General features: G+C 70.2%; 101 protein-coding genes, 4 tRNA genes and 1 riboswitch (2 of these 106 only partly in view). Of the genes, 65 read left to right on the top strand and 40 right to left on the bottom strand.

The window, feature by feature from the left end; translation table 11 throughout:
* The 3 genes in view from hpnE to hpnC are tightly spaced (each overlapping or abutting the next) and all read right to left on the bottom strand, a layout consistent with a single transcriptional unit that may run on beyond the window.
* Positions 1–985, bottom strand: the 5' portion of a protein-coding gene (gene hpnE, locus AC07PU_RS12740; RefSeq protein ID WP_495317872.1) for a hydroxysqualene dehydroxylase HpnE. The gene continues 269 nt to the left of window position 1, outside the view; only the first 985 of its 1254 coding nucleotides appear in the window; the start codon lies at positions 983–985; the stop codon falls past the left edge of the window.
* A complete protein-coding gene (gene hpnD / locus AC07PU_RS12745) occupies positions 982–1821 on the bottom strand; it encodes a presqualene diphosphate synthase HpnD (RefSeq protein ID WP_093344234.1) in 840 nt (279 codons plus the stop codon). Before hpnD ends, hpnE begins: the two co-directional genes overlap by 4 nt.
* On the bottom strand, positions 1818–2762 hold the full coding sequence (gene hpnC, locus AC07PU_RS12750) for a squalene synthase HpnC (protein WP_495318300.1): 945 nt from the start codon (positions 2760–2762) through the stop codon (positions 1818–1820). Before hpnC ends, hpnD begins: the two co-directional genes overlap by 4 nt.
* 42 nt (positions 2763–2804) lie before the next feature.
* On the opposite strand from hpnC, the gene AC07PU_RS12755 reads away from it, so the two are divergent.
* From AC07PU_RS12755 to AC07PU_RS12770, 4 genes are all read left to right on the top strand, one after another.
* Positions 2805–4718 (top strand): potassium transporter Kup, encoded by a 1914-nt coding sequence (locus tag AC07PU_RS12755; protein WP_495317874.1) that lies wholly within the window; start codon positions 2805–2807, stop codon positions 4716–4718.
* Between the two features lie 122 nt (positions 4719–4840).
* A complete protein-coding gene (locus AC07PU_RS12760) occupies positions 4841–6037 on the top strand; it encodes an efflux RND transporter periplasmic adaptor subunit (RefSeq protein WP_495317875.1) in 1197 nt (398 codons plus the stop codon).
* The gene (locus AC07PU_RS12765) at positions 6034–9234 is read left to right on the top strand and encodes an efflux RND transporter permease subunit (protein ID WP_495317877.1); all 3201 of its coding nucleotides are present in this window, start codon (positions 6034–6036) and stop codon (positions 9232–9234) included. Before AC07PU_RS12760 ends, AC07PU_RS12765 begins: the two co-directional genes overlap by 4 nt.
* 102 nt (positions 9235–9336) lie before the next feature.
* Positions 9337–9423, top strand: a tRNA-Leu gene (locus AC07PU_RS12770).
* A gap of 77 nt (positions 9424–9500) precedes the next feature.
* On the opposite strand, the gene AC07PU_RS12775 is transcribed toward AC07PU_RS12770, so the two are convergent.
* The gene (locus AC07PU_RS12775; RefSeq protein WP_495317879.1) at positions 9501–10505 is read right to left on the bottom strand and encodes a tetratricopeptide repeat protein; all 1005 of its coding nucleotides are present in this window, start codon (positions 10503–10505) and stop codon (positions 9501–9503) included.
* Positions 10506–10773: 268 nt separating this feature from the next.
* On the opposite strand from AC07PU_RS12775, the gene tig reads away from it, so the two are divergent.
* From tig to AC07PU_RS12820, 9 genes are all read left to right on the top strand, one after another.
* Entirely contained in the window at positions 10774–12093 is a 1320-nt protein-coding gene (gene tig / locus AC07PU_RS12780; RefSeq protein WP_208508958.1) for a trigger factor, read from the top strand.
* Positions 12094–12209: 116 nt separating this feature from the next.
* Positions 12210–12818, top strand: coding sequence for an ATP-dependent Clp endopeptidase proteolytic subunit ClpP (gene clpP / locus AC07PU_RS12785; RefSeq protein ID WP_093344225.1), 609 nt, complete (start codon positions 12210–12212; stop codon positions 12816–12818).
* A gap of 126 nt (positions 12819–12944) precedes the next feature.
* On the top strand, positions 12945–14210 hold the full coding sequence (gene clpX / locus AC07PU_RS12790; protein WP_093344223.1) for an ATP-dependent Clp protease ATP-binding subunit ClpX: 1266 nt from the start codon (positions 12945–12947) through the stop codon (positions 14208–14210).
* Between the two features lie 119 nt (positions 14211–14329).
* The gene (lon, locus tag AC07PU_RS12795) at positions 14330–16768 is read left to right on the top strand and encodes an endopeptidase La (protein ID WP_093344222.1); all 2439 of its coding nucleotides are present in this window, start codon (positions 14330–14332) and stop codon (positions 16766–16768) included.
* A gap of 76 nt (positions 16769–16844) precedes the next feature.
* Positions 16845–16920 (top strand) — tRNA-Gly (locus AC07PU_RS12800).
* A gap of 64 nt (positions 16921–16984) precedes the next feature.
* A tRNA-Cys gene (locus AC07PU_RS12805) sits at positions 16985–17058 on the top strand.
* A gap of 97 nt (positions 17059–17155) precedes the next feature.
* Positions 17156–17247: transfer RNA gene (locus tag AC07PU_RS12810), tRNA-Leu, on the top strand.
* Positions 17248–17268: 21 nt separating this feature from the next.
* Positions 17269–17907 (top strand): DUF6806 family protein, encoded by a 639-nt coding sequence (locus tag AC07PU_RS12815; RefSeq protein ID WP_093344220.1) that lies wholly within the window; start codon positions 17269–17271, stop codon positions 17905–17907.
* 41 nt (positions 17908–17948) lie between these two features.
* Positions 17949–19268, top strand: a complete 1320-nt coding sequence (locus tag AC07PU_RS12820) for an MFS transporter (RefSeq protein WP_495317883.1) — start codon at positions 17949–17951, stop codon at positions 19266–19268.
* A 3-nt stretch (positions 19269–19271) separates the two neighbouring features.
* On the opposite strand, the gene AC07PU_RS12825 is transcribed toward AC07PU_RS12820, so the two are convergent.
* The 5 genes from AC07PU_RS12825 to AC07PU_RS12845 form a co-directional block, all read right to left on the bottom strand.
* Positions 19272–21464: an Ig-like domain-containing domain gene (locus AC07PU_RS12825; RefSeq protein ID WP_495317885.1), complete on the bottom strand. Its 2193-nt coding sequence runs from the start codon at positions 21462–21464 to the stop codon at positions 19272–19274.
* 96 nt (positions 21465–21560) lie between these two features.
* On the bottom strand, positions 21561–22340 hold the full coding sequence (locus AC07PU_RS12830) for a PA3715 family protein (protein ID WP_495317887.1): 780 nt from the start codon (positions 22338–22340) through the stop codon (positions 21561–21563).
* Positions 22341–22356: 16 nt separating this feature from the next.
* Positions 22357–23220, bottom strand: a complete 864-nt coding sequence (gene murI, locus AC07PU_RS12835; RefSeq protein ID WP_495317889.1) for a glutamate racemase — start codon at positions 23218–23220, stop codon at positions 22357–22359.
* On the bottom strand, positions 23217–24782 hold the full coding sequence (locus tag AC07PU_RS12840) for a fumarate hydratase (RefSeq protein WP_495317891.1): 1566 nt from the start codon (positions 24780–24782) through the stop codon (positions 23217–23219). The genes murI and AC07PU_RS12840 overlap by 4 nt, the downstream gene beginning before the upstream one ends.
* A 196-nt stretch (positions 24783–24978) precedes the next feature.
* Positions 24979–25674: a TetR/AcrR family transcriptional regulator gene (locus AC07PU_RS12845; RefSeq protein ID WP_495317893.1), complete on the bottom strand. Its 696-nt coding sequence runs from the start codon at positions 25672–25674 to the stop codon at positions 24979–24981.
* Between the two features lie 134 nt (positions 25675–25808).
* Here AC07PU_RS12845 and AC07PU_RS12850 point away from each other — a divergent pair, with 134 nt between their 5' ends.
* The 4 genes from AC07PU_RS12850 to kce are packed head-to-tail and all read left to right on the top strand — an operon-like array spanning position 25809 to position 28993.
* A complete protein-coding gene (locus AC07PU_RS12850; RefSeq protein WP_495317895.1) occupies positions 25809–26786 on the top strand; it encodes a Bug family tripartite tricarboxylate transporter substrate binding protein in 978 nt (325 codons plus the stop codon).
* Between the two features lie 13 nt (positions 26787–26799).
* Positions 26800–27567 carry a cyclase family protein gene (locus AC07PU_RS12855; protein WP_495317897.1) on the top strand — a complete coding sequence of 256 codons (768 nt, stop codon included), beginning with the start codon at positions 26800–26802 and terminating at the stop codon, positions 27565–27567.
* Positions 27564–28061 carry a lipocalin-like domain-containing protein gene (locus AC07PU_RS12860; protein ID WP_495317899.1) on the top strand — a complete coding sequence of 166 codons (498 nt, stop codon included), beginning with the start codon at positions 27564–27566 and terminating at the stop codon, positions 28059–28061. Before AC07PU_RS12855 ends, AC07PU_RS12860 begins: the two co-directional genes overlap by 4 nt.
* Entirely contained in the window at positions 28058–28993 is a 936-nt protein-coding gene (gene kce / locus AC07PU_RS12865; protein ID WP_495317901.1) for a 3,5-dioxohexanoate:acetyl-CoA acetone transferase, read from the top strand. Before AC07PU_RS12860 ends, kce begins: the two co-directional genes overlap by 4 nt.
* A gap of 21 nt (positions 28994–29014) precedes the next feature.
* On the opposite strand, the gene proX is transcribed toward kce, so the two are convergent.
* From proX to proV, 3 genes are read right to left on the bottom strand one after another with little or no spacing between them, the layout of a single operon-like run.
* Complete coding sequence (proX, locus tag AC07PU_RS12870; protein ID WP_495317903.1) at positions 29015–30040, bottom strand: glycine betaine/L-proline ABC transporter substrate-binding protein ProX; 1026 nt, start codon at positions 30038–30040, stop codon at positions 29015–29017.
* A gap of 21 nt (positions 30041–30061) precedes the next feature.
* On the bottom strand, positions 30062–31243 hold the full coding sequence (gene proW, locus AC07PU_RS12875; protein ID WP_495317905.1) for a glycine betaine/L-proline ABC transporter permease ProW: 1182 nt from the start codon (positions 31241–31243) through the stop codon (positions 30062–30064).
* 28 nt (positions 31244–31271) lie between these two features.
* Positions 31272–32534: a glycine betaine/L-proline ABC transporter ATP-binding protein ProV gene (gene proV / locus AC07PU_RS12880; RefSeq protein WP_208511360.1), complete on the bottom strand. Its 1263-nt coding sequence runs from the start codon at positions 32532–32534 to the stop codon at positions 31272–31274.
* A 527-nt stretch (positions 32535–33061) separates the two neighbouring features.
* On the opposite strand from proV, the gene fumC reads away from it, so the two are divergent.
* The gene (gene fumC, locus AC07PU_RS12885; RefSeq protein ID WP_093344199.1) at positions 33062–34459 is read left to right on the top strand and encodes a class II fumarate hydratase; all 1398 of its coding nucleotides are present in this window, start codon (positions 33062–33064) and stop codon (positions 34457–34459) included.
* A 64-nt stretch (positions 34460–34523) separates the two neighbouring features.
* Here fumC and AC07PU_RS12890 read toward each other — a convergent pair whose 3' ends face one another.
* Positions 34524–35141, bottom strand: a complete 618-nt coding sequence (locus AC07PU_RS12890) for an NAD(P)-dependent oxidoreductase (protein ID WP_495317908.1) — start codon at positions 35139–35141, stop codon at positions 34524–34526.
* A 113-nt stretch (positions 35142–35254) separates the two neighbouring features.
* Between AC07PU_RS12890 and AC07PU_RS12895 the strand changes: the two genes are divergently transcribed.
* Positions 35255–36172 (top strand): LysR family transcriptional regulator, encoded by a 918-nt coding sequence (locus tag AC07PU_RS12895; protein WP_208510523.1) that lies wholly within the window; start codon positions 35255–35257, stop codon positions 36170–36172.
* Positions 36173–36179: 7 nt separating this feature from the next.
* Here the strand turns inward: AC07PU_RS12895 and AC07PU_RS12900 are convergent, their stop codons facing one another.
* Positions 36180–36806 carry a YqhA family protein gene (locus AC07PU_RS12900; protein WP_093344195.1) on the bottom strand — a complete coding sequence of 209 codons (627 nt, stop codon included), beginning with the start codon at positions 36804–36806 and terminating at the stop codon, positions 36180–36182.
* A gap of 173 nt (positions 36807–36979) precedes the next feature.
* Between AC07PU_RS12900 and acs the strand changes: the two genes are divergently transcribed.
* A complete protein-coding gene (acs, locus tag AC07PU_RS12905; protein ID WP_495317911.1) occupies positions 36980–38977 on the top strand; it encodes an acetate--CoA ligase in 1998 nt (665 codons plus the stop codon).
* A 150-nt stretch (positions 38978–39127) separates the two neighbouring features.
* Positions 39128–39631: a LapA family protein gene (locus AC07PU_RS12910; protein WP_495317913.1), complete on the top strand. Its 504-nt coding sequence runs from the start codon at positions 39128–39130 to the stop codon at positions 39629–39631.
* A 9-nt stretch (positions 39632–39640) separates the two neighbouring features.
* On the opposite strand, the gene AC07PU_RS12915 is transcribed toward AC07PU_RS12910, so the two are convergent.
* Positions 39641–39946 (bottom strand): c-type cytochrome, encoded by a 306-nt coding sequence (locus tag AC07PU_RS12915; RefSeq protein ID WP_495317915.1) that lies wholly within the window; start codon positions 39944–39946, stop codon positions 39641–39643.
* A 124-nt stretch (positions 39947–40070) separates the two neighbouring features.
* Here AC07PU_RS12915 and AC07PU_RS12920 point away from each other — a divergent pair, with 124 nt between their 5' ends.
* Positions 40071–40325, top strand: coding sequence for a TIGR04438 family Trp-rich protein (locus tag AC07PU_RS12920; RefSeq protein ID WP_093342394.1), 255 nt, complete (start codon positions 40071–40073; stop codon positions 40323–40325).
* A 91-nt stretch (positions 40326–40416) separates the two neighbouring features.
* The gene (locus AC07PU_RS12925) at positions 40417–42108 is read left to right on the top strand and encodes an SMI1/KNR4 family protein (RefSeq protein ID WP_495317917.1); all 1692 of its coding nucleotides are present in this window, start codon (positions 40417–40419) and stop codon (positions 42106–42108) included.
* Between the two features lie 10 nt (positions 42109–42118).
* On the opposite strand, the gene ilvD is transcribed toward AC07PU_RS12925, so the two are convergent.
* A complete protein-coding gene (gene ilvD, locus AC07PU_RS12930) occupies positions 42119–43813 on the bottom strand; it encodes a dihydroxy-acid dehydratase (protein ID WP_495317919.1) in 1695 nt (564 codons plus the stop codon).
* Positions 43814–43923: 110 nt separating this feature from the next.
* Here ilvD and AC07PU_RS12935 point away from each other — a divergent pair, with 110 nt between their 5' ends.
* Positions 43924–44880 (top strand): LysR family transcriptional regulator, encoded by a 957-nt coding sequence (locus AC07PU_RS12935; RefSeq protein WP_296776756.1) that lies wholly within the window; start codon positions 43924–43926, stop codon positions 44878–44880.
* Here the strand turns inward: AC07PU_RS12935 and AC07PU_RS12940 are convergent.
* Positions 44828–45799: a LysR family transcriptional regulator gene (locus tag AC07PU_RS12940; RefSeq protein ID WP_495317921.1), complete on the bottom strand. Its 972-nt coding sequence runs from the start codon at positions 45797–45799 to the stop codon at positions 44828–44830. The genes AC07PU_RS12935 and AC07PU_RS12940 overlap by 53 nt on opposite strands.
* Before the next feature lie 149 nt (positions 45800–45948).
* On the opposite strand from AC07PU_RS12940, the gene AC07PU_RS12945 reads away from it, so the two are divergent.
* The 8 genes from AC07PU_RS12945 to AC07PU_RS12980 all read left to right on the top strand — a co-directional run bounded on the left by AC07PU_RS12945 (position 45949) and on the right by AC07PU_RS12980 (position 53797).
* A complete protein-coding gene (locus AC07PU_RS12945; protein ID WP_495317923.1) occupies positions 45949–46722 on the top strand; it encodes an SDR family oxidoreductase in 774 nt (257 codons plus the stop codon).
* A gap of 20 nt (positions 46723–46742) precedes the next feature.
* Positions 46743–47012, top strand: coding sequence for a hypothetical protein (locus tag AC07PU_RS12950; RefSeq protein WP_208513143.1), 270 nt, complete (start codon positions 46743–46745; stop codon positions 47010–47012).
* An 87-nt stretch (positions 47013–47099) separates the two neighbouring features.
* On the top strand, positions 47100–47954 hold the full coding sequence (lgt, locus tag AC07PU_RS12955) for a prolipoprotein diacylglyceryl transferase (RefSeq protein ID WP_208513142.1): 855 nt from the start codon (positions 47100–47102) through the stop codon (positions 47952–47954).
* Between the two features lie 204 nt (positions 47955–48158).
* The gene (locus AC07PU_RS12960) at positions 48159–48830 is read left to right on the top strand and encodes a GntR family transcriptional regulator (protein ID WP_093342380.1); all 672 of its coding nucleotides are present in this window, start codon (positions 48159–48161) and stop codon (positions 48828–48830) included.
* 55 nt (positions 48831–48885) lie between these two features.
* A complete protein-coding gene (locus AC07PU_RS12965) occupies positions 48886–50358 on the top strand; it encodes a malonyl-CoA decarboxylase (protein ID WP_495317926.1) in 1473 nt (490 codons plus the stop codon).
* A 75-nt stretch (positions 50359–50433) separates the two neighbouring features.
* Positions 50434–51423: a Bug family tripartite tricarboxylate transporter substrate binding protein gene (locus tag AC07PU_RS12970; RefSeq protein ID WP_495317927.1), complete on the top strand. Its 990-nt coding sequence runs from the start codon at positions 50434–50436 to the stop codon at positions 51421–51423.
* Positions 51420–52223 carry an enoyl-CoA hydratase/isomerase family protein gene (locus AC07PU_RS12975; RefSeq protein WP_495317928.1) on the top strand — a complete coding sequence of 268 codons (804 nt, stop codon included), beginning with the start codon at positions 51420–51422 and terminating at the stop codon, positions 52221–52223. Before AC07PU_RS12970 ends, AC07PU_RS12975 begins: the two co-directional genes overlap by 4 nt.
* A 38-nt stretch (positions 52224–52261) precedes the next feature.
* Complete coding sequence (locus AC07PU_RS12980; protein WP_495317930.1) at positions 52262–53797, top strand: malonate--CoA ligase; 1536 nt, start codon at positions 52262–52264, stop codon at positions 53795–53797.
* Positions 53798–53802: 5 nt separating this feature from the next.
* Here the strand turns inward: AC07PU_RS12980 and AC07PU_RS12985 are convergent, their stop codons facing one another.
* Genes AC07PU_RS12985 through AC07PU_RS12995 form a run of 3 tightly spaced genes read right to left on the bottom strand, consistent with a single transcriptional unit; the run spans position 53803 to position 57381 of the window.
* A complete protein-coding gene (locus tag AC07PU_RS12985) occupies positions 53803–55242 on the bottom strand; it encodes a serine hydrolase (protein ID WP_495317931.1) in 1440 nt (479 codons plus the stop codon).
* A 56-nt stretch (positions 55243–55298) separates the two neighbouring features.
* Complete coding sequence (locus tag AC07PU_RS12990) at positions 55299–56354, bottom strand: phenylacetaldoxime dehydratase family protein (RefSeq protein ID WP_495317933.1); 1056 nt, start codon at positions 56352–56354, stop codon at positions 55299–55301.
* A 22-nt stretch (positions 56355–56376) separates the two neighbouring features.
* Positions 56377–57381 (bottom strand): carbon-nitrogen hydrolase family protein, encoded by a 1005-nt coding sequence (locus AC07PU_RS12995; protein WP_495317935.1) that lies wholly within the window; start codon positions 57379–57381, stop codon positions 56377–56379.
* A 179-nt stretch (positions 57382–57560) separates the two neighbouring features.
* Between AC07PU_RS12995 and AC07PU_RS13000 the strand changes: the two genes are divergently transcribed.
* Positions 57561–58523: an AraC-like ligand-binding domain-containing protein gene (locus AC07PU_RS13000; protein WP_093342364.1), complete on the top strand. Its 963-nt coding sequence runs from the start codon at positions 57561–57563 to the stop codon at positions 58521–58523.
* Between the two features lie 3 nt (positions 58524–58526).
* On the opposite strand, the gene AC07PU_RS13005 is transcribed toward AC07PU_RS13000, so the two are convergent.
* Both AC07PU_RS13005 and AC07PU_RS13010 read right to left on the bottom strand, forming a co-directional pair.
* Positions 58527–58955: a universal stress protein gene (locus tag AC07PU_RS13005; protein ID WP_093342362.1), complete on the bottom strand. Its 429-nt coding sequence runs from the start codon at positions 58953–58955 to the stop codon at positions 58527–58529.
* Positions 58956–59022: 67 nt separating this feature from the next.
* On the bottom strand, positions 59023–59859 hold the full coding sequence (locus AC07PU_RS13010) for an alpha/beta fold hydrolase (RefSeq protein ID WP_495317938.1): 837 nt from the start codon (positions 59857–59859) through the stop codon (positions 59023–59025).
* A 110-nt stretch (positions 59860–59969) separates the two neighbouring features.
* On the opposite strand from AC07PU_RS13010, the gene AC07PU_RS13015 reads away from it, so the two are divergent.
* Positions 59970–60893 (top strand): LysR substrate-binding domain-containing protein, encoded by a 924-nt coding sequence (locus AC07PU_RS13015; protein WP_495317940.1) that lies wholly within the window; start codon positions 59970–59972, stop codon positions 60891–60893.
* A 9-nt stretch (positions 60894–60902) separates the two neighbouring features.
* Here AC07PU_RS13015 and AC07PU_RS13020 read toward each other — a convergent pair whose 3' ends face one another.
* From AC07PU_RS13020 to AC07PU_RS13050, 7 genes are all read right to left on the bottom strand, one after another.
* Entirely contained in the window at positions 60903–61892 is a 990-nt protein-coding gene (locus tag AC07PU_RS13020; RefSeq protein ID WP_495317941.1) for a Bug family tripartite tricarboxylate transporter substrate binding protein, read from the bottom strand.
* 37 nt (positions 61893–61929) lie between these two features.
* Positions 61930–62325 carry a carboxymuconolactone decarboxylase family protein gene (locus tag AC07PU_RS13025; protein WP_495317943.1) on the bottom strand — a complete coding sequence of 132 codons (396 nt, stop codon included), beginning with the start codon at positions 62323–62325 and terminating at the stop codon, positions 61930–61932.
* A 13-nt stretch (positions 62326–62338) separates the two neighbouring features.
* A complete protein-coding gene (locus AC07PU_RS13030) occupies positions 62339–63481 on the bottom strand; it encodes an FAD-dependent monooxygenase (protein WP_495317945.1) in 1143 nt (380 codons plus the stop codon).
* Between the two features lie 171 nt (positions 63482–63652).
* The gene (locus tag AC07PU_RS13035; protein WP_203206213.1) at positions 63653–64474 is read right to left on the bottom strand and encodes a sulfite exporter TauE/SafE family protein; all 822 of its coding nucleotides are present in this window, start codon (positions 64472–64474) and stop codon (positions 63653–63655) included.
* A 573-nt stretch (positions 64475–65047) separates the two neighbouring features.
* Complete coding sequence (locus AC07PU_RS13040) at positions 65048–65392, bottom strand: cell division protein ZapA (protein WP_093342354.1); 345 nt, start codon at positions 65390–65392, stop codon at positions 65048–65050.
* Positions 65389–65613: a hypothetical protein gene (locus AC07PU_RS13045; protein ID WP_057594567.1), complete on the bottom strand. Its 225-nt coding sequence runs from the start codon at positions 65611–65613 to the stop codon at positions 65389–65391. Before AC07PU_RS13045 ends, AC07PU_RS13040 begins: the two co-directional genes overlap by 4 nt.
* A 91-nt stretch (positions 65614–65704) precedes the next feature.
* On the bottom strand, positions 65705–67426 hold the full coding sequence (locus AC07PU_RS13050; protein ID WP_495317948.1) for a ClcB-like voltage-gated chloride channel protein: 1722 nt from the start codon (positions 67424–67426) through the stop codon (positions 65705–65707).
* A gap of 105 nt (positions 67427–67531) precedes the next feature.
* Positions 67532–67779: riboswitch (cobalamin riboswitch) on the top strand.
* A gap of 96 nt (positions 67780–67875) precedes the next feature.
* On the opposite strand from AC07PU_RS13050, the gene AC07PU_RS13055 reads away from it, so the two are divergent.
* Genes AC07PU_RS13055 through AC07PU_RS13125 form a run of 15 tightly spaced genes read left to right on the top strand, consistent with a single transcriptional unit; the run spans position 67876 to position 83732 of the window.
* Complete coding sequence (locus AC07PU_RS13055; protein WP_495317950.1) at positions 67876–69834, top strand: TonB-dependent receptor domain-containing protein; 1959 nt, start codon at positions 67876–67878, stop codon at positions 69832–69834.
* The gene (locus tag AC07PU_RS13060) at positions 69819–71216 is read left to right on the top strand and encodes a cobyrinic acid a,c-diamide synthase CobB (RefSeq protein ID WP_495317952.1); all 1398 of its coding nucleotides are present in this window, start codon (positions 69819–69821) and stop codon (positions 71214–71216) included. The genes AC07PU_RS13055 and AC07PU_RS13060 overlap by 16 nt, the downstream gene beginning before the upstream one ends.
* Complete coding sequence (locus AC07PU_RS13065; RefSeq protein ID WP_093342349.1) at positions 71158–71784, top strand: bifunctional adenosylcobinamide kinase/adenosylcobinamide-phosphate guanylyltransferase; 627 nt, start codon at positions 71158–71160, stop codon at positions 71782–71784. The genes AC07PU_RS13060 and AC07PU_RS13065 overlap by 59 nt, the downstream gene beginning before the upstream one ends.
* Complete coding sequence (locus AC07PU_RS13070; RefSeq protein WP_495317954.1) at positions 71781–72668, top strand: ABC transporter substrate-binding protein; 888 nt, start codon at positions 71781–71783, stop codon at positions 72666–72668. The genes AC07PU_RS13065 and AC07PU_RS13070 overlap by 4 nt, the downstream gene beginning before the upstream one ends.
* A complete protein-coding gene (locus tag AC07PU_RS13075) occupies positions 72668–73678 on the top strand; it encodes a FecCD family ABC transporter permease (protein WP_495317956.1) in 1011 nt (336 codons plus the stop codon). Before AC07PU_RS13070 ends, AC07PU_RS13075 begins: the two co-directional genes overlap by 1 nt.
* Positions 73675–74457 carry an ABC transporter ATP-binding protein gene (locus AC07PU_RS13080; protein ID WP_495317958.1) on the top strand — a complete coding sequence of 261 codons (783 nt, stop codon included), beginning with the start codon at positions 73675–73677 and terminating at the stop codon, positions 74455–74457. Before AC07PU_RS13075 ends, AC07PU_RS13080 begins: the two co-directional genes overlap by 4 nt.
* A 34-nt stretch (positions 74458–74491) precedes the next feature.
* Positions 74492–75061 (top strand): cob(I)yrinic acid a,c-diamide adenosyltransferase, encoded by a 570-nt coding sequence (gene cobO, locus AC07PU_RS13085; protein WP_296742543.1) that lies wholly within the window; start codon positions 74492–74494, stop codon positions 75059–75061.
* Between the two features lie 5 nt (positions 75062–75066).
* Positions 75067–75762, top strand: coding sequence for a 5,6-dimethylbenzimidazole synthase (gene bluB, locus AC07PU_RS13090; protein WP_495317961.1), 696 nt, complete (start codon positions 75067–75069; stop codon positions 75760–75762).
* Complete coding sequence (locus tag AC07PU_RS13095; protein ID WP_093342339.1) at positions 75762–76235, top strand: MotA/TolQ/ExbB proton channel family protein; 474 nt, start codon at positions 75762–75764, stop codon at positions 76233–76235. The genes bluB and AC07PU_RS13095 overlap by 1 nt, the downstream gene beginning before the upstream one ends.
* Positions 76232–76585 (top strand): DUF2149 domain-containing protein, encoded by a 354-nt coding sequence (locus AC07PU_RS13100; protein WP_093342337.1) that lies wholly within the window; start codon positions 76232–76234, stop codon positions 76583–76585. The genes AC07PU_RS13095 and AC07PU_RS13100 overlap by 4 nt, the downstream gene beginning before the upstream one ends.
* Positions 76582–80610, top strand: coding sequence for a cobaltochelatase subunit CobN (gene cobN / locus AC07PU_RS13105; protein WP_495317963.1), 4029 nt, complete (start codon positions 76582–76584; stop codon positions 80608–80610). The genes AC07PU_RS13100 and cobN overlap by 4 nt, the downstream gene beginning before the upstream one ends.
* Before the next feature lie 17 nt (positions 80611–80627).
* Complete coding sequence (gene cbiB, locus AC07PU_RS13110) at positions 80628–81602, top strand: adenosylcobinamide-phosphate synthase CbiB (protein ID WP_495317965.1); 975 nt, start codon at positions 80628–80630, stop codon at positions 81600–81602.
* Positions 81599–82624: an aminotransferase class I/II-fold pyridoxal phosphate-dependent enzyme gene (locus tag AC07PU_RS13115; protein WP_495317967.1), complete on the top strand. Its 1026-nt coding sequence runs from the start codon at positions 81599–81601 to the stop codon at positions 82622–82624. Before cbiB ends, AC07PU_RS13115 begins: the two co-directional genes overlap by 4 nt.
* Positions 82625–82653: 29 nt before the next feature.
* Positions 82654–83007: a CidA/LrgA family protein gene (locus tag AC07PU_RS13120; protein WP_057591611.1), complete on the top strand. Its 354-nt coding sequence runs from the start codon at positions 82654–82656 to the stop codon at positions 83005–83007.
* Complete coding sequence (locus tag AC07PU_RS13125; protein WP_495317970.1) at positions 83004–83732, top strand: LrgB family protein; 729 nt, start codon at positions 83004–83006, stop codon at positions 83730–83732. The genes AC07PU_RS13120 and AC07PU_RS13125 overlap by 4 nt, the downstream gene beginning before the upstream one ends.
* 10 nt (positions 83733–83742) lie before the next feature.
* On the opposite strand, the gene AC07PU_RS13130 is transcribed toward AC07PU_RS13125, so the two are convergent.
* From AC07PU_RS13130 to AC07PU_RS13140, 3 genes are read right to left on the bottom strand one after another with little or no spacing between them, the layout of a single operon-like run.
* Positions 83743–84225 (bottom strand): RidA family protein, encoded by a 483-nt coding sequence (locus tag AC07PU_RS13130; RefSeq protein ID WP_495317971.1) that lies wholly within the window; start codon positions 84223–84225, stop codon positions 83743–83745.
* Positions 84218–85087, bottom strand: a complete 870-nt coding sequence (locus tag AC07PU_RS13135; RefSeq protein ID WP_495317973.1) for a PhzF family phenazine biosynthesis protein — start codon at positions 85085–85087, stop codon at positions 84218–84220. Before AC07PU_RS13135 ends, AC07PU_RS13130 begins: the two co-directional genes overlap by 8 nt.
* A 3-nt stretch (positions 85088–85090) precedes the next feature.
* Entirely contained in the window at positions 85091–86077 is a 987-nt protein-coding gene (locus tag AC07PU_RS13140) for a Bug family tripartite tricarboxylate transporter substrate binding protein (protein ID WP_495317975.1), read from the bottom strand.
* 132 nt (positions 86078–86209) lie between these two features.
* Here AC07PU_RS13140 and AC07PU_RS13145 point away from each other — a divergent pair, with 132 nt between their 5' ends.
* On the top strand, positions 86210–87058 hold the full coding sequence (locus tag AC07PU_RS13145; protein WP_495317977.1) for a helix-turn-helix domain-containing protein: 849 nt from the start codon (positions 86210–86212) through the stop codon (positions 87056–87058).
* Here AC07PU_RS13145 and AC07PU_RS13150 read toward each other — a convergent pair.
* Positions 87055–88254 carry a lanthionine synthetase C family protein gene (locus AC07PU_RS13150; RefSeq protein WP_495317979.1) on the bottom strand — a complete coding sequence of 400 codons (1200 nt, stop codon included), beginning with the start codon at positions 88252–88254 and terminating at the stop codon, positions 87055–87057. The genes AC07PU_RS13145 and AC07PU_RS13150 overlap by 4 nt on opposite strands.
* 5 nt (positions 88255–88259) lie before the next feature.
* Entirely contained in the window at positions 88260–89174 is a 915-nt protein-coding gene (locus AC07PU_RS13155; RefSeq protein WP_208510854.1) for a LysR family transcriptional regulator, read from the bottom strand.
* 183 nt (positions 89175–89357) lie between these two features.
* Between AC07PU_RS13155 and AC07PU_RS13160 the strand changes: the two genes are divergently transcribed.
* The 4 genes from AC07PU_RS13160 to AC07PU_RS13175 all read left to right on the top strand — a co-directional run bounded on the left by AC07PU_RS13160 (position 89358) and on the right by AC07PU_RS13175 (position 96706).
* Positions 89358–90242 carry an alpha/beta hydrolase gene (locus tag AC07PU_RS13160; RefSeq protein WP_495317981.1) on the top strand — a complete coding sequence of 295 codons (885 nt, stop codon included), beginning with the start codon at positions 89358–89360 and terminating at the stop codon, positions 90240–90242.
* A gap of 219 nt (positions 90243–90461) precedes the next feature.
* Positions 90462–91718, top strand: coding sequence for an efflux RND transporter periplasmic adaptor subunit (locus AC07PU_RS13165; RefSeq protein ID WP_395352172.1), 1257 nt, complete (start codon positions 90462–90464; stop codon positions 91716–91718).
* Between the two features lie 193 nt (positions 91719–91911).
* Complete coding sequence (locus tag AC07PU_RS13170; RefSeq protein WP_495317983.1) at positions 91912–95190, top strand: efflux RND transporter permease subunit; 3279 nt, start codon at positions 91912–91914, stop codon at positions 95188–95190.
* 34 nt (positions 95191–95224) lie between these two features.
* The gene (locus AC07PU_RS13175; protein WP_495317985.1) at positions 95225–96706 is read left to right on the top strand and encodes an efflux transporter outer membrane subunit; all 1482 of its coding nucleotides are present in this window, start codon (positions 95225–95227) and stop codon (positions 96704–96706) included.
* An 18-nt stretch (positions 96707–96724) separates the two neighbouring features.
* On the opposite strand, the gene AC07PU_RS13180 is transcribed toward AC07PU_RS13175, so the two are convergent.
* Entirely contained in the window at positions 96725–97270 is a 546-nt protein-coding gene (locus AC07PU_RS13180; protein WP_093342498.1) for a MarR family winged helix-turn-helix transcriptional regulator, read from the bottom strand.
* A 140-nt stretch (positions 97271–97410) separates the two neighbouring features.
* Here AC07PU_RS13180 and AC07PU_RS13185 point away from each other — a divergent pair, with 140 nt between their 5' ends.
* Complete coding sequence (locus AC07PU_RS13185; protein WP_495317987.1) at positions 97411–98388, top strand: tripartite tricarboxylate transporter substrate-binding protein; 978 nt, start codon at positions 97411–97413, stop codon at positions 98386–98388.
* A gap of 12 nt (positions 98389–98400) precedes the next feature.
* Here AC07PU_RS13185 and AC07PU_RS13190 read toward each other — a convergent pair whose 3' ends face one another.
* Complete coding sequence (locus AC07PU_RS13190) at positions 98401–98625, bottom strand: hypothetical protein (protein ID WP_495317989.1); 225 nt, start codon at positions 98623–98625, stop codon at positions 98401–98403.
* Between the two features lie 158 nt (positions 98626–98783).
* On the opposite strand from AC07PU_RS13190, the gene AC07PU_RS13195 reads away from it, so the two are divergent.
* From AC07PU_RS13195 to AC07PU_RS13210, 4 genes are read left to right on the top strand one after another with little or no spacing between them, the layout of a single operon-like run.
* Entirely contained in the window at positions 98784–100271 is a 1488-nt protein-coding gene (locus tag AC07PU_RS13195; RefSeq protein ID WP_495317991.1) for a cobyric acid synthase, read from the top strand.
* Positions 100268–101314, top strand: coding sequence for a nicotinate-nucleotide--dimethylbenzimidazole phosphoribosyltransferase (gene cobT, locus AC07PU_RS13200; RefSeq protein WP_495317993.1), 1047 nt, complete (start codon positions 100268–100270; stop codon positions 101312–101314). The genes AC07PU_RS13195 and cobT overlap by 4 nt, the downstream gene beginning before the upstream one ends.
* Positions 101315–101319: 5 nt before the next feature.
* On the top strand, positions 101320–102114 hold the full coding sequence (locus tag AC07PU_RS13205) for an adenosylcobinamide-GDP ribazoletransferase (RefSeq protein WP_495317995.1): 795 nt from the start codon (positions 101320–101322) through the stop codon (positions 102112–102114).
* Positions 102111–102677, top strand: a complete 567-nt coding sequence (locus AC07PU_RS13210; protein WP_495317997.1) for a histidine phosphatase family protein — start codon at positions 102111–102113, stop codon at positions 102675–102677. The genes AC07PU_RS13205 and AC07PU_RS13210 overlap by 4 nt, the downstream gene beginning before the upstream one ends.
* 7 nt (positions 102678–102684) lie before the next feature.
* On the opposite strand, the gene nth is transcribed toward AC07PU_RS13210, so the two are convergent.
* Entirely contained in the window at positions 102685–103329 is a 645-nt protein-coding gene (gene nth / locus AC07PU_RS13215; protein WP_093342312.1) for an endonuclease III, read from the bottom strand.
* A 107-nt stretch (positions 103330–103436) separates the two neighbouring features.
* On the opposite strand from nth, the gene AC07PU_RS13220 reads away from it, so the two are divergent.
* Positions 103437–104624: an aminotransferase-like domain-containing protein gene (locus tag AC07PU_RS13220; RefSeq protein WP_209541394.1), complete on the top strand. Its 1188-nt coding sequence runs from the start codon at positions 103437–103439 to the stop codon at positions 104622–104624.
* A 9-nt stretch (positions 104625–104633) separates the two neighbouring features.
* Here AC07PU_RS13220 and AC07PU_RS13225 read toward each other — a convergent pair whose 3' ends face one another.
* Positions 104634–104861, bottom strand: a complete 228-nt coding sequence (locus AC07PU_RS13225; protein ID WP_093342309.1) for a hypothetical protein — start codon at positions 104859–104861, stop codon at positions 104634–104636.
* Positions 104862–104933: 72 nt separating this feature from the next.
* On the opposite strand from AC07PU_RS13225, the gene AC07PU_RS13230 reads away from it, so the two are divergent.
* Together AC07PU_RS13230 and AC07PU_RS13235 are read left to right on the top strand one after the other, a co-directional pair.
* Complete coding sequence (locus tag AC07PU_RS13230) at positions 104934–105242, top strand: DUF6172 family protein (protein ID WP_495318000.1); 309 nt, start codon at positions 104934–104936, stop codon at positions 105240–105242.
* A 74-nt stretch (positions 105243–105316) separates the two neighbouring features.
* On the top strand, positions 105317–106456 hold the full coding sequence (locus AC07PU_RS13235; protein WP_495318002.1) for a class I SAM-dependent methyltransferase: 1140 nt from the start codon (positions 105317–105319) through the stop codon (positions 106454–106456).
* A 1-nt stretch (position 106457) separates the two neighbouring features.
* Here the strand turns inward: AC07PU_RS13235 and AC07PU_RS13240 are convergent, their stop codons facing one another.
* Both AC07PU_RS13240 and AC07PU_RS13245 read right to left on the bottom strand, forming a co-directional pair.
* Positions 106458–107540 (bottom strand): Ldh family oxidoreductase, encoded by a 1083-nt coding sequence (locus AC07PU_RS13240; protein WP_495318004.1) that lies wholly within the window; start codon positions 107538–107540, stop codon positions 106458–106460.
* Between the two features lie 14 nt (positions 107541–107554).
* A complete protein-coding gene (locus tag AC07PU_RS13245; protein WP_495318006.1) occupies positions 107555–108529 on the bottom strand; it encodes a tripartite tricarboxylate transporter substrate binding protein in 975 nt (324 codons plus the stop codon).
* 142 nt (positions 108530–108671) lie between these two features.
* Between AC07PU_RS13245 and AC07PU_RS13250 the strand changes: the two genes are divergently transcribed.
* The 3 genes in view from AC07PU_RS13250 to AC07PU_RS13260 are tightly spaced (at most 18 nt apart) and all read left to right on the top strand, a layout consistent with a single transcriptional unit that may run on beyond the window.
* A complete protein-coding gene (locus AC07PU_RS13250) occupies positions 108672–109454 on the top strand; it encodes an enoyl-CoA hydratase/isomerase family protein (protein ID WP_495318008.1) in 783 nt (260 codons plus the stop codon).
* Between the two features lie 18 nt (positions 109455–109472).
* The gene (locus AC07PU_RS13255; RefSeq protein ID WP_495318010.1) at positions 109473–110567 is read left to right on the top strand and encodes an acyl-CoA dehydrogenase family protein; all 1095 of its coding nucleotides are present in this window, start codon (positions 109473–109475) and stop codon (positions 110565–110567) included.
* Between the two features lies 1 nt (position 110568).
* A protein-coding gene (locus AC07PU_RS13260) for an acyl-CoA dehydrogenase family protein (protein WP_495318012.1) crosses the window boundary here: on the top strand, positions 110569–111044 show its start. 718 nt of this gene lie beyond the right edge of the window; 476 of the gene's 1194 nt are visible here — the first part of the coding sequence; the start codon lies at positions 110569–110571; the stop codon falls past the right edge of the window.

Consider the following 111044-nt stretch of genomic DNA (forward strand, 5'->3'; position numbering starts at 1 on the left):
CCATCGCGAGCACGCCCGGCAGGCCGCAGAGCCGTTCCTTGTCGAACACGAACTGGGCCGGTGCCGTGGCCGGGTCGCTGCGCAGCGCGAGCATCGGTTCGGCCAGCGGCGTGGCGCCGCGCAGGTAGATCGTGGCGATGGCCTCGAAGCGCAGTGCTTCGGTGCTGGCGCACCAGGCCTCGGCCGGCAGGCCGCTGGCGCGCACGAGCCGCGCGGCATCCCAGGGCGCGCAGGCCAGCACCACGCGGTCGAAGGCTTCGCCGTCGACGCGCCAGGCCTTCGCCTCGGGTGCGATCGCGCGCACGCGCTGGCCGATGCGCAGGCTTGCGGCATGCGCGCGCAGCCAGGCGAGCGCCGCATCGGGCAGCAGCGCGCCGAGGTCGGCGCGCGGCAGCAGCAGGTCGGCGCCGCCGCTGCCGCTGAACAATGCGTCGTGGAGCACGCGCAGGAAGACCTGGCCGCTCGATTGCGCGACGGGCGTGTTGAGCGCCGAGACGCACAGCGGCTCGATCAGCTCCTGCATCACGCGCGGCGTGAGGCCCGCGCAGAGCTCGGCCACGGTGGTAGATGCGCCGCAGCGAAAGCCCTTGAAGCGCCAGCCGATCGCGGTGCGCAGCAGCGCGGACTTGTCGCGCCAGGTCCAGCCGCGCGCCTGGAAGATGCCCACCAGCAGGTCGAGCGGCGCGGGCAGCCGCGGCAACTGCAGGCCGCCGCCATCGGCGAAGCGCAGCGACAGCGGCAGGCGCAGCAGCGCCCGTTCGGGATCGACACCGACGTCGCGCATCAGCTGCAGCGTGGCGTTGTAGGCGCCGATCAGGATGTGCTGGCCGTTGTCGAGCGCCATGCCGTGCATGTCGTCGACGCGGCGCGCGCGGCCGCCGGCATGGGGCGCGGCCTCGAACAGGGTGACCGCGTGGCCCTGGCGCACGGCCTCGACCGCGCAGGCCAGGCCGGCCCAGCCGGCGCCGACGACCGCCAGCCTCACAGCCGGCCCAGCGCCTGCACCTTCCAGGCCAGCCACAGCTTGCGTACGGGCGTGAGGCTCACGCGCTGGTTCAGCACCTGGAAGTCGTCGCGCTCGATCTCGCGCAGCAGGGTGCGGTAGATGCTGGCCATCATCAGGCCGGGCTTCTGCGCGCGGCGGTCGGCCGCGGGCAGCAGCGCCAGCGCCTCGTCGTAGGCGGCATGGGCGCGCTGGGCCTGGAACTTCATCAGCGCGACGAAGCGCTCGGAATGCACGCGGTTGAGGATCTCGTGCGCCTTGACCTCGTGCTTCTGCAGGTCGTTGACCGGCAGGTAGATGCGTCCGCGCAGGGCGTCCTCGCCCACGTCGCGAATGATGTTGGTGAGCTGCAGCGCGAGGCCGAGCTTGTGCGCGTAGGCGGTGGTCTGCGCCTCGGTCTGGCCGAAGATGCGCGCCGCCACCTCGCCCACCACGCCCGCCACCAGGTGGCAGTAGCGCGCGAGGCCGGGGAAGTCGAGGTAGCGGGTCTGCTCGAGGTCCATCTGGCAGCCCTCGATGACCTGGTCGAGCTGGCGCGCCTCGATGCCGTAGGCGGCCACGTGCGGCATCAGCGCCTGCATCACCGGATGGCGCGGCGTGCCCGCGAAGGCCTGGGCCACCTCGGTGCGCCACCAGGCGAGCTTGGTGGCGGCCACGCCGGGGTCGCTGACCTCGTCGACCACGTCGTCGACCTCGCGGCAGAAGGCGTAGAAGGCGGTGATGGCCGCGCGCCGCGGCTTGGGAAGGAACAGGAAGGCGTAATAGAAACTGCTGCCCGAGGCGGCGGCCTTGTCTTGCACGTATTGCTCGGGATTCATCGGGAGGGCGCTGCGTTCATGGGCCGTGATTGTCTCCGCATCCGCAGCGCCTTCCAGAGCAGCACGGGGGCATCGGCCTTGCCGATCGTGGGCCGCTGCGTGAAGCTGTCGAAGCCCAGGTCCTCGATCTTGTCGAGGATGCGCAGGCCGCCCTGCACGACCAGGCGCAGCTCCCAGCCGGCGCGCCCCGGCAGGCGGTGCACCAGCGGCGCGCCCTGGTGCATCAGCTCGCGGGCCCAGAACGACACCACCGAGATCAGGTTGATCGCCTCCTGCGGCGGCGGGTAGGCGGGCGACAGCGGCGCGAACACCTTGAAGTGCTGGCGCGTGAAGCCGCGCCGGGCGCAGTCGGTCAGCGGGAAGTAGAAGCGTCCGCGCGGCAGGTCCACGCTCGGGTCCTGCCAGAAATTGATGAGCTGCAGCGCGCTGCAGATGGCGTCGCTCTGCGCGAGCGAGGGCGCGTCGTGCACGCCGTACAGGTGCAGCAGCAGCCGGCCCACGGGGTTGGCCGAGCGGCGGCAGTAGTCGAGCAACTCCTCGCGGTCGGCGTAGTCGCTGCCGTCGCGGGTCTTCACGATGTCCTGCATGAAGGCGTCGAGCAGGTCGGCCAGCAGCGTCTCGGGCAGGCCGAAGGTTTCGATGTTGTGGGCCAGCGGGCCGAACACCCCGGCCCAGCGCCCGGCCGGGTCGACCCGGCCCTGGGCCGCGTCGGCCAGCGCGGCGCGGTAGGCGTGCAGCTCGGCCAGCCGCTGTGCGGGCGTGGCCTGGCCCTCGTCGGCGATGTCGTCGGCCGTGCGCGCGAAGTGGTAGATGGCCGCGATCGGCGCGCGCAGCCGCGGCGGGCACAGCCACGAGGCCACGGGAAAATTCTCGTAGTGCGTCGGGGCGGCGGCGGCGAGGGGGGGAGGGGGCGTCTGGGACACGCTGCGATTGTCAACCAGCACGGCTATGCTCCCGGCGTCCCCACTCTCGATTCTTGCCCCATGAATGCACCGGCCAGGACCTCCACCGCGCAAGGCGACGCGGCGCACCCGGCCGGCAAGGGCCTGGTCGTGATCGCGGCGCTCGGCGTCGTGTTCGGCGACATCGGCACCTCGCCGCTGTACGCCTTCAAGGAAACGCTCAATCCCGAGCACGGCGTGCCGTTCTCGCCCGACGCGGTGCTCGGGCTGCTGTCGCTGATCTTCTGGGGCCTGCTGTTCGTGGTGACGCTCAAGTACGTGGTGTTCGTGCTGCGCGCCGACCACGACGGCGAGGGCGGCATCCTGGCGCTGCAGGCGCTGGCGCGCAATGCCGCCTCGCGCATCGGCGCCAAGCCCTGGCTCGGCCACCTGATCGGGCTGCTCGGCCTGGTGGGCGCGGCCATGTTCTATGGCGACAGCCTGATCACGCCGGCGATCTCGGTGCTGTCGGCGGTCGAGGGGCTGGAGGTGCGCGCGCCGATGCTCGAGCGCGCGGTGCTGCCGATCACGGTGGTGATCCTGATCGCGCTGTTCGCGGTGCAGAAGAAGGGCACCGGCGCGGTCGGCAAGGTGTTCGGGCCGGTGATGCTGCTGTGGTTCGTGGTGATCGGCGTGGCCGGGCTGCTGCAGGTGCTGGCCCAGCCGCAGGTGCTGGCGGCGCTCGATCCGCGGCGCGCCGTGCTGTTTTTGGTCGAGCACCGGCTGCAGTCGCTGGCGGTGCTGGGGGCGGTGTTCCTGGCCTTTACGGGGGGCGAGGCGCTCTATGCCGACATGGGCCACTTCGGCGCGCGGCCGATCCGGCTCGCCTGGCTGTTCATCGCGCTGCCGGGGCTGGTGCTCAACTACTTCGGCCAGGGCGCGCTGGTGCTGGCCAACCCGGCGGCGATCGACAACCCCTTCTTCCGGCTCTTTCCGGCCTGGGGCGTGCTGCCGATGGTGCTGCTGGCCGCGATGGCGACGGTGATCGCCTCGCAGGCCGTGATTTCGGGTGCCTTCTCTCTCACGGCGCACGCGATGCGCATGGGCTACCTGCCGCGCATGCGCGTGATCCAGACCTCGGGCACGGCCATCGGCCAGATCTACGTGCCGACCGTCAACTGGCTGCTGATGGTGGGCGTGCTGCTGCTGGTGCTGGGCTTCCGCAGCTCGAGCGCGCTGTCGGCGGCCTACGGCATCGCGGTGTCGATCACGATGGTCACGACCACCCTGCTGGCCGGCATCGTGGCCTGGGGGCTGTGGCGCTGGAACAAGCCGGCGGTGGCGCTGGGCGTGGCGGCCTTCGCGGCGGTCGACCTGACCTTCGTGGTCGCCAACAGCCTCAAGGTGGCCGAGGGCGGCTGGCTCACGCTGGCGGTGGCGGCGGGCGTGATGCTGCTGTTCACCACCTGGGCCAAGGGGCGGCGCCTGGGGCTGGAGGCGGCCGCGGCCGAGAGCCTGCCGCTGCGGCCTTTCTTCGAGTCGCTGGCCCACCACATGCCGCACCGGGTGCAGGGCACGGCGGTGTTCCTCAACGTCAACGTCACGTCGGTGCCGCATGCGCTGCTGCACAACCTCAAGCACAACCAGGTGCTGCACGAGCAGGTGATCGTGCTGCGCGTGCTGCCCTGCGACACGCCGCGCGTCGACGCGCGCCTGCGCATCGAGGCCGAGTCGCTGATGACCGGCATCTGGGTCGTGACCGCGCGCCACGGCTTCATGGAACGGCCCGACGTGCCCGAGTTCATCCGCATCCTGGCCTACCAGAAGACGCTGGCGATCGACTCGATGAAGACCTCGTACTTCGTCTCGCGCGCCTCGGTGGGCGAGGAGAACCTGCCGGGCCTCAACCCGATCCGGCGCGCGCTGTTCGGCTGGCTGCAGCGCAACGCGGGGCGCGCCTCGGACTACTTCGAGCTGCCCGACAACCGGCTGGTGGAGATGGGCCAGCGGACCTGAGCGCCGGAGCCGCCTCCCGCCGGCGTTAATGACCGGCGGGTAATTGACAGCGGTTCACGTTTACCCTAGATTACTAACCGGTGGGTCATTAAAGACCCGGTTCGTTCCTTCCAGGGTGTCTCATGACCGCCTCCCAATCCATCTTCTCGCTCGACCGCGCGGCCGCCTGGCTGCTGGTTCCCGCCCTCGTGGCCCTGGCCGCCTGCTCGCCGTCCAAACCCGCGGAGGAACCGGTCCGCGCGGTCAAGCTGGTGACCGTGGGCACCAGCGAATTCGATGCCCAGCCCGAGTTCTCGGCCGAGGTGCGGGCGCGCGTCGAGTCGCGCCTGGGCTTCCGCGTGGCGGGCAAGATCACGCGCCGCCAGGCCGAGCTCGGCCAGCGCGTGCAGGCCGGCCAGGTGCTGGCCCAGCTCGATCCGCAGGACTACCGGCTGGCCGCCGAGGCCGCCCGTGCCCAGCAGGCCGCAGCGCTGACCAACCGCGACCTGGCCGCGGCCGACCTCAAGCGCTACCGCGAGCTGCGCGAGCAGAACTTCATCAGCGGCGCCGAACTCGAGCGCCGCGAATCGACCTGGAAGGCGGCGCAGGCCCAGCTCGAGCAGGCGCAGGCCCAGCTCTCGTCGCAGGGTAACCAGGCCAACTACACGACGCTGGTGGCCGACGTGGCCGGCGTCATCACCGCCATCGAGGCCGAGCCGGGCCAGGTGGTGCAGGCCGGCACGCCGGTGGTGCGGATCGCGCAGGACGGCGCGCGCGACGTGGTGTTCGCGGTGCCCGAGGACCGCGCGGGCCTGATCAAGCCCGGCTCGGCGGTCGCGGTGCGCGGCTGGTCGGGCGGCGAGGAACTGCAGGGCCAGGTGCGCGAGGTGGCGGCCAGCGCCGACGCCGTGACCCGCACCTTCACCGTGAAGGTGGCGATCGATGCCGCGAGCGCGCCCGCGCTCGGCGCCACGGTCTATGCGCGGCCGCAGGCGCTCGCGCGCAGCGGCCCGGCCGTCGTCAAGCTGCCGACCAGCGCGCTGCGCCAGGAAGGCAAGGGCACGGCCGTGTGGGTGCTCGACAAGTCGACCATGACCGTGCGCTCGCAGCCGGTGCAGGTGGCGACCGCCGACGGCAACGAGGCCGTGATCGGCGCCGGCGTCACGCCCGGCATGCAGGTGGTGGTGGCCGGGGTGCACGTGCTGTCGCCGGGCCAGAAGGTCACGATCTACCAGCCGCGTGAAGCGGCGGCGGGCGGTGCGGACGCGGGCAGTGCCACGCAGGGCGTCGCGCCCGTGGCCGCCAACAAGAAGGAGATCGCAGCGGGTGCCGGCAAATGAGCGGCGCTGACAAGGCGAACCACGGCGCCGAGCCGGGCGCCCGCGCGGGCGGCTTCAATCTCTCGAAATGGGCGCTCGACCACGCGCCGCTCACGCGCTACCTGATGCTGGTGCTGATGCTGCTGGGCGCCTTCGCCTACTTCCAGCTCGGGCAGGACGAGGATCCGCCCTTCACCTTCCGCGCGATGGTGGTGCGCACCTACTGGCCCGGCGCCACGGCGCAGCAGGTGGCCGAGCAGGTCACCGACAAGCTCGAGCGCACGCTGCAGGAGGCGCCGTACGCCGACAAGATCCGCAGCTACTCCAAGCCCGGCGAGTCGCAGATCATCTTCCAGATCAAGGACTCCTCGAAGGCGAGCGAGGTCGCCAACGTCTGGTACACGGTGCGCAAGAAGATCGGCGACATGCGCGGCACCCTGCCCGCGGGGGTGCAGGGGCCGTTCTTCAACGACGACTTCGGCGACGTCTACGGCGTGATCTACGCGCTCGAGAGCGAAGGCTTCAGCTATGCCGAGCTCAAGACCCTGGCCGACGACGTGCGCCAGCAGCTGCTGCGCGTGAAGGACGTGGCCAAGGTCGACCAGTTCGGCGTGCAGGACGAGAAGGTCTTCATCGAGATATCCCAGAAGCGCCTGGCGCAGCTGGGCCTCGACTTCAACGCCGTGCTGCAGCAGCTCGGTTCGCAGAACGCGGTCGAGAGCGCCGGCACGATCCAGTCGCCGCTCGACGTGGTGCAGGTGCGCGTGGGCGGCCAGTTCACCAACGTCGACCAGCTGCGCGAGATGCCGATCCGCGGCAGCTCGGGCAACCAGCTCAAGCTCGGCGACATCGCCGAGATCCGCCGCGGCTACATCGATCCGCCCGCGGTCAAGGTGCACCACCAGGGCAAGGAAGTGATCGCGCTGGGCGTGTCGATGACCAAGGGCGGCGACATCATCGCGCTGGGCAAGGCGCTGCGCGCGGCCACCGCGAGCATCGACAAGCAGCTGCCGCTGGGCGTGAAGCTCGCGCAGGTGCAGGACCAGCCGGTCGCCGTGGCGAGCTCGGTCAACGAGTTCGTGCGCGTGCTGATCGAGGCCGTGGCCATCGTGCTGGCGGTCAGCATCATCTCGCTGGGCCTGCACAAGGGCGGGCGCTTCGGCTGGTACATCGACATGCGTCCGGGCCTGGTGGTGGCGATCACCATCCCGCTGGTGCTGGCCGTGACCTTCCTGGCGATGAACTACTTCGGCATCGGGCTGCACAAGATCTCGCTGGGCTCGCTGATCATCGCGCTGGGCCTGCTGGTGGACGACGCGATCATCGCGGTCGAGATGATGGTGCGGAAGATGGAGGAGGGCTACGACAAGGTCCGCGCCGCCACCTTCGCCTACGACGTGACGGCCAAGCCCATGCTCACCGGCACGCTGATCACCGCCGCGGGCTTCCTGCCGATCGGCATCGCCAAGTCGGTGACCGGCGAATACACCTTCGCGATCTTCGCCGTGACGGTGATCGCGCTGGTGCTGTCGTGGATCGTCTCGGTGTACTTCGTGCCGTACCTGGGCACCTTGCTGCTCAAGGTCAAGCCACACGATCCCGACGCGCCGCCGCACGAGCTGTTCGACACGCCGTTCTACAACGCCTTCCGCCGCGCGGTGAACTGGTGCGTGCAGCACCGCTGGCTGACCATCGGCGCCACCGTGCTGATCTTCGCGCTCGGCATCGTCGGCATGGGCAAGGTGCAGCAGCAGTTCTTCCCCGACTCGAGCCGGCCCGAGATCCTGGTCGACATCTGGTTCCCCGAGGGCACCTCGTTCCAGGCCAACGAGGAGGTGGCGAAGCGGGTCGAGCAGCGCATCCTGAAGGAAGCGGGCGTGAAGACCGTCAGTACCTGGATCGGCTCGGGCGTGCCGCGCTTCTACCTGCCGCTGGACCAGGTGTTCCCGCAGTCCAACGTCTCGCAGCTGATCGTGCTGGCGAGCGACCTCAAGGTGCGCGAGACGCTGCGGCTGTCGCTGCCCGGCCTGCTGGCGCAGGAATTCCCCGAGGTGCGCGGCCGCGTGAAGCTGCTGCCCAACGGGCCGCCGGTGCCGTATCCGGTGCAGTTCCGCGTGATCGGCACCGATCCGGCGCAGCTGCGCGCGCATGCCGACGAGGTCAAGGCCGTGCTGCGCGAGAACGCCAACATGCGCGGCGTGAACGACAACTGGAACGAGTCGGTGAAGGTGATCCGCCTCGAGGTCGACCAGGCCAAGGCGCGCGCGCTCGGCGTGACCAGCCAGGCCATCGCGCAGGCTTCGCGCACCATGTTCAGCGGCACCACCGTGGGCCAGTACCGCGAGAACGACCTGCTGATCGACATCGTGCTGCGCCAGTCGGCCGACGAGCGCGAAGCCATCTCGGACATCGGCAACGCCTACCTGCCGACGGCCTCGGGCCGCTCGATCCCGCTGACGCAGATCGCCAAGCCGGTGTTCACCTGGGAGCCCGGCGTGATGTGGCGCGAGAACCGCGACTACGCGATCACCGTGCAGGGCGACGTGACCGAGGGCCTGCAGGGCGCGACCGTGACCGACCAGCTGCTGCCGAAGCTGCGCGAACTCGAGGCCGGCTGGCACGCGGCCGGGCAGGGCGCCTACCGCATCGAGGTGGCGGGAGCCGTGGAGGAGAGCAGCAAGGGCTCGGCCTCCATCGTGGCCGGCGTGCCGATCATGCTGTTCCTGGTGTTCACGCTGCTGATGCTGCAGCTGCACAGCTTCAGCCGCTCGCTGCTGGTGTTCATCACCGGCCCCATGGGCATCGCCGGCGTGGCCGGTGCGTTGCTGGTGCTGAACCGGCCCTTCGGCTTCGTCGCGCTGCTCGGCGTGATCGCGCTGATGGGGATGATCCAGCGCAACGCCGTGATCCTGATCGACCAGATCGAGCACGACCGCGCGGCCGGCGTGCCGGCCTGGGACGCCATCGTCGAGTCGGCCGTGCGCCGCCTGCGCCCGATCGTGCTGACCGCCGCGGCCGCCGTGCTGGCGATGATCCCGCTCTCGCGCAGCGTGTTCTGGGGCCCGATGGCGGTCGCCATCATGGGCGGGCTGATCGTGGCGACGGTGCTGACCTTGCTGGCGCTGCCGGCGATGTATGCGGCGGCGTTCCGGGTCAAGCGCGAGGAGGCGCAGCCCGCGGCACCGAGCGGGCCGGAAGCGGCCCCCATTCATGTTTAAAATCCGAAGCTGACCGATTTCAAGCGGATGGTCTTTGGCACCAGGGATGACCGAGGTGCCGGAAGGCCGTCCGCTTTTGCATTCACCTGAAAGATTGGCATCGCGCGGGTGGCGAAATTGGTAGACGCACCAGGTTTAGGTCCTGACGTTCGCAAGAACGTGCCGGTTCGAGTCCGGCCCCGCGCACCAGCCTCTGCTATGTAGACCGTTCTATCGAGCAGCGAGAAAGCCTCCGTTCCGCAGGGATCGGAGGCTTTTTTCGTGGGCTACCAGTCGTTGCTGCCGCCGCCGCTATCGCTGCTGCTGCTGCTCGAGCTGTCGCTGCTGTCCCACGAGCTCGTGTCCTTGATGCCGAAGTCCTTGTCCACGAAGCTGCGGTCGTACGAGGGTTCCGGGTCGGGATCGGACGACGACCACGGGCTGCGGCTGCTGCGGTGATGGTGGTGGTTGAAGATGTTCACCGTGGTGCCGCGCTGCTCGTCCGCGTGATCCTGGATGACCCGGCGCAGCACTTCGCCCACGACCACGGTACCGACCACCGCACCGACCGCGAGCGCTTCCGTGAGGTTCGGGCCCTGGCTCGGTACCGGCGCGGGCGGGAACTCCCGATCGCCGTCCGTCGCGGGCGTGCCGTAGCCCATCGACGAATCGCTGAGGGGCCGCGAGAACCGGCGCGAGCGGGGCGCGGAGGGCTCCGTGGGCTCGAGAAGGTCGACGGCGCGCGCACGCCGCCGGAAGAAGACCTGCGCGACGAGGGCCAGCGCGAGGATGCCGGTCGCCGCCAGGGCAATCGGTCCCCAGGCGATCTTGCTGTCCGGCGGGAAGTAGTCGTTCGGCGAGGGCAGGCTCGAGGGCATCGCCGGCGCGGCGGGCAATGCGGCGGGCACGGGCTCGGGCTGGATTTCGACCGGCGCCTCCAGCTTTCGTTCGAGCTTGGCGACCGATTCGGCCTTCGCGAACTCGAGGCTTGGCGACAGCTTCCTGGCCCGCGCCAGCGCCTCCCGTGCGTCGTCGAGCCGGTCCTGCATCGCCAGCAGCTCCGAGTGGACGAAATGGGCCTTCGCACTGCGGGGATGGCTCTTCAGCACCTTCTCGATCATCGTGTTGGCGGCGTCCATCCGGCCCTTGCTCGCCGCTTCGTAGATCTGCTGGATGGTTGGCACCTTCGCCGCCTGTGCGTCGCCGGTCTTCGCCTGGGCCGCCAGCGGAAGGGCGAACACGAGGGCGGCGGCAAGGGCCAGGCTGAAGGCGGCGAGCAATCGCTGGAGCATCGGGTTTCCTGTGGGCAATGGCGAACCGGTCGCCACTGTAAGCGCGAAACCGGGGGCCATCCGGCCTGCCGTCCGCGGCCTCCGCGCATCGACTTCGGGGCATGCCCAAGGGAGCCTGTTCCGGCCGATTAGAATCTTGGGTTGCCCGGTTTTACGCGCTGCATGCGCGTGCCTCCGCATCAATCCCGCCAGCGCGTGTAAGTCCTTGATCTGTATTGATAAAAACGATGCAGGCCCCGCGTGGCAGCCCCCTCACAAGGAAGACATCATGACCGTGACCGTTGAAACCCTCGAGAAGCTCGAACGCAAGATCACGCTGACCCTGCCGGTCGGCATCATCCAGTCCGAAGTCGATTCGCGCCTCAAGAAGCTCGCGCGCACCGTCAAGATGGACGGCTTCCGTCCCGGCAAGGTGCCGATGAACGTCGTGGCCCAGCGCTATGGCTACTCGGTGCAGTTCGAGGTCATGAACGACAAGGTCGGCGAGGCCTTCTCGCAGGCCGCCAACGAAGCCAAGCTGCGCGTGGCCGGCCAGCCCCGCATCACCGAGAAGGAAGGCGCGCCCGAAGGCGAGCTGTCCTTCGACGCCGTGTTCGAGGTGTTCCCCGAGGTCAAGATCAACGACCTGTCGGGCGCCGAAGTCGAGAAGCTGTCGGCCGAAGTGGGCGACGACGCGATCGACAAGACGCTGGACATCCTGCGCAAGCAGCGCCGCACCTTCGCGCAGCGCGCGCAGGACGCCGTGGCCCAGGACGACGACCGCGTGACCGTCGACTTCGAAGGCAAGATCGACGGCGAGCCCTTCCAGGGCGGCAAGGCCGAGGACTTCCAGTTCGTGGTCGGCGAAGGCCAGATGCTCAAGGAATTCGAAGACGCCGTGCGCGGCATGAAGGCCGGCGACAGCCGCACCTTCCCGCTGTCGTTCCCGGCCGACTACCACGGCCAGGACGTGGCCGGCAAGCAGGCCGACTTCCTCGTCACGCTGAAGAAGATCGAAGCCTCGCACCTGCCCGAAGTCAACGAGCAGCTCGCCAAGTCGCTCGGCATCGCCGACGCCACGGTCGAAGGCCTGCGCGCCGACATCAAGAAGAACCTCGAGCGCGAGGTCAAGTTCCGCCTGCTGGCGCGCAACAAGAACGCCGTGATGGACGCGCTGGTGGCCAACGCCGAGCTCGACCTGCCCAACGCCAGCGTGCAGTCCGAAGTCAACCGCATGATCGAAGGCGCGCGCGCCGAGCTCAAGCAGCGCGGCATCAAGGACGCCGACAAGGCCCCGATCCCCGAGGAAGTGTTCCGTCCCCAGGCCGAGCGCCGCGTGCGCCTGGGCCTGGTGGTCGCCGAGCTGGTGCGCGCCAACAACCTGCAGGCCAAGCCCGAGCAGATCAAGGCCCACATCGACGAGCTCGCCTCGAGCTACGAGAAGCCGGCCGACGTGGTGCGCTGGTACTTCAGCGACAACAACCGCCTGGCCGAAGTCGAGGCCGTGGTGATCGAGAACAACGTGACCGATTTCGTGCTCGGCAAGGCCAAGGTCGCCGAGAAGTCGGTGTCGTTCGACGAACTGATGGCGCAGCAGCAACAGGCCTGATCGCCGCCTCGGCCCGGGACGCCATGGGGCTTGTGCTTTGCGGCACGAGCCCCATTTCACTCAGGCGTACAGTTCAGATTGACGACAGCGAACGAACCCTTCTCCGGAGCAAATTCATGAGCGCACAGGAAATCCAAGGCCTCGGCATGGTCCCGATGGTCATCGAGCAATCGGGCCGTGGCGAACGGTCCTACGACATCTACTCGCGGCTCCTCAAGGAACGCATCATCTTCCTGGTGGGCGAGGTCAACGACCAGACCGCCAACCTCGTGGTGGCCCAGCTGCTGTTCCTCGAGAGCGAGAACCCCGACAAGGACATCTCGTTCTACATCAACTCCCCGGGCGGCAGCGTCACGGCCGGCATGGCGATCTACGACACCATGCAGTTCATCAAGCCCGAGGTCTCGACCCTGTGCGTGGGCTTCGCGGCCAGCATGGGCGCGTTCCTGCTCGCGGCCGGAGCCAAGGGCAAGCGCTTCTCGCTGCCCAACTCGAAGATCATGATCCACCAGGTGCTCGGCGGCGCCCGCGGCCAGGCCACCGACATCGAGATCCATGCGCGCGACATCCTGCGCACCAAGGACCAGATGAACCGCATCCTGGCCGAGCGCACCGGCCAGCCGCTGGACAAGGTCAAGTCCGATACCGAGCGCGATTACTTCCTGACGGCCGACGAGGCCAAGGACTACGGCCTGGTCGACCAGGTCATCGCCAAGCGCCCCTGAGCGGGGTTCGGCGCGCCGGCGTCGCGATGCCGGAGGCGCCAAAAAGGCAACAACGGCGTTTTCCACACGGGAAACGCCGTTTTTGTTTCGTTATCATTGTCCAAACCCGTTACGAGGCACCTGTCCATGGCCGAGAAAAAAGGCACTTCCAGCGAAAAAACGCTCTACTGCTCGTTCTGCGGCAAAAGCCAGCACGAGGTGAAGAAGCTGATCGCGGGTCCTTCGGTCTTCATCTGCGACGAGTGCATCGACCTCTGCAACGAGATCATCCGCGACGAACTGCCGGCCGGCGAGGAAGCGCGCGAGGCGCGCAACGACCTGCCGACGCCGCTCGAGATCAAGACCAACCTCGACAACTACGTGATCGGCCAGGAGCCGGCCAAGCGCATGCTGTCGGTGGCCGTCTACAACCACTACAAGCGCCTGCGCCACAAGGAAAAGGCCAAGGGCGAGGACGTGGAGCTCAGCAAGAGCAACATCCTGCTGATCGGCCCCACGGGCTCGGGCAAGACGCTCCTGGCGCAGACGCTGGCGCGCCAGCTCGACGTGCCCTTCGTGATGGCCGACGCCACCACGCTGACCGAGGCCGGCTACGTCGGCGAGGACGTCGAGAACATCATCCAGAAGCTGCTGCAGAGTTGCAACTACGAGGTCGAGCGCGCGCAGCGCGGCATCGTCTACATCGACGAGATCGACAAGATCTCGCGCAAGTCCGACAACCCCTCGATCACGCGCGACGTGTCGGGCGAGGGCGTGCAGCAGGCGCTGCTCAAGCTGATCGAAGGCACCATGGCCAGCGTGCCGCCCCAGGGCGGGCGCAAGCACCCGAACCAGGACTTCCTGCAGATCGACACGACCAACATCCTGTTCATCTGCGGCGGTGCCTTCGCGGGCCTCGAGAAGGTGATCGAGAACCGCACCGAGGCCTCGGGCATCGGTTTCGGCGCCAGCGTCAAGAGCAAGGCCCAGCGCAGCCTCACCGAGGTGTTCCGCGAGGTCGAGCCCGAGGATCTGATCAAGTTCGGCCTGATCCCCGAACTCGTGGGCCGCATGCCCGTGGTGGCCTCGCTGGCCGAGCTCAGCGAGGACGCGCTGGTGCGCATCCTCACCGAGCCCAAGAACGCCGTGGTCAAGCAGTTCACCAAGCTGCTGCAGATGGAGGGCGTGGACCTCGAGATCCGCCCCGCCGCCCTCAAGGCGATCGCGCGCAAGGCCCTGGCCCGCAAGACCGGCGCGCGCGGTCTGCGCTCGATCCTCGAACAGTCGCTGATCGACACGATGTTCGAACTGCCCAATGCCACCAACGTCGACAAGGTCGTGGTCGAGGAATCGACCATCGACGAAAACAAGCCCCCGCTGCTCGTGTACCGCGAGGCAGCCAAGAAGGCCTGAGTGACTCCCCCGCCGGCTCTTCCCCCCGAGATGCCCGGCGTCTTCGACAAAGACTGCGGCCGCGGGCTTGAAATGCCCGTGTCGCCGACCATCTTTGCTTGATCAATCAAAGGATATCCATGTCCGGTCATACCCCTCTGCCCGCCGACGCCATCGATCTGCCGCTGCTGCCGCTGCGCGATGTCGTCGTGTTCCCCCATATGGTGATCCCGCTGTTCGTGGGGCGCCCCAAGAGCATCAAGGCGCTCGAGCTGGCCATGGAGGCCGAGCGCCGCATCATGCTGGTGGCCCAGAAGGCCGCCGCCAAGGACGAGCCCTCGGTCGAGGACATGTTCGAGGTCGGCTGCGTCTCGACCATCCTGCAGATGCTCAAGCTGCCGGACGGCACGGTGAAGGTGCTGGTCGAAGGCCAGCAGCGCGCCCGCGTGAACCGCATCGATGACGGTGAAACCCACTTCTCGGCCAACGTGACGCCGGTGGCGGCGCCCGAGGGCGGCGAGAAGGGCACTGAGGTCGAGGCGCTGCGCCGCGCTGTGATGCAGCAGTTCGACCAGTACGTGAAGCTCAACAAGAAGATTCCGCCCGAGATCCTGACCTCGATCTCGAGCATCGACGATCCGGGTCGCCTGGCCGACACGATCGCCGCGCACCTGCCGCTCAAGCTCGACAACAAGCAGGCGGTGCTCGACCTCGACGACACCAAGGCACGGCTGGAGAACCTGTTCGGCCAGCTCGAGCGCGAGGTCGACATCCTCAACGTCGACAAGAAGATCCGTGGCCGCGTGAAGCGCCAGATGGAGAAGAACCAGCGCGACTTCTACCTCAACGAGCAGGTCAAGGCGATCCAGAAGGAGCTCGGCGAAGGCGAGGAGGGCGCGGACATCGAGGAGATCGAGAAGAAGATCAAGCTCGCCAAGATGCCCAAGGACGCGCTCAAGAAGGCCGAAGGCGAGCTCAAGAAGCTCAAGCTGATGTCGCCCATGTCGGCCGAAGCCACCGTGGTGCGCAACTACATCGACGTGCTGGTGGGCCTGCCCTGGGCCAAGCGGACCAAGATCAAGCACGACCTCGCGAATGCCGAGGCGGTGCTCAACGCCGACCACTACGGCCTCGAGAAGGTCAAGGACCGCATCCTCGAGTACCTCGCGGTGCAGCAGCGTGTCGACAAGGTCAAGGCGCCGATCCTGTGCCTCGTGGGCCCGCCGGGCGTGGGCAAGACCTCGCTCGGGCAGTCGATCGCCAAGGCGACCGGCCGCAAGTACACCCGCATGGCGCTCGGCGGCATGCGCGACGAAGCCGAGATCCGTGGCCACCGCCGCACCTACATCGGCGCGCTGCCGGGCAAGGTGCTGCAGGGGCTCAGCAAGATCGGCACGCGCAATCCGCTGTTCCTGCTCGACGAGATCGACAAGCTCGGCACCGACTTCCGCGGCGACCCGTCGAGCGCGCTGCTCGAGGTGCTCGATCCCGAGCAGAACCACACCTTCGGCGACCACTACGTGGAAGTCGACTTCGACCTGAGCGACGTCATGTTCGTCGCCACCTCGAACTCGATGAACATCCCGCCGGCGCTGCTGGACCGCATGGAAGTCATCCGCCTCTCGGGCTACACCGAGGACGAGAAGACCAATATCGCGATCAAGTACCTGCTGCCCAAGCAGCTGAAGAACAACGGCGTGAAGGAAGAGGAACTGCTCGTCACCGAGGAGGCCGTGCGCGACATCGTGCGCTACTACACGCGTGAAGCCGGCGTGCGTTCGCTCGAGCGCGAGCTCTCGAAGATCTGCCGCAAGGTGGTCAAGGGCCTGCTGCTCAAGCAGATGACGCCCAAGGTCACCGTCACCGGCGAGAACCTCAACGACTTCCTCGGCGTGCGCAAGTTCACCTTCGGCCTGGCCGAGAAGCAGAACCAGGTCGGCCAGGTGGTCGGCCTCGCCTGGACCGAGGTCGGCGGCGACCTGCTGACGATCGAGGCCGTGACCATGCCCGGCAAGGGCGTGATCAGCCGCACCGGTTCGCTGGGCGACGTGATGAAGGAATCGGTCGAGGCCGCGCGCACGGTGGTGCGCAGCCGCTCGCGCCGCCTGGGCATCAAGGACGAGGTGTTCGAGAAGCGCGACATCCACATCCACGTGCCCGACGGCGCCACGCCCAAGGACGGCCCGAGCGCTGGCGCGGCGATGACCACGGCCTTCGTGTCGGCGCTCACGGGCATCCCGGTGCGCGCCGATGTGGCGATGACCGGCGAGATCACGCTGCGCGGCGAGGTCACGGCGATCGGCGGCCTGAAGGAAAAGCTGCTGGCGGCCCTGCGCGGCGGCATCAAGACGGTGCTGATCCCCGAGGAGAACGCCAAGGACCTGCAGGACATTCCCGAGAACGTGAAGAACGGCCTCGAGATCGTGCCGGTCAAGTGGATCGACAAGGTGCTCGAGATCGCGCTCGAGAAGCTGCCCACGCCGCTGTCCGACGAAGAGGTCGCGGCCTCGGCGGCGGCCGTGGCCGAGATCGCGAAGCAGCGCGAGTCGCAGGCTTCGGAAGGCTCGGTCAAGCACTGAACGACACGATCATGAAATTCGGGGGGCTCGCCTTGCGAAACCCCGAAAATCTGGTCTATAATTCAAGGCTCGAAACGCGGGAATAGCTCAGTTGGTAGAGCGCAACCTTGCCAAGGTTGAGGTCGAGAGTTCGAGACTCTTTTCCCGCTCCAGTTTTGAAAAAGGGAAGCAACAGCTTCCCTTTTTTTCGCTAGTTCGATTTCGTTTTTTCTGCGTGGCGCGATAGCAAAGCGGTTATGCAACGGATTGCAAATCCGTCTAGTCCGGTTCGACTCCGGATCGCGCCTCCACACTTCTCCCGTTGAACAGCTTCGATGATCCCAGGCCCCGCCAACCGACGTTGACGGGGCTGTTTTCATTTGGGGTATCGTCGTCATTCAACCCGGGGCCCGGATGGTGAAATTGGTAGACACATCGGACTTAAAATCCGCCGCTTCCTTAATCGGGGCATACGGGTTCGACCCCCGTTCCGGGCACCACATCTAACAAGGGAGCATTCAATGCCTCGCTACAACGCTCCATTCGAAATTCATGTGCATGGCGACGTGGCCCTGCGTTCGGACGTCGGTTTCGACCAGATCCAGGAAGCGCTGAAGCCACTGTGGAAATACGCGGGCGCCAAGTCGCTCGCCGACGGCGCCGCCAGCTCCTACGAGGAAGAACCCGGCATCCGCTTCGAGCCCAAGGACCACATGCTCCAGATGTGCTGGACCGTGGCCGGCGACGAGGACTTCCGCCAGGCGCTCGACGAGATGTGCATGGCCCTGAACGAACTCTCCGAGCGCGGCGCGGCCATCGAGGTCACCTTCTACGACACCGACTTCGACGAGGAAGAGGGCGACCCCGACGAGGAGTCGCGCGACGACTTCGTGATGCTGTTCGTGGGCCCGAATCCGGCCGCGATCATGCAGGTGCAGCGCGACCTGCTGGTCGAGGACGTGGTGAACCTGATGGAGCGCCACTTCGACGGTTCCGAACTCGGCGGCGTGGTGGCCGAGATCGACCGTCTGTTCAGCGACCGCTTCGATGCCCTGGTGAATTCGCTCGAGATCGGCAAGCGCCCGCGCGGCACCGGCGGTACCGGTGGCGGCGGCAGCAGCGGCCATGGCGGCGGACGCCGCCCGCGCCACCTGCACTGAGCGCCACACGCCTGCCACGCGGCGCCACCACCATCCGCCGCATGGCAGCGCTCTTTCCTTCTTCCGCCCTCAACGCCGGCGTGCGCAAGCGCGAGGTGTTCGGCTGGGCCATGTACGACTTCGCCAACTCGGGCTACACGACCGTGGTCATCACGGCCGTGTTCGCCGCCTATTTCGTGGGCGGCATCGCCAAGGGCGCGCCCTGGGGCCCGTTCGCCTGGACCGTGGCGCTCAGCATCTCCTACGCGATCGTGATGTTCACGATGCCGGCCATCGGCGCCTGGGCCGACCTGCGCGCGGCCAAGAAGCGGCTGCTGGCGATCACCACCGTGGGCTGCGTGATCGGCACCGCGGCGCTGGCGCTCTCGCCGCGCTTCTCGGGCGCCACGGGCGTGGCGGTCGCGATGCTGCTGATCGTGGTGTCGAACACCTTCTACTCCTACGGCGAGTCGCTGACCGGCGCCTTCCTGCCCGAGCTCGCGACGCCCGAGGGTATGGGCAAGGTCAGCGGCTGGGGCTGGGCTTTCGGCTATGTCGGCGGCATGCTGGCGCTGGGCCTGTGCCTGGCCTACGTGCTGTGGTCGCAGGCCCGCGGCCTGCCGGCCTCGCACTTCGTGCCGGTGACGATGCTGATCACCGCCGCGATCTACGGCACGGCCGCCTGCGCCACCTTCGCGCTGCTGCCCGAGCGCGCCAAGCCGAGCGCGCGGGCTCTCGGCGACGCCAAGGCGCCGGGCGCCTGGCAGCAGCTGCGCTCCACCTTCCGCCAGGCGCGCGCCTACCGCGACTTCATGACCCTGCTGGCCTGCACCGTCTGCTACCAGGGTGGCGTGGCGGTGGCCATCACGCTGGCCGCGATCTATGCCGAGCAGGTGATCGGCTTCGTCGCGAGCGAGACCATGGTGCTGATCTTCGTGCTCAACATCGCAGCGGCGCTCGGTGCCTTCGGCTTCGGCTACGTGCAGGACCGCATCGGCCACAAGACCTCGCTGGCCGTCACGCTGGTGGCCTGGATCGCGGTCTGCGTGATCGCCGCGCTGGTCACGACCAAGGGCGGCTTCTGGTGGGCCGCGGCCATCGCGGGCCTGGCGATGGGTTCGAGCCAGTCGGCCGGCCGCGCGATGACCGGCTACTTCGCGCCGCCGGCCCAGATGGCCGAGTTCTTCGGCCTCTGGTCCTTCGCCACGCGGCTCGCGAGCATCGTCGGCCCGCTGGCCTACGGCGCGGTCACCTGGCTCACGGCCGGCAACCAGCGCATCGCGATCCTGTCGACCGCGGTGCTGTTCGTCGCCGGCCTGTTGCTGCTGTGGCCGATCGACGTGCGGCGCGGCCGCGAGGCCGCGCTGCGAGGGCAGGGGTAGTTCTCAGGAGCCGTTGAACAGGCTGTTGTTGGTGATCGGCCAACCCACGGCCGGCGCGTAGCGGATGGTCCAGTTCGCCGGGTTCTTCACGCGCGCTGCGAAGGCGGGCAGGTCCGAGCGGTCGAGCGATCCGGTGTAGATCGCGTTGGTCTGGTTCGCCGGGCTGACCGTGAACGAGAAGGCGGTGCCTGCCGTCGTGAGCGCGTCGGGGATGGTGCCCGCCGCGCCGCCGAGCGTCAGGCTCGCAAGGTAGTTGCCGACCGCGGTGATCTTGCCCGCGGTGCCCACGCCCAATCCATCGATGGTGCCGCCCTGGAAGGCATAGACCGTCTCCGACTTGCCGATGCCGCCGGGCGAGCCGAGCGTGGTGCCCTTGTCGGCGATCGGGTTGCCCGTCACGTCGGTCTGGATGGTCACGATCGTGCCCGCGGGCAGGTTGCGGTCGGCGGTCCAGACGAAGGCCGTCTCGTTCGTGATGTCGGTGAATTCGAGCGCGCCGGCCTTGCGGTCGCGGTCGGTGAAGGTCACTTGGGTGCCGCCGTTCACGGCCTTGAGCAGCACGAAGGCGTAGGCATCGGGTGCTTCTGCATTGCCCGCCATGAACAGCAGGTCGCCGGCCACCAGCTGCGTCGGCGCGCCGGCCGTGACGAAGCTCAGTTCGGTCGCGCTGCTGATGCCCGCATAGGCATTGCCGACCGGATCGGTGATCGCGTTGGCATCCACCGTCAGGTAGTAGCCGCTGTCGCCGGCGAGCTTGGCGCTCGGCACCAGCGTCAGCACGTTGAACGCCAGTTGCACGCGCGCGGCGGCACTCTTGGCGTTGAAGGTCTCGACCACGCTGCCGTCGGCCTTGTGCAGCACGATGTTGCCGGCGTCGAGGCGGATGGCTTCGTTGAACGAGAGCGAGATCGAGGTGTCGAGGTTCACGCCGACACGGCCGGCGGCCGGTGCGGCGACCTTGAGCTGAGGTCCGGTGGTGTCGACCCAGGGTTCGCCGAGACGCACGACGAAGCCGTCGAACTTCTGGTCGGCCGGGTCGAGGTCCTTCGAGGCTTTGGTCTGGCCGGGCCACACGGTGTCGCCGTTGTCCAGCAGCAGCTGGACCTGCGTGCCCGCCTTCACCGGACCCGGTACTTCGACCGTCGATTCGAAGCTGCCGCCCGTGGCCTTGCGCAATGCCTCGAGGTCGTTCGAGAGCTCGACCGGTGCGCTCGACGGATTGCCGTTCCATGCGAACAGCGCGAAGTTGCGGTCCACGTCGGGGCTGGCGGCGCCCGCGGGGCCGGCAACGATCAGGTAGTTGCCGTCGGTGCCCTTGTCGATCGAGCGGATGCCGCGGCCGCCCAGTTCGAGTTCGATCGGTGCGCCGAAGGTGGCTTGCGTGGCCGTCCCTCCGACCAGCGCGGCGTAGTTCTGCACCGGCACGATCAGCGCCTTGGCGCGCGTCGAGCCGCCGGTCTGCGGCGCCCGGAAGCCCAGCCATAGCGCGCTGTCGTTCGGTGCGCTGGTCATGCCTTCAACCGAGAAGCCGTCGACCCGCTCGGGCACGACGCCGGCGCCCGCCGAAACGGCGAAGCCGAAGTGGTTGGCACCGAGGCCGTGGCCGTTGGAGACGTCCCAGGCGACGAGCTGGGCTTCGAGGGCCGAGAACTGGCCGACATAGGTGAAGGTGGTGGCGGCGCCCGTGCCCGAGACCTTCACGGCGAACAGGTGCGAGCGGTCCGGCGCATCGCCGCCGTCCTTCTTGTTGCTGTTCGAGCCCGTGAGGTACAGCGTATCGCCGATCCGCACGCCGGCCTCGAGGTCGAGCTCCTTGCCGAGCTTCGGCCCATCGGTCTCGTAGCTCCATTCCTTGACCGCAGCGCCGCCGGCACGCGGGTACACGCGCAGCACGTTGGCCTCGTCGTCGGCCACCAGCATGAAGCCGTCGGGCAGCGCGAAGGCGGTGGAGGCGTCCGAGGAACCTTCGGTGGTGCCGGCGTTGGGCGTGAAGGTGGCGCTCGACACGAGCTGCGGCGCCGGCGGGGGCGCAGGCGGCGGCGGCGCCGTGGCGGGCGGCGGAGGCGGCAGGAAGCCGACGAAACCGCCGTCGCTACCGCCGCCACCGCAGGCGGCCAGCATCAGCGAGAGGGCGCTGGCGAGCAGCATGGGTTTGAAGGGAATGCGGGTCGAGCGAAGCGGAGTGGGCGTTGTCATGGTGCGCGTTGGTTGTTCTGAACAAACCGCGCATGCTGGTACTTTGGGATGACATTTCAGTGAAACACCGAGGTGCTTCACGGTAAAGACGCGATGTCAGAACGAAGACTGCCGCAGCGACTTCGGTACCTTGTAGCGTTCGCCGTCGTAGCGCAGCGTCACCGAATTGAAACGCGCGGGCAGTGCCTTCTCGACGCAGCCCTGGTCCTCGGACGCCTGTGCGCGGCTCTGCACGACGGTGCGCGACAGCATCAGGTCGGCATAGCCGTTGCTCGCGGCCTTGCCCACCGACAGCATGGTGCGCAGTTTCTCGAAATGTCCGGCGCAGGCCGAGGCATCCCATTCGCCGCTCTCGCGATCGAGCTCGATCTCCTGCAGCACCTGGCGCAGCTTCGAGCCCTGCTGCACGTAGAGGCGCAGCGTCTCGCTCGCGGCGCTGGCGGTGCCGACGTCGCGGTAGCGCACGCGCAGGCCGAAGGCGCGGGTGTCGCTCGCGAGCACGTAGCGCGAGGTGTCGATGCGCACGTCCTGGATCAGGTTGTGGCGGTCCTCGTCGAGCGCCTCGGCCTGGAACAGCCGGCCGATGACGGTGTCGCGCTCGGTGTTGCCGTTGTCGGGGCGCTGGATCAGCAGCACCTCGAGGTCGTAGACCTTGGCGCCGTTGTCGCTGGTCTCGCGCGGCATCGGCAGCACGACGATGCTGCGGCCCGGATAGGCCGGCCAGGGCTTGCAGGCGGCCAGCCGCTCGTCGAGCGGACGGTGCGGATGCAGCTTGGCGTGCATGCGCTCGGCCAAGCCGCTCTCGCAGGCCGCATGGCCCGCGCCGGCCGCGAGCAGGCCGGCGAGCAGGAGGGCGAGGTGGCGCAGCGGGCGCATGGAACGGGGTGGCCGTTCAGGCCGTGGTCGCCTGCGGGCGGTCGGGGAGCAGGTCGGCAGGCCGCAGTCCCAGCCAGCGCGCGGCCGCGGCCTGGAGCACCGCGGCATCGCCGCTGCTGCGCAGCGCCACCCAGCCTTCGCCGTGGGCCGCGGCATCTTCGCGCAGCAGCCCCGCCGTGCCGAGCAGCCGCCGCGTCTGCAGCGCCACCGGCACGCCGGAATCGAGGAAACGGACAGCGGAGGGTGCCAGCCGCCGCAGGCGGTCCTGCAGCAGCGGATAGTGGGTGCAGCCGAGCACCACGGTGTCGGTCTCGCCGGCGTCGCCGCCGAAGGGGCCGGCCAGCGCCATGTAGTGGGCGCAGAGCTGGTCGATGGCGAGCTCGTCGAGCCGCTCGATCGCCGCCACCAGCCCGTCGCAGGGCACCGAGCGGATGCGCTCGGGATGGGGAAAGGTATGGCGCAGCGCCGCGTACTTGGCGCTCGCCAGCGTGCCGCGCGTGGCCAGCACCGAGACCTGGCCGGTGGCGCTGCCCGCCACCGCGGGCTTGATCGCGGGCTCGAGGCCGACGATCGGCAGCTCGGGGTTCTCGGCGCGCAGCACGTGGATCGCGGCCGTGGTGGCGGTGTTGCAGGCCACCACCAGCGCCTTGATGCCATGCTCGCGCACCAGCGTCTGGACCACGCGCCGCGAATGCTCGGTCACGTAGGCGTCGCCGCGCTCGCCGTAGGGCGCATGCGCGGTGTCGGCGAAGTAGACGAAGCGCTCGCGCGGCAGCTCGGCACGCAGCGCGCCCAGCACGCTCAGCCCGCCCACGCCGCTGTCGAACACGCCGACGGGCGAAGCGGAAGCGGACGGCTGCGGACGCGCGGCGAGGCTCAAGCGGGTTCCAGCGTGATGGTCTTGAACTCGCCGCTGGCGATGCGCTTCTGCCACTCGGCCGGGCCGGTGATGTGGGCGCTGGTGCCGCCGGAATCGACCGCCACCGTCACCGGCATGTCGACCACGTCGAACTCGTAGATGGCTTCCATGCCCAGGTCCTCGAAGCCCACCACCTTGGCGGTCTTGATCGCCTTGCTCACGAGGTAGGCGGCGCCGCCCACGGCCATCAGGTAGGCGCTCTTGTGCTTCTTGATCGCCTCGATCGCGACCGGGCCGCGCTCGGCCTTGCCGATCATCGCGATCAGGCCGGTCTGGGCCAGCATCATCTCGGTGAAGCCGTCCATGCGCGTGGCGGTGGTCGGGCCGGCCGGGCCCACGGCCTCGCCCTTCACCGGATCGACCGGGCCCACGTAGTAGATGACGCGGTTGGTGAAGTCCACCGGCAGCTTCTCGCCCTTGGCCAGCATGTCCTGGATGCGCTTGTGCGCGGCGTCGCGGCCGGTGAGCATCTTGCCGTTGAGCAGCAGCGTGTCGCCGGGCTTCCAGCTCGCGACTTCGGCCGGCGTGAGCTTGTCGAGATCGACGCGCTTGCTCTTCTTCTCGTCGGGTGCCCAGTCGATCTTGGGCCACAGGTCGAGCGAGGGCGCCTCGAGGTAGACCGGGCCGCTGCCGTCCATCACGAAGTGCGCATGGCGCGTGGCCGCGCAGTTCGGGATCATCGCCACCGGCTTGCTGGCCGCGTGGGTCGGGTACATCTTGATCTTGACGTCGAGCACGGTCGCGAGGCCGCCCAGGCCCTGCGCGCCGATGCCCAGGGCGTTGACCTTCTCGAACAGCTCGAGGCGCAGGGCCTCGACCTTGGTGAGCTCTTCCTTGCCCTCCTTGGCGAGTTGGGCCTTGGCCTGCAGCTCGTGCATGTCGAGGTCGTCCATCAGGCTTTCCTTGGCCAGCAGCGCGGCCTTCTCGGCCGTGCCGCCGATGCCGATGCCCAGCATGCCCGGCGGGCACCAGCCGGCGCCCATGGTCGGCACGGTCTTGAGCACCCAGTCGACCACGCTGTCGCCGGGGTTCAGCATCACCAGCTTGCTCTTGTTCTCGCTGCCGCCGCCCTTGGCGGCCACCGTCACCTCGACTTTGTCGCCGGGCACGATCTCGGTGAAGATCACCGCGGGCGTGTTGTCCTTGGTGTTCTTGCGATCGAACTGCGGATCGGCCACGACCGAGGCGCGCAGCGTGTTGTCGGGGTGGTTGTAGCCGCGGCGCACGCCTTCGTTGATGGCGTCGTCGAGGCTGCCGGTGAAGCCGCCCCAGCGCACGTCCATGCCCACCTTGAGGAACACGTTGACGATGCCGGTGTCCTGGCAGATCGGGCGCTGGCCGGTCGCGCTCATCTTGCTGTTGGTGAGGATCTGCGCCATCGCGTCCTTGGCGGCGGGACTCTGTTCGCGCTCGTAGGCCTTGGCCAGGTGGGCGATGTAGTCGGCGGGGTGGTAGTAGCTGATGTACTGCAGCGCGGCGCTGATCGATTCGATCAGGTCGGCCTGCTGGATCGTGGTCGTCATGGTGGGGGGCTTTTTTTAGGGTGTGGAAACGCCCCCCGATTATCTCAGCGCCGGGTTTCGCCGACTGGGGCGCTCACAAGGTGTGAAGAAACCGTAGCGAGCGCCCCGAGGTCGCGCCGAGGACCGGAGCCGTACTTTGTACGGTGAGGACCGCAGGTGCGAGATCGGGGCGCGCAGTAGGTTTATTCACACCTTGTCAGGCGGGCCCCGCCGCGCGCATGCCCGCCGCCAGGAACGGGATCATCTCGTGCAGCGCCTTGTCGAATTCGCGGCCGTTGCTCGCGCCGTCGGAGATCACTTCGAGCCGGCCGGTGTCGGCCAGCACGTACTGGTAGGTGCCCAGCACGAAGATGAAGCGCCAGGCCACCTGCTCCTGCGAGAGCCCGGGCAGGCTGCGCGCGAAGGCGCGCACGAAGCGACGCGAGGAGTCGTCGTAGAGCGAGCTGCGCAGCTTGCTGCCGAAGCGCGTGCCGTCGAGCTGCAGATGGGCCTGCATGCGCAGGAAGTTGCGTCCCCGCGCACCGCTGAGCGCGAGCGCCACGGCCGGTGTCAGGAAGATCTCGATCAGGCGCTCGAGCCCGATGGGGCCGCCGTCCTGCAGCGCCTCTTCGGCATCGAGCAGCCGCATGCGTTCGTCCACCAGCGGCTGGCCGCCGCGCATGTAGGTCTCGAGGAAGAGGGCGTCCTTCGACTTGAAGAAGTAATGAATCATCCCCTGGTTGACCTTGGCCAGGTCGGCCACCGCGCGCAGCGAGCAGCCTTCGAATCCGTGCTCCGCGAACAGCCGCTCGGCCGCGCGCAGGATGGCTTCGCGGCCATCGGTCTTGCGAGGTGTTCGAGGGGCCTTGGGCGCGGGCGCTTCGGCCGTGGAGGCTTTGGGAGTGGCGGGCATCGGGGATCGCGATCGCGCGGCTGCGGGGAAGGGGATCGATGGTAACTGGCCTTGCCGAGGGTCCGATTCCGCGGTTATTATTAGTCAATCGACTAACTAACAAGCCGGGCGGATGAACCGCCGGCGGAGACCCGATGACCCTGTTCACCCTCTTGCGCGGCGCTGCCGCCGCCGTGTCCCTGGCCGTGCTCGCCGCCGCGCCGGCCTGGTCCCAGTACCCCGAGCGCAGCGTTCGCCTGGTCGTGCCTTACCCCGCGGGCGGCGGCACCGACAACATCGCCCGCCTGCTCGCGGACAAGCTCTCGCAGCGCCTGGGCCAGCCCTTCGTGGTCGACAACCGGGGCGGCGCCAACGGCAACATCGGCGCCGACGCGGTGGCCAAGGCCCGGCCCGACGGCTACACGCTGCTGCTCGCGGGCCTGGGCCCGCTGGCCGTGAACCCGGGGCTGTACGCACGCATGCCCTACGACCCGGCACGTGCGTTCGCGCCCATCGTGCAGGTCTCGTCGGCGCCGCTGGTGCTGGTGGCGGGCCCGGGCGCCCCCGCGGGCGACCTGCGCCAGCTGATCGCCTTCGCGCGCCAGCATCCCGGGCAACTGACACTGGCCAACGCCGGCGAGGGCTCGCCGCACCACATCTGCGCCGGGCTGTTCGCCCGCGAGGCCGGTGCCAGCGTGACCCATGTGCCGTACAAGGGCGCCGCCCCCGCCATCACCGACCTGCTGGGCGGCAGCGTGCAGGAGCTGTGCGACAACGTGGGCACCATCCGGCCCTTCATCGAGTCGCGCAAGGTGCGGCCACTGGCCGTCTCCACCCGCGCCCGCACCAGCCTGCTGCCCGAGGTGCCGACCTTCGCCGAGGCCGGCCTGCCGGGCATCGACTTCTCCCTGTGGTTCATGCTGGTGGCGCCGGCCGGCACGCCCGCCGACGTGGTGGCGCGGCTCAACCGCGAGGCGAATGCGGTCCTCGCGCAGCCCGAGGTGGCCACGAAGTTCCGCGAGTTCGCCAACGAGCCCGTCGGCGGCACGGTGCAGGCGGCCGCCGCGCACCTGAAGACCGAAACGCAGCGCTGGCCCGGACTGGTGAAGTCCATCGGCCTGGCGCAGCAGTGAGGCGGGGGCATCCATGCAGTTGATCGACCTGTCCGTCGCCATCGAGAACGACCTGCCGGTGGACCGCCCGGGCAACGGCCCGCGCATCCGCTACCAGCACCATCGCGAGACCTTCGCGGCCCTGGCCGGGCCCTTCGCCGGCCTGCGGCCCGAGGACCTGCCCGATGGCGAGGCCTGGGCGGTGGAGCGCATCGACCTGTCCACCCACAACGGCACCCACATGGATGCGCCGTGGCACTACGCCTCGACCATGGACGGCGGCCGGCCCGCCGCCACCATCGACGAGGTGCCGCTGGACTGGTGCCATCGCCCCGGCGTGAAGCTGGACCTGCGCCACCTGCCGCACGGCCACGTCGCCACGGCCGACGACCTGGCCATGGAACTGCAGCGCATCGGCCACGTGCTGCAGCCGCTGGACATCGTGCTGGTGAACACGGCCGCCGCCGCGCGCTACGGCCAAGCCGACTACCTCGACAGCGGCTGCGGCCTGGGCCGCGAGGCCACGCTCTGGCTGACGGCGCAGGGCGTGCGCGTGGTGGGCACCGACGCCTGGTCCTGGGACGCCCCTTTCTCGCACACCGCCCGGCGCTACGCCGCCACCGGAGACGCCTCGCTGATCTGGGAGGGGCACAAGGCCGGCCGTACCACGGGCTACTACCAGATGGAAAAACTGACCAACCTCGACCTCCTGCCCGCCAGCGGCTTCCACGTCATCTGCTTCCCCGTGAAGATCCACAAGGCCTCGGCCGGCTGGGTGCGGGCCGTGGCGGTGCTGCCATGAGCGGTGCACCGGACGACACCTTGCTGGGTACCTGGTACCTGCGCGAGGCCTACGCCGTGGACCCAGGGGGCGAACGTCTGTTCGACGTCTATGGCGCCCGGCCCTCGGGCGTCATCCACTACGGCGCCGACGGCCGCATGACGGCGCTCATCACGCACGACGGCCGCGCGCGCCTTTCGGGCTCGGACCGGCAGGACGCCACCGACGCCGAGAGCGCAGCGGCGTACCGCTCGTCGATCGGCTATGCCGGGCGCTATGTCCGCGAGGGCGACTGGATCGTGCACCACGTCGACATCTCGAGCTACCCGAACTGGGTCGGGACCCGCCTGCGCCGCGAGGTGCGGCTGGCCGGCGACACGGTCGAGCTGCGCACCGCGCCGCAGCCGCAGGCGGGTGTCGAGACCGTCCTGAAGCTGGTCTGGCAGCGCGCCCCCATCGGGCTGGATGCCATGCCCGAACCCCTTCGCACACCCACCCCATCGGCCACGCCATGACCAAGCCTTCTAGAAAAGTCATCATCACCTGCGCCGTGACCGGCGCCATCCACACGCCGACCATGTCGGACGCGCTGCCCTATCGACCCGAGGACATCGCCCGGCAGGCCATCGAGGCGGCCGAGGCCGGCGCCGCGGTGCTGCACCTGCATGCACGGCACCCGGAAACGGGCGCGGTCTCCATCGAGCCGGAACGCTTCCAGGCCTTCCTGCCCGCCATCCGCGCCGCCACCGGCGCGGTGGTCAACCTGTCGACCGGCGGCAGCCTCAACCACACGGTGGCCGAACGCATCGCGCCGGCGCTGCGCTTCTCGCCGGAGATGTGCTCGCTCAACATGGGCAGCATGAACTTCTCCATGCATCCGCTCGCGCAGCGCTACAAGCAATGGAAGTTCGACTGGGAGGAGCCCTACCTGCGCGAGTCCGACGGCTACATCTTCCGCAACACCTTCCGCGACATCGGCATGGCGGCCCGTGCGCTGGCAACGCACGGCATCAAGTTCGAGCACGAGTGCTACGACGTGGGCCAGCTCTACAACCTGAAGTTCTGCATGGACAGCGGCCTGTTCGAGGCCCCGGTCTTCATCCAGTTCGTGCTCGGCATCCTCGGCGGCATCGGCGCGGACCTCGAGAACCTGGTCTTCATGAAGCGCACCGCCGACAAGCTCTTCGGCACCGGCTACCAATGGTCGGTGCTGGGCGCGGGCGCGAGCCAGATGCAGCTGGCCGTGGCCGCCGCGACGCTGGGCGGCCACGTGCGGGTGGGCCTGGAGGATTCGCTGCAGATCGCGCGCGGCGAGCTGGCGACGTCGAACGCGCAGCAGGTCGCGAAGGTGCGCCGCCTGCTGGAGGAACTGGGCCACGAGATCGCCACGCCCAACGAGGCACGCGCCATGCTGGCGCTCAAGGGCGCGGACCGGGTCGCTTTCTGATCCCGGCCGCACGGCCGACGGCTACTGCGCCGCGGCAAGCGCCTGCGCGATCCAGCCGTCGAACAGCGATTGGTGCGCGCGGATCCAGCCGTCGGCATGCCGCTCCACGTCCTGCTGGCTGTTCGCGCCTTCGCTCATGCGCAGGTTCTGCGCGTTGATGTCGCCGATCGGCACGTTCATGACCTCGAACAGCTTCGCCGCGGCCGGGTTCTTCTCGGCGAACTCGCGGTTGGCGACGATGCGTTCCTGGTTGGCGAGGAAGCCGTAGTTCTTGCCGTTCGGCTGGCGCGTGTCCACGTTCTCGCCGCTCTGCGAGGCCGAGAACGGCACCTGCAGCCACACCACGTCGGCGCCCGGGCGCAGCACGGCGCTGACCCAGTAGGGCGTCCAGGTGTAGTAGAGGATCGGCTTGTCCTGCTTGAAGCGCGCGATGGTGTCGGCCATCAGCGCGGCATAGCTGCCCTGGCGGTGCGTCACGGTGTCGCGCAGGCCGTAGGCGCCCAGGTGGTTCTCGATCGCGAGCTCGCAGCCCCAGCCGGGGTTGCAGCCGGTGAGGTCGGCCTTGCCGTCGCCGTCGGTGTCGAACAGCTTCGCGATCGCCGGCTCCTTGAGCTGCGCGATGTTGGTGATGTGGTACTGCTCGGCGGTCTTGCGGTCGATCAGGTAGCCCTGCACCGCGCCGTCGGCGTACACGCCCTGGCGCCACAGCTTCGCGTCGCCGCCGCTGTTCTTGTAGAAGTCGGCGTGCAGCAGGCTCCAGTGGTTGGCCATGAAGGTGGCGTCGCCGTTGGCGATCGCCAGGTGCTCGGTCGCGGGCTCCAGGTCCTTCATCGGCTCGACCGTGTAGCCGAGCTTCTCGAGCGCGCGCATCACGAGCAGGGTCTGGAAGGCCTCTTCGGCCAGCGAACTCTTGAGCGGCTTGACGACGATGCCTTGGCCGGGCAGGTCGGTGGCGGCATGCGCCGGCAGGGTGAAGGTCGTCGCGGCGGCGAAGGCCAGGGCCAGCAGGCCGAGGCCGCGGGCGAAGGGATTCATCGATGTCTTCATGCGTCGTGTTCCTCTCGTGCTTCAGCGGGTCTGGGTCGAGAGGGCCGGCACGGCTTCTTCCGTGCCACGCGATGCGGACGGCGCCACTGCGCGCTGCAGCGTGCGCAGCGCCAGGCCCGCGGGCCCGCCATGCCACCAGCGCTGGCCGCCGCGGCGCGGCCGGCCCATGGCCTGCGTCAGCCGGTCGAGCGAGATCGCGAGCAGCACGATGCCCAGGCCGCCGACGGTGGCCAGGCCCATGTCGAGCCGGCCGATGCCGCGCAGCACCATCTGGCCCAGGCCGCCCACGGCGATCATCGAGGCGATCACCACCATCGACAGCGACAGCATCAGCGCCTGGTTGATGCCGGCCATGATCGAGGGCATGGCCAGCGGCAGCTTCACCTTCACCAGCATCTGCCAGGGCGAGGCGCCGTAGGCGCGCGCGGCCTCGATCAGGTCGGGCCGCACCTGGCGCAGGCCCAGGTTGGTCAGGCGCACCAGCGGCGCCAGCGCGAACACGATGGTCACGATCACGCCCGGCACGTTGCCGATGCCGAACAGCATCACCACCGGCACCAGGTAGACGAAGGCCGGCGTGGTCTGCATCGCGTCGAGCACCGGGCGCATCACGCGCTGGGCCCGGTCGCTGCTGGCCAGCAGCACGCCCAGCGGCAGGCCGATCACCATGCAGAAGACCAGCGAGGTCAGCACCAGCGACAGCGTGACCATGGCCTCGGGCCAGATGCCCAGCATCGCGACCAGCAGCAGCGCGACGGTGCTGCCGATGGCCAGCGCGCGGCCCGCGAACTGCCAGGCCAGCAGGCCGATCAGCGCGATCATCGCGAGCGTCGGCAACCCGGTCAGCAGGCTCTGCACCGAGTTCAGGGTGCTGTCGATCGGCAGCCGCACGGTCTGGAAGAAGGGGCGGAAATGCTCGACCACCCAGCCCAGGCCCTGGTTGATCCAGGACTCGACCGGCAGCGAGCCGTCCCAGAGGCGGTGCAGCTGGAAGCCGGCGGCATCGGCCTGGCCGGCGAGCTGGTGCGCGGCGTCGGACGGCACGGGCGCGTCGAGCCAGGCGCTGGTGGCCGCGGGATCGGGCGCGGCCGACAGGGCTTCCCAGGGGTCGAGCGCGACGGGCGCCGGCGCGGGCTGTTGCGCCAGCGCGGCGGCGGCATCGTTGGCGGTGGCGAGGTCGGAGGGCAGGGTGGTGTCGTTCATCTTCTCGGCGGTTCCTTCGAAATCGGGTTCAGGCCAGGACATGGGCAGGGGCGGCGCTCGCGGCGGGGGCTGGCGGCAGCGCGGGATCGATCGGCGGCGTGTCGCGATCGAGGAACTTCAGCAGCGTGGTCTTGCTGATCGCGCCGCAGAAGCGGCCGTCGGCCGCCACCACCGGCACCGCGCAGGGCGCCTGGCCGACCTGGCCGATCAGTCCGGCCACGGGCGCGTCGGCCTCGATCGTGCCGAGGTCGGCGAGGAACGCATGGCGCAGGCCCAGCGGTCCGGAATGGCCGTCGAGCGCGGCGCGCAGCGTGTCGGCCGAGACCGTGCCGAGGTAGCGCCGGTCGGGGCTGGTCACGTAGGCGAAGTCGCGGTCCTGGTCCTCCAGCAGCTTGAGCGCCGCGCGGGCGCCGCGCTCGGGGTGCTCGCAGACCACGGTCAGCGGCTTGCGCGCGATGTCGGCGGCCTTGAACACGGCCGCCGCGTCCACGCCGCGCACGAAGCTGCGCACGTAGTCGTTGGCCGGGCAGCGCAGGATCTCGTCGGGCGTGCCGACCTGGATCACCTGGCCGTCCTTCATGATCGCGATCCGGTCGCCGATGCGCATCGCCTCGTCGAGGTCGTGCGAGATGAAGACGATGGTGCGGCGCTGCTGCTGTTGCAGCCGCAGCAGCTCGGACTGCATCTCGGTGCGGATGATCGGGTCGAGCGCCGAGAAGGCCTCGTCCATCAGCAGGATCGAGGGATCGGAGGCCAGCGCGCGCGCCAGGCCCACGCGCTGCTGCATGCCGCCCGAGAGCTCGTCGGGATAGCTGTCGCCCCAGCCGGCCAGCCCCACCTGCGCGAGCGCCAGGTCGGCCTGCGCCAGGCGCTCCTTCTTGCCGGTGCCCGACAGCTCGAGCCCGAAGGCCGTGTTCTCGCGCACCGTCATGTGCGGCATCAGCGCGAAGGACTGGAACACCATGCTGATGTCCTTGCGGCGCAGCGCGCGCAGCCGGGCGTCGGAGTGTTCGTTGATGTCGGCGCCGTCGATCACGATGCGGCCCGCGGTCGGCTCGATCAGCCGGTTCAGCAGCCGCACCAGCGTCGACTTGCCCGAGCCCGACAGGCCCATGATCACGAAGATCTCGCCGGCCTGGATCTCGAAGGTGGCATCGAACACGCCGATCGACTGGCCGGTCTTCGCGAGGATCTCCTTCTTCGACAGACCTTGGCGCACCAGCGCCAGCGCGTCCTCGGGCGCGTCGCCGAAGACCTTGAAGACGTGGTCGATGAGAATTCCTTTGGCCATATGCCGGGCTCCTTGTGCGAAGGTTGGACGGGTGCCGTTCCGCCTGGAAGCGGGACGGCAGCGGCCACGCCATCAGCCGATGGCTGCCGGAAGGCACTGAGGACGACGTGGCGACGAAACCAGTGCCCGACGGATGCTTCGCTCGCGGGCAACGGGCCTGGTCGAGGGGCGCCGCCTGGAGAAGCGTGACGTGGCAGTGGGGCCGGAACTATCCGGCCGGTGTGCCGGGCTGGGCCCGGCGGGAGAACCTGCACCGCGACGGGATTCGAAGATCCGCGAGTAGTGCCGGTGGGAGCTGCAGCGTCATCCCGCAACGGGATTTCGCAACGGGTTCGTAATGACTTGCAGGTCCGCGAAAGACGATGATTATAACTTTTTGACATGAAGCATGTCAATCCGCCGCCTGCGAACAGCTGTAGTCTGGAACGCAATGGCCGCGTCAGATGAGAGCCATTCTTATCGGGCGATACTCGGGGCCGCGTCCGGCGAGCGGGCGCACCCCTTTTCAAGACTGCGGAGCTTTTCTCATGACGACTTCCCCCAAGACCCGTGCCGAGCGCGACACCTTCGGACCGATCGACGTGCCGGCCGACAAGCTGTGGGGCGCGCAAACGCAGCGCTCGCTGCAGAACTTCGACATCTCGGGCGAGCAGCAGCCGCGCGAGATCATCAAGGCCCTGGCCCAGGTCAAGCGCGCATCGGCCGTGGTCAACCACGCGCTGGGCCTGCAGGACGAGAAGAAGACCCATGCCATCGTCGCCGCGGCCGACGAGGTCATCGCCGGCAAGCACCCGGGCGAGTTCCCGCTGGTGGTCTGGCAGACCGGCTCGGGCACGCAGACCAACATGAACGTCAACGAGGTGCTGGCCAACCGTGCGAGCGAACTGCTGGGCGGCGAGCGTGGCGAAGGGCGCCTGGTGCATCCCAACGACGACGTGAACCGCAGCCAGTCGAGCAACGACGTGTTCCCGACCGCGATGCACGTGGCGGCCGTCGAGGCCATCACCCACAAGCTGCTGCCGGCCATCGCCAAGCTGCGCGGCACGCTCGAGCAGAAGTCGAAGGACTTCGCCGACATCGTGAAGATCGGCCGCACCCACCTGCAGGACGCCACGCCGCTCACCCTGGGCCAGGAGTTCTCGGGCTACGTGGCGCAACTCGCGCATGGCGAGGCGCACGTGCGCGCCGCGCTGCCGCACCTGAGCGAACTGGCGCTGGGCGGCACGGCCGTGGGCACCGGCCTCAACGCGCCCAAGGGCTATGCCGAGCAGGTGGCGGCCGAGCTCGCGAAGCTCACCGGCCTGCCGTTCGTGACCGCGCCGAGCAAGTTCGAGGCGATGGCCAGCGTCGATGCGCTGGTGCATGCCCACGGCGCGCTCAAGACCCTGGCCGCCAGCATGAACAAGATCGCCAACGACGTGCGCTGGCTCGCGAGCGGCCCGCGCAGCGGCATCGGCGAGCTGAGCATTCCCGAGAACGAGCCGGGCTCGTCGATCATGCCGGGCAAGGTCAACCCGACCCAGAGCGAGGCCGTCACGATGCTGGCCGCGCAGGTGTTCGGCAACGACGTCGCCATCAACATCGGTGGCGCCTCGGGCAACTTCGAGCTCAACGTGTTCCGCCCGATGGTGGCCCACAACTTCCTGCAGAGCGTGCGCCTGCTGGCCGACGGCATGGTGAGCTTCAACGACCACTGCGCTGTGGGCATCGAGCCGAACCGCGAACGCATCACGGAGCTGGTGCAGCGCTCGCTGATGCTGGTGACCGCGCTCAACACGCACATCGGCTACGACAAGTCGGCCTACATCGCCAAGAAGGCGCACAAGGAAGGCACCAGCCTGCGCGAAGCCGCGATCGCCTCGGGCCACCTCACGGCCGAGCAGTTCGACCAGTGGGTGGTGCCCGAGAACATGACCGGTCGCTGAGCCCGATCGGCTCCAATGCAAAAAGGACCCGCGAGGGTCCTTTTTTCGTTGGCGAGGGGCGAGCTCAGTACCCGATCGTGTAGCGCTGGCGCGAGTGCGCCGGCTTCTCGAGCTCGTCGATGAAGGCGATCGCGTAGTCCTCGAAGCTGATCCAGCTGCGGCCCTCGGCGCTGACCAGCAGGTCGTTCTGGCCGAGGCGGAACTTGCCGGTGCGTTCGCCTTCGACGAATTCGGCCGAGGGCGAGAGGAAGGTCCAGTCGAGCTCCTTCTCGGCGCGCAGCGCCTCGAGGAACACGCCGCCGGCCGAGGCCTCGGCCTTGTAGGCCTCGGGGAAGTTCGGCGTCTCGATGACCTTGAGGCCCGGTGCCGCGAACAGGCTGCCGGCGCCGCCGACCACCAGCAGGCGCTTCACGCCCGCGCGCTTCGCGGGTTCGATGATGGCCGCGGGCGGCACGGTCGCGAAGTGGGCGGCGCTGAACACGGCGTCGTGGCCGGCCAGAGCCTTCTCGAGCGCGGCGCCGTCGAGCACGTCGAGGTCGACGGCCTTGACGTTGGCGCGGTCGGAAAGCTTGGCGCTGGCATGGCGCGCGATGGCCGTGACCGTGTGGCCGCGGCGCAGTGCTTCTTCGAGGAGGCGGCCGCCGGCGCGACCGGTGGCGCCGATGATGGCGATGTGGCTCATGGAGGACTCCTTGGAACGAGCTGTGGGAAGAGGGCGATGAGGCTCATCTTAGGTTTCTCATTTCGAAAGAAATACCTCGAAATTCGCGCTTCTTTATTCCTAAAATCGTTCGAATGGACCGTCTCAACGCAATGCGGGTCTTCGTGACCGTGGTCGACGCGGGCAGCCTCTCGGCCGCCGCCGACAAGCTCGACATGTCGCGCCCCGTGGTCACGCGCTACGTCGCCGAGCTCGAGCAATGGACCGGCGCGCGGCTGCTGCACCGCACCACCCGGCGCCTGAGCCTCACGGCCGCGGGCGAGGAACTGCTGCCGCGCTGCCGCCAGGTGCTGGAGCTCGCGGGCGACATGCAGGCCGCGGTGCGCCATCCGGCCGAGGCGCCGCGCGGGCAGTTGCGCATCACCACCGGCACCTCGTTCGCGCAGGCGCAACTGGCCGATGCGATCGCCGACTACGTGCGGCTCTATCCGGGCGTGATGGTCGACCTGGTGCTGCTCGACCGCACCGTGAACCTGGTCGACGAGCGCATCGACCTCGCGATCCGCACCGCGGCCGAGATCGATCCCAACCTGATCGCGCGCCGGCTCACGGACTGCCGCTCGGTGGTCTGCGCCTCGCCGGCCTACCTGGCCGAGCACGGCACGCCGCAGCGCGTGGACGAACTGGCGCAGCGCAACTGCCTCACGCATTCCTACTTCGGCCACAGCCTCTGGAGCTTCACGCGCAAGAGCGACGGCGCGCCGGTGTCGGTGGCCGTGGACGGCAACGTGTCGGCCAACGATGCGGCCAGCCTGATGTGCCTGGCGCGCGCGGGCGCGGGCATCGCGATGCTGCCGACCTACCTGACGGCGCAGCTCGTGCACGGCGGGGAGCTGGTGCCGCTGTTCCCCGATTTCGAGCCGCAGGTGGTGGGCATGTACGCGGTCTACACCTCGCGCAAGCACATGCCGGCCACCTTGCGCACCATGCTCGACTTCCTGGCGCAGCGCTTCACCGAAGTGCCGGCCTGGGACCTGCCGCTGGCGGCCTGAACGAAGCTCAGTGGTCGGCCGGAGGATGCGCCATCAGCCGGTCGGTGAAGGCGATGGCCATGGCCGAGAGCAGGAAGGCGACGTGGATCACCGTCTGCGCGATCAGCACCTTGTCGGTGTAGTTGTCGGCGTTGATGAAGGTCTTGAGCAGGTGGATCGAGCTGATGCCGATGATGGCGGTGGCCAGCTTGACCTTGAGCACCGAGGCGTTCACATGGCTCAGCCACTCGGGCTGGTCGCGGTGGCCTTCGAGGTCCATGCGGCTCACGAAGGTCTCGTAGCCGCCCACGATCACCATGATCAGCAGGTTCGAGATCATCACCACGTCGATCAGCGCCAGCACCACCAGCATGATCACCGTCTCGTTGAGCGCGGCCACCGGCGCAGTGGTCTTGTAGCCGATGCTGTTGATCAGCGCCTGCAGCGCGGTCTGGCTGCCGAATGCGGCCTCGACCAGGTGCAGCAGCTCGACCAGGAAATGCACCACGTAGACCGCCTGCGCCACGATCAGTCCCAGGTACAGCGGCAGCTGGAGCCAGCGGCTCGCGAAGATCAGCCGTGGCAGCGGGCGCAACGGAGAGGTGCGGGCGTGAACGGGCATGTTCCGGGGATCGAAGGGGTCGGGGGAGGACATCGAGGGGGCGTGTGTGACGGGGAGCGCGATTCTAGGGGTGTCCCGGTGACGCACTCGTGATAACCCCCCGCTCTAACATCGGGGGTCCGTCAGCAGCACGCCGGTTCGGCGTCAGTGGCCCGTAAGTGGTCGCGCCGACATTACGGCCGCAATTCATCCAGGAGACACGAGACATGAGCAGCGCATCGAAGAACATTGAATCCGTCCTGGTCGAGAACCGCGTGTTCCCGCCCGATGCCCGCGCCACGCAAGGCGCCCGCATTTCCGGCATGGCCGCTTACGACGCCCTGTGCAAGGAAGCGGAACAGGACTTCGAAGGCTTCTGGAGCCGCCAGGCCACGACCCACCTGCAGTGGACGAAGCCCTTCAGCAAGATCCTCGACGAGTCGAACGCGCCGTTCTACCAATGGTTCGGCGACGGCGAACTCAACGCCAGCGCCAACTGCCTCGACCGCCACATCGGCACGCCAGTGGAGAACAAGACCGCCATCGTCTTCGAAGCCGACGACGGCACCGTCACCCAGGTCACCTACAAGGAACTGCTCGCACGCGTGAGCCAGTTCGCCAATGCGCTCAAGGCCTCCGGCATCAAGAAGGGCGACCGCGTCATCGTCTACATGCCGATGACGGTCGAGGGCGTGATCGCAATGCAGGCCTGCGCGCGCATCGGCGCCACCCACAGCGTGGTGTTCGGCGGCTTCTCGGCCAAGGCGCTGCAGGAACGCATCATCGACGCCGGCGCGGTCGCGGTCATCACCGCCAACTTCCAGCTGCGCGGCGGCAAGGAACTGCCCCTCAAGGCCATCGTCGACGACGGCATCGCGCTCGGCGGCTGCGAGTCGATCAAGACCGTGTTCGTGTTCGAGCGCACGGCCTCGGCCTGGCACCGCGTCGAGGGCCGCGACAAGACCTTCGCCGAGGCGCTGGCCGGCCAGAGCACCGAGTGCGCGCCCGAGCCGGTGAATGCCGAGCATCCGCTGTTCATCCTCTACACCTCGGGCTCCACCGGCAAGCCCAAGGGCGTGCAGCACGCCACCGGCGGCTACCTGCTGTGGGCCAAGATGACGATGGACTGGACCTTCGACATTCGTCCCGAGGACGTGTTCTGGTGCACCGCCGACATCGGCTGGATCACCGGCCACACCTACGTCGCCTACGGCCCGCTCGCGGCCGGCGCCACCCAGGTGGTGTTCGAGGGCATCCCCACCTTCCCGCACGCGGGCCGCTTCTGGCAGATGATCGAAAAGCACAAGGTCAGCGTGTTCTATACCGCGCCCACCGCGATCCGCTCGCTGATCAAGGCGGCCGAGGGCGACGAGAAGGTGCATCCGAAGAACTGGGACCTCACGAGCCTGCGCATCCTCGGCTCGGTCGGCGAGCCGATCAATCCCGAGGCCTGGATGTGGTACCACCGCAATATCGGCGGCGAGCGCTGCCCGATCGTCGACACCTTCTGGCAGACCGAGACCGGCGGCCACGTGATCACGCCGCTGCCGGGCGCCACGCCGCTGGTGCCGGGCTCGTGCACCTTGCCGCTGCCGGGCATCATGGCTGCGATCGTGGACGAGACCGGCAAGGACCTGCCCAATGGCGCGGGCGGCATGCTGGTGATCAAGCGGCCCTGGCCCTCGATGATCCGCACCATCTGGAACGACCCCGAGCGCTTCAAGAAGAGCTACTTCCCAGAAGAGATGGGCGGCACGATCTATCTGGCCGGTGACGGCGCGGTGCGCAGCGCCGACCGCGGCTACTTCCGCATCACGGGCCGCATCGACGACGTGCTCAATGTCTCGGGCCACCGGCTGGGCACGATGGAGATCGAGTCGGCGCTGGTGTCCAAGACCGACCTCGTGGCCGAGGCCGCGGTGGTGGGGCGTCCCGACGACCTGACGGGCGAGGCGATCTGCGCCTTCGTGGTGCTCAAGCGCGCGCGCCCGACCGGCGAGGAGGCGAAACAGATCGCCACCGAGTTGCGCAACTGGGTGGCCAAGGAGATCGGGCCGATCGCCAAGCCCAAGGACATCCGCTTCGGCGACAACCTGCCCAAGACGCGCAGCGGCAAGATCATGCGGCGGCTGCTGCGCAGCATCGCCAAGGGCGAGGCGATCACGCAGGACACCTCGACGCTCGAGAACCCGGCGATCCTCGATCAGTTGTCGCAGACGAACTGAGCGACGCGGCATTCCTGCTGTAGGACAGGGGCGTCAGTGCCGGGCCGAGGGCCGGGCAGGCCCCTTCGCTGAGGTAAAACCGCTGGCACCACCGCGCGCCTCGAAGCGCGCGGGTTCCCAACGTGTTCGATCTTTCCGAAGGAGGCCCCCATGGGCGTGAGATCCGCTTTCCTGTTCGTCATCGTGCTGCTGATCGCGGCGCTGGCCGCGCTCAACTGGGGCACGCTGGCCACGCCCACCGACGTGTGGCTGGGCTTCATGACCGTCTCGGCGCCGCTGGGCCTGATCATGCTGGGGCTCACCGTGGTGCTGGCGGCCTTCTTCCTGGTCTACGTGCTGTACCTGCACAGCTCGGTGCTGCTCGACACCAAGCGCCACACCAAGGAGATGCAGGTGCAGCGCGACCTGGCCGACAAGGCCGAGGCCTCGCGCTTCACCGAGCTGCGCAACTTCCTGCAGGCGCAGGAGAACCAGCACATGGCGCAGAACGCCGACCGCCAGACGGCGCTGCTGGCGCGCATCGACCAGCTCGAGGCCGCGGTGCGGCTGCGTTCGGACCAGTCCGACAACACGCTGGCCGCGCACATCGGCCAGCTCGAGGATCGCATCGAGCGCCGGCCTTCGCTGCCCGTGGAACTCGATCCGCGGGTCTGAGGACCGGCCTTACTTCGTCGACAGGATCCAGGACGCGAGCTTCTTCGCGTCGGCTTCGCTGACCTGGTTGTTGGCCGGCATCGGCACCGGGCCCCACACGCCCGAACCGCCCTTGATGATCTTGCCGGCCAGCATGTCGGCCGCGCCCGCGTTGTCCTTGTATTTGGCCGCCACGTCCTTGAACGAGGGGCCGAGCACCTTGCGCTCGACCGCATGACAGCTCATGCAGTTCTTCGAGGTGGCCAGCGCCAGGTCGGCGAAGGCGGGGGCTGCCAGGCCGAGGGCCAGGGTCGCGAACAGCAGGGCTCTTTTCATGGGGATCGGATTCTCTGTTTATGTAAGGGCTGAGTTACATTCGACGGCTCAACGCGATGATTGTAGGGAGCACCGACCACCGGCGTGCGACCGCATCGCGCGACACGACCCGAAGGGATTCGCGATGTGGTTTCTGGTGCTGGGCATTCTGGGCGTGGCCCTCAAATACTTCGAAGTCGGCCCGGTCGCCACCTGGAGCTGGTGGATCGTGCTGATTCCCTTCGCGCTCGCCATGGCCTGGTGGGCCTGGGCCGATGCCTCGGGCTACACCAAGCGCAAGGTGGTCGAGCGCGAGGATGCGCGCCGCCAGGCGCGCATCGACCGGCAGAAGACCAACATGGGCCTGAAGACAGGCAGCGGATCGCGCCCACGCCGCTGACTCCTCTGCGCTGACGGGCCCGCCGTGGTCCGCATGTGAAACTCTTCCGACGCGCCGCATGCATCGCGGCGCTTCATCGGGGAGGATCGAAATGACCACACGCATGCCGTCGAGCGGGCTCGCACCCGTGCTGCGGATCGCCATGGGCTTGCTGATCGTGCTGGCCATGGGCGCGGCCGGCTGGCTGCATCGCTCGCCATGGATCGTGCTGCTGGCGACGCCGCTGTTCACCGTGCTCTATGCGCTCGGCAAGTGGAATGCCTGGACCTTGGCCTGGCGGCTCGGCGGCGCGAAGCGGATCGTGCTGTCGGCGCTCGTGACGCTGCCGATCCAGGCGGTGCTCGCGGGCGTGTTCTACCTGCTCGGGCTGGGCCTGAGCATGCTGCTGGCGCCGGCCGCGACTATCGCCGCGTTCTCGGGCGCCGATGTGCAGTGGGCCGCGGTGCTGTTCGTGCTGGCGGTCGCCGTGAGCGCGGCGATCATCCGGCTCGAGGCCGCGGCGCCCGAGCCCGTGGCTGCCACGCCATCGCCCGTATCACCCGCAGCGGAGACCGAGCCCGAACTCGACATCGACCCGACGCCGCTGAACCCCGACACCTTCTTCGAGTCCCCCGGCTACTGGCGCAAGAACGCCGCGCGCGAAGCGCTCGCGCAGCGCGGCACGCCGGTCGAGAAGCCGCCGTTCGCGGCCAGCGAAGCCATGCTCGCGGCCGCCGAGGCGCGGCTGGGTTTTCGCCTGCCCGACACGCTGCGCCGGCTCTATGGCCGGATGAACGGCGGCTACGTGGGCTGGCTCTACGTGCCGTTGAAGCGCGATGCCGGCCCGTTCTACGACGACTGGCGCGGCGCCTTCTCCATCGACTATTCGAGCCTCGCGGCCGTGGACAAGCTGCGCACCGTGGCCGAGCACTACGAGGACTTCACGCACGAGCCCGAGGACGTGCCGGCCGGCGCCGACAAGCTGGTGGTGCTGCAGGCCCGCTATGGCGACATGACCCTGCTCGACTTCACGCGCGGGTCGCAGGCGCGGGTGCTGATCGCGGACTTCGACCGCCAGCCGGGCGTGGAGCCGGTCGACATCGCCTTCGAGAACTTCGACGATTTCCTCGCGGCGCTGCGGCGCGTGCGCCCGGAGCGGGGCGTGGCGCGAACGGTCGCGCGCGATCTGGGCCCACCGCTGGGCGAGGCGCCGGAAGAATGGCGCGCGCCGATGTTCTGGGGCGAGGCGCAGCCTCATTTCTTCTACCTCAACGCGGCGCAGCGCAAGGACGGTTCCGAGCCGCAACTGACGGCCGACGATGCGCTGATCGCGCAGACCGAGGCGCGGCTGGGCGTGCGGCTGCCGGGCGCGCTCGTGGCGCTGTGGCGCGTGAAGAACGGCGGCGGCGTCTCGTGCCGCTGGGTCGACATCGCCGACGGCGAGGGCCAGCCGTACAGCGAGGCCTTGCGCTACCTGATGCCGATGGAGTACCTCGCGACCCTGGCCGAGCTGTCGGACCGCATCGTGTTCCCGCCGGGCGAAACGCCGTGGAAGCAAGGCTTCGACGCGCCGCAGCGCCTCGTGGTGCTCGAGGCCGACCACGGCCGGGTGGTCATGCTCGACTACCGCGACAGCGCCGCGCAGGCCCCGGCCGTGCTGGTCGTGGACGACCTGGACCGCGGCCCGCCGCGCGAGTTGCTGCGCTTCGGGAGCGTCGACGACCTGCTGCCGTGCCTGCGCCCGAAGTCCATCGGCTACGAGGACGTGGCCAAGCCGTGGCAGCCATCGGCCGCCACGGCCTGAACGCCGGGCTTCAGAACTTGTCGAGCACCGCGCCCGAGCTCGCGCTCGAGGCGTTGAACGCGAACTTGGCCTGCACGCCGCGCGTGTAGCGCGGGGCCGGGGCCTTCCAGCCTTCGCGGCGCTTGGCGATCTCGGCCTCGGGCACGTTGAGCTCGAGCTTGAGCGCATGCGCATCGATGGTGATCGAGTCGCCCTCGTGGACGAAGGCGATGGTGCCGCCGGCCGCCGCTTCGGGCGCCACGTGGCCCACCACCATGCCCCAGGTGCCGCCCGAGAAGCGGCCGTCGGTGATCAGGCCCACGCTCTCGCCGAGGCCCGCGCCGATCAGCGCGCCCGTGGGCGCCAGCATCTCGGGCATGCCCGGGCCGCCCTTGGGGCCGAGGTAGCGCAGCACCATCACGTCGCCGGCCACGATCTTGCCGTCGAGGATGGCCTTGAGCGCCGACTGCTCGTCGTCGAACACGCGCGCCGGGCCGGTGATGACCGGGTTCTTGAGGCCGGTGATCTTGGCGACCGCGCCTTCGGGCGACAGGTTGCCCTTGAGGATGGCCAGGTGGCCTTCTTCGTACATCGGCTTGTCGATCGGGCGGATCACGTCCTGGTCGGCGCGCGGCACGTCGGGCACGTCCTTAAGCACTTCGGCGATGGTCTGGCCGCTGATGGTGACGCAGTCGCCATGCAGCAGGCCGGCGTTGAGCAGCACCTTCATGACCTGCGGAATGCCGCCGGCCTGGTGCAGGTCGACCGCGAGGTACTTGCCCGAGGGCTTCAGGTCGCAGATCACCGGCACCTTCTTGCGCATGCGCTCGAAATCGTCGATGGTCCATTCCACCTCGGCCGCGTGCGCGATCGCGAGGAAGTGCAGCACCGCGTTGGTCGAGCCGCCCGTGGCCATGATCACGGCCACCGCGTTCTCGATCGCCTTCTTGGTCACGATGTCGCGCGGCTTCAGGTCCTTCTTGATCGCCTCGATCAGCACCTTGGCCGATTCCTTGGCCGAGTTGGCCTTCTCGTCGTGCGGGTTCGCCATGGTCGACGAGTAGGGCAGCGAGATGCCGAGGGCCTCGAAGGCGCTCGACATGGTGTTGGCCGTGTACATGCCGCCGCAGGAGCCGGTGCCGGGGATGGCGCGCTTCTCGATCTCGTGCAGGTCCTCGTCGCTCATGTTGCCGGCGGCGTTCTGGCCCACGGCCTCGAACACGCTGACGATGTTGAGGTCCTGGCCCTTGTAGCGGCCCGGCAGGATGGTGCCGCCGTAGACGTAGATGGCGGGCACGTTGGCGCGCAGCATGCCCATCAGGCCGCCGGGCATGTTCTTGTCGCAGCCGCCGACCACCAGCACGCCGTCCATCCACTGGCCGCCGACGCAGGTCTCGATGCAGTCGGAGATGACCTCGCGGCTCACCAGCGAGTACTTCATGCCTTCGGTGCCCATGGCCATGCCGTCGGAGATGGTGGGGGTGCCGAACACCTGCGCGTTGCCGCCGGCTTCCTCGATGCCCGCGATGGCCGCGTCGGCCAGCTTCTGCAGGCCCGAGTTGCAGGGCGTGATGGTGCTGTGGCCGTTGGCGACGCCGACCATCGGCTTCTTGAAGTCGCCTTCCTCGTAGCCCATCGCGTAGAACATCGAGCGGTTGGGCGCGCGGCTCTTGCCTTCGACGATGTTGGCGCTGCGGCGATTGATCTGGATTGGCTTGGTGTCCATGGTGGGTGTCTCTTCGATCGTGGGGAGGGAAAACCGGGGAGCGCCAAGTATCGGACTTCTGATTGATTGCTTCCAATCCATTTTGAGAGGCCGATTGATATGCTTGGCATATGAATGAAAGCCTGATCGACCTGCGGGCCTGGCGCCAGTTCGTGGCCGTGGCCGAGGAACTGCATTTCGGCCGCGCCGCACAGCGCCTGCACATGACCCAGCCGCCGGTCACGCAGGCCATCGCCCAGCTCGAGAAGACCCTGGGCGTGGTGCTGTTCGACCGCACGCGGCGCCGGGTGGCGCTCACGCCGGCCGGCGAGGCGCTGCTGCCCGACGTGCGCGAGCTGCTGGCGCGCGCCCAGGCGCTGCCGGCGCGCGCCCGCGCGGCCGCGGCCGGGCAGGTGGGCCGGGTGCGCATCGCCTTCGTCTCGACCGTGGGCTTCGAGCAGCTGCCCGACTGGGTGCGCGAGTTCCGCGTGCTCTGTCCCGAGGTGGCGCTCGAGCTGGTCGAGGCCACGGGCGACGTGCAGCTCGAGGCCTTCGCGCGCGGCGAGATCGATGCCGGCCTGATGCTGCATTCGCCGGGCGCCGCGCCGCCGGGGCTGGCGCGGCTGGCGGTGTCGCAGGAGCCGCTGGTGCTGGCGCTGCCGCAGCGGCATGCGCTCGCGAGCGCCGAGAAGCTGCCGCTGGCCGAGGTGCTGGCCGAGCCGCTGGTGATCTTTCCGCGCCGCATCGTGCCTTCGCTGCACGACGCGGTCTTCGCGCTCTACCACGCGGCCGGGCGCGCGCCGCAGCTGGCACAGGAGGCGATCCAGATGCAGACCATCGTCAACCTGGTTTCGGGCGGCATCGGCGTGGCCTGGGTGCCCGAGAGCGTCACGCAGTTCCGCCGCGCGGGCGTGGTCTACCGCGGCGCCGACGAGTTCGCGCCCGTCGGCCGGCGCCGCGCGGTGCCGGTGCTGCCGCGCTGCGAAACCAGCCTGGTGTGGCCGGCCGAGGCCGCCAACCCGGCGCTCGAGCGCTTCATCGCGTTCGTGCAGGAGCGCCAGCCGGCGGCCGCGCGCGGCGCGAAATAGCGGCGGGAGCGGGCGGCGGTCCATCGAGGGCCGAGGCCAGCAGCGTCTCGAGCCAGCCCGCGAAGGCCTGCATGCGCCGCGACAGGTTGCGCCGGTGCGGATACACCAGGTGCACCGGCAGCGGCTCGGCGCGCGCGTCGGGCATCAGCTCGATCAGCTCGCCGGCCGCGAGCTGCGTGCGCACGTCGTACAGCGGGATCTGGATCAGCCCCAGGCCCGCGAGCGCGCAGGCGATGTAGGTCTCGGCGTTGTTGGCCGTCACCTGGCTGCGCATGCGCAGCGAGGCGGTCTCGCCGTCGCGCTGCCATTCCCAGGGCGCCGCGCGGCCGCTGGTCGGCGAGGCGTAGTTCACCGCCAGGTGCTGCGGCAGCTCGGCCGGCGTGCGCGGCGTGCCGTGCCGCGCCAGGTAGGCCGGGCTCGCGCAGTTGACCAGCGTGAAGTGCCCGAGCGGCCGCGCCACCAGGCTGCTGCTGGCCAGCGGCCCCACGCGCAGCGCGCAGTCCACGCCCTCGTGCACCAGGTCGACCGCGCGGTCGCTCGAGCCGAGTTCGAGCTCGAGCGCTGGATAGCGCGCGAAGAAGTCCGGCAGCGCGGGCGCGATCAGCAGCCGCGCGATGCGGCTGGGCACGTCGACCTTGAGCCGCCCGCCCACGCTGCCGTGCGTGGGCAGGAACTGCTGCTCGAGGTCGTCCATGTCGGCCACCAGCGCGCGGGCGCGCTCGAGCAGCACCTCGCCGTCGGGCGTGAGGCCCACGCGCCGCGTGGTGCGGTGGAGCAGCCGCGAGCCCAGCCGTGCCTCGAGCTGCTGCACCGCGGTCGAGATGGTGGCGCGCGGCAGGCCGAGGCGGTCGGCCGCGCGCGTGAAGCTGCCGGATTCGGCCACGCGCAGGAAGACCTGGAGGAGGTCGATGCGGTCCATGAGAAGGGTCCGGGTCTGGCGCGAGGGCGGCCGATTGTTCGTGGATTTCCAAACAGTCTAGCCTCGAATTGCCTATTTATCGGCCGTCTGGCGATCAATACACTGCGCCTCGTGTCACACATCAATGGCTTTCAACCCAGGAGATTTCCATGTCCGCACGCACATTGAAGAACAAGGTCGCCGTCATCGCCGGCGGCGGCAAGAACCTCGGCGCGCTCGTCGCCAAACAGCTGGTCGACGGGGGCGTGCGCGGCGTCGCCATCCACTACAACAGCGACAGCTCGCGCGCCGATGCCGAGAAGACCGCCGCCGCCCTCAAGGCCAAGGGCGCCGACACCCTGCTGGTGCAGGGCGACCTCGCGGTGGTCGAGAACAACGTCAAGCTGTTCGACCAGGCCGTCAAGCAGTTCGGCCAGGTCGACATCGCGATCAACACCGCGGGCGTGGTCATCAAGAAGCCGATCCTCGACGTCACCGAAGCCGACTACGACAAGAGCTTCGACGCCAATGCCAAGGCCGCCTTCTTCTTCATCCAGCAGGCCGGCCGCACGCTGGCCGAGGGCGGCAGCATCGTCACGATCGTGAGCTCGCTGCTCGCGGCCTACACGCCGTTCTATGCGATCTACCCGGGCTCGAAGGCCGCGGTGGAGCACTACACGCGCGCCGCTTCCAAGGAGTTCGGCGACCGCGGCATCTCGGTCAACGCGATCGGCCCGGGCCCGATGGACACGCCGTTCTTCTACGGCCAGGAGAGCAAGGAGGCGGTGGACTACCACAGCAGCGCCGCCGCGCTCAGCAAGTTCTCGAAGAAGGGCCTGACCGACATCGAGGACATCGCGCCCATCGTGCGCTTCCTGGTCACCGAGGGCTGGTGGATCACCGGCCAGACCATCTTCGCCAACGGCGGCTACACCACGCGCTGACGCATCGCACCGGGCAAGCGATGCATACGCTCATCGTGATGGGCAGCGGCTTCGTGCTGCTGGCCCTTTTCCTGCTGGCCGGCCGCGTGCTGGGCGGCAGCGGCGACGCGGCCCTGAGCACGGCCGCGATGTGGTTCGTGCCGGCCTGGTTCATCGGCGCCGGCATCAACATGGCGGTGGGGGTGATCGAGGCCGGCTACAGCGTGGCCGAGGAGCTGCCGATCTTCCTGCTGGTGTTCGCCGTGCCGGCCGCGGTGGCCGGCCTGGTGTGGTGGAAATTCGGGCGCTGAGCGCCTGAGGGTGGTGGGGCGCCGGGCCGCGTGCCCGGATGCCCCCACGCCCCCGGCCGCGTCATGCGGCGCGGGCACAATCCGCGGATGCTCATGTATCCGCAGATCAATCCCATCGCCCTGCAGCTCGGGCCGATCGCCATCCACTGGTACGGCCTGACCTACCTGGCGGCCTTCGCGCTGTTCTATTTCCTCGGCACGCGCCGGCTCGGGCACGAGCCCTATCGCAGCCTGGTGGGCGCCGGGGCCTGGCAGCGCAAGGACATCGAGGACATCCTGTTCCTCGGCGTGGTCGGCGTCATCGTCGGCGGACGGCTCGGCTACTGCCTGTTCTACCGGCCCGAGTTCTATCTGTTCAACCCGCTCGAGATCTTCAAGGTCTGGGAAGGCGGCATGAGCTTCCACGGCGGCATGCTCGGCGTGATCGCGGCCATGGTCTGGTTCGCGCGTTCGCGCGCGCGGCCGTTCTGGCAGGTGATGGACTTCGTCGCGCCCTGCGTGCCCACCGGCCTCGCGGCGGGGCGCGTGGGCAACTTCATCAACGGCGAACTCTGGGGCCGCTTCAGCAGCCCCGACCTGCCCTGGGGCATGGTGTTCCCGCAGAGCGGCTCGATGCTGCCGCGCCATCCCTCGCAGGTCTACCAGTTCCTGCTCGAGGGGCTGCTGCTGTTCGTGCTGCTGTGGCTCTACGCGCGCAAGCCGCGCAAGCAGGCCCAGGTGTCGGCCGCCTTCCTGGTCGGCTACGGCATCTTCCGTTTCATCGCCGAGTTCTTCCGCGAGCCCGACAAGATCTTTGCCCACCCGGGCAACGAGCTGGGCCTGCGCGCGCTCGACCTGAGCCAGGGCCAGTGGCTCTGCGTGCCGATGATCCTGGGCGGCATCGCGCTGTGGGTCTGGGCCTCGCGCCGCGAGCAGGCCGTGCCGGTCGCGAGCAAGGCCTGACGCCGCACCGGGAGGTGGGGAGGGCGGGGCACCGCCCCGTCCCGCACTCGCTGCTCCCCCTGCGTGCCGCACCGCCGGCCACGCAACCTATCGTTTGACCAGGGTAAGTCCGGAGCCCCGCGTTTCACGCGCGGCCCTTGCGCTGCTTCGCGTCCAGGCTCAGAATTACGCGTAATTATAGGAAATTACGCGATCGAACCCGCCATGCGCCTGGTCCACAACTCCCTGCACGACGAAGTCGCCACCACGCTGCGCGAGCAAATCTTCGACGGCACCCTGGCGCCCGGCAGCTTCGTCGACGAGGTCGCGCTGTGCGAGCGGCTGTCGATCTCGCGCACGCCGCTGCGCGAGGCGCTCAAGGTGCTCACGGCCGAAGGCCTGCTGCGCCACGAGCCGCGCCGCGGCTGCTTCGTGCGCGAGGTGACCGAGCGCGACCTCGACGAGATCTTCCCGGTCATCGCGCTGCTCGAGGGCCGCTGTGCCTTCGAGGCGGCGCGCAACGCCAGCGATGCCGAGCTGCACGAGCTCGACGCCCTGCACGAGCGGCTGGTGCGCCACGCCAAGGCCAAGCGCATCAACGACTACTACGCCACCAACCACCTGATCCACGAAGCCATCATCCAGCTGGCCGACAACAAGTGGCTGGCCCAGGTGATCGGCGACCTGCGCAAGATCCTCAAGCTCGCGCGCCAGCAGCAGCTGCATGCGCCGGGGCGGCTCGAGCAGAGCCTGTCGGAGCATCTCGCGGTGTTCGCGGCGCTCAAGGCGCGCGACAGCGAAGGCGCCGATGCCGCGATGCGCACCCACATGACGCGCCAGCGCGAGGCGCTGCGCGAGGTGATGCGCAACCAGCAGAAATCGCGGGTCATGCCATGAAGCGCGCCGCCACCTCTTCCTCGTCTTTTTCTTTCTGCATGGGAGTGCATCCACGATGAGTGCGACCGAATGGTTCCAGGCGCGATTGCGCACGGGCGACAAGAACGAACGCAAGGTGCCGGTGGCCTCCGACGCCCCCGCCAAGGGCGCCGCCAAGTCGGCCCCCAAGCCCAGCGCCCGCACCACCGCCGAGCGGCTCGAGGCCACCCTGCGCAAGGCCGACGAGGCGCTGTCGCCGCGCGCGCTGCGCCGCGTGCTGGCCGCCATGCAGTCGGTGATCGACCCGCGCGTGAGCGAGGTCGAAGGCGGCCGCCGCGCCCATGCCATCGCGGTCGAATACGCAGCCGCCACGCCCGAGGAGCGGCGCGATTTCTGGGCCCTGATGAGCGAGCATTTCGCCGCCGACGCGCAAAAGCTCAAGACTGCGCGCGACCAGCACCAGGCCGCCGTCGGCACGCCCGACGAGGGCCAGGCCGAGCTCAAGCTGCGCCGCGCGCTGGTGTCGCCGCGCATGCGCCTCTTGCAGCGCTTCGCGGTCGAGCCCGCGGGCATGCGCTTTTTGGTCGACCTGCGCGCCGAGCTGCTGCCCGGCCTCAAGGGCGACCGCCGCCTGCTCGCGCTCGACGCCGAGCTCGAGCAGCTGTTCTCGACCTGGTTCGACGTCGCCTTCCTCGAGCTGCGCCGCATCGACTGGAACTCGCCGGCCTCGCTGATCGAGAAGCTGATCCGCTACGAGGCGGTGCACGACATCAAGAGCTGGAACGACGTGAAGAACCGGCTCGACGACAGCGACCGCCGCTGCTACGGCTTCTTCCATCCGCGGCTGCCCAACGAGCCGCTGATCTTCGTCGAGGTGGCGCTGGTCGACCGCGTGAGCGACGGCATCACGCCGCTGCTCGACGAGGCCGCCGTGCCGGTGCCGCCGGCACGCGCCACCACCGCGATCTTCTATTCGATCAGCAATACGCAGAACGGCCTGCGCGGCGTGAGCTTCGGCGACTCGCTGATCAAGCGCGTGGTCGAGACCCTGCAGGACGAGCTGCCGCGGCTCAAGACCTTCGCCACGCTGTCGCCGATCCCGGGCTTTCGCACCTGGCTCGCGAAGAACGCGCCCGACATGGTCGCGCGCCTCGACGAGAAGCGCGCCGCCGAGATCGGCCGGCTCGTGGGCTCGCTGCCGCCCACGGCCGACCGGCTGCTGGCCGCCGTCGATGCCGCCGCGAGCCTGGACGCCAAGTCGCCGCTGCGCCAGTGGCTGCTGCAGTGCGCGGCCGAGTACCTGGGCCGCTCGCTGGTCGACGGCACGCCGGCCGACCCGGTCGCGCGCTTCCACCTGGGCAACGGCGCGCGCGTCGAGCGCCTCAACTGGGCCGGCGATCCGTCGCCCAAGGGACAGAAGCAGTCCTATGGCCTCATGGTGAACTACCTTTACGATCTCAAGCGTCTCGACCGGCACCGCGACTGGCTCGCCGAGGGCAAGGTGGCCGTGTCGGGGGACGTCGACAGTCTGTTTTTCAAGAAGGCCTGACCGGGCCCAAAGCCCGGCGCACACAGCGCCGGCCGTCGCTCGCGCGGCGATCCACAACGACAGGAGATGAGACAGATGAACCAGAGTTTTCAGCGGCGCGACGTGTTGCGCCTGGCGGCTGCGGGCGCGGCGGTTCTGTGCGGCGGCGCCGCGATCGCGCAGAGCAACTGGCCGACCAAGCCGGTCAACATGATCGTGCCGTTCCCGGCCGGCGGCGGCACCGACGCCTTCGCGCGTCCGCTGTCGGGTCAGTTCGCCAAGCTCACGAGCCAGACCCTGGTGATCGACAACCGCGGCGGCGCGGGCGGCACGCTGGGCGCGAGCATCGCCTCCAAGGCGCCGGCCGACGGCTACACGCTGTTCATGGGCGCAGTGCACCACGCGATCGCGCCCTCGATCTATCCCAAGCTCGACTACGACATCGAGAAGGACTTCGTGCCGCTGATGCTGCTGGCCAACGTGCCGCAGGTGGTGGTGGTCAATCCCAAGCGCGTGCCCGCCGCGACCATCCAGGAATTCATCGCGCTGGTGAAGCGCAGCCCCGGCAAGTTCAACTACGGCTCGGCCGGCGCGGGCACCTCGCACCACCTGGCGGGCGAGCTGTTCAAGATCCAGACCGGCACCTTCATCACCCACATCCCGTACCGCGGCGCGGGCCCGGCGCTGGCCGACCTGATCTCGGGCAACGTCGACCTGATGTTCGACGGCCTCGGCTCCTCGGCGCAGCACATCAAGAGCGGCCGCATCAAGGCGCTGATGGTCGCGGGCGCCAAGCGCAACCCGGCCTTCCCCGACGTGCCCTGCGCGGCCGAGGTGGGCCTGCCCGACTACACCGTGACCACCTGGTACGGCCTCTGGACGCCCAAGGGCACGCCCGCCGACGTGCAGGCCAAGGTGGTCGAGGACATGAAGAAATCGCTCGCGAGCGACGAGCTCAAGGCCATCTGGGCGCAGAACGGCTCCGAGATCCCGAACCTGACCATGGCCGCGTACGGCGGCTTCGTCAATTCGGAGATCAAGCGCTGGGCCGCCGTGGTCAAGGCCTCGGGCGCCAAGCTCGAATGAGCGCGGGCAGCGTCGGCCTGCGCCGCGAGGGCGCGCTCGCGTTCCTCACGCTGTCGAACCCGGCACGCCTGAACGCGATGACGCGCGCGATGTGGCGCGAGCTGCGCGCGCTGGTGGCCGGCCTCGGCGCCGACCCGGCACTGCGCTGCGTGATCGTGCGCGGGGAGGGCGGCGCCTTCTGCGCGGGCGGCGACATCTCCGAGTACCCGTCGTTCCGCTTCGAGGCTGCGAGCCTGCGCGAATTCCACGAGAACGAGGTCTGGGCCGCGCTGCAGGCGCTGCTCGACTGCCCGCTGCCGCTGGTCGCGCAGATCGAGGGCGCCTGCATGGGCGCGGGCATCGAGATCGCGAGCTGCTGCGACATCCGCCTCGCGGGTACCTCGTCGAAATTCGGCGCGCCGATCGCGAAGCTCGGTTTTCCGATGGCGCCGCGCGAGGCCGCGCTGGTGCATGGCGCCATCGGCGACACGCTGGCGCGCGACATGCTGCTGGCCGCGGGCGTGCACGACGCCACGCGGCTCTACCACGCGGGTTTCCTGCTCTCGGTGCTGCCCGATGCCGAGGTGGCCGCCGCGGCCGAGGCGCATGCAGAGCGCATCGCGCGGCTCGCGCCGCAGACCGCGCGCATGCACAAGCGCACCTTCGCCGTGCTGCACCATGCCGTGACCGGCGCCAACATCGCGCCGCCCGAGGTGGAGCCGGTCGACGCGCTGGTCGCCACCGCCTACGACTACGCCGACTCGGCCGAGCACCGCGAAGGCATCGCCGCCTTCCTCGCCAAGCGCGCGCCCGATTTCTGACCCGCCTTTCGTTTCCCGCCTCCTGTGAAGTCCGACCGATGAAGAAGACCGCCAACGCCAACCTGTTCGCCGCCCTGCGCGCGGCCTTTCCCGCCGACCTCGATGCCATCGCGGTCGAGACCGACAACGGCCTCGCGTACTCGTGGCGCGACCTCGACCGCGCGAGCGCGATGATCGCCAACCTGCTCGACGCGCTGAAGCTCGAGAAGGGCGCGCGCATCGCGGTGCAGGTCGAGAAGTCGGTCGAGGCGATGCTGCTGTACCTCGCCACCCTGCGCGCGGGCTATGTGTTCCTGCCGCTCAACACCGCCTACCAGAGCGCCGAGATCGAGTACTTCATCGGCAACGCCGAGCCCGCCGTGGTGGTCTGCACCAGTCGCAACGCGGCCTGGGTGGCGCCGCTGGCCACGGCCGCCGGCACCCGCCACGTGTTCACGCTCGACGACGACCGCAGCGGCACCCTGCTCGAGGTCGCGGCCAGCTGCAGCGACGTGCACAAGCCGGCCACGAAGTCGGCCGACGACCTGGCCGCGATCCTCTACACCAGCGGCACCACCGGCCGCAGCAAGGGCGCGATGCTCACGCACGGCAACCTGCTGTCGAATGCCGAGGTACTCAAGGACTACTGGGGCTGGACCGAGGGCGACGTGCTGATCCATGCGCTGCCGATCTTCCACGTGCACGGCCTGTTCGTGGCGCTGCACGGCGCGCTGCTCAACGGCAGCAAGATCCTCTGGTTCTCCAAGTTCGATCCCAAGCGCATCGCCGCGAAGCTGCCCGAGGCCACCGTGTTCATGGGCGTGCCCACGCTCTACGTGCGCCTGCTGGCCGAGCCCGGCCTCACGCGCGAGGCGGTGCGCAACATGCGGCTGTTCGTCGCGGGTTCCGCGCCGCTCTTGATCGAGACCTTCGACGAGTGGCGCGAGCGCACCGGCCACACCATCCTCGAGCGCTACGGCATGAGCGAGACCATCATGCTGACCTCGAACCCCTACCGCCCCGAGCAGGGCGAGCGCCGCGGCGGTACCGTCGGCTTCGCGCTGCCGGGCGTGCAACTGCGCGTGCGCGACGACCAGGGCCGCGACTGCACCACCGACGAGATCGGCGGCATCGAGGTCAGCGGCCCCAACGTGTTCGCGGGCTACTGGCGCATGCCCGAGAAGACCAAGGAGGAGTTCACGGCCGACGGCTTCTTCAAGACCGGCGACGTGGGCAAGATCGACGGCCGCGGCTACATCACCATCGTCGGGCGCAGCAAGGACCTGATCATCAGCGGCGGCTACAACGTCTATCCGGCCGAGATCGAGGGCTACATCAACGAGATGGCCGGCGTGGCCGAGAGCGCGGTGGTCGGCGTGCCGCACCCCGATTTCGGCGAGGTCGGCGTGGCGATCGTCATCGCCAAGCCCGGCGCCACGCTCGATGGCGATGCGATCGTGGCCGAACTCAAGGCCAGGCTCGCGAACTTCAAGATCCCGAAGCGCTGCTTCATCGTGCCGGAGCTGCCGCGCAACACCATGGGCAAGGTGCAGAAGGCGCTGTTGCGCGGCGAGCACAAGGACTTGTTCGCCTAGTTTTTTCAGGCCTCGGGCGCGTCCTTCGCGCGCCTGAACACGATGTCCTCCACCATCGGCTCGAAGGGCACCGCGATGCGGTCGATGCGGCCCGCGCGGTCGTAGAGAAAGCTCAGCGCGAGGTTGTCGGGGTGGAACACCGTCGGCCGGTCCGGCGTGACGAACATGTCGTAGTGCCAGTGCGTGAGCGCGCCGGCGGCGCCGCGCCAGTGCCAGGCGAGGTGGTCGCCCTCGTGCGCGATCTCGATGCAGCCGTAGGCCGGATGCTCGTAGCGGCCCGCATATTCCTCGAGCGCATGGCTGGGCTGCGTGCCGGTGCGGCGCCGGTCCGTGCGCGCCTTCTCGTCGACCCGCTGCTGCACCAGGTCCGCGCGGCGCCTCGTGAGCAGCCGCTGGAACCAGTCGACCGGCTCGCGGCCCGCGATGCGATCGAGCGCCGCGAAGGTCAGGATCGAGGTCACGGCGCCCGGCGCGCGGTTGGTCAGCACCGCCACGCCCGCGCGGCGCGAGAGCACCACGGTCATCAGCGTGGCCCAGCCGAACCACGAGCCCGAATGCGCGAGCGTGCGGTCGCCGCGGTAGTTCTCGCAGAACAGGCCCAGGCCGTAATGCGAATCGCCGATCTCCGCATGTTCGGAGCGCGACATCCAGGCGCGCGGCATGCCCATCTCGCGCACCGTCTTGGCCGACAGCAGCGGTGTGTCGCCCACGCGGCCTTCGTCGAGCAGGCAGCGCATCCACTTCGCGAGATCGGCGGCGCTGGCATTGAGCCCGCCGCCTGCGGCCGTCGGCACCGGCCACAGCTGCGCCGGCACGGGATCGCCCTCGACCATGGTGTGCGGGCGGGCCGCATCGGCGGCCGCCACCAGCGCGTCGATGCCGAAGCCGTAGTGCGTGAAGCCCAGCGGTTTGAGCAGCCGCTCGGTCACGAAGTCCTGCCATCCCTGTCCGCTGAGGCGCTCGATCACGATGCCCGCGACCATGTAGCCGAGGTTCGAGTACTGGAAGGCCTCGCGCAGTTCGCGGCTCGGCACCAGGTGGCGCAGCAGCGGCAGCATCTGCGCGCTCGTCAGGTCGGCCGGCATGTGCAGCCAGTCGTGGCGCGGCAGGCCGCTGAGGTGGCTCAAAAGGTCGCGCACGGTGAGCTGCGCGGTCGCCACCGCATCGTGCAGCCGGAACTCCGGAATGACTTCGCGCACCGGCCGGCTCCAGGCGAGCCGGCCCTCGTCGACCAGCAGGCCGAGCCCGGCCGCGGTGAAGGACTTGGTGATCGAGCACAGCAGGAACTGCGTGTCGGCGGTCACGGGCTCGTTGCCGCGCAGGTCGCGCACGCCATAGCCCTTCAGCAGCGAGACCTCGCCATCTTCGATCACCGCGAGCGCGAGCCCCGGGATCTTCCATTCCTTCATCGAGCTTTCGACGAGGCTTTCGAATTCGCGCCACATGATCGGGGTCCTAGGGTTCGGGGCGCGAATCCTAAGGCATCCGTCATGCGGCGCTCTCAACCCATGCCGTTCATCAGTCCCGTGCGCGCATGGCAGTTGACGTATTCGTAGCGCTGCTCGTCGGCCTTGAGCACCGACACCTCGTGGTACACGCGCAGCTGCAGCTGGAAGTTCAGCGCCTGCACGTAACGCATGAAGCTGCCGAAGATCGCCACATGGGTCGGATGCGATTCGGCCCAGCGCTCCATGTCGGCCAGCGAGCGCCAGAAGCTCAGGCCGAAGGACTTCTGCAGCGGCGCGCCCTGCGCATCGAGATGCTGCATGTAGCGGTTGCTGTAGCAGCCGATCGCCAGGCCCTGGTCGCGCAGGAAGTCCATGCCCTCGCGCAGCACCGGCTCCATCTCCTCGAGGTAGAGCGTGCGCTCCTGGCCGGTGGTGTCGGTCCATTCCTGGCCCGAGCGGATCATCGCGACGTGTTCATGGCCCGCGATGCGCACGCGCCGGCCCGGCGCGGGCGCGTCGCCGATCGCCGCGCGCGTGCCCGAGGGCGACATCGGATCGGTCTGCGACAGCGGGATGCGGTCGCGCATCGATCCCCAGTAGCCATGCTCCTGCAGCTCGCCGCTCACGCCGCCCATGGCCACGCCGATGCCCTCGAGCCGGTCGGGCGTGTTGAACATGGTCTCGAAGTGCTGCACGCGCGGCGACACGATCTCGCGGAAATAGCCCAGGCCCTCGTGCAGCCGCTCGTCCGATTGCCACCAGCCGTCGATCTCGGGCGTCGCGCTCCAGCGCGCGAAGGCCGCCGGGTCGGTCCAGTAGGCGATCGCGATCATGTTGTCGTGGCCCTCGGCATCGACATAGTGCGTGAGGTCGTGGTGCAGCGGGCCGTCGGGCCGCGCGAAGTCGCGCGCGATGCGCATCAGCGCGGCGCAGGCGCGGCCCTGCTGCGCGGCGCCGAGTGACTGCACGCCGAAGTAGCCCATCACCACCTGCGTGACCGCGCGGTCGGCGCGGGCCGACCAGACGGGGTAGGGCGGTGTGTAGTCGTCCTCCACGCGGCGGGTGCGCGTGCGCGGGCACCTCAGGTGCTCGTCGATGGCGGATTCCATGGCGCGGCTCCTTCGTGCGCGCTCAGGCCTCGACCGGCTCGGCCGCGTTGCCTTCGGGCACGGGCGTGAGCTGCACCACCACGGGCTCACGGCGCGTCTTGTTGAGCAGCAGCTGCGTGACGTCCGGGCGCGAGTAGTGGCCGCTCGGATCGGCCGCGGCCTTCGCGAGCGAGATCATCCCGAGGTCGATGTCGGCGATCACCAGGCCTTCCTCGGTATCGGGCAGCGGCGTGCCCAGGGCCGAGCCGTCGGGCCCGTAGATGCGCGCATGGCCGCCACCGACGCCCAGCATCTGCTGCTTGCCGGCATCGGTGCACATCAGTTCGCTCATCGCCTTCGACACCGTGGCGCAGGGCGCGAGCACGAAGCAGCCGCCCTCGACCGCATACACCTGGCTCGCGGCGTTGTTGACCTCGGCGCCCAGCGCGTTGGCCGCGCCGCGGTAGAGCGAGAAGCTGGGCCACGCGGCGCAGTGGATCTGCTCGTTCTGCGAATACATCGCGTACTTGCTCAGCGGCTGCAGGTGTTCCCAGCAGCACAGCGAGCCGATGTTGCCGATGGCGGTGGGCACCACGTGCAGGTCGGCACCGTCGCCTTCGCCGAACACGGTGCGCTCCACGTGCGTGGGCTTGAGCTTGCGGCGCGTCTGCGCCACCTGGCCCTGATCGTCGATCAGCGCCTGCGCGATGTAGAGGCTGCCCGCGGCCTTCTCGCTGAAGCCGAACGAGAGCCAGATCGAATGCTGGCGCGCGGCCGCCTGCAGGCGCTCGAACTCCACTGAGCCGATCACCAGCGAGTTGTCGTGGTAGCGCTGCACGAACTGCATGCCCCAGGCCGGCGAGTCGAGCCAGATCCACCAGGGGTAGCCGGGGATCCAGGTCTCGGGAAAGGCGATCAGCTTCACGCCCTGCGCGGCGGCCTGCGCCATCAGGGCGATGGTCTTGTCGATGGTGCCGTCGAGGTCGAGGAACACGGGCGCGGCCTGCACGGCGGCGACGCGGAGCTTGGGATGAACGGTGGTGGGCATGGCGGGGCCTTTCGGTGGAGAACGTGGATTCGCCGCGAGGCCGTGGCGCGGGTTTGCGCGGTGGCATGCGGGTTGCTTGAAGCGTAAATTCGCCGCCTGCGAACGCCTTGACCGCAACTTGCACCGTTCTTGTTCCTGTGTCGCATGCCCCGCCGTCTCCCTCCCTCGAGGCCCCACCGATGAACACGCTGCTCAGCACCGATGCCGTTGCGCGCTCGCAGCGGCTGGCCTACTGGACCGACATGATCTGCAACGTCTATGTGCAGCTCGGTTGCGATCCGGTGCGGCCCGACGAGTCCGAGGACTTCGAGGGCAGCATCCGCCAGCACACGCTGCCCGGGCTCGACGTGTCGGTGGTGCGCTCGGGCCCGCAGAAGGTGCTGCGCACCTCGGGCCACATCGCGCGCTCGGGCGACGACTACTTCCTCGTGAGCATCCAGGCCCAGGGCCGCGGCGTGGTGCGCCAGGACGGGCGCGACGCGGTGCTCGAGGCCGGCGACTTCGCGCTCTACGACAGCACGCGGCCCTACCAGCTGCTGTTCGACGACCGCTTCGAGCAGATCGTGCTCAAGCTGCCCGGCGACCGGCTGCGCAGCGAGCTGCGCGAGACGCAGGCGCTCACGGCCACCACCGTGTCGGGCCGCCAGGGCGCGGGCCACCTGCTGCTGGGCATGATCCGCACCCTGCGCGAGGACATCGAGACGCTGCAGCCGGCCTCGGCGCTCGCGGTGGCCAATGGCGTGCAGAACATCCTGGTGGCGGGGCTGCAGACCCTGCCTGCCGCCAGCGCGCCCTCGCTCAGCAGCCTCACGGCCTACCACCTCGCGCGCGTGAAGCGGCGCATCGAGGAACAGCTCGGCGATCCCGCGCTGTCGGTGGGCAGCCTCGCGGCCGAGCTCGGCGTGTCGGCCAGCCAGATCCACCGTGTCTTCAAGAGCGAGCCGCTGACGCCCGCGCAGTACATCTGGGAGCGGCGGCTCGAGGCCTGCAGCCGCGACCTGCTCGAGCCGCGCCTCGCCGGCCGGCCGGTGGCCGAGATCGCCTATGGCCGCGGCTTCAACGACGCGGCGCATTTCAGCCGCGCGTTCAAGGAGCGCTTCGGCTGCTCGCCGCGCGAGTGGCGGCAGCAGCGCGTGCAGTAGACCCTACTGCTGGACCAGCAGCACCGAGATGTCGGTCTCGGCCACCACCTTGGTCGCCACCGAGCCCATCAGTGCGCGGCCGAACAGGCCATGGCCATGCGTGCCGAGCACGATCAGCTCGGCCTGCGCGGCAGCGGCCGCCTTGAGGATCTCCTCGGCCACGTGGCCGTGGCGCGCGTCGATGCGGAAGTTCGACACGCCGTTGTCGGCGAAGTATTGCTTCACCGGGTCGACCACCTTGGCGCTTTCCTCGGCGTAGTAGTCGGCGACCGCCTCCTTGCTGAGGTGGCGCGCCACGTTGGCCGAGATGCCGGTGCAGACATGGACCACCACGAGCTCGTGGCCATCCACGAACATGTTGCGATGGGCGATCAGGTAGGCGAGGGCCTTCTGGGTGAAGGCGCTGCCGTCGGCGGCGATGAGGATTTTCATGCGTCCGTTATAGGACCCGCACCGGGCCGCCGCAACGAAGTCAACACCGTTTGCGGGTGCTTGCGGCTCAGGCCGCCTGCCGTGCGCGCCGCAGGTGGGCGCGCAGCGCGGCATCGAAGCGCTCGGGCTGGTCGATGTTCGGCAGGTGGCCCGCGTCGGGAACGATCTCCAGCGAGGCGCCGGGGATCTCGGCCTGCAGCTCGCGCATCGCATCGGGCAGGCCGCCGTCGTTGGCGCCGGCGATCAAGGTCGTGGGCACGCGGATGCCCCGCGCGGCCGCGCGGTGGTCGAGTTGCTGGATCGCGCGCGCGCAGCCGACCATGCCCGCGCGCGACGTGCCGGCCGCGGCCGCATGCAGGGCCTGTGCCGTGGCGGGATGGGCCTCGATGAAGCCGCGGCCCAGCCAGCGCTCGATGGTCGGGCCCGCGAGCGCTTCGCAGCCCTGGGCCTCGACGAGCGCGATGCGTTCGTCCCAGGGCTGCGCGAAGGCCGCGGGCGCGTCGGCGCGGCAGTCGCACAGGCACAGGCTGGCCAGGCGTTCGGGATACCGTTCGGCCAGCGCGAAGCCGCACATGCCGCCCAGCGAGAGCCCGACGTAGTGCGCCGCGCGGATGTCGAGCGCATCGAGGACCTCGACCACGTCGCGCGCCAGGTCGCCCATGCGCCAGGGCAGTGATGGCGGTGAGGGCGGCGAGGGCGCCTCCGACCGGCCATGGCCGCGCGTGTCGGGCCGCAGCACGCGCCAGCCCTCGGCGGCCAGCCATTCGGCCTGGCGGCGCCACAGAACGGAGGATGAAAGGATCGCGTGCGCGAGCAGCACGACGGGGCCGTCCGCGGGGCCGTCGATGTGAACCGCGACACGGCAGGCCGCGCTCGGCAGGAAGAGATGCTGGGTGGTGGTCATGAGGACGCCAGTCTCGGCCCGTTCTCCGGGCCCCGCCACCGAATAAAACTGAAGCCCGTTGAGAAAAACGCAACCCGCTTGCACCCATCGCGGCCTACAGTCGCCCCGCCATGTCGAGAAAACTTCCACCCCTGAACGCGATCCGTGCCTTCGAGGCCGCGGGCCGGCACGTGAGCTTCACGCGCGCTGCGGAAGAACTGAGCGTGACCAACGGCGCCATCAGCCGCCAGGTCGCGCTGCTCGAGGAATGGCTGGGCGTGCCGCTGTTCCGGCGCACCTCCTCGCAGCTCGCGCTGACCGAGGCCGGGCGCCTCTACCTCGGCGAACTGACGGCCACGCTCGACCGCGTGGCGGTGGCCTCGATGCAGCTGCGCGAGCAGGCGGTGCCGACCGCGCTGCGCATCAACGCGCCGCCGACCTTCACCATGCGCTGGCTGCTCTCGCGCCTGCCGGCCTTCCAGCGCAAGCGGCCCGAGGTCGACCTGCGGCTCACGACCTTGCTGGCGCCGGTCAACTTCGACGAGGGCCGCTACGACATCGCGATCGCGGGCGCGCTCGAGCCGCCGCCGCATTGCGTGTCGCGGCCCTTCATGAGCGAACTGATCCTGCCGGTGTGCCATGTGGACCTGCTCGACGGCGGCCGGCTGCGCGAGCCGCGCGACCTGGCCGCGTACACGCTCGTGAGCTTCGCCACCGAGCCCTATGCCTGGGAGGACTGGCTCGCGGCGGCCGGCGTGGCCGGGCTCAAGCCCGGCGGCGCGATCCGCTTCGAGCAGATGTACTTCGCGCTGCAGGCCGCCATCGACGGGCTGGGCCTCGCGCTGGTGCCGCTGTTCCTCGCCTTCGACGACATCATCGCGGGCCGGTTATGTGCGCCCTTCGGTGTGCTGGCCGCCAAGCAGCGGCGCTACTTCGCGAGCACGGCCCATGCCGACCCGGTGACCGAGAGCTTCTGCGAATGGCTGGTGCGCGAGGGCAGCGACACCGAGGCCTCGATGCAGCAATGGCTGCGCTCGCAGGCCCCGGCGTCCTGAGCGCGCCGCTCAGTCCATCTGCACGCCGCTGCGGCGCACCAGTTCGCCCCAGCTCTTGAATTCGCTGGCGACGTAGGCCGCGGCTTCCTCGGGGCTGGCGCTGTAGCGCGGCAGCGCGCCGATGCTGCGCATGCGCCGCTCCACCTCGGGCTTGCGCATGGCCTTGGCGATCGCGTCGTGGGTCGAGGCCACCAGCGTCCTCGAGGTGCCGACCGGGTAGAGCAGCATCAGCCAGGTCGAGGCGCGGAAGTCGGCGAAGCCCTGCTCGATCAATGTGGGCACGGCCAGCGGCGCATCGAGCCGGCTCGCGGTGGCCGCGCCCAGCGCGCGCAGCTTGCCGCCCTGCACGAAGGCCTGCACGCCGGCCGCGGTCTCGAGCGCCAGCGAGACATTGCCCGCGACCACATCGGTCAGGCCCGGCGCGCTGCCCTTGTAGGGCACGTGCACGATGTCGATGCCCGCGCGCCGCTTGAGCTCCTCCATCGCGAGGTGCGACACCGTGCCGTTGCCCGAGGAGGCATTGGTGAGCTTGCCCGGGTTGGCCTTGGCATAGGCCACCAGCCCCTGCGCGTCGGTGAAGGGCAGCGAGGGATGGCACACCAGCACGAAGGGCAGGTCGCCGACCAGGCCCACCGCCTCGTAGTCCTTGAGCGAGTCGTAGGGCACGCTGCGGTAGAGGTGCGGGTTGGTGGCCACGGCCGACATGTGCGTGAGCATCATCACCGAGCCGTCGTTGGGCGACTTCGCGAGCTGGCCCATCGCGATGCTGCCGCCCTGGCCGGGCTTGTTGTCGACGATGTAGTTCTCGCCCGTCACGGCCTGCATCTTCTCGGCCATCAGCCGCGCCACGATGTCGGTGGCCTGTCCCGGCGGAAAGCCCACGAGGATCTTCGTGACCTTGCCGCGTGACGCGGCCGGCTGCGCGAGCGCCGGCGTGCTCATCGACGCGGCCGCGAGCGCGAGCAGCGCGCGGCGGCTCAGCATTGCCTGGTTGTCCATTGCGTTGTCTCCGATGTTTTTTTAGAAGGGCGAAGCTTCAGGCCAGCTTCATCTCCTTGAGCACCTCGCGCGCGTTGCGCAGGCTGTCGAGCGCCGCGGGCACGCCGCAGTAGATGGCGACCTGCAGGAACACCTCCTGCAGCTCGGCGGGCGTGATGCCGTTGTTGATCGCGCCGCGCACATGCAGCCGCAGCTCGTGCGGCCGGTTGAGCGCGCTGATCATGCCGAGGTTCAGCAGGCTGCGGCTGCGCCGGTCCAGGCCCGGGCGGTTCCAGATCTCGTCCCAGCAGTACTCGGTGGTGAGCTGCTGCATCGGCCAGCTGAAGTCGTCGGCCTCGGCGATCGACTTCTCGACGTACTCGGCGCCGAGCACCGCCTTGCGCGTGGCGAGCCCGCGCTGGAACTTCGCCGAGGTGTGGGTCCTGTCTGCCATGTCTTCGCTCCCTTCAGGCCACGGCCGCCTCGGCCAGCGGCGCGTTCCAGGCGTCGTAGGCATAGACCCAGTCGGCGTCCTGCGGGTCGCGCAGCCAGGTGTTGGTGCGCGAGGTCAGCTGGACCTTCGAGGTGCGCGGCTTGCGCGTGGCCTCGAAGCGCTGGAAGGCGTCGGCCACGCCGTCGCGGTCGGTGCCCTGGAGGCAGCGCGAGAGCACCGCCGCATCCTCGATCGCCATCGCCGCGCCCTGCGCCATGTAGGGCGTCATCGGGTGGCAGGCATCGCCGAGCAGCGTGATGTTGCCCTCGCTCCAGCGCGGCAGCGGGTCGCGGTCGACCAGCGCCCACTTGTGGACCTCGGGGCAGGACTGCAGCACATGGCGCACCTGCGGATGGAAGTCGGCGAAGGCCTCGCGCAGCGCATGGATGTCGCCCTTGGTGGACCACGACTCGAGCCGGAAGCCGGGCTCGGGCTGGCTGGTCACGAAGTAGACCTCGCTGCGGTCGGGCTTGACGTAGTAGATGACGATGTGGCGGTCCTTGCCCCACCACTTGGTGCACTGGTCGATCTCCTGGCCGCCGAGCAGCGCCGCGGAGAAGGTGGTGCGGTAGGCGATGCGGCCCGTGAAGTTGGGCTCGGACCTGCCGAACAGCTGGTCCTTGACCAGCGAGTGCACGCCGTCGGCCGCCACCACCGCATCGGCATGCACGGTGGCGCCGTTGGCGAAGCGCAGCTCGACACCGCCGTCGCCCTGCGAGAAGCCCGCGAGCTTGTGGCCGCGGCGGATGAATTCGTCGGGCACCGCGCTGTGCAGCGCGGCATGCAGGTCGCCGCGGTGCGCGAGCAGGTAGGGCGCGCCGAACTTCCGCTCGGCGGTCTCGCCGAAGATCATGTCGAAGCGCACCTCGCCGGTGTAGGCGTCCTTGTTGTTCCACGAGCGCGGGTAGAAGGCCTCGGCGCGCATGCGCGCCTCGAGGCCCAGGCCGCGCAGCACCTGCATCGCGTTGCAGCCGATCTGGATGCCCGCGCCCAGGCGGGTGAATTTCTCGGCCTGTTCGTAGACCATGACGTCGATGCCGACGCGCCGCAGCGCCGCGGCCGTGGCCAGGCCGCCCATGCCGGCGCCGATGATGGCGACCGAAAGTCTCTTGCTCATGTCCGTTCCTCGTGTGGTTGGCATGAACGGAATGGTCCGGCTTTCGGCCGGCGCGAACCATCGAGATTTGCTGGCGCTGGTTGAGAAAAACTGCGGCGCGCGAGCGCGCGACGCGCCGGCCGGGCGCGTCGTGGCGTCGAGAAAAAGAGGGTGAAAGGGGGCCGCGCGCGCTCAGCCGCGCAGGCCCTTCCAGAGCATGTAGGCCGCGAGCAGATACAGGATGCTCGCGAACACGCGCTTGAGCTTCTTCACCGGCAGGTTGTGCGCGGCCCTGGCGCCCAGCGGCGCGGTCAGCACGCTGCACACGGCGATCACCGCGAGCGCGGGCAGCCAGATGTAGCCGAAGGAGCCGGCCGGCAGGCCCTGCACCGTCTGGCCGCTGATCACGTAGCCGGCCACGTTGGCCACCGCGATCGGAAAGCCCAGCGCGGCGCTGGTGGCGACCGCGTTGTGGATCGAGATGTTGCACCAGGTCATGAAGGGCACGCTGATGAAACCGCCGCCCGCGCCGACCAGGCCCGAGACCAGGCCGATGGCGCCGCCCGCGCCGAGCTGGCCCGCGGTGCCCGGCATCTGGCGCGTGGGCTTGGGCTTGCGGTCGAGGAACATCTGCGTGGCCGAGAAGCCCACGAACAGCGCGAACACGATCGCCAGCGCCGTGCCCTTGAGCAGCGCGAAGATGCCGAGGCTGCCCACGAGGCTGCCGATCACGATGCCGGGCGCGAGGCGCTTGACGATGTCCCAGCGCACCGCGCCGCGCTTGTGGTGCGCGCGCACGCTCGACACCGAGGTGAAGATGATGGTGGCCATCGAGGTCGCGATCGCCATCTTCACCGCGAGGTCGGCCGGCACGCCGCGGTGGCCCATGATGATCGTGATGAACGGCACCATCACCATGCCGCCGCCGATGCCGAGCAGGCCCGCGAGAAAACCGGTGCCGAGGCCGAGGGCGACCAGTTCGGCGATCAGGAGGGGGTCGAGCAGGCTGGTCACGTTCACGCCACGGACTTTCGGGTAAGGCAAGGGCGCCGTGCAACGATGGCAACGGGCCTCGGTTCGAGGGAAAAAGGGAGGGGGGTGGGCCGCAATGCTATCTGAAACGTAGCTGCGGCCCGGCGCGCACGGTCGCGCAGCAGCCAGGATCGGATGTATCGATATGGATACAGCGTGGGTTCTTGGGGCGATCCCGCCATGCCGGGGATCGCCGATGTTCGATGCGCACTCAGCGCAACGAAGAGGAATAGGTGTCTGCGAATGGGCGCCAGACTCGCATCCTGAACCGGGGTTCAGGTGGGCGAGGGCAGCAAGACTTCGGGTTCATCTGACGCGAGATGATCACACCCGTCGAGCGATATACCAAGCCCGGCTCCGTAGAGCATTGGAACAAGGACATATAAAGCCCAACGCGCACCGCAGACAGGAACGATTTTACGCCTTCGCGCTGGGGCGGCTCCCGGTTTTTTTGGTGGAATCCCTGCGGCGCGGGCAGGTTTGCATCGAAGTTCTTGCAGTGCGCGCCGATCTCTGCGAATGAGAGAAAGAAAGCGCGCTGATGCTCGGATCAGCTCAGAGCAGATGACCGTCGCCGGCCAGTGCCTGGTCGAGCTTGTGGATCAGTTGCGTGGCCTTCGGATCGACCGCGCCGTCGTCGGCGGGTGCCGCGGCCGGGGCCGTGGTCGGTTCGGCGGGCGGCGCGGCCTTCGCCGTGGCCTCCTGCGCCGCGAGATCGAAGGCCAGGTTCAGCGAGGCCAGCACCGCGATGCGATCGCGCGCCTTGACCTTGCCCGCGTCGCGGATCTTGCACATGGCCGCATCCACGCGTTCGACCGCGTCGCGCAATTGCGCTTCGCCGCCATCGGGACAGCCGAGCAGATAGCTCTGGCCCATGATCTGAACTTCGATCTGCTTCATGCGGGGGAATCTTCGGAGGGAGGTACGGCCGGCAGCTGCTCGAGCAGCGCATCGAGCCGCGTGCGCGCCGCCGCGAGCCGCGACTTGAGCGCATCGCGCTCGCGCGTCAGCGCATCGACCTGTTCCTGCAGCAGCGCGTTCGTGCGCTGCACCTCTTCGTGACGCAAGAGCAGGCGTTCCACGCGCTCGGCGATCTGGTCGATGGGGCTGGAGGCGGGCATGGTGCGCGATTGTAGTTTCCCGTGAAAGCGGCGGTCCTCCGGGGCACCCGCCGCGCCTGGCACGGCATTCTGCGGCCTGCGCGCCGCGCCATCAAACTTCGCTGAGCCGCACGTAGGTGGCGAGCAACGCGCTCTTGGCCGCCACGCCCAGCAGCACCGGGTTCGCCGCGCTCTCGATCACCGGCAGCCGCTCGCCCAGGTGCTCGAGGAAGCGCTGCAGCGCCTCGCCGAGGCTGGTGTCGGCCGTGATCGGCGCGATGGCCTGCGACAGCAGGTCCGCCGCGCGCACCTCGGCCGCGGCCGTGCCGAGCGCCGAGAGCGGTACCACGCCGAGGTAGCGCTGGTTCGCATCGACCACGTAGAGGTACTTCACCGGGTGCTGCAGGAACAGCCGGCTCATCGCCTCGCGATCGGCCTCGGGGCCGACCACCGTCTGCGCCGGCTGCACCAGGTCGCGGATGTGCAGCGCGCGCAGCCGCAACTGCTCGTCCTGCTGCTCGCGGCGGCGCAGCGTGATCTCGTACATCGAGCCCGCATTGGCCGAACGCGCGACGAAATAGGCGATCACGCCGGCCAGCATCAGCGGCAGCATCACCTGGTAGTTGAGCGTCATCTCGAAGATCATGAGGATCGCCATCAGCGGCGCCTGCGTGGCCCCGGCGAGAAAGGCGCCCATGCCGACCACCGCGTAGGCCGAGGGTGCCGACACCGCGTGCGGCCACAGCGCCTGCGCGGCATGGCCGAACAGCGCGCCCACCATGCAGCCGAAGAACAGCGCGGGCGTGAACACGCCGCCCACCGCGCCCGAGCCGGCCGTGGCCAGCGTGGCGACCAGCTTGGCCGCGAGCACCATCGCGATCAGGGTCCAGGTCCAGGGCGTGTGCAGCACCGCGTTGACCACGCTGTAGCCATTGCCCCAGACCTCGGGCCAGGGCACCGACACCAGCCCCATCGCGAGCCCGCCGAGCGCGAGCCGCCACGGCAGCGCGAACGGCAGCCGCGCGAACAGCGCCCGGCTGCCCTGCAGCGCGCGCAGGAAGCCCGCGGCCGCGAAGCCCAGCAGCACGCCGAGCAGCGCGAACAGCGGGATCTCGGCGCCATGCAGCTCGGGGAACACCGGCATCTGGTAGGGCGGCTGGTAGCCGGGCAGGGCGCGCATCACGATGTTGGCGACCACGGCCGCGATCAGGATCGGGCCCACGCTCTCCATCACGATCGAGCCGAGCACGATCTCGGCGACGAAGAAGGCGCCCGCGATCGGCGCGTTGTACGCGGCCGTGAGGCCGGCCGCCGCGCCGCAGGCCACCAGCAGCCGCAGCCGCTCGACCGGGAAGCGGAACACCCGGCCCAGCAGCGAGGCGGCCAATGCGGCGAGCTGCACCATCGAGCCCTCGCGGCCGATCGAGCCGCCGGTGCCGATGCTCACCAGCGAGGAGGCGCTGCGCACCAGCGTCTGCGTGACCGGGATGCGGCCGTCGCCGAGCACGATCGCTTCCATGTAGTCGGAGGTGGCGCTGCGCACCGCGACGCGCTTCGCGAGCACGAGCAGCCCGCCGGCCACGAGGCCGCCCGCGGCGGGGAAGGCGATGCGCGCCCACCACGGCAGCGCGCGCGCCATCGCGACCAGGCTGTCGCCGGGGCCGAGCACCAGGTGCTCGAAGCCGCGCAGCGTGGCGCGGAACAGTTCGGTCGCGAGCGTGCCGAGCAGGCCGGCGACGATGGACCACAGCAGCATCGACTGCCAGCCCGAGACGCCGAACAGGCGTTGCAGGGCGGAGCGCAGGCGCAGCAGCAGCGAGGAGCGCAGGGTCATGCGAGGCGGTGGTGATGGCATCCCATAGCCTGTCGATGTTAGTGCGCGAGGCGCGGCGAACGTCGGGCCCACGCAACTTTCGACTTAAGGCGCGCGGCGCAGCGCCTAGAATCTCGCCCGTTGGTGCCTGCGGCGTGGTTCACGCGCCGCGGTTCAACGGGAAGCAGGAGTGAAGGGACCGGCCGCGCGCCGGCACCGAAGCCGCCTGCGCTGCCCCCGCAACGGTCAAGCAGACGGCGCCGCAAGGCGCCACCCTCTCCACACGAGCCACTGGGCGCCCTGAAACAGGCGCCTGGGAAGGCGGCGAGGGCCGGTCTGCCAGCCCGGATACCGGCCAACAAGGCGGTTCGCGCATGCCCTTCGCTTCGTCGATGCAGGCACGGACCAATGGCGCCCCGGGCGCCGGCGGGGAGGCCGGCAAGGGGCATAGACGTTCGTTCGCTCACTCCATGATTTCCTGCGTTTCCTTCTCGCGCCGTTCGCGCGCTCGCGTTTCTGCGTCCTCCTTGCGCGCGCGCCTGGCCGGCCTGCCGCTGGCCCTGGTGCCGGCCTTCGGCGGCCTGCTGCTGGCCCAGCTGCCATCGGTCGCTTCGGCACAGCAACAGCCCGGCGTGCTCGGCGAGACGGTGGTCACGGCCAACCGCACCGCGCAGCCGCTGTCGGACCTGGTGGCCGATGTCTCGGTGATCGACCGCGAGACCATCGAGCGCAGCGGATCCACCGGCGTGGCCGACGTGCTCGCGCGCCAGGCCGGCATCCAGATCGTGCGCAACGGCGGCGTGGGCAACTCGACCAGCGTCTACATCCGCGGCGCCGAGACGCGCTTCACCGCCGTCTACATCGACGGCGTGCGCGTGGACTCGCAGGCCACCGGCGGCGCGGCCTGGGAAAGCATCCCGCTGGCGCAGATCGACCGCATCGAGGTGCTGCGCGGCCCGGCTGCCGCGGTCTACGGCTCCGACGCCATCGGCGGCGTGATCCAGCTGTTCACCAAGCGCGGCGAGGAGGGCGTGTCGCCCTCGATCGGCGTGGGCTTCGGCAGCCATGGCCTGTTCCGCACCGAGGCCGCGATCAGCGGCAAGGCCAACGTCTTCGACTATTCGTTCGGCGTGGCGCACGAGGAGAGCCGCGGCTTCAACATCCAGCCGCTCGAGAAGCGCACCTTGCCCAAGGACGGCTTCACCAGCCCCGACCGCGACGGCTACAACACCACCTCGGGCAATGTGCGCCTGGGCTGGCAGATCGCGCCCGGCCAGCGCCTCGAGGCCACCGCGCTGTCGAGCGACACGCAGGCGCGCTACGACGCGGCCAAGTCCGGCAGCAAGCCGCCGGCCTACTACCTCGACGACCAGAGCCGCAACCGGCTGCGCACCGGCGGCCTGACCTGGTCGGCGCAGTGGAACGAGGTCTACAGCACGCGGCTGCAGGTGACCGATTCGCAGTCGGTCTACAGCACCATGCCCTCGTACTACCGCACCGAGACCCGGCTGCGCGGCTACCTGTTCCAGAACGAGCTGCGCTTCGGCCCGCACCTGGTGACGGCCGCGCTCGAGCGCCGCGAGGACCGGCTCGAGAACGCGCCCACCAGCGCCACCGACAAGGGCCTGGCGCGCAAGCGTTCGCAGGATGCGGTCTCGCTCGGCTACGGCTTCGTGCAGGGCCCGCATTCGCTGCAGCTCAATGTGCGCCACGACGACGACAGCGAGTTCGGCGGCAAGACCACCGGCAGCGCCGCCTACGGCTTCGCGATCACGCCGAAGCTGCGCGTGACCGCCTCGGCCGGCACCGCCTTCCGCGCGCCCACGCTCTACCAGCGCTTCAGCGAATACGGCAAGCCCGACCTGCAGCCCGAGTCGAGCCGCAACGTCGAGCTCGGCCTCAAGTACACCGACGGCCCGACCAACGCGGGCATCGTGGTCTACCGCAACCAAGTGCGCAACCTGATCGTGTTCGACTCGACCGCCAAGGGCTGCGCCTCGTCCTTCGGCTGCTATGGCAGCACCGCGCGGGCGCGCTACGAGGGCGTGACGCTCTCGGCCGGCCACCGCATCGGCGACGTCACGCTGCGCGCCTCGCTCGACTTCCAGGACCCGCGCGACCTCGCCACCGACAAGCTGCTCGCGCGCCGCGCCAAGCGCTATGCCACGCTGGGCGCCGACTGGCGCCTCGGCGGCTGGACGCTGGGCGCCGAGGTGCAGACCTCGAGCCAGCGCTACGACGACGCGGCCAACACGCGCACGCTCGGCGGCTACACGCTGCTGAACCTCGTGGCCAGCACGAAGATCGTGCGCGACGTCGACCTGGTCGCGCGCATCGACAATGCGGGCGACAAGGACTACATGCTCGCGCGCGGCTACGTCACCGGTGGCCGCAACGCGTACGTCGGATTGAAGTGGACGCCCCAGTAAGCCAACACCTGCCTGATCGCGCGGCGCGCTGCGCCGCCGTGCTCGTGGCCGCGCCCGCCTCCGGGCAGGGCAAGACCACCGTGGCCGCCGCGCTCGCGCGGCTGCATGCGCGCCAGGGCCGGCGCGTGCGCGCCTTCAAGTGCGGGCCCGACTTCCTCGACCCGCACTGGCTGCGGCTCGCCACCGGCGCGCCCGTGCATTCGCTCGACCTGTGGATGACCGGCGAGGCCGACTGCCGCGCGCGGCTGCATGCGGCCGCGGCCGAGTCGGACCTGCTGATCGTCGAGGGCGTGATGGGCCTGTTCGACGGCACGCCGAGCGCGGCCGACCTGGCGCAGCGCTTCGGCCTGCCGGTGCTGGCCGTGATCGACGCCCATGCGATGGCCGGCACCTTCGGTGCGCTGACGCATGGGCTGCAGAGCTTCAGGCCCGGCCTGCCCTGGGCCGGCGTGCTGGCCAACCGCGTGGCCAGCGAGCGCCATGCCGACATGCTGCGCGGCGCCTTGCGCGAACCCGCGGACTGGCTCGGCGCCTTGCCGCGCGACGCGGGCTTCTCGCTGCCCGAGCGCCACCTGGGCCTGGTGGCGGCGCACGAACTCGGCGACGCGGCCGAGCGGCTCGACCGCGTGGCCGATGCGCTGGCCGGCACGCCGCTGGGGGCGCTGCAGCTGCCGCAGGTGCGCTTCGAGCCACCTTCCACCGTTGAGGTCGCCCCGATCGCGCCGCTGCTCGCGGGCCGCACCATCGCCATCGCGCGCGATGCGGCCTTCTCGTTCATCTACCCGGCCAACCTCGACACGCTGAATGCGCTCGGCGCCAGGCTGGTCTTCTTCTCGCCGCTGGCCGGCGAGGCGCTGCCCGACTGCGATGCGCTGTGGCTGCCCGGCGGCTATCCCGAGCTGCATGCCGCCACGCTCGCGCGGCGTTCGGACCTGCGCGCCGCGCTCGCCGCCCATGCGGCGGCGGGCCGGCCGATCTGGGCCGAATGCGGCGGGATGATGGCGCTGTTCGACGAGATCGCGGTGCCCGGGGATGGCGACGACGCGGCGGTGCATGCGCTCTGGGGCCTGCTGCCCGGTCGCGTCACACTGCAGAAGCGGCTCGCCGGCCTCGGCCCGCAGGCCCTCGCGCTGGGCGCGCACACGCTGCGCGGCCATACCTTCCACTACTCGCGCTGCGAGACGCCGCTGGTGCCGGCCGCCCATTCGCGCCGCCCGCAAGGCACGGCCGGCGGCGAGGCGCTCTACGTGCACGGCTGCGTGCGCGCGAGCTACTTCCACGCCTGGTTCGCCTCCAGTCCTGAAGCCACCGCGCGGCTGTTCGATGCCGCGCCGCTCGAAACCGGGGCACCGGCTGCCCAGGAGCATCGCGTTGACGCCTGAACACGAATTCATCCTCGGCGGCCAGAAGAGCGGCAAGTCGCGTCGCGCCGAGCAGCGCGCGGCCGACTGGCTCGCGGCCGCGCCGAAGCAGCGCCGCGCGGTGCTGATCGCCACCGCGCAGGCCTACGACGACGAGATGCGCGAGCGCATCGTGCGCCACCAGGCCGACCGCGCCGAGCGCGTGCCCAGCTTGCGCACCATCGAGGAACCGGTCGAGCTGGCGCGCGCCATCGTGACCCAGAGCACGCCCGAATCGCTGGTGCTGGTCGACTGCCTCACGATGTGGCTCACGAACTTGCTGATGCCGTTGCGCGGCGAGGGCGCGCGGCCGGTCTCGCGCACGCCGACCGCGCACATCAACCTGCTGCTGGGCGCGCTGCGCGATGCGCGCGGTCCCGTGGTGCTGGTGGGCAACGAAATCGGCCTGGGCGTGATCCCGCTGGGCCGCGAGACGCGCGCCTTCGTCGATGCGCTGGGCCGTCTCAACCAGGACGTGGCCGGTGTCTGCCACCGCGTCACCTTGATGGCCGCGGGCCTGCCGCTGACCCTGAAGGAGCCGGGCCGATGAAAGGCTTTCTCGCCGCCGCGCTGGCGGCACTGGCACTCGCCACGGGCCTGTGGTCGCCGCCCGCGAGCGCGCTCGAGGTGGTCGACGAGCGCGGCGTGAGCGTCGAGCTGCCGCAGCCGCCGCAGCGCATCGTGACCTTGCTGCCCTCGCTGACCGAATCGGTCTGCGCGCTCGGCGCCTGCGCGCGGCTGGTCGGCGTCGACCGCTATTCGAATTCGCCGGCCCCGGTGCGCGGCCTGCCGCAACTCGGTGGCGGCATCGACCCCAACGTCGAGGCCGTGGTGGCGCTCAAGCCCGACGTGGTGCTGCTCGCCAAGTCCTCGCGCGTGACCGAGCGGCTCGAGGCGCTGGGCCTCAAGGTGCTGGTGCTCGAACCCAAGAACCATGCCGACGTGCGCCGCGTGCTCGGCAAGCTCGACCAGGTGCTCGGCACCCACGAGGCGCCGGCGGTCTGGCGCGCCATCGATGCCGCGGTGTCGGCCGCGGCGCAGTCGCTGCCGGCCGCGGCGCGCGGCGTGCGCGTGTACTTCGAGGTCAACAGCGGGCCGTACGCAGCCGGCGAGTCCTCCTTCATCGGCGAGACGCTGACGCGGCTGGGCGCCAGGAACATCGTGCCGGCGGCGCTCGGTCCCTTTCCCAAGCTCAACCCCGAATACGTGGTGCGCGCCAATCCCGACCTGATCATGGTCAGCGTGCGCAGCGCGCAGGGCCTCGAGCAGCGCCCGGGCTGGAGCACCATGCGCGCGGTGCGCGAAGGGCGCATCTGCCGCTTCACGGCCGAGCAGTCCGACGTGCTGGTGCGCCCCGGTCCGCGCATGGACGAGGCGGCGCGGCTGATGGCGCAATGCCTGGGCGACAAGGCAGACAAGGGAGGCGCGCGCTGATGTCCGCGGGCCACCTGCGCCGCGTGGTGCTGCTCGGCCTCGCGCTGCTGGTGCTCGGCGCCGCCTTGCTGCTGCTCGGCCTGGGCATCGGCAGCACCGGCTTCGAGAGCTTCCTGTCGGCGCGCCACGACCCGGTCGCGCTGCAGATCGTCTGGGACATCCGGCTGCCGCGCACCCTCGGCGCCTGGCTCGCGGGCGCGCTGCTCGGGCTGGCCGGCGCGGTGGCGCAGGGGCTGTTCCGCAATCCGCTGGCCGATCCCTTCCTGCTCGGCAGCGCCTCGGGCGCCTCGCTGGGCGTGGCGCTGGCGCTGCTGTTCTTCGGCGGCTCGGCCGCCAGCGCGCAGTGGGTGGTGCGGCTGGGCCTCACGGGCGCGGCTTTCCTCGGCTCGATGGCGGCCGTGATGCTCACGCTGCTGCTCGCGCGCGGCGTGCAACAGACCCTGCGGTTGCTGCTCGCGGGCGTGATCGTGGGCGTGGTGCTGGGCGCGATGAAGGACCTGATCACCATCGCCTCGGCCGACATCCTGCAGGCGATCCAGGGCTTCACGCTCGGCAACACCGGCCTGGTCGGCTGGAGCGCCTGCGCCGTGATGGCGCTGGCCTGCGCGCTGTGCCTGCTGCTGGCCTGGGCGCTGGCGCCGGTGCTCGACGGCCTGGCGCTGGGCGAGGCCACCGCGCGCAGCCTGGGCCTGCCGCTGGGCGCGATGCGCGCCGCGCTGGTGGTGGTGCTGGCGCTGGCCACCGGCGCCGCGGTGGCGCAGACCGGCCTGATCGCCTTCGTCGGCCTGGCCGCGCCGCACCTGGTGCGCTCGGTGGTCAAGACCACGCATGCGCGGCTGATCGTGCTGTCGGCCGCGATGGGCGGGCTGCTGCTGATGGCGGCCGACCTGCTGGCGCGCTGGCTGATCGCGCCGCAGGAGCTGCCCGTGGGCGTGCTCACTGCGGTGCTGGGCGGCAGCTACCTGCTGTGGCTGATGCACCGGCGCACCGCGAGGGGCACGGCCTCATGACGGCCGTCACCGCACAGGCGCTCGAGGTGCGCGGCGTGAGCGCGGCGCTCGGCGGCACCGAGGTGCTGCACGGCATCGACCTCGCGATCGGCGCCGCGCGCTGGACCAGCATCGTCGGCCCCAACGGTGCCGGCAAGTCGACCCTGCTCAAGGTGCTGGCGGGCCTGCTCGCGCACCGCGGCGAGCTGCGGCTGTTCGGCGAGCCCGCGGCGAAGCTGCCGGCGCGCCAGCGCGCGCGCCGCCTCTCGTGGCTGGGCCAGGGCGTGGCGGGCGAGGGCGCGGCCGACGACCTGCTGGTCTACGACGTCGCGATGCTCGGGCGCCTGCCGCACCAGCGCTGGCTGGCCGCGCCCGACGCCGCCGACCGCGCCGCCGTGGAGCGCGCGCTGCGCGCCACCCAGGCCTGGGACTGGCGCGAGCGGCCGCTGGGCCAGCTCTCGGGCGGCGAGCGCCAGCGCGTGCTGCTGGCGCGCGCGCTCGCGGTCGAGGCCGAGCTGCTGCTGATGGACGAGCCGCTCGCCAACCTCGACCCGCCGCACCAGGCCGACTGGATGCAGACCGTGCGCGCGCTGGTCGCCGCGGGCCGCACCGTGGTCAGCGTGCTGCACGAACTGCCCATGGCCCTGGCCGCCGACGAACTCGTGGTGATGGACCAGGGCCGCGTGGTGCACCACGGCGGCAGCAGCGATCCCGCAACGCATGCGGCGCTCGAGCAGGTGTTCGATCACCGGATTCGCGTGCATCGCGTGGCCGAGCAGTGGATTGCGTTGCCGCGCTGAATTCGCTTTCGACAGCCTTGAAAGAGACCCACCCATGCAGATAGAAACCCCACCCAGCGAGAAGCCCTACGAGAAGCCCGAAGGCGAACGCCGCGGCATCGTCATCGTCAACACCGGCGACGGCAAGGGCAAGAGCACCGCGGCCTTCGGGCTGGCGCTGCGCGCGCATGGCCGCGGCAAGGCCGTGAAGATCTACCAGTTCATGAAGGTGCCGAGCGCGCGCTTCGGCGAGCACCGCATGTTCGAGCAGATCGGCATCCCGATCGAGGGCCTGGGCGACGGCTTCAGCTGGAAGAGCCAGGACCTCGAGCGCTCGGGGCAGCTGGCGCGCGACGGCTGGGAGAAGGCCAAGGCCGCGATCCTCTCGGGCGAGTACTTCCTCGTGGTGCTCGACGAGATCACCTACCCGCTGATCTACGGCTGGCTGCCGCTCGAGGGCGTGCTCGAGACCCTGCGCGCGCGGCCCAAACATGTGCACGTGGCGCTCACGGGCCGCCGCTGCCCGCCCGAACTCATCGAGCTCGCCGACACCGTGACCGAGATGACGCTGGTCAAGCATGCGTTCAAGGCCGGCATCCCGGCGCAGCGCGGCATCGAGGATTGAGCCGGATGAGCCAGGCGTTCGCGGCCGAGGAGGCGAGGGCGGTCTACCGCGCCATCCACGAGCGGCGCGACATGCGGCATTTCGCGGGCGGCGAGGTCGCGCCCGCGCTGCTGCGCCGGCTGCTCGAGGCGGCCCACCATGCGCCCAGCGTCGGCTTCATGCAGCCCTGGCGCTTCATCCGCATCCGCGACGCGGCCCAGCGCACGCGCCTTCATGCGGCGGTCGAGCGCGAACGCGTGCTGACGGCGCGCGCGCTCGGCGAGCGCGAGGACGCCTTCATGCGGCTCAAGGTCGAGGGCCTGCTCGACGCGGCCGAGCTGCTCGCGGTGACGCTGGCCGACGGCCGCGAGCACCATGTGTTCGGCCGCCGCACCCTGCCGCAGATGGACCTGGCCTCGGCCGCCTGCGCGATCCAGAACCTCTGGCTGGCCGCGCGCGCCGAGGGGCTGGGCATGGGCTGGGTCTCGCTGTTCGATCCGGCCGAGGTGGCGGCGCTGCTGGGCCTGCCGGCCGGCGCCGAGACTATCGCGCTGCTGTGCCTCGGGCCGGTGCATGGCTTCTACGAGGAGCCGATGCTGCAGCGCGAGCGCTGGGCACGGCGCGCGCCGCTGTCGTCGCTGGTGTTCGACGAGGCCTGGGGCCGGCCCTCGGACCTGTTCGATCCCGATCCTTCCTCTTCGCCTGACCTGGAGTCCGCCTGATGCTGGCCTTCGATACCGTCCTGTTCGAGCTCGCGCGCCTGTTCCTCTGGCCGGTGACGCTGGGCGTGCTGCTGTCCTTCGTCTATGCCGTGTGGTGCCTCGGTGCCTTCGGCGTCGAATACCTGCAGCGGCGGCGCGACCCGTCGCGCGCGCTGGTGCTGGCGCGGCATGCGCAGGCCAGCCAGGAGCAGATGGAGCTGGCCGTGCTCAAGGAGCTCGAGGGCGTGCGGCTGTGCAGCCGCGTGGCGCCGATGCTGGGCCTGATCGCCACCATGATCCCGATGGGCCCCGCATTGGTGGCCGTGGCCTCGGGCGAATCGCAGGGCGTGGCGCAGAGCCTCGCGCCGGCCTTTGCGAGCGTGATCGTCGCGCTGGCCTCGGCGTCGATCGCCTTCGTGGTCTACACCGTGCGTCGGCGCTGGCTGATGCGCGAGCTGGTGATGCTGCTCGACGCGCGGGACCGGCTCTCATGAGCAAGCGGCAGTTCTCGATTCTCAGCAGCCTGGACGGCGACGACGACGATCCGGTGCTCTCGACCATCAACCTGATCGACGTCTTCATGGTCGTGATCGGCATGCTGATGATCGCGGTCATCAACAACCCGATGAACCCCTTCGCGCAGGACAAGGTCACGGTGATCCGCAACGAAGGCCAGCCGAACATGGAGATCGTGACGCGCGAGGGCCGCAAGATCACGCGTTTCAAGGCCAGCGGCGCGACCGGCGAGGGCGACGGCGAGCGCGCGGGCACGGCCTGGCGCCTCAAGGACGGGACCATGGTCTACGTGCCGGCCGACGCGGTGCCGGTGCAGGGCGGCAAGTGAGCCTGCCGGGGCGCTGGGTCGCGCTGTGGCTGCTGGCGTGGCTGGCGGCGCTGCCGGCCTGGGCGCAGCAGCCGTCCACCGGCCCGGTCGTTGTGCTCGCGACTTCGCTGGTGTCGCCCGCGCGCGTCGCTCGGCTGCAGGCTGCGGCGCAGCAGGCCGGGCTGCCGCTGCAGGTGCTGTCGGCCACGCGGGACTCGCCCGAGGCCCTGTCGGCCGCGCTCGAGGGCGCGCGGCTGCTGGTGATCGATGCGCCGCACCTGAGCGTGGCGCAGGCCGCCGCGGCGCGCTTCGGCGACGCGATCGCGCGCAGCGCGGCGCCCTATGTGCTGGTCGGCGAGTTCGCGCTGGTCGCCCGAGGCCAGCTCACGGCCGCGCCGCCGCTCGCGGCCGAGCGTGGCGTCGACGCGGCCTGGGCGCAGCGGCTGCGTGCCTACTGGCGCTTCGCGGGCGGCGCGAACCTCTCGGCCTCGATGCAGGCGCTCGCCAAGGTCGGCGTGTCCGATGGGCTGCCCGAACCCGTGGCGACACCGCTCGCGGGCTTCTATCACCCGGGGTGGCCGCGCATCGAAACAGGCGTTGAGGCGGTCGAACAGTTGCCCGGCGCGAACGGCACGGTGGCGATCGCGGTCAATGCCGCCACCGTGACCGGCGAGGACACGGCCTGGCTCGACACGCTGATCGCCGCGCTCGCGCAGCGCGGCCTGCGCGCCTATGCCTTCTACGGTCCGCGCCAGCAGAAGGACCTCTACACGCGCATGACCCAGGCCGAGGGCGGCCGCCGCGTGGCCGACCTGATCGTGAATGCCGCGCTGGTCTTCACGCCCAACGAACGCAAGGCCGAGCTCGAGCGCATCGGCGTGCCGGTGCTGCAGACCCTGCCGTCGCTTGCGATGGATGCGGCGCAATGGGCGCAAAGCAAGGACGGCCTGGCGCAGTCCGACATCGCCGCCTACTACAGCCCGAGCGAACTGGCCGGCATGACCGACCCGATGCTCGTGAGCGCGCGCGATGCTGCGAGCGGCAGCCTGCAGCCGCTGCCCGCGCAGATCGAGGCGGTCGCCGACAAGGCCGCGGCGCTGCTGCGGCTGCAGCGCACCAGCGCGGACCAGCGCCGGGTCGCGATGCTGGTCTACAACTATCCGCCAGGCGAGGCCAACTTCGGCGCCTCCTTCCTCAACGTGCCGCGCAGCGTGAGCCGCATGATCGCGGCCATGCAGGCGGCCGACTACCGCACCGAGGCGCCCGCGCCCGAGGCGCTGATCGCGCAGGTGCAGGCCACGCTCAAGGCGTCCTACCCGGCACCGGGAACCGACGAACTGCAGCCGCTGCTCGCGCAGGGCCTGGCCGACACGCTGCCGCTCGCGCGCTACCTCGCATGGTTCCGCGCGCTGCCCGTCGAAACCCAGCAGCGCATCGAGGCCTACTGGGGCGCGCCCGAAAGCTCGACCCAGCTGCGCACGGTGGACGGCGCGCCGGCCTTCGTGATCCCGCGCGTGCGCTTCGGCAACGTGGTGGTGCTGCGCCAGCCGCCGCGCTTCGAACCCGGCACGAGGGTGATGGACAAGGCGCAGCAGGTCTACCACCGCTCGGCGGTGCCGCTGGGCCATGCCTACCTCGCCACCTACCTCTGGCTGCGCACGCAGTTCGGCGCCTCGGCCGTGGTGCACGTGGGCACGCACGGCACGGTCGAATGGTCGGCCGGCAAGGAGCGCGGGCTGTCGGTGCAGGACGATCCGCTGCTGGTGCTCGGCGACCTGCCCAACGTCTATCCCTACGTGATGGACAACCTCGGCGAGGCCACCACCGCCAAGCGCCGCGGCCGCGCGACCATGGTCAGCCATTCGACGCCGATGTTCTCGCCGGCCGGCCTGCGCCCGGGCCTCGCGCAGATGCACGAGCGCATGCACGACTGGGAGACGCTCGCGCCCGGCCCGGTCAAGGCCGCGCTCGAACGGCAGCTGCTGGCCGACTTCGTGGCCCGGCACTACGACCGCGACCTGGCCTGGACACCCGCGCGCATCCGCGCCGACTTCGCGGGCTTCGTGGCGGTGCTGCATCCCTACCTCGACGAACTCGCGCAGACCGCGCAGCCGCTGGGCCTCGCGACCTTCGGCGAGGCGCCCGATGCCCGGCGCCGGCGCGCCACGTTGCTGCAGATCGTCGGCAAGCCGCTGGCGACCGCGCTCGGCGAGGACCTCGACGAGACCTTCCTGCGCGAGCCGGCCGACATGGCCGACTCACCGCTGGGGCGCTGGGTGGCGCGGGTGCTCGACGATGCGGCCTTCGACGGCGCGGTCGCCGTGCCCGCGCAGGCCGAGACCCTGCGCGCGCTGGCCACGCGCGTGCGCCAGCTCGACACGGTGCTCGCGCACAACGAGGAGATCGAGGGCCTGCTGACGGCCCTCGACGGCCGCTATCTGCGCGCGAGCTATGGCGGCGATCCGGTGCGCAATCCCGACAGCCTGCCGACCGGGCGCAACCTCTACGGCTTCGATCCCAGCCGCGTGCCCACGCGCGCGGCCTGGGACACCGGCGTAGCCGCCATGGACGCCTGGATCGCCGCCTATGCGCAATCCCACGGCGGCAAGGCGCCCGAGAAGATCGCGTTCACGCTCTGGGCCGGCGAGGCCTCGCGCCACCAGGGGGTGCTCGAGAGTCAGGCCTTCCACGCGATGGGCGTGCGGCCGCGCTGGGACGAGGCGGGGCGCATGAACGGCATCGAGGTGCTGCCGGCCGCGGCCTTGAAGCGGTCGCGCATCGACGTGCTGGTCAGCGTGACGGGCTCCTACCGCGACCAGTTCCCGCACGTGATGCGCTGGCTCGACGAGGCGGTGCGGCAGGTGGCGGCGCTGCGCGAGCCCGCGGGCGCCAACGCGGTCGCGCGCCACAGCGAGGCCCTGGCGCGGCGGCTGCGTTCCGAGGGCGCGTCGGAGGCAGAGGCCGCGCGCTGGTCGACCGCGCGCGTGTTCTCGAACGAGCAGGGCAGCTACGGCGCCGGGCTCGAGGAGGCCGCGCTCGCGAGTGAGCTCTGGCGCTCGCAACGCCGCGGCGGCGGCGACGCGCAGATGGCGGGCCTGTTCATCGACCGCATGGGCCATGCCTATGGCCAGGGCCTCGAGGGCGCCGCGCGGCCCGGCGCCTTCGCGGGCAATCTCGCGCAGGTCGACGCGGCCCTGATGGCACGCAGCTCCAACCTCTATGGCGTGCTGACCAACGACGATCCCTTCCAGTACCTCGGCGGCATCGCGCAGGCGGTGCGCCATCTCACGGGCAAGGATCCGGCGCTCTATGTGCAGAACCTGCGCGACACCGGCGCGGTGCGCACCGACACCGCCGCCGGCGCGATCGCGCGCGAGATGCAGACGCGCTACCTGCACCCGCAATGGATCGCGGCGCAGCAGGCCGAGGGCTACAGCGGCGCGCTGCAGGTGCTGAAGACCGCGCAGTTCCTCTGGGGCTGGCAGGTGACCGCGCCGGCCACGGTACGGCCCGACCAGTGGCAGTCGCTGCACGAAACCTATGTGCGCGACCGCGAGCGGCTCGGCACCCGCGCCTGGCTCGAGGGCGCGAACCGCGCGGCCTACGCGCAGACGCTCGAGCGCATGCTCGATGCGGTGCGCCTGAACTACTGGTCGCCCGATGCCGCGACGCGGCGCGAGCTCGCGCAGGCCTATGCGCAGGCGGCGCAGGCCAGCGGGCTGCGCGAGCGCAACGTGGCGGTGGAGCGCTTCGCGCGCGCGGCGATGAGCGCGCCGCCGAAGCCGGTCGTGGTGCCGGTGGAAGTGCAGGGCGCCCCGGCCATGCCGGCCGAGTCGCCGGCACCGAGTGAAAGCAAACAAGGCAACGAGGCCGCGACCCAACCCGTGCGCGGGCTGCGGCTCGAGCCGCAGCCCGAGACCGTGCCCGCGCCGCGCAGCGCCTCGGTGGTGCGCACGCTCTGGGCGCTGTTCGGCATGGCGGTGCTGCTGGCGCTCGGCGCGCTGACCCAGTGGCATCGGCATCGCCGGCCACGGCCGGCCCACTGATTCGGGACAATCGCGCCATGCCGGCCATCGATTTCACCGCTCCCGTGCTGGCCATGCTGGTCGCGCTGTGGATTGCGCTCGCGGTCGACCTCTGGCTCGGCGAGCCGCCCGCGCGCTGGCACCCGGTGGTGTGGATCGGGCGCTACCTGGGCTGGGCCGGCGCGCGCATCGCGCCGCCGTTCGGCGCGGCTTCCGGTAATGCAGGGCACGCCTTCGTGCTCGGCGCCATCGCCTGGTGCGCGGGCGCGCTGGCCGTGCTCGCGGTCGCCGTGGCGCTGCAGGCCGCGATGCAGAACGCGCTGCCGGCCTGGGCTTTCGCGCTGCTGCTGGGGCTGCTGCTCAAGCCGCTGTTCGCCTGGCGCATGCTGCGCGACGAGGTGCTCGCGGTCGAGGCCGCGCTCGGCGAATCGCTGGAAGCGGGGCGGGCGCGGCTCGCGCGTCTCGTGAGCCGCGATGTCTCGCAGCTCGGCGAGCGCGAGGTGCGCGAGAGCGCGATCGAATCGCTGGCCGAGAACCTCAACGATTCGCTGGTGGCGCCGGTGTTCTGGTTCCTGCTGTTGGGCCTGCCGGGCGCGGCGCTCTACCGCTTCGCCAACACGGCCGATGCGATGTGGGGCTACCGCGGCGAGCGCGGCGGCCGCGACTGGACCTGGGCCGGCAAATGGGCCGCGCGCGCCGACGACCTGCTGTCGTGGCTGCCCGCGCGGCTCACGGTGCTGCTGCTCGCGCTGGCGGCCGGGCGCTGGCCGCGCGGCCTCGCGCGCGAGGCGCGCCGCACGCCATCGCCCAACAGCGGCTGGCCGATGGCCGCGATGGCGCTGCTGCTCGGCGTGCGGCTGGCCAAGCCCGCGGTCTATGCGCTCAACGCCGAGGGCCGGGCCGCAATGCCCGCCGACACCGCGCGTGCCGCCCGCTTCGGGCAGCGCGCCGTGCTGCTGCTGGCGCTGGCCGCCTGGCTGCCGGTCGTCCTCCTGTTCATGGCGGCGCGATGAGCGAACTCGACTTCACCCCGACCCACGGCGGCCCCGATGCGCTCGGCGCGCCCGCGCACGATTTCTCGACCAATGCCAATGCCTGCGGCCCGTGTCCCGAGGCGCTGGCGCGGGTGCGCGCGGCCGACGCGACGCGCTATCCCGATCCGGCCTACACGGCCCTGCGCGCGCGGCTCGCGGCGCTGCATGGCGTGGAGCCCTGGCGCATCGTGATCGCGGCCGGCGCGAGCGAGTTCATCCGGCGCATCACCGCCTGGGTGGCGCATGAGGACCGCGGCGCGCACGGCGAGGTCGTGCTGCCGGCCACCTCCTATGGCGACTACGCGGCCGCCGCGCGCGCCTGGGGCCTGCAGGTGGTGCGTGCGCCGCACGCGGCGCGCCGGCCGCGGCTCGCGTGGTGCTGCGATCCGTCGGCGCCGCAGGGGCAGGCGCAGCCCGGCCTGGCCGCATCGATCGCCGCGCTGCCCGAGGACGTGCCCTGCGTGCTCGACCGCGCCTATGAACCGTTGCGGCTCGAAGGCGAACTCGGGCTGGCGCCCGCGCGGCTCGACCGGCTCTGGCAGATGTGGTCGCCCAACAAGGCGCTGGGCATGACGGGCGTGCGCGCGGCCTACGCGATCGCGCCGGCGGATGGTCAGGAGGCGGTGGGCGGGCTGCTGCGCCTGGGTTCATCGTGGCCCGTGGGCGCGCATGGCGTGGCGATGCTGTCGGCCTGGGCCGAACCCGCGGTGCAAGCCTGGGTGCGCGACAGCCTGGCCACGCTGCGCGAATGGAAGGCCGCGCAGCTCGCGCTGTGCGCGCGCATGGGCTGGCAGACCACGCCCAGCGTGGCGAACTACCACCTCGTGCAACCGATGGCGATCGACTTCGCGGGCCTGCTGGCCGGCTTGCGCGCCGAGGGCATCAAGCTGCGCGACTGCGCGTCCTTCGGCCTGCCGGGCCAGGTGCGCATGGGCGTGCTGCCGCCCGCGAGCCAGGCCGCGCTGCACTCCGCATGGCAGCGCCTGGCGGGTGCAAACTAGCCGACAAGAACGACCACGAGGACCTTGCCATGCTCTATGCCATCACCACGCTCTTTCTCTGCCAGCTCGCCGGCGAACTGCTGGTGCAGTGGCTGAGCCTGCCGGTGCCCGGTCCGCTGCTCGGCATGCTGTTCCTGTTCGCCGGCCTGCTGTGGCGCGGCGGCGTGCCCGAGAGCCTGGGCGAGACCTCGGGCCATCTGCTGCGCAACCTGATGCTGCTGTTCATCCCGGCCGTGACCGGCGTGATGCTGCATTTCGAACGCGTGGGCCGCGAGTGGCTGCCGTTCCTGGCCGCGGGCATCCTGGGCGCGGCCTTCACCATGACGGTCACCGCGCTCACCCTGCGCTGGATGATCCGCATCACCGGCAAGGACGCCCAATGAGCACGCCCGCGAAGCTGTCCGAGATCTGGGTCTTCCTGGCCCAGTCGCCGCTGCTGTGGCTCGCGCTCACGCTACTGGCCTACCTGGGCGCGCTGTGGCTGCACCGGCGCAGCGGCGCCAACCCGGTGGTCAATCCGGTGCTGGTGTCGGTGATCGTGATCGTCGCCGTGTTGCTGGCGACGCGCACGCCCTACGACACCTACTTCGAAGGCGCGAAGTTCGTGCACTTCCTGATCGGGCCGGCGACGGTGGCGCTCGCGGTGCCGCTCTACAGCCAGGTGGCGCGGCTGCGCCGGCTCTGGCTGCCGATCGGCGTGGCGCTGCTCGCGGGCTCGGTGGCGGCCATCGTGTCGGCCGTGGGCATCGCCTGGGCGCTCGGCGGTTCGCACGAGCTGCTGATGTCGCTGGCGCCGAAGTCGGCCACCATGCCGATCGCGATGGGCGTGTCGGAAAAGATCGGCGGCCTGCCGTCGCTGTCGGCGGTCGCGGCCGCCATCACCGGCATCGCGGGCGCGATCATGGCCACGGGCCTGTTGAACCTGCTGCGCATCAAGGAGCCCGCGGTGCGCGGCTTCGCGGTCGGCATCACGGCGCATGGCATCGGCACCGCGCGCGCGATCCAGGTCAACGAGACCGCGGGCGCGTTCTCGGCGCTCGCGATGGGGCTCAACGGCATCGCGACCGCCTTGCTGGTGCCGCTGGTGGTGCGCTGGCTGGGGGCCTGAGGCGCGGCCTTCAGTCCGCCGGCCGCTCCTGCAGCACCAGCGAGATCTCGACCGCGCCGCCGCCCGGCAGCGAGGCCACGCCGACCGTGGTGCGCGCGGGCAGCGGCTGGTCGGGGAACACCTGGCGCAGCAGCTCGCTCGCGGCATTCATCACCCGCACATGCTGCGTGAAGCCGGGCCCGGTCTGCAGGTAGCCGGTGAGGGCGACGATCTTCTGCACGCGGTCGAGGCCGCCGAGCTCGGTGCGCGCGGCGCGCAGCAGCGCGATGGCGGCGGCGACCGCGGCCCGTTCGCCGAGCGCGATGCCCGCGTCGCTGTCGTCGATAGTGCCGGCGATCACCACGCCGTTCTCGCGGCCGACCACACCGCTCGAATGCAGCAGATCGCCGGCGCGCGCGAAGCTCGCATAGCGGCCCGCGGGGCGCGCGGCGGGCGAGGCATCGTGGCCCGCCTGGGCGGCGAGTGTCTCCAGGCGCCGGTCGGCATCAGTCATGCGGCACCTTGTCCATCGCCTGCGCGTCGCCGCGCAGCCAGCAGCCTTCGGCGGCATCGGCCTGCGCGGGCAGCCGCACCTGGATCGCAGAGGGCGAGCCCATCGCCTCGCCCTGGCGCACCGTGACCAGCGTGCCGTCCGCACCGACCAGCGACATCTCGCGCAGGCCCCAGGCCAGCGCGGCGGCGGCGATGCCGGTGGCCGCGTCCTCGGGATAGCCGGAGGAGCGCGGGAACTGGCGCGCGCTGACCTCGGTGCCCCGCGCATCGGCGTTCGATGCGAAGGGATAGAGCCCGGTCGAGCCGAGCCGGTCGCACAGCGCCTCGACGCGCGCGAAGTCGGGCCGCAGGCCGTGCAGCAGTTCGGGGCTCTCGAGCCGCACCAGCGTCTTCACGCGGCTGGTGGCGGCGTTGAGCACCGGCGACACGATCTGCACGAGGTCGATGCCCAGGCACTGCGCGATCTCGCGCACCAGGGCCGCGTCGACCGCGGCGATGCTGGCGCTGGGCTGGCTGATCTCGACCGCGCCGTCGACGAAGCGGCCATGCACCGTGCCGCTGAGCGTCTGCACCGCGATCGGCTCGCCGCTCCAGCGGCCGCGCTCGTGCAGCAGCCACAGCGCGCCGAGCGTGGCATGGCCGCACATCTCCATCTCGTGGCGCGGCACGAAGTAGCGCATGCGCAGGCGGTGCCGGGCGGCATCGTCGGGCGCGAGCACGAACACCGACTCGTGCCCGCTCTCGCGGGTGCGGGCCTGCATGTCCTCGGTGGACATGGCATCGGCATCGAGCCAGACCGGGGCCGGGTTGCCGCCGGCGCGGGTGCCGGGGCGGGCGAAGACGCGTACGAGCTGCATCGCCATGATTCAGTCCGCCTTCGCGTTGACGGAGCGCGCGATGCCGCCCCACAGCGCGATGTCGGCGCGCACGCGCTGGCCGAACTGCTCGGGCGACCAGCTCGCGGGCGAGACGCCCTTGGCCATCATGTCGGCGCGCAGGTTGCGGTCCTGCAGCGCCTTGTCGAGCGCCGAGCGCAGCCGCTCCACCACCGGCCTGGGCGTGGCCGCGGGCGCCATCAGCCCGTACCAGAGCTCGGGCTTGAAGTCCTTGATGCCCGCGGCCTCGAAGCTGGGCAGCTCGGGGAACACCGCAGAGGGCTGGCTGATCGCGAGCGCGCGCATGCGGCCCGCGCGCACCTGGGGCGCGAGCGCGGTGGGGTTGTCGAACAGCGCCTGGATCTGGCCGGCCATCAGGTCGGTCTGCGCGGGCGCCGCGCCGCGGTAGGGAATGTGGGTCATCTCGATGCCGGTGCGCTGCTTGAACAGCTCGCCCGCGAGGTGGCTCGCGGTGCCGTTGCCGATGCTGCCGTAGTTGAGCGTGCCGGGCCTGGCCTTGGCATCGCGGATAAAGTCGGCGAGGTTCTTCGCGGGCAGGGTGGGCGCCACCACCAGCACGAAGGGCGTGGTGCCCAGCGTGCCCACGGGCGCGAGGTCGGCCAGCGGGTCGTAGGGCAGCTTGGGGTAGACGGCCTGTGCCGAGGCGATGGTCGTGGTGGTTGCGGCCACCAGCGTGTAGCCGTCGGGCGCGGCCTTGGACGCGTAGCCCGTGCCCACCGTGCCGCCGGCGCCCGCGCGGTTGTCGATGATCACCGGCACGCCGAGCTCGGCCTGCAGCCTGACCTGCACCGCGCGGAAGATCACGTCGGTGCCGCCGCCGGCCGGGAAGGGCACGACGATGGTGATCGGCTTGGCGGGATAGGTGTCGGCGGCGGCCGCGGCACCGCAGGCGGCGGCGAGCAGGGCGGCGGCGGCCATCAGGGCGAGGCGCCGTGGCGGGCGGAGGCTGGCGGTCATGGAGGTCCTTGGCGGAACGGGTGGAGGGGAGGCCCTAGTCTTCCTGCCGATCGATCCGCGCGTGCCTCCGCTCGCGACGCCCGCGCGCACGAATGCGACATCGGCCGCGCGATTGACCACACAATCGGCCCCATGCCGTCCCCAGCCGCCCCATCCGGACCGCGGATCTCCGCGTTCGCCCACCGCCTCGCCCACAAGGCGACGCCGGTGGCGAGCACGCTCGACGGCTACGCCACCACGCCGCATGCGCACGATTGCGACATGCTGTTCGTGCCGCTGGCGGGCCGTTTCGACGTGATCGATCCGCGCGGCGACGCGCTGCAGTCCTCGCCCGGCCATTTCCTCTGGTTCGCGGCCGGCGCCGCCCATGCCACCAGCGCGATGACCCTGCGCCAGACGCACCTCGCGGTCTATGTCGATTCGGAGTTCTGGGACACGGCGCTGCGCGCGCACGGCATCGCGAAGCCGGCGCAGGGCCTGCGCGCGGGCAGCGGCGCGCTGAACCTGCTGTCGCACCGGCTGCTCGAGATGGCCGGCGCGCCGGCATCGCCCGAGCCTTCGATGGCGCACGTGGCCCACTGCGGCGCGCTGGTGATGGAGGCGGCGCGGCTCATGGCCAACCCGCTGGTGCATCCCGACGGCCGCGGCACGCCCGGCGCGGTGATCGCCGCGCTGCTGGCCAGCGACATCGAGGCCGAGCTCGCGGCGCCGCTGCCGCTCGAGGCCTTCGCGGCGCGGCACCGGCTCTCGCGCCGGCAGGTCGAGCGGCTGTTCCGCGCGGCCTACGGGCTGTCGCCGCTCGAGTTCCAGCAGCAGCGGCGCCTCGAGCGCGCGCGCCACCTGCTGCAGAGCACCGACGAATCGGTGCTGTCGGTGGCGCAGCAGGTCGGCTGGGCCTCGGGGGCCTATCTCACGCGCATGCTCGGCAAGGCCTGGGCGACGACGGCCGGCGAGCTGCGCGCGCGGCGGCCGCCGGCCTAGAAGAAGCAGTCGAGGGTCGGAAAGCGGTCCGTGCCCTCGATGCAATCCCACAGGTAGATCGCGAAGCCGGGGTCGCCGGTCCACAGCGAATAGCGCAGGTGGCCGTGTTCCGCCAGTTCGGCCTCGGTCTGCGCGATGCCGTGCATGGCGAAGGCGCGCGCCCGGTCCAGCCAGGCGGCGTCGCCGAAGCGGCGGTGCAGCTTGAGGAAGGCATAGCCGTTGCCGCCGGTGCCGTGGCACAGGTTCGCGCCCTTGTTCAGCGGGCCGGCCTGCCAGGTGGTCTCGCCGGCGGCGAGCAGCAGCTCGTCGAGCGCGTCGCCCGGAAAATCCGCGAGGCAGATCACGAAGCCCGGCGCGCCATGGCACATCTGCACGAGTTTCGGCCGCGAGGCATCGGGCAGCGGGAACAGGCGTGGGCGCCAGTTCGCCTGCGCGCCCTCGCGGTCGGCGGTGCGCCGCACGGTGTTGGCGATGCAGTCGCGCCCGGCGTTCCATTCGGCATCGTCGAGCAGGTGGCGGCCATGGATCAGCGGCACCGCGGTGGCGACGAAGCCGTGCACCGCGTCGATGTAGGTCGAGCGCTGGCCGTAGAGCCGCTGGGTCCAGAAGTGGCAGCCGAAGTCCTCGGACCATTCGAGCTGCGACCACAACAGCCGCGCGGTATCGCGGTAGATCTCGGCCCAGCGCTGCTCGCCGGTGCGCTCGTGCATGAACAGCGCCGCGAGCATGGTGCCGGGCGTGCCCCACATCAGCTCGAGGGTTTCGTCGCCGAGGTGGCCGCCGCACAGCCGCGCGAGCTCATCGGCGATGGCAGCGGAGGGCTGGAGCCGGTGCTCGAGCAGCCGGATGCCGGTATCGCCCATCAGGTAGGCCGCGAAGCCGGCGTCGGCGGGACGACCCATGGCCGCGCGGTTGGCGGCGATCAGGCCCGGCACGACCGGCGCGTAGTCGCGCGTCAGCCGCGCGGCGCCGCGGTCCCGCAGATGCTGCAGTGCCCAGATCACGCCGCTGGCGCCCCAGTACAGCAGGTACAGCGGGGCGGGGTCCGGCGCGTCGTCCGGATGCATGGGCCACAGCCCCTCGGGCGTGAAGCGCGCCTCGGTGTCGCGCACGATGCGCTCGATGGCCTCGCGCGCGCGGCCCTCGTCCCAGGCGTCGGCCCGCAGGGGCTCGTGGCGCTCGGGCGAGAACAGCATGGCGCTCAGCGCCGCTGCAGCCGCGGCGTCTTCGCGAACAGCTCGGCGGCCCAGTCCACGAAGGCGCGGACCTTGGCGCTCAGGTGGCGGTTGGGCGGGTAGACCACGTGGATCGGCAGCGGGTCGCGGTGCCAGTCGGACAGCACCTCGATCAGTTCGCCGCTCTCGAGGTGCGGCTCGGCCATGAAGGTGATGCACTGCGAGATGCCGAAGCCGCCGAGCACGGCCGCCATGTGGGCGTTGCTCTCGTTGACCGACACGCGGTAGGGGCCGTTGAGCTCGATGTGCTCGTCGCCCTTCTTGAACTCGTGCGGGTAGACGCGCCGCGTGGTGCCCGAGAAGTAGCTCACCACGTGGTGCCGCTTCTCGATGTCGTTCGGATGCTGCGGCGCACCATAGCGCTTGATGTAGGCCGGCGAGGCCACGGTCACGAAGTGCAGGGTGCCGATGCGCCGCGCCACCAGCGACTGGTCGGCGAGGTCGCCGGCGCGGATCACGCAGTCGACGTTGTCGCTGATCAGGTCCACCGTGCGGTCGCTGACGCCGAGATCGACCTGGATCTCGGGATAGCGGTCGCAGAAGGTGGCCAGGGCCGGCAGGATCACCAGCCGCGCGACCGAGGTGCCGACGTCGATGCGCAGCCGGCCCGTGGGGCTGGACTGCGCATTCGTCATGCTGGCTTCCATGTCGTCGAAGTCGTTGAGCAGCCGCGCCGCCCGCTCGAAGTACGCGGCGCCGTCCGGCGTGACCGTCACCCGGCGGGTGGTACGGTTCAGCAACTTCACGCGCAGCCGCGATTCCAGGGCCTGGATCTGCTTGGTGACGGTGCCCTTGGGGAGGGCGAGCGAGTCCGCCGCGCGGGTGAAGGTGCCGGCTTCCACGACGCGGACGAAGATCCGCATGGCCTGGATCTGATCCATCGAATGCCTGTTCTTGAGGCCCGGCCCTCGCCGGGGGTGCGGATTCTCACACAAGGCCATAACCCTTTGGTGACCCGGTCCGATTGTTCGTAGTTTGGAAACAGAGTAGGGCTTGCATCCCTGTTTAACGCGACAGTCGGCGCCTTATATTTCAACCATCGCCCATTTCCCGAGGTCGTCCCCATGTCACCCCGTCCATCGTCCCGCTCCGCCGAAGCAGTCGCGCTCGCCGCGGTGCAAGGCGCGGAAGCCGATCTGTCGATCGAGCTGCCCGGCCGCGATCCGGTGGGCGCCCGTGTCTACGGCCAGCGCCCCAAGGGAGAAACCGTGCCGCTGGTGCTGCACTTCCATGGCGGCACCTTCATCTGCGGCGGGCTCGACAACGGCCGCAACGTGGCGCGCCTGCTGGCCGGCGCCGGCGCGGTGGTGGTCTCGCTCGACTACCCGCTGGCCCCCGAGTCGCCGTTTCCCGAGCCGATCGAGGTCGGCTACGCGGCGCTCGAATGGCTGTACAAGCAGCGCGTCAAGCTCGGCGGCCGCGGCGCTCAGGTCTACCTGGCCGGCGAGGAAGCCGGCGGCAACCTGGCGGCGGCGGTGGCGCTGATCTCGCGCGACCGCGCCCATCCGCCGCTGGCGGGCCAGATCCTGCTGTCGCCGATGCTCGACCCCTGCGCCGGCACGGCCTCGCTGCGCAAGGCGACCAACGACTCGCCCGAATGCCGCTGGGCCACGGGCTGGGAGAAGTACCTGAGCTGCCCGTCGAACGCCACGCACCCCTATGCGGTGCCCAGCGGTTCGCTGCGCCTCTCGGCCCTGGCCCCGGCGCTGGTGCTGGTGGGCGAGGACGACGCGATGCGCGACGAGGCGCTGACCTTCGCGGGCCGGCTGCGTTCGGCCGGCATCGAGGTCACGAGCGCGGTGCTGAGCAACGCGGCCGAATGGCCCAAGGCGCTCTACGACGCCGAGTGCATGGGCTGCAAGGTCTGCGAAGCGACCGTGCAGCAGCACTTCCGCGAATTCTTTGCGGCGACCACACCGCCCCAAGGGGCGACACCGAAGCCCAGTTAGCCAGCGACGTCAGCCAGATAGCCAGCCGCTAGCGCGGTGAGGTCGGTCGCCAACGAGGCGACGGCCCCGCCGATACGGCCGAGCCACCGGGGGCACCCGGTGCGGCCGGCCTTTTTCCGAAATCTCCGTTTTTCTTGGTGCGAGGGCGCCAGGACGGACTGTTGCATCCCGAAAAGTCATCCGAGTCATTTGAGTCATCTGAGAGAAGGACGAATCACCATGTCGAACAACAAGCCAACGTTTTCCTCCGCGGCCCGCAAGGGCCTGTGGCCCGCCGTGACCGGCGTCACCGCCTTGCTGGCGGTGGCCGCCGCGGTGCTGGGCATGCACAGCTTCAAGGCCGAGGCCAACGCCCCGGCCGCGGGCGCGCCGCAAGCCATCCCGGTCTCGGTCGCGGCGGTGGCGCCGAGCGAGATCAACGCCTGGGACGAGTTCTCGGGCCGCCTGGAAGCAGTCGAACGCGTCGACGTGCGCTCCCGCGTCGCGGGTGCCGTGCAGTCGCTGCACTTCCGCGAAGGCGCGCTGGTCAAGCAGGGCGACCTGCTGGTGACCATCGACCCCGCGCCGTATGCCGCCGAGGTCGAGCGCGCCGAGGCGCAGGTGGCGTCGGCGCAGGCCCGCCAGTCCTTCAGCCGCAGCGAGCAGGAGCGCGCCAAGCGCCTGTGGGACGAGCAGGCCATCGCCCAGCGCGAGTACGACGAGCGCGTGAACGCCGGCCGCGAAGCCGAAGCCAACCTGCGCGCGGCCCAGGCCTCGCTGCAGTCGGCGCGCCTGAACCTGGGCTACACCCAGGTGCGGGCACCGGTCTCGGGCCGCATCGGCAAGATCGAGGTCACGGTGGGCAACCTGGTGGCGGCCGGTCCCGGCGCCCCGGTGCTGACCACGCTGGTCTCGGTGAGCCCGATCTACGCGAGCTTCGATGCCGACGAGCAGGTGATCACGCGGGCCCTGAAGGACCTGCCTAGCGGCTCCAGCGCCCGCGGCCAGATCGAAACGATCCCGGTGCAGATGGGCACGGCCGGCCTGGAGGGCACGCCCTTCGTCGGCAAGCTGCAGCTGATCGACAACCAGGTCGACGCCCGCAGCGGCACGGTGCGCGTGCGCGCCTCCTTCGACAACAAGGACGGCGCCCTGATCCCCGGCCAGTTCGCCCGCATCCGCATGGGCCAGGCCCGCAACGACACCGCGCTGCTGGTCAGCGAACGCGCCATCGGCACCGACCAGAACAAGAAGTTCGTGATGGTCGTGGGCGAGGACAACAAGGCGGTCTACCGCGAAGTCGCGCTCGGCGCCTCGATCAACGGCCTGCGCGTCGTGAGCAAGGGCCTGAAGGCGGGCGACCGCGTGGTGGTCAACGGCCTGCAGCACATCCGCCCGGGTGCGCTGGTGGCGCCGCAGACCGTGACCATGGACGCCAAGGCCGACGGCAAGGCGCAACAACCGACGGAACAAGTGGCGCAGGCCGCGAAGTCCTGAACGACACCGGGCCCCGCGCGCCAGCCTGAGCACAGGCCGGCGCGCCGGAAAACCCGGGACACCGACAACGGCGACAGCGGCACCGGCCGGCTCGCCAGCGTTACTCGAAGTTCCTTGATGGGAGCCACCTGGATGCCGCTCGTCTTTTTCGAAGCGGCGTGGATCGCGCTGTCCGCGCGATGGAGCCAACGAAATGAATCTCTCTAAATTCTTCATCGACCGGCCGATCTTTGCCGGCGTGCTGTCGCTCTTGATGCTGATAGCCGGCCTGATCGCGTTGCGCGGTCTGCCGATCTCCGAGTACCCGGAAGTCGCGCCGCCTTCGGTGGTGGTGCGCGCCCAGTACCCGGGTGCCAATCCGAAGGTGATCGCCGAGACCGTGGCGACCCCGCTGGAGGAGCAGATCAACGGCGTCGAGGGCATGCTCTACATGGGCAGCCAGGCGACCACCGACGGCGTGCTGACACTCACCGTCACGTTCCGCCTCGGCACCGATCCCGACAAGGCACAGCAGCTCGTGCAGAACCGCGTCTCGCAAGCCGAGCCGCGCCTGCCCGAGGAAGTGCGCCGGCTCGGCATCACCACGGTGAAGAGCGCGCCCGACCTCACGATGGTGGTCCACCTCGTGTCGCCCAACGGCCGCTACGACATCAACTACCTGCGCAACTACGCGGTGCTGAACGTGAAGGACCCGCTGGCGCGCATCGAAGGCGTGGGCCAGGTCCAGATCTTCGGCGGCGGCGACTACTCGATGCGCGTCTGGCTCGACCCGCAGAAGGTGGCGCAGCGCGGCCTCTCGGCCTCCGACGTGGTGGCCGCGATCCGCGGCCAGAACGTGCAGGCCGCGGCCGGCGTGGTCGGCGCTTCGCCCGGCCTGTCGGGCGTGGACATGCAGCTCTCGATCAATGCGCAAGGGCGCCTGCAGAGCGAGGAAGAGTTCGGCGACATCATCGTCAAGAGCGGCACCGACGGCGCCGTGACCCGGCTGCGCGACATCGGCCGCCTCGAGATGGGCGCCGCCGACTACTCGCTGCGCTCGCTGCTGAACAACGATCCGGCCGTCGGCATGGGCGTGTTCCAGGCACCCGGCTCGAATGCGCTCGACATCTCGTCGAACGTGCGCAAGACGATGACCGAGCTCAACAAGAACATGCCGGAAGGCCTGGAATACCGCATCGCCTACGACCCGACGCAGTTCGTGCGCGCGTCCATCGAATCGGTGATCCACACGCTGCTCGAAGCCATCATGCTGGTGGTGCTGGTCGTGATCCTGTTCCTGCAGACCTGGCGCGCGTCGATCATTCCGCTGCTGGCCGTGCCGGTGTCGGTGATCGGTACCTTCGCGGTGCTGCACGTGCTGGGCTTCTCGATCAACGCGCTGAGCCTGTTCGGGCTGGTGCTGGCGATCGGCATCGTGGTGGACGATGCGATCGTGGTGGTGGAGAACGTCGAGCGCAACATCGAGGCGGGATTGACGCCGCGTGAAGCGACCTACCGCGCGATGCGCGAAGTGTCCGGGCCCATCATCGCGATCGCGCTGGTGCTGGTGGCCGTGTTCGTGCCGCTGGCCTTCATCAGCGGCCTCACGGGCCAGTTCTACCGCCAGTTCGCGGTGACCATCGCGATCTCGACCGTGATCTCGGCGATCAACTCGCTGACCCTGTCGCCCGCGCTCGCCGCCTTGCTGCTGCGCGGCCATGACCAGCCCAAGGACGCGCTGACGCGCGGCATGGACAAGGCCTTCGGCTGGCTGTTCCGCGGCTTCAACAAGTTCTTCCATCGCGGCTCCGAGGCCTACAGCGGCGGCGTCAAGCGCGTGATCTCGCGCAAGACGCTGATGCTGGTGATCTACCTCGCGCTGGTCGGCGTGACCTTCGGCCTGTTCAAGGCCGTGCCCAGCGGCTTCGTGCCGGCGCAGGACAAGCAGTACCTGATCGGCTTCGCGCAGCTGCCCGACGGCGCCACGCTCGACCGCACCGACGAAGTGATCCAGCGCATGGGCGAGATCATGAAGAAGAACCCGAACGTGGAAGACGCCATCGCCTTCCCGGGCCTGTCGATCAACGGCTTCACCAACAGCTCGAACTCGGGCATCGTGTTCGCCACGCTCAAGCCCTTCGACCAGCGCAAGCGCGCCGACCAGAGCGGTGGCGCGGTGGCGGGCCAGCTCAACGGTGCCTTCTCGAGCATCCAGGACGCGTTCATCGTGATGTTCCCGCCGCCGCCGGTGGCGGGCCTGGGCACCACGGGCGGCTTCAAGCTGCAGATCGAGGACCGCGCCTCGGTCGGCTACGACCAGATGGACGTGGCGGTCAAGGCCTTCATGGCCAAGGCCTATGCCGCGCCCGAACTCACGGGCATGTTCACGAGCTGGCAGGTCAACGTGCCGCAGCTGTACGCCGACATCGACCGCACCAAGGCGCGCCAGCTCGGCGTGCCGGTGACGGACATCTTCGACACGATGCAGATCTACCTCGGTAGCCTGTACGCCAACGACTTCAACAAGTTCGGCCGCACGTACTCCGTGCGCGTCCAGGCCGATGCGCCTTACCGCGCCCGTGCCGAGGACGTGGGCCTGCTGAAGGTGCGCTCGACCTCGGGCGAGATGGTGCCGCTGGCCGCGCTGATGAAGGTCAACTCGACCTTCGGTCCGGAGCGCGCCATGCGCTACAACGGCTACCTCGCGGCCGACATCAACGGCGGCCCGGCCCCCGGCTATTCGTCGGGCCAGGCGCAGGACGCGATCACCAAGATCGCGGCCGAGACGCTGCCCAAGGGCGTGAGCTTCGAGTGGACCGAGCTGACCTACCAGGAGATCCTGGCCGGCAACTCCGCCTTCCTGGTGTTCCCGCTGGCGATCCTGCTGGTGTTCCTGGTGCTGGCCGCGCAGTACGAGAGCCTGACCCTGCCGATCGCGATCATCCTGATCGTGCCGATGGGCATCATGGCCGCGATGGCGGGCGTGTGGATCTCGGGGGGTGACAACAACGTCTTCACGCAGATCGGGCTGATCGTGCTGGTGGGGCTCAGTGCGAAGAACGCGATCCTGATCGTGGAGTTCGCCCGCGAGCTCGAGTTCGCCGGACGCACGCCGATCCAGGCCGCGATCGAAGCCAGCCGGCTGCGCCTGCGCCCGATCCTGATGACCTCGCTGGCCTTCGTCATGGGCGTGCTGCCCCTGGTGCTGTCGACCGGCGCGGGCTCGGAGATGCGCAAGGCGATGGGCGTGGCGGTGTTCGCCGGGATGATCGGCGTGACGGCCTTCGGCCTGTTCCTGACGCCGGTGTTCTACGTGCTGATGCGCCGCATCGCGGGCAACCGGCCGCTGAAGCTGCACGGCGAGGTGCCGCATGGCGAGGACTTCGTGTCGGCCGACCATCCGGCCTCGGGCGGCTCGCACGGCGGATCGGGCGGTGGCCACGGTGGCGGCCTGCATCCGGTGCCGGCCTCGCCGCGGACCTCGCATGAATGACGAACGAACCACAGAACAAGAAGGAAGCTCGATCATGAACTTCAAGCTCTCATCCCTCTCGGCGCCACTGCGCGCGGCCGTGCTGCCCCTGGTGGCGGCCCTGGCCCTGGCCGGCTGCGCGAGCGTGCCCTCGGGCCTGCCCGAGACCCCCTCGGCGGCCCAGTTCAAGGAGCAGGGCGCCACGCCGCCCGCCGGCTGGACCCGCGCCGTGCCCTCCGAGGGCGCCGCGCGCGGCCCCTGGTGGCAGGCCTTCAATGACCCGGTGCTCGACGAGCTGATCGCCAAGGCCGACGTCAACAACAACAACATCCAGGGCGCGGCGGCGCGGCTGGCCGAGGCCCGCGCCATCGCGCGCAGCGTCAACGCCGACCGGCTGCCGCAGGTGGGCCTGAGCGCCGGCGCCAACCGCGGCGCCGGCCTCGACAAGGCCACGGCCAGCACCTCGCCGGCCACCATGACCAATGCCGGCGCCACCTTCTCGTACGAGCTCGACCTGTTCGGCCGTCTCTCGCGCGCCAGCGACGCGGCACGGCTCGACGCGGCCGGCCGCGAGGCGCTGCTGCAGAGCACGCGGCTGGCGGTGCAGGCCGAGGTGGCGCAGACCTACCTCACGCTGCGCGCCCTCGATGCCGAGCGCGTGCTGGTGCGCGAGCAGGTCGAGGCCTACCGCGACACGCTGCGCCTGTCGCAGCGCCGCCAGCAGGCCGGCGACATCGCCGAGCTCGACGTGGCGCGCGTGCAGACCGAGGTCTCGTCGACCGAGTCGGACGCGCTGGCGATCGATCGCCAGCGGGCCCAGGTCGAGCATGCGCTCGCGGTGCTGGTGGGCGATTCGGCCTCGAGCTTCGGCGTGCGGCCGGCCGACTGGACCACCGCGCTGCCCGCGATCCCGCCCGGCGTGCCAGCCACGGTGCTGACGCGCCGGCCCGACGTGTCGGCCGCGCAGAACGCGGTGTTCGCGGCCCAGTCGCGCGTGGGCGTGGCGCAGGCCGCGTGGTTCCCGGACATCTCGCTGACCGGCGCGGCCGGCTATGCCTCGCCCGAGGTCGGCGACCTGTTCAAGTGGTCGGCCCGCTCATGGGGCGTCGGCGCGCTGCTGTCGCTGCCGATCTTCGACGGCGGCCGCCGCGAGGCCGGGTTGCAGAGCGCCAACGCGCAGCTCGACGGCGCGCTGGCCAGCTACCGCAACCAGGTGCTGGTGGCCTTCCAGGAGGTCGAGGACCAGCTGTCGTCGATCCGCATCCTGCAGGAGCAGTCGGGCGTGCAGGCCACGGCCGTGGCCTCGGCCGCGCGCGCGACCAGCCTGTCGGACACGCGCTACCGCAACGGCTACATCAGCCAGCTCGACCTGCTCGACGCGCGCCGCAGCGAGCTGCGCAACCGGCGCCAGGCGCTGCAGGTGAAGTCGGCGCAGTACCAGGCGGCCGTGGGGCTGATCCGCGCGATCGGCGGCGGCTGGGACGTGCCGGGCGCGGTGGCCTCGGGCGACGGCGCCCCGCGAGGCCCGCAAAGCTGAGCGCGCTTCGCGTCGTCCTCACGCGCCCCGCTTCGGCCAGCGGTGGCGCGTGCCGCCCGAACGGCGGTCGGCCTTCTCGGGCACCATGCCCTGGGCGCTGAGCGCGCCACCGCGCTGCTCGAGCCGCTGCAGGCACTGCAGCAGGATCTCGATGTGCGCGGGTTCCATACCGTCGAGCAGGCCGGTGTTGAGGTCGGCGATGCGCGGGAACAGCTCGTCGTAGAGCTGCCGCCCCGCGGGGCTCAGCCGCACGTGCACCTCTCGGCGGTCCTCGGCGTCGCGGCGCCGTTCCACCAACTGCTTCTCGACCAGGCTGCGCAGCCCGCGCGAAGTGCGCACGCGGTCCAGGTTCAATTGCTCCGACAGCGCCGAGGGCGTGATCTCGCCGGTCTGCGCGAGCGTGCCGATCATTCCCCATTCGCGGCGCGTGATGCCGAAGCCGCCTTCGACCAGCCGCGTGGCCATGCCGGCACCGGCACGCGCCGCGCGCGAGAGCCGGTAGAGCAGCAGGTCGTCGAGGGAGCGGGGCGCGAGCAGCGCGGCCGCGTCGGGAAAGGCTTGCAGGGAAGAAGAACTCACGGAGGGCGCGGGATGTGGCGGCGCCGCCGCGGCGCCCGATGATGGATTAGATCAACTATTTGTTACCTGCATATAAACAGCGTAACAAAAGCCGGCCACCAGCCGCCGGCGTGAGGAGATCCCCCGTGCCCTTTTTCCCCTCCCGGCGACGACTCGCCGCCTGCTGCCTCGCGCTCGCGATCGGCGGTGTCCTGGCGCCCGCGCAGGCGCAGAACCTCGAGAGCCCGCTCACGCTGGTCGTCGGCTATGCGCCCGGCGGCAGCACCGACCGCATCGCGCGGCTGATCGCCGAGCGGCTCGGCCCCAAGCTCGGCGTGGCGGTCACGGTCGAGAACCGCGCGGGCGAGGGCGGCCGGCTCGCGGCCAAGCAGCTGCGGCGCGCGCCCGCGACCGAGAACGTGCTGATGCTCGGCAACCCGGCCGTGATGGTGGTGGCGCCGCTGGTGTTCAAGGACGCGGGCTACGACCCCGACAGGGACTTCGTGCCCGTCACGCAGGTCAGCAGCTACGACTTCGCGCTGGCCGTGGGGCAGAAGCTGCAGCTCGACCGCGCCATGTTCCTCGTGGGCCGGCTCTGGGCCCATCCCGAGGAGGCGATCTTCGGCGTGCCGGCCACCGGCAGCCTGCCGCACTTCTTCGGCCTGATGGTGGGCGATGCGCTGAGCGTGCAGCCGCAGATCAAGGGCTATGGCGGCTCGGCGCCGCTGGCCGCCGACCTGACCGGCGGCTCGCTGCCGATCGCCATCGACACGCTGGACTCGCTCTATGCGCAGCACGTGGCCGGCAAGATCCGCATCCTGGCCGTGTCGGGCAAGAAGCGCGCGAGCTTCGCGCCCTCGCTGCCGACCTTCCGCGAGGCCGGCATGAAGATCGATGCCGACGGCTGGAACACCTTCTTCGCGCCGAGCAGCATGCCGCCGGCCAAGGTGCAGCTGCTGGCCGCGAAGATCCGCGAGGTGATGCAGGACCCGGGGCTGCAGAAGGCGGCCGATGCGCTCTACATCACGCCGGTGGTCAGCAGCAATGCCGAGACGGTGCAGATGCTCAAGGCCTACCGACAGCAGTGGGAGCCGGTGGTGCGGCGCTCGGGCTTCGCGCCCTGAGCGCGCGCAGGTTCAGGTTTCGGGATCGGACGTCCGCGCCGCGCTGATCTTCTGCAGCTCCGCCACGCCCATCACCAGCGCATTCGAGTAGCTGGCCTCGGCGCGCGCCGCGCGGCGGTAGACGCGGTAGTCGAGCACGTCGGCCTCGCCGCTGTCCAGCGCCTCGAGCAGGACCCAGTGGAAGCGGTCCGGTTCGGGTTCTTCGACGGTGAGGGCCAGGTCGTTGAGGGCGGGCATGGGGCGGAGTCGCGGGGCGTTGTGACGGAGAAGCCTGGTATACGGAGGATTCGCCGAACCGGATGCAGCGCGTGGGTTCACCGGGCCGGTTGCGTGACGGAAGCCGCATTCCGGCGTTGCGTTTCGGGTACCCGCGCGCGCTCAACGACAATCCCGCCATGAATTTCCAGGCAGCGGCGGCGCCGGCGAGCGCGCGAGAGCACACCGGCGGGGCGCGTTGCGTGATGGTGCTGGGCACGACCAGCGGTGCCGGCAAGAGCTGGATCGCGACCGCGCTGTGCCGCTGGTATGCGCGCCAGGGCTTCAAGGTGGCGCCCTACAAGGCGCAGAACATGAGCAACAACGCGCGCGTGGTCGAGGGCGGCGAGATCGGCAGCGCCCAGTACTTCCAGGCGCTTGCGGCCCGCGCGCGGCCCGAGGTGCGCATGAACCCGCTGCTGCTCAAGCCCGAGCGCGACACCCACAGCCAGGTGGTGCTGATGGGCCAGGTCGACGAGGCCCTGTCGGCGCTGCCGTGGCGCGGCCGCAGCGAGCGCGTGTGGCCGCAGCTCGCGCGTGCGCTCGACGAGCTGCGTGCCGAGAACGACGTGGTCGTGATCGAGGGCGCCGGCTCGCCGGCCGAGATCAACCTGATGGCCAGCGACATCGTCAACCTGCGCATCGCGCGCCATGCCCGGGCGCGCTGCCTGCTGGTCACCGACATCGACCGCGGTGGCGCCTTCGCCCATCTCTACGGCACCTGGGCACTGCTGCCCGAGGCCGACCGCGCGCTGCTCGCGGGCTTCGTGCTCAACAAGTTCAGGGGCGATGCCTCGCTGCTCGCGCCCGCGCCCGAGCAGCTGCGCGCGATGACCGGCGTGCCCGTGGTCGCGACCCTGCCGATGTGGTGGCAGCACGGCCTGCCCGAGGAGGACGGCGTGTTCGACGACCGCAGCCGGTCCTCGGGCGCCGTGACGCGCACCGTGGCCGTGATCGCCTATCCGCGCATCAGCAACCTCGACGAATTCCAGCCGCTGAAGAACGTGCCTGGCGTGCGCCTGGTCTGGGCCCGCGCGCCGGCCGACGTGGCCGGCGCCGACTGGATCGTGCTGCCCGGCTCCAAGCACACCAGCGGCGACCTGGCCTGGCTGCGCGCGCAGGGGCTCGACCGCGCGGTGGCCGAGCATGCGGCGCGCGGCGGCGCGGTGCTCGGCGTCTGCGGCGGGCTGCAGATGCTCGGCGAGGCGCTGGTCGATCCGCACGGCATCGACGGCAATGCGCCCGGGCTGGGCCTGCTGCCGCTGGTGACGGTGTTCGAGCGCGACAAGACCGTGCGCCGCCGCGAGGCCGCCTTCGGCACGCTGGCGGGCGCCTGGGCCGCGCTGTCCGACGTGACCGTGGCCGGCTACGAGATCCACCATGGCCAGACCGCGGCCCATCCGCAGATGGCCGGCGACGGCGGCGCGGTGATGCCCGAGGGGCTGGCCTGGCAGAACGCGCGCGGCAACGTGCTCGGCCTCTATCTGCACGGGCTGTTCGAGGACCCCGCGGCGCTGCAGGCGCTGTTCGGCGTCGCGGCGCCCACGCTCGACGCCACCTTCGACGGCCTGGCCGACTTCATCGACAACCACTTCGACGCCGGCGTGCTCGCCGGCCTGATCGCATGACCCACGACGACCTTCTTCCCGCGGTGCCCGACATCGCCGACGCCGCGCTCGCGGCCCGGCTGCAGGCCGCGCTTGACAACAAGACCAAGCCGCTGGGCGCGCTCGGCCGGCTCGAGGCGCTGGCGCTGCGCCTGGGCACGATCCTCGGCACCGAGTCGCCGGTGCTCGAGGCGCCGCAGATGCTGGTCTGCGCGGCCGACCACGGGCTGGCGGCGCGCGGCGTCTCGGCCTATCCGAGCGACGTGACCTGGCAGATGGTCGAGAACTTCCTGGCCGGCGGCGCCGCCGTCAGCGTGCTCGCGCGCCAGCACGGCCTGGCGCTGACCGTGGCCGACTGCGGCGTGCGGCGCGACTTCCAGCCGCGGCCCGGCCTGGTGCAGCGGCGCATCGCGGCGGGCACCGCCGATGCCTCGGCCGGCCCGGCGATGAGCGCCGCGCAGTGCACGCAGGCCATCGCCAACGGCCGCGAGATCGTGCGCGCGCTGCCGGGCAATGCGCTGCTGCTCGGCGAGATGGGCATCGGCAACAGCTCGGCCGCCGCGCTGCTGCTGGCGCGCCTGGCCGACATCGACATCGACCGCTGCACCGGCGCCGGCACCGGGCTCGACGCCGACGGGCTGGCGCGCAAGCGCGCCGTGCTGCGCGAGGTGCTGGCGCTGCATGCGGATGCCACCGCGCCGCTCGATGCGCTGGCCGCGCTCGGCGGCTTCGAGATCGCGACCCTGGTCGGCGCGGTGCTGCAGGCGGCCGAGGAACGGCGCGTGGTCGTGCTCGACGGCTTCATCGCGAGCGCCGCCGTGCTGGTGGCGCAGGCATTGCGACCGCACGTGGCGCAGCGCTGCGTGGCGGCCCATGTCTCGGCCGAACCGGGCCATGCGCTGCTGCTCGAGCGGCTGCGGCTCGAGCCGCTGCTGAACCTGGGCCTGCGCCTGGGCGAGGGCTCGGGCGGCGCGCTGGCCTGGCCGCTGCTCGAATCGGCCTGCCGCATCGTGCGCGAGATGGCGAGCTTCGAATCGGCCGGCGTCTCGCGCAAGGACGCCTGAGATCGATGAGCGGCCTGCGGCACTTCCTGCTCGCGCTGCAGTTCTTCACCCGCGTGCCGGTCACGGGCCGGCTCGCGGCCTGGGTCGGCTACAGCCCGCAGATGCTGCGCGCGAGCGCGGCGCACCTGCCGGGCATCGGCTGGCTGGCCGGCGGCGTGGCGGCGCTGGTGTTCGTGGGCGTGGCGATGGGGCTGCCGGGCATGGCGGGCGCGTTCGCGGCGGCGGTGCTGAGCACGGTCGCGACCATGATGCTGACCGGCGCCTTCCACGAGGACGGCCTGGCCGACGTGGCCGACGGGCTGGGCGGCTCGGCCGATCGTGCGCGCGCGCTCGAGATCATGAAGGACTCGCGCATCGGTGCCTTCGGCGCGATCGCGCTGGTGCTGGCGCTGGGCCTCAAGTGCGCGCTGATCGCGGTGCTGGCCGGCGGCGGGCTGCACGCGGTGGCCGCGGCCATCGTCGGCGCGCATGTGCTGTCGCGGCTCGCGCCGCTCGCTTTGATCCGCTGGCTGCCCTATGTGGGCGACAGCGGCGCGAGCAAGGCCAAGCCACTGGCCGATGCGATCAGCGGCGGCGCGCTGGCGATCGGCGTGCTGTGGACGCTGCCCGCGCTGGCGTTGCTCGCGCTGTCGCACGGCGCGGCCCATGCGCTGGCGGCGCTGCTCGCGGCGGCGCTGGCGACGCTGTGGATGGCGCGGCTCTTTAGCCGCCGGCTGCAGGGCTTCACGGGCGACGGGCTGGGTGCCACGCAGCAGGTCTGCGAGATCGCGATCTACCTCGCGCTGGCGTGGCGGGCATGAGCATGCGCAGGCTCTGGCTGCTGCGGCATGCGCCGGTGATTGCCGAAGCGGGCCTGTGCTACGGCGCGAGCGACCTCGAGGCCGAGGCCGAGGCCACGCACGCGGCCGCCGAGCGCATCGCTCGAGAGTTGCCGCCGGGGCTCGCCGTGCTGTCGTCGCCGCTGCGGCGCTGCGCCGCGCTGGCCGGCGCGATCGCCGCGCTGCGGCCCGACCTCGCCGTGCAACACGATGCGCGCATCGCCGAGATGGATTTCGGCGCCTGGGAAGGGCAGTCCTGGTCGGCCATCGCGCGCGCCGAGCTCGATGCCTGGACCGCGGACTTCGCCGACACCCGCGCCGGCGCGCATGGCGAGAGCGTGCGTGCCTTCATGGCGCGCGTGGCCGGCGCCTACGACGAGTGGCAGGCCGGGCAGGGCGATGCGCTGTGGGTCGCGCATGCGGGCGTGCTGCGGGCCGTGTCGCTGCTGCACGCGGGCACGCGCTGTCCGCGCGATGCCACCGAGTGGCCGTCGACGCCGCTGCCCTTCGGCGGCTGGCAGGTGGTCGAGCTTCGGCCGGCCTGATGCTGCCTCAGCGCTTGGGCGCGGGCGTCTTCGGCTTGTAGTCGCAGTACTTCGACACCGCGCAGTCCCAGCAGCGCGGCGTGCGCGCCACGCAGACGTAGCGCCCGTGCAGGATCAGCCAGTGGTGCGCGTGCAGCCGGTATTCGAGCGGCACGCGTTTCTCGAGCTTGAGCTCGACCTCCAACGGGTTCTTGCCCGGCGCCAGCCCTGTGCGGTTGCCGACGCGGAAGATGTGGGTGTCGACCGCGATCGTGGCTTCGCCGAAAGCCACGTTGAGCACCACGTTGGCGGTCTTGCGGCCCACGCCGGGCAGGGCCTCGAGCTCGGCGCGGGTGCGCGGCACCTCGCCGCCGTGCTGTTCGACCAGCATGCGGCAGGCCTCGATCAGGTGCTTGGCCTTGCTGCGGTACAGGCCGATGGTCTTGATGTAGCCCTCCAGGCCCTCGACGCCGAGGTCGAGGATCGCCTGCGGCGTATTGGCCACGGGGAACAGCTTGCGCGTCGCCTTGTTCACGCCCACGTCGGTGGCCTGCGCCGACAGCAGCACGGCGGCCAGCAGCTCGAAGGGCGTGCCGTATTCGAGTTCGGTCTCGGGCGTGGGATTGGCGGCCTGCAGGACGGCGAAGAAGGGCGCGATGTTTTCTTTTTTCATGGGGCGGGACAAAGGCAGGCGCAATATATCGCTGAAACGGGAATGACCTACGCAACTTAATTTCCCGCGGCTTTCGCCACAATGGCGGCCAGAAAGTGAGACTGACCATGCAATTCGCCTCCCGCCTCGACAACGTCGAAACCTCCGCCATCCGCGAACTCTTCAAGCTGCTGGGCAAGCCCGGCATCATCAGCTTCGCGGGCGGCTTCCCCGACAGCGCGATGTTCGACGTCGAGGGCCTCAAGGAGGCGAGCCAGAAAGTGCTGGCCGAGGAGGCCGGCGGCGCGCTGCAGTACGGCGCCACCGAAGGCTACGAGCCGCTGCGCGCGCAGCTCAGCGCTTTCATGAAGACCAAGGGCGTCGAGGTCGATCCCAGCGGCCTGATCGTCACCACCGGCAGCCAGCAGGCGCTCGATCTGCTGGGCAAGACCATGATCTCGCCCGGCGACAAGGTGATCGTCGAGGGTCCGACCTTCCTGGCCACCATCCAGTGCTTCCGCCTCTACGGCGCGCAGCTCATCAGCGCGCCGATCGACGCCAACGGCGTGAAGACCGACGAGCTCGAGAAGCTGATCGCCGAGCACAAGCCCAAGTTCGTCTACCTGATCCCCACCTTCGGCAACCCCAGCGGCGCGATGCTGAGCCTGGAGCGCCGCAAGAAGGTGCTCGAGCTGGCCGTGAAGTACCAGACGCTGATCGTCGAGGACGATCCCTATGGCGACCTCTACTTCGGCGAGGCGCCGCCCCCGTCGATCATGGCGCTGAGCAAGGACGTGCCCGGCAGCCGCGAGCTGCTCGCGCACTGCGGCAGCCTTAGCAAGGTGCTGAGCCCGGGCCTGCGCATCGGCTGGATGATCGCGCCGGCCGAACTGCTGGCCAAGGCCACCATGTGCAAGCAGTTCAGCGACGCCCACACCAGCACCTTCTCGCAGGCCACCGCGGCCCAGTACCTCAAGAGCGGCCGCATGCCGGCCACGCTGGCGCACGTGCGCGAGGTCTACGGCCAGCGCGCCAAGGCCATGGGCCAGGCGCTGCAGCGCGAGCTCGGCGACGCGGTGAGCTTCACCCAGCCCAATGGCGGCCTGTTCTTCTGGGCCCGCCTCACGGGCGCCAACGGCAAGCTGGCCAATGCCAACGAACTCGCCAAGCGCGCGATCGAGAAGCTGGTTGCCTTCGTGCCCGGCGCGCCGTTCTATGCCGAGAACCCCGACGTGGCGACCCTGCGCCTGAGCTTCGCGACCGCCGACGTGGCGAAGATCGAAGAGGGCGTCAAGCGCCTCGGCCAGGCGCTGTAAAGCCGGCTGTCAGGGCGAGCGGTGCAGCCGGGGCGCCGCGAGCAGCGCCAGGTTGTCCGCGATGGCCGCATCCACGTTCGGATAGCGGCCCTTCATCTTCGAGAGCGTCATGATGGTCTGCAGCGCCTTCAGGTCCTTGACCGAGGGCGCGACCTTGATCTGCGCGATGGCCGCGGTGGGATTGCCACCGTTGATCAATGCCATCACCTTGCTTGCCCAGTCGTTCGCGCGCGCCATGTCTTTCACCTGCTTTCCGTTGAGCCGCCGACTGTACACAGTGGCACGGCGGGGCATTGGTTACCATCACCCATGAGAAAAACCTTCCAGCTTCAGGTCGAGGGCAAGCACCCCGACCGCCTCCTCGAAGCCATCAAGCACGAAATCCGCAAGTACATCAAGCGCGAGCGCGGCCATGCACTGCCGGCCGGCGCCGATTTCTGGGACTTCGATTGCCGCTTCGGCAGCACCGCCGACAACGCCGAGACGATCCACCTGTCGGCCATCACCGCCAGCATCGACCACGTGGTCGCCGAGGGCAGCAAGCAGTTCTACCTCGAGATCCTCGCGAAGCCGGCCACGCGCAAGGCGCGGCCGGCGGAACCGTCCGACGCTGAATAGTCCTACGGTCATCGAGCGCGCATGGAGGCAAGGCCCTCCTGGCGCCCGGTGGTAGAAAACCGGTTCGACGGGCGATGACCGGCATCGCCTTCCCCTCCACGGTCGATACGGGGCATTGCATGATCAAGACGGCGGCGAAGTCATTCCTGGGAGCACTCGGCTACACCATGCAGCGAACGTCGACCGCACAGGCGGCGCGCGCCGATATCGACGCCGGCCTGGCCGAGATCGGCGCGAAGACACGGCGGATCGATCAGCTCGAAGCCACCCTTGCCGACGGCGCGATGCGGTTGGCGTCGCTCGAGCGGGACCTCGCCCACGCCCACGGCGGCTTGGAATCCCTGGGCCTGCGGGCGCCGTTCACCTGTCCCGCGTGCGGCGGCCATGAGGCGCTCAAGATGCTCAAGCACTCCCACGGCGACCTGGTCAAGTGCTCGGGCTGCAAGGCGCAACTGATGTGGCCGCTGCCGTCCAACGAGGAACTGGCCGCCATCTATGGCGCCCGGAACGCCTTCACCGACATCGGCGACGACGATGTGGCGCGCTACCGGGCCGATCCGTCGGACAAGGCCAACCATGCCCGGCACATTGCCCGCATCCTCGAGCGATTCGGCCAGCCAGGCGATGCCACCGTGATCGAGGTCGGCTGCATGCACGGCCTGGTCATGCTGGAGCTCGGAAAGCTCGGGTACGACTGCATCGGCGTCGACCCCTCGCCCGAAGGGATCGCGTTTCTCAACGCCAATGGAGGGCGCGGCTACTGCGGCACCCTGTCCGATGCGGCCCTGTCCCTGCCGCGCGCGAACGCGGTGGTGAGCTTTCATGCACTCGAGCACATGCCCGATCCCTATGCGGCGCTGCGGCGCATCCATGATCTGTTGCTGCCGGGCGGCGTGCTCGACATCGCGGTGCCCTGCTGGGGCGGACTGGTCGCGCAGCGACAGCTCGACCGATGGAAGTGGTTCGCGCCGCCGTTCCATCTCCACTATTTCACCGAGGAGGCCTTGCTGCCCTTCCTCGCGTCGATCGGCTTCGAGGTGCGCGAACTCACCGGCGTGACCGGGGAACACGAGGTCGACGAGCTGTCCGATGCCTTCGGCCTGAAGGAGGCATTGCCGCCCGCCGAACGGCTGGCGGCGATGGACCTGATGCGCAAGCTGCGGCTGGGCGAAGCCCTGGAAGTGACGGCCGTGCGCGTCACTCCCGCCGCCTAGGTCATCGGGTCAGCGCCTGCGCCAGCCGCAGGCCGTGCCGCTGCTCCACCTCTTGCAGCGAACGCGCGATCGACGGGTGCAGCCGCACCCCGTCCCTCGATTGCGCCTCCCGACGCTTCAACCCGCCTTCGCCCGGCAGCCGCACCGGCTTCGCCGGGTCGATGGGCGCATTGCCGCGGCAGCGCTCGGCGACCTCGTCCATCTGCCGCAGGAAGGCCGCCTTGCCGCCGAAGGCATGCAGGTCGTGCAGCGTGACGTGCACGGTCGCGCCCCAGCCCTCGGGCGGGTCGGCGCGGCCATGGCCCGCGAGGCCGCCGGTCAGCGCCTCGACCAGCAGCGCCATGCCGTAGCCCTTGTGGCCATGGCTCAGGCCGCCCACCGGCAGCAAGGTGCCGGGCGGGCTGTCGAACAGCACCTGCGGATCGTTCGAGGGCCGGCCCTGCGCATCGATCAGCCACTGCTCGGCGAAGGTCTCGCCGGCCGCGCGCTTGCGGTTGCTCATGCCGTTGGTGGTGATCGAGGCCGAGATGTCGACCATCACGCCGCCCTGCGAGAGCCCGAAGCCCAGCGCCAGCGGGTTGGGCGTGAACACGGCCTGCGTGCCGCCGAAGGGCGCGACGCTCGCGGTGTTGGGGTCGGAGCAGGCCAGCAGCATCAGCATGTCCTCCTGCAGCGCGCGCAGCATGTAGACCGCGAGGCAGGCGATGTGGTGGCTGCGGCGGATCACCAGCGAGGCGGTGCCGAGTTCGCGGGCGCGCGGAATCAGCAGGTCGAGGCCTTGCTCCATGAGCCACGGGCCGGGCAGGCGCCGGCCGTCCCACAGCACGGCGGCGGGGCGGTCCGACAGCACCTCGGGCACGCCCTCGCGCGCCATGCCGCCCGCCTCGAGCTCCTTCGCATAGCCCGCGAGCAGCGCGAGGCCGTGGGTGTCGTGGCCCAGCAGATCGCCCTCGACCAGCGTGCGCGCCACGCTCGCGGCCATCGGCGCGGCGAGGCCGCACTTCTGCAGCAGGGCATCGGCATAGGCGACCAGCGCCGGCGCGTTGTAGAGGGGGGCTTCGGACGAGGAGGCGGCTTGGTTCATGCCGCCATTCTGGGTCACTCGGGCTTGATGTTGGCGATGGCCGCGATCTTGCGGAAGCGCGCGATCTCCTCGAGGTGGAAGCGCTGCATCTTCTCGGGCGGGTAGGGCATGAGCTCGGCGCCCGACTTGCGCACGAAGGCGCGCGCGTCCTCGGTGGCCAGCGTCTTCTGCAGCGCCTCGGCGAGTTTGGCGGTGACGTCGTCGGGCGTCTGCGAGCGCACGTAGAACGACACCCAGCTGTACTGCACGTATTCGTTGAAGCCCTTCTCGCGGATCGTCGGCACGCTCGGCAGGTCGGGGTTGCGCGCCTCGCCCGAGACCGCGAGCGGGCGCAGCTTGCCGCCCTTGATCAGCGGCATCGCGCCGCCGAGATCGACCAGCGCGAAGTCGAGTTGGTTGCCGATCACGTCGGTCATGATCGGCGCCTGCCCCTTGTAGGGCACGTTGGTGAAGTCGCCGCCGGCCACGTTGGCGAGCCAGGCGGCCGCGAGCTGGTAGCCCGCGGAGTAGGTGCCGACGGTGAGCGACTTGCTCTTGCTGGCGGCCAGCAGCGCCTCGATGCTCGCGAACGGCGAATCGTTCGAGACCACCACCACGTTCATGCCGCGCGTCAGGCCCGACACCGGCTTGTAGTCCTTCACCGAGTCGTAGCCCAGGTCCTTGATGGTCAGCGGGTTCACTGCCATCGGCGAGTTGCTCGCCAGCAGCAGCATGTAGCCGTCGGCCGGCGCGTTCTTCACCTGCTGCAGCGCGATGATGCCGTTGGCGCCGGGCTTGTTCTCGACCACCACCGCCTGGCCAAGCTGCGCGGCGAGCTGGTCGCCGAAGTAGCGCGCCGAATTGTCCGAGCCGCTGCCGGGCGTGAACGGCACCACGATCTTGATCGGCCGCGTAGGGAAGGCCGTGCCCTGCGCGAAGGCCGGTCCCGCCACCGCCGCGCCCGCCGTTCCCGCCAATGCCAGCAACAGCCGGCGCCTGCTTGTCTCCATCTTTTTGCTCCTGAGTTCGTGACTGAACCGGTCGTTCGCCGACCTGCCCGGGCTTCGGGCTGGCCAAATAATAATACATATGTGCTTTTAAAAAACATGTATCTGTTATATCGTTGAAAAAGAACAGCCAGACAGGAGTCCCATGAGCACCGCAGCGAATCCGCCCGACCTCTCGATCCACCGCGCGGGCCACACGGCCACGGTGGAGATGTGCCGGCCGCCCCACAACTTCTTCGACCTCGCGCTGATCTCGGCGCTGGCCGAGGCCTTCGAATCGCTGCAGGCCGACCCGGCATGCCGCGCCATCGTGCTGGCGGCGCAAGGGCGCTCCTTCTGCGCGGGGGCCGATTTCTCGTCGCCCACGCCCGCGGCCGGCGCGCGGCGCGACCCGGGCGAGCTCTACCGGCAGGCGATCCGGCTGTTCGCGGTGACCAAGCCGGTGATCGCGGCGGTGCAGGGCCCGGCCGTGGGCGGCGGACTGGGGCTCGCGCTGGTGGCCGATTTCCGCGTCGCCTGCGCCGAGGCGCGCTTCAGCGCCAACTTCGCGCGCCTGGGCTTCCACCCGGGCTTCGCGCTGAGCCACACGCTGCCGCGCCTGGTCGGCGCGCAGCAGGCCGCGCTGCTGCTCTACACCGGCCGTCGCATCGACGGCGCCGAGGCGCTGCGCATCGGCCTGGTCGACGAGCTGGCGCCGCAGGACCAGGTGCGCGAGCGCGCCCAGGCGTTGGCCGAGGAGATCGCGATCTCGGCGCCGATCGCGGTCGAGTCGACGCGCGCGAGCCTGCGCGCCGGGCTGGTCGAGGCGGTGCGCGCCGCGGTCGAGTGCGAGGCCGGCGAGCAGCGCCAGCACTTCCAGACCCAGGACTTCCGCGAGGGCGTGGCCGCGATGGCGCAGCGCCGCGATCCCGTCTTCGGACGCCATTGAGCCGCGCCGGAGCACGCCATGATCGATTTCGCACTCGATGAAGAACTCGCGCTGGTGGCCGAGACGGCCCAGCGTTTTTCCGACCAACAGCTGCTGCCCTCGCAGCGCGCCTTCGAGGCGCAGCGCGCACTGCCCGAGGCCCTGCGGCGCGAGGCGGCCCAGATCGGCTTCGACCGCATCGACTGGCCCGAGTCCGCGGGCGGTGCCGGCCTCGGCGCGCTCGCGCGCGTGCTGGTGACCGAGCGGCTCGCGGCCGGCTGCCCGGGCGCGGCGCTGGCGCTGCAGCCGATCGGCGCGGTCGCGCAGGCGCTGCGGGCCTTCGGCGGCGAGGCGGCGCTGCAGCGCCATCTGCAGCCGCTGCTGGCGCGGCCCGATGCGCGCGCGGCGCTGGTGTTCGATGCGCGCGGCCAATGGACGAGCGATGGCGATGCGCTGAGCGGCCATGCGGCCTGGCTGCCGACCGACCGCGTCGACCTGCTCGCGGTGCTGAGCCGCGACGGGCTGCGCCTGGTCACGCAGGGCATCGCGCTCACCGAACTGCCCGGTGCCGGCCTGCGCGCCGCGGGCGCGAGCGAGCTGCGCCTGGACCGCGCGCCGGTCGAGGCCGCGTGGACCGACCCCGCGGCCGCCGCGCTCGCGCTGGCCCATGCGCGCGTGCAGCTCGCGGCGCTGCTGGTCGGCCAGATGCATGCGGCGGCCGACTATTCGCGCCGCTACGCGCTCGAACGCGTCGCCTTCGGCAAGCCGATCGCGCACCACCAGGCGCTGGCTTTCCTGATCGTCGACATGCACAGCGCGGTGGATGCCGCGCGCCAGTTGCTGCACGAGGCCGCCTGGCGGCTCGATGCCGGCCGGCCCGCGCGCGAGGCCGCGGCCACGGCGCTGATCGAGGCGATCGAGAACGCGGTCTTCATCGGCGCCAACGCGGTGCAGATCCTCGGCGGCGCGGGCTTCATGCGCGACTACCCGGTGGAGAAGCAGCTGCGCGAGCTGCGCGCGCTGGGCCTGCTGCTCGGCGGCGCCGATGCCGCGCGCGACGACGCCCTGCCGGCCGCGATCGCCGCGCCGATCGACTTTCTTGCCACCACCGACGCAACGACCCAGGGAGCCTGAGATGGATTTTTCGATCAGCGCGGACGACCAGTCCCGCCTGCAGACCCTGCGCCGCCTCGGGCGCGACGAGATGCGGCCCGCGGGCTGGCGCGCCGACCGCGCGGGCGCACCGCTGCCGGTGGACGACCCCTTCTTCGTGCGCATGCTGGCCGAGGGCTTCGGCCGCACGCGCTGGCGCGCGGCCGACGCGGCGCCCGACGGCACCGATGCGCCCGCGCCCAACAAGGCCGGCTCGGCCGTGGCCCAGGTGCTGCTGGCCGAGGAGGGCGCCTACTGGGACCGCGGCATCGGCGTCGCGCTGCCGGGCCCGGGCCTGGGCGAACCGCCGATCCTCTCGATGGGCACGCCCGAGCAGAGGCAGCGCTTTCTCTCGCCCTTCGTGAATCCGCAGCGCCCGATCTGGGGCGCCTTCGCGATGACCGAGCCCTCGGGCGGTTCCGACGTGGCCAACATCAAGACCCGCGCGCGGCGCGACGG

The sequence above is a fragment of the Variovorax sp. GW821-FHT10D07 genome, assembly GCF_059415325.1.

Bases quoted from the DNA above. Each gene is read 5' to 3' on its own strand.
- hpnD (WP_093344234.1), bottom strand. From the start codon at position 1,821: ATGAATCCCGAGCAATACGTGCAAGACAAGGCCGCCGCCTCGGGCAGC.
- AC07PU_RS12755 (WP_495317874.1), top strand. From the start codon at position 2,805: ATGAATGCACCGGCCAGGACCTCCACCGCGCAAGGCGACGCGGCGCAC.
- AC07PU_RS12760 (WP_495317875.1), top strand. From the start codon at position 4,841: ATGACCGCCTCCCAATCCATCTTCTCGCTCGACCGCGCGGCCGCCTGG.
- AC07PU_RS12765 (WP_495317877.1), top strand. From the start codon at position 6,034: ATGAGCGGCGCTGACAAGGCGAACCACGGCGCCGAGCCGGGCGCCCGC.
- AC07PU_RS12775 (WP_495317879.1), bottom strand. From the start codon at position 10,505: ATGCTCCAGCGATTGCTCGCCGCCTTCAGCCTGGCCCTTGCCGCCGCC.
- tig (WP_208508958.1), top strand. From the start codon at position 10,774: ATGACCGTGACCGTTGAAACCCTCGAGAAGCTCGAACGCAAGATCACG.
- clpP (WP_093344225.1), top strand. From the start codon at position 12,210: ATGAGCGCACAGGAAATCCAAGGCCTCGGCATGGTCCCGATGGTCATC.
- clpX (WP_093344223.1), top strand. From the start codon at position 12,945: ATGGCCGAGAAAAAAGGCACTTCCAGCGAAAAAACGCTCTACTGCTCG.
- lon (WP_093344222.1), top strand. From the start codon at position 14,330: ATGTCCGGTCATACCCCTCTGCCCGCCGACGCCATCGATCTGCCGCTG.
- AC07PU_RS12815 (WP_093344220.1), top strand. From the start codon at position 17,269: ATGCCTCGCTACAACGCTCCATTCGAAATTCATGTGCATGGCGACGTG.
- AC07PU_RS12820 (WP_495317883.1), top strand. From the start codon at position 17,949: ATGGCAGCGCTCTTTCCTTCTTCCGCCCTCAACGCCGGCGTGCGCAAG.
- AC07PU_RS12825 (WP_495317885.1), bottom strand. From the start codon at position 21,464: ATGACAACGCCCACTCCGCTTCGCTCGACCCGCATTCCCTTCAAACCC.
- AC07PU_RS12830 (WP_495317887.1), bottom strand. From the start codon at position 22,340: ATGCGCCCGCTGCGCCACCTCGCCCTCCTGCTCGCCGGCCTGCTCGCG.
- AC07PU_RS12840 (WP_495317891.1), bottom strand. From the start codon at position 24,782: ATGACGACCACGATCCAGCAGGCCGACCTGATCGAATCGATCAGCGCC.
- AC07PU_RS12845 (WP_495317893.1), bottom strand. From the start codon at position 25,674: ATGCCCGCCACTCCCAAAGCCTCCACGGCCGAAGCGCCCGCGCCCAAG.
- AC07PU_RS12850 (WP_495317895.1), top strand. From the start codon at position 25,809: ATGACCCTGTTCACCCTCTTGCGCGGCGCTGCCGCCGCCGTGTCCCTG.
- AC07PU_RS12855 (WP_495317897.1), top strand. From the start codon at position 26,800: ATGCAGTTGATCGACCTGTCCGTCGCCATCGAGAACGACCTGCCGGTG.
- AC07PU_RS12860 (WP_495317899.1), top strand. From the start codon at position 27,564: ATGAGCGGTGCACCGGACGACACCTTGCTGGGTACCTGGTACCTGCGC.
- kce (WP_495317901.1), top strand. From the start codon at position 28,058: ATGACCAAGCCTTCTAGAAAAGTCATCATCACCTGCGCCGTGACCGGC.
- proX (WP_495317903.1), bottom strand. From the start codon at position 30,040: ATGAAGACATCGATGAATCCCTTCGCCCGCGGCCTCGGCCTGCTGGCC.
- proW (WP_495317905.1), bottom strand. From the start codon at position 31,243: ATGAACGACACCACCCTGCCCTCCGACCTCGCCACCGCCAACGATGCC.
- proV (WP_208511360.1), bottom strand. From the start codon at position 32,534: ATGGCCAAAGGAATTCTCATCGACCACGTCTTCAAGGTCTTCGGCGAC.
- fumC (WP_093344199.1), top strand. From the start codon at position 33,062: ATGACGACTTCCCCCAAGACCCGTGCCGAGCGCGACACCTTCGGACCG.
- AC07PU_RS12890 (WP_495317908.1), bottom strand. From the start codon at position 35,141: ATGAGCCACATCGCCATCATCGGCGCCACCGGTCGCGCCGGCGGCCGC.
- AC07PU_RS12895 (WP_208510523.1), top strand. From the start codon at position 35,255: ATGGACCGTCTCAACGCAATGCGGGTCTTCGTGACCGTGGTCGACGCG.
- AC07PU_RS12900 (WP_093344195.1), bottom strand. From the start codon at position 36,806: ATGTCCTCCCCCGACCCCTTCGATCCCCGGAACATGCCCGTTCACGCC.
- acs (WP_495317911.1), top strand. From the start codon at position 36,980: ATGAGCAGCGCATCGAAGAACATTGAATCCGTCCTGGTCGAGAACCGC.
- AC07PU_RS12910 (WP_495317913.1), top strand. From the start codon at position 39,128: ATGGGCGTGAGATCCGCTTTCCTGTTCGTCATCGTGCTGCTGATCGCG.
- AC07PU_RS12915 (WP_495317915.1), bottom strand. From the start codon at position 39,946: ATGAAAAGAGCCCTGCTGTTCGCGACCCTGGCCCTCGGCCTGGCAGCC.
- AC07PU_RS12920 (WP_093342394.1), top strand. From the start codon at position 40,071: ATGTGGTTTCTGGTGCTGGGCATTCTGGGCGTGGCCCTCAAATACTTC.
- AC07PU_RS12925 (WP_495317917.1), top strand. From the start codon at position 40,417: ATGACCACACGCATGCCGTCGAGCGGGCTCGCACCCGTGCTGCGGATC.
- ilvD (WP_495317919.1), bottom strand. From the start codon at position 43,813: ATGGACACCAAGCCAATCCAGATCAATCGCCGCAGCGCCAACATCGTC.
- AC07PU_RS12935 (WP_296776756.1), top strand. From the start codon at position 43,924: ATGAATGAAAGCCTGATCGACCTGCGGGCCTGGCGCCAGTTCGTGGCC.
- AC07PU_RS12940 (WP_495317921.1), bottom strand. From the start codon at position 45,799: ATGGACCGCATCGACCTCCTCCAGGTCTTCCTGCGCGTGGCCGAATCC.
- AC07PU_RS12945 (WP_495317923.1), top strand. From the start codon at position 45,949: ATGTCCGCACGCACATTGAAGAACAAGGTCGCCGTCATCGCCGGCGGC.
- AC07PU_RS12950 (WP_208513143.1), top strand. From the start codon at position 46,743: ATGCATACGCTCATCGTGATGGGCAGCGGCTTCGTGCTGCTGGCCCTT.
- lgt (WP_208513142.1), top strand. From the start codon at position 47,100: ATGCTCATGTATCCGCAGATCAATCCCATCGCCCTGCAGCTCGGGCCG.
- AC07PU_RS12960 (WP_093342380.1), top strand. From the start codon at position 48,159: ATGCGCCTGGTCCACAACTCCCTGCACGACGAAGTCGCCACCACGCTG.
- AC07PU_RS12965 (WP_495317926.1), top strand. From the start codon at position 48,886: ATGAGTGCGACCGAATGGTTCCAGGCGCGATTGCGCACGGGCGACAAG.
- AC07PU_RS12970 (WP_495317927.1), top strand. From the start codon at position 50,434: ATGAACCAGAGTTTTCAGCGGCGCGACGTGTTGCGCCTGGCGGCTGCG.
- AC07PU_RS12975 (WP_495317928.1), top strand. From the start codon at position 51,420: ATGAGCGCGGGCAGCGTCGGCCTGCGCCGCGAGGGCGCGCTCGCGTTC.
- AC07PU_RS12980 (WP_495317930.1), top strand. From the start codon at position 52,262: ATGAAGAAGACCGCCAACGCCAACCTGTTCGCCGCCCTGCGCGCGGCC.
- AC07PU_RS12985 (WP_495317931.1), bottom strand. From the start codon at position 55,242: ATGTGGCGCGAATTCGAAAGCCTCGTCGAAAGCTCGATGAAGGAATGG.
- AC07PU_RS12990 (WP_495317933.1), bottom strand. From the start codon at position 56,354: ATGGAATCCGCCATCGACGAGCACCTGAGGTGCCCGCGCACGCGCACC.
- AC07PU_RS12995 (WP_495317935.1), bottom strand. From the start codon at position 57,381: ATGCCCACCACCGTTCATCCCAAGCTCCGCGTCGCCGCCGTGCAGGCC.
- AC07PU_RS13000 (WP_093342364.1), top strand. From the start codon at position 57,561: ATGAACACGCTGCTCAGCACCGATGCCGTTGCGCGCTCGCAGCGGCTG.
- AC07PU_RS13005 (WP_093342362.1), bottom strand. From the start codon at position 58,955: ATGAAAATCCTCATCGCCGCCGACGGCAGCGCCTTCACCCAGAAGGCC.
- AC07PU_RS13010 (WP_495317938.1), bottom strand. From the start codon at position 59,859: ATGACCACCACCCAGCATCTCTTCCTGCCGAGCGCGGCCTGCCGTGTC.
- AC07PU_RS13015 (WP_495317940.1), top strand. From the start codon at position 59,970: ATGTCGAGAAAACTTCCACCCCTGAACGCGATCCGTGCCTTCGAGGCC.
- AC07PU_RS13020 (WP_495317941.1), bottom strand. From the start codon at position 61,892: ATGGACAACCAGGCAATGCTGAGCCGCCGCGCGCTGCTCGCGCTCGCG.
- AC07PU_RS13025 (WP_495317943.1), bottom strand. From the start codon at position 62,325: ATGGCAGACAGGACCCACACCTCGGCGAAGTTCCAGCGCGGGCTCGCC.
- AC07PU_RS13030 (WP_495317945.1), bottom strand. From the start codon at position 63,481: ATGAGCAAGAGACTTTCGGTCGCCATCATCGGCGCCGGCATGGGCGGC.
- AC07PU_RS13040 (WP_093342354.1), bottom strand. From the start codon at position 65,392: ATGAAGCAGATCGAAGTTCAGATCATGGGCCAGAGCTATCTGCTCGGC.
- AC07PU_RS13045 (WP_057594567.1), bottom strand. From the start codon at position 65,613: ATGCCCGCCTCCAGCCCCATCGACCAGATCGCCGAGCGCGTGGAACGC.
- AC07PU_RS13050 (WP_495317948.1), bottom strand. From the start codon at position 67,426: ATGACCCTGCGCTCCTCGCTGCTGCTGCGCCTGCGCTCCGCCCTGCAA.
- AC07PU_RS13055 (WP_495317950.1), top strand. From the start codon at position 67,876: ATGATTTCCTGCGTTTCCTTCTCGCGCCGTTCGCGCGCTCGCGTTTCT.
- AC07PU_RS13065 (WP_093342349.1), top strand. From the start codon at position 71,158: ATGCCGCGCCGCTCGAAACCGGGGCACCGGCTGCCCAGGAGCATCGCG.
- AC07PU_RS13070 (WP_495317954.1), top strand. From the start codon at position 71,781: ATGAAAGGCTTTCTCGCCGCCGCGCTGGCGGCACTGGCACTCGCCACG.
- AC07PU_RS13075 (WP_495317956.1), top strand. From the start codon at position 72,668: ATGTCCGCGGGCCACCTGCGCCGCGTGGTGCTGCTCGGCCTCGCGCTG.
- AC07PU_RS13080 (WP_495317958.1), top strand. From the start codon at position 73,675: ATGACGGCCGTCACCGCACAGGCGCTCGAGGTGCGCGGCGTGAGCGCG.
- cobO (WP_296742543.1), top strand. From the start codon at position 74,492: ATGCAGATAGAAACCCCACCCAGCGAGAAGCCCTACGAGAAGCCCGAA.
- bluB (WP_495317961.1), top strand. From the start codon at position 75,067: ATGAGCCAGGCGTTCGCGGCCGAGGAGGCGAGGGCGGTCTACCGCGCC.
- AC07PU_RS13095 (WP_093342339.1), top strand. From the start codon at position 75,762: ATGCTGGCCTTCGATACCGTCCTGTTCGAGCTCGCGCGCCTGTTCCTC.
- AC07PU_RS13100 (WP_093342337.1), top strand. From the start codon at position 76,232: ATGAGCAAGCGGCAGTTCTCGATTCTCAGCAGCCTGGACGGCGACGAC.
- cbiB (WP_495317965.1), top strand. From the start codon at position 80,628: ATGCCGGCCATCGATTTCACCGCTCCCGTGCTGGCCATGCTGGTCGCG.
- AC07PU_RS13115 (WP_495317967.1), top strand. From the start codon at position 81,599: ATGAGCGAACTCGACTTCACCCCGACCCACGGCGGCCCCGATGCGCTC.
- AC07PU_RS13120 (WP_057591611.1), top strand. From the start codon at position 82,654: ATGCTCTATGCCATCACCACGCTCTTTCTCTGCCAGCTCGCCGGCGAA.
- AC07PU_RS13125 (WP_495317970.1), top strand. From the start codon at position 83,004: ATGAGCACGCCCGCGAAGCTGTCCGAGATCTGGGTCTTCCTGGCCCAG.
- AC07PU_RS13130 (WP_495317971.1), bottom strand. From the start codon at position 84,225: ATGACTGATGCCGACCGGCGCCTGGAGACACTCGCCGCCCAGGCGGGC.
- AC07PU_RS13135 (WP_495317973.1), bottom strand. From the start codon at position 85,087: ATGGCGATGCAGCTCGTACGCGTCTTCGCCCGCCCCGGCACCCGCGCC.
- AC07PU_RS13140 (WP_495317975.1), bottom strand. From the start codon at position 86,077: ATGACCGCCAGCCTCCGCCCGCCACGGCGCCTCGCCCTGATGGCCGCC.
- AC07PU_RS13145 (WP_495317977.1), top strand. From the start codon at position 86,210: ATGCCGTCCCCAGCCGCCCCATCCGGACCGCGGATCTCCGCGTTCGCC.
- AC07PU_RS13150 (WP_495317979.1), bottom strand. From the start codon at position 88,254: ATGCTGTTCTCGCCCGAGCGCCACGAGCCCCTGCGGGCCGACGCCTGG.
- AC07PU_RS13155 (WP_208510854.1), bottom strand. From the start codon at position 89,174: ATGGATCAGATCCAGGCCATGCGGATCTTCGTCCGCGTCGTGGAAGCC.
- AC07PU_RS13160 (WP_495317981.1), top strand. From the start codon at position 89,358: ATGTCACCCCGTCCATCGTCCCGCTCCGCCGAAGCAGTCGCGCTCGCC.
- AC07PU_RS13165 (WP_395352172.1), top strand. From the start codon at position 90,462: ATGTCGAACAACAAGCCAACGTTTTCCTCCGCGGCCCGCAAGGGCCTG.
- AC07PU_RS13170 (WP_495317983.1), top strand. From the start codon at position 91,912: ATGAATCTCTCTAAATTCTTCATCGACCGGCCGATCTTTGCCGGCGTG.
- AC07PU_RS13175 (WP_495317985.1), top strand. From the start codon at position 95,225: ATGAACTTCAAGCTCTCATCCCTCTCGGCGCCACTGCGCGCGGCCGTG.
- AC07PU_RS13190 (WP_495317989.1), bottom strand. From the start codon at position 98,625: ATGCCCGCCCTCAACGACCTGGCCCTCACCGTCGAAGAACCCGAACCG.
- AC07PU_RS13195 (WP_495317991.1), top strand. From the start codon at position 98,784: ATGAATTTCCAGGCAGCGGCGGCGCCGGCGAGCGCGCGAGAGCACACC.
- cobT (WP_495317993.1), top strand. From the start codon at position 100,268: ATGACCCACGACGACCTTCTTCCCGCGGTGCCCGACATCGCCGACGCC.
- AC07PU_RS13205 (WP_495317995.1), top strand. From the start codon at position 101,320: ATGAGCGGCCTGCGGCACTTCCTGCTCGCGCTGCAGTTCTTCACCCGC.
- AC07PU_RS13210 (WP_495317997.1), top strand. From the start codon at position 102,111: ATGAGCATGCGCAGGCTCTGGCTGCTGCGGCATGCGCCGGTGATTGCC.
- nth (WP_093342312.1), bottom strand. From the start codon at position 103,329: ATGAAAAAAGAAAACATCGCGCCCTTCTTCGCCGTCCTGCAGGCCGCC.
- AC07PU_RS13220 (WP_209541394.1), top strand. From the start codon at position 103,437: ATGCAATTCGCCTCCCGCCTCGACAACGTCGAAACCTCCGCCATCCGC.
- AC07PU_RS13225 (WP_093342309.1), bottom strand. From the start codon at position 104,861: ATGGCGCGCGCGAACGACTGGGCAAGCAAGGTGATGGCATTGATCAAC.
- AC07PU_RS13230 (WP_495318000.1), top strand. From the start codon at position 104,934: ATGAGAAAAACCTTCCAGCTTCAGGTCGAGGGCAAGCACCCCGACCGC.
- AC07PU_RS13235 (WP_495318002.1), top strand. From the start codon at position 105,317: ATGACCGGCATCGCCTTCCCCTCCACGGTCGATACGGGGCATTGCATG.
- AC07PU_RS13240 (WP_495318004.1), bottom strand. From the start codon at position 107,540: ATGAACCAAGCCGCCTCCTCGTCCGAAGCCCCCCTCTACAACGCGCCG.
- AC07PU_RS13245 (WP_495318006.1), bottom strand. From the start codon at position 108,529: ATGGAGACAAGCAGGCGCCGGCTGTTGCTGGCATTGGCGGGAACGGCG.
- AC07PU_RS13250 (WP_495318008.1), top strand. From the start codon at position 108,672: ATGAGCACCGCAGCGAATCCGCCCGACCTCTCGATCCACCGCGCGGGC.
- AC07PU_RS13255 (WP_495318010.1), top strand. From the start codon at position 109,473: ATGATCGATTTCGCACTCGATGAAGAACTCGCGCTGGTGGCCGAGACG.